The following is a 115,343-nucleotide window of genomic DNA, read 5'->3' on the forward strand; positions in this document are numbered from 1 at the left end:
GCCGACCTGGACCAGTCGCCAGTTGTTCCTGGTGCTGCCGTTGTCGGCGTACTGGACGGCCTGGGTGCCCCAGGTGCTGGAGCCGTTGAGGATGGCGAGCACCTTGCCGCTGTTGACGTTGCGGATCCGGTAGGAACCGTCGCTGTTGGCCACCAGGGTCCACCGGTGGTCGGCGGTGCCGTTGTCGCTCCACTGCATGACGCGGGCGTTGTCGGCGGTCGACATGTTCTCGACGCCGAGGACCTTGCCGCTGTTGACGTTGCGGAACCGGAACGCGTTGCCGTCGGTGACCCGGACCCAGTTGTGGTCGGCGGTGCCGGTGTCGCCCCACACCACGGCCAGACCACCGTCGGCCGTGGACATGTTCTGGACGCCGAGGACCACACCGGTGTCGACGTTGACCAGCTTGTAGGTGTCTCCCACCGGGGTCGTGCCGCCGCTCACGGTGGTCACGAAGGTCATCACGCTGCGGGCTGGGAGTGTGACGGTGAGCGAGCCGTTCGACATGGTGAGCGCGCCCTGGGGCGCGACGGTCCGGCTCGCGTCGGTCAGCCAGTTCGACACGCTGCCGGACGCGGTGGTGTTGGACAGGGTGAACTGCTGGCTCACCGACGAGGTGTTCTTGTTGACGGCGACGATCACGACGGTGTCGCCGCCGCGGTAGGCCGAGACGTAGACGTTCGACGCCGGGTTCGCGGTCGCGTCGATCCGCTGGTAGCCGGGGCGGACGAACCTGGCGAAGTGCGCCATCATGGCCCCGCGCTTGCTGATCTGGCCGTCCTCGCGCATCGGGCCGTAGCTGCGCCGCAGATACCACCAGACGTACGCCTGGAACTCGGCGTCGACCATGGCGCGGTGGATGTGCTCGCCCACGTCGAGCGCCTCGGGCCAGGCGTCGCCCGAGTTGGTGTTGCTGTTGGGGTAGTAGACCTCGGTCATCCAGAGTTCTTTGCCCGCGCCCTTCTGCTTGAACAGCGGATAGGCGAAGTTCGAGTACGAGGTGCCGTAGAGGTGCGCCCCGATGATGTCCACGTTGGCCAGCGCCGCGGCGTCGTTGAGGATCGGGTCCGACACGGACTTCACGTACTGGAAGGACTCGGGAGCGATGACCCTGGTGCTGATCGAGCCGGCGTTCTCCTTCAGGAACCGCACCATTTCGGTGGTGGTCCACCACGTCCACTCGGCCGCGTAGTCGGGCTCGTTCTGCACCGAGATGGCGTACAGGTTCACCCCGTTGTTGCGCAGGTGCGTGGTGAAGTTGTTCAGGTGCGTGGCGTAGGCGGCGTACGAGCTGTACCGCAGGCGCCTCGCGTTGGTCTGGCTGCCCCGGGTGAAGGTCTCGATCATGCTGGCCGGGGGGTTCCACGGCGACGCGAACACCGTCGCCCCGAGCGCGACCGCGCGCTGCGCCGTCGCGAGGTCGGCACTCCAGTCCGCCTGGTTCTCGTTGACCGGGATCCGCAGCAGGGAGAACCCCAACTGACCCTGGCCGGTGCCGAACGCCGTGTCCCGTTGGGCGGCCGTCAGGTCGCCGATCCAGGCCGCGTGGGCCATCGCGCCGAATCCTCGGATCGTCTGCCGCGTCGCGGACGGATTGATGCTCGCCGCCGCGGCCGAGGCTGGCGAGGCCCCCGCGACCGCGGCGACCGCCGCGACCGGTACGGCCCCCATCGTCGTCAGGACGGTTCTCCGGCTCACCAATTTCCGCTCGCCGCTCACCGGCTCGTGCTGCTCGTGCGTCATGTGCTCGTCCTCCTGGCTGGTGGTGGTACGCGCCTTCGCGGTCCCCTCGGCCCGGTCGGCACCGGTCTGTCGCGTCGCCACCGGGGTTGACGGGGGACCCGGTGCCGATGACCTGCTGATTACGATCGAGTGACGTGACTGTTAACGTTAACAATCACGGAAGTCTAAGTTCTGCTCTCGCCAGGGGTCAAGAACACGCAGCTCAGTGAGCAGACGGCCACCCTGTGTGTCGCATCGAACAACGCGCCGCGCAGCCGTGTGGCGCTGATCGAGGCGGGCAGGTGGCCCTGACTAATGTCACGGGGCACCGTGCGCCCCGCATCGAACGTCGTGACTATGTGCACTGGGAGCCACCACGTCCCGTGGACGAGACTCAATGCAACGCCGGAACAACAGCCGGCCGAGTCGAAGGGCGGCGGGACAGTGGACGAACGCTACGACAGCTACTGCGCCGCCGACCCACTGTTCTACGACTCGCTCGGCAGCGCCGTCGCGCAGCCCGTCTTCCCGGCCGCCGAACGGCCGCTGCCGACCGGCTGGCGCAGCGAGCCGCTCGACGACTGGCTGATCTACGCCCCCGACGGCGGCTCGCTGCCGCAGCAGGGGTGGAAGATCCACATCTCGGCGGGCCTGGCGAACGCCGAGCGGGTGCTGGACGCGGTGTGGGACTACTGCGTCCCCCGCGGCCTGTCCTTCAAGTTCCTGCGCGGGCCCCGCACACTGCTGCTGCGCAACTCCAAGTACGCCGCCCGGGCCGCCAGCGGCAAGTTCGTCACGGTCTACCCCCGCGACGACGCGGAACTGGAGCTGACCTGCAAGGAACTCGACGAACTGCTCACCGGCGAGACCGGGCCGTACATCCTCAGTGACCTGCGCTACGGCAGCGGCCCGGTGCACGTGCGCTACGGCGGCTTCGCCGCCCGCTACTGCCTCTCGCCCGACGGTCAGGTGGTGCCGGCCATCGAGGACGACTCCGGCACGCTGGTGCCGGACCGCCGCGAGCCGGTCTTCCACGTACCGTCCTGGATCACCCTGCCCGACTTCCTCGGCCCGCACCTGGCCGCCCGCAGCGGCACCAGCACCGACCAGGTGCCGTACCGGATCGAGCGGGTGATCCACTTCTCCAACGGCGGCGGGCTGTACGTGGGCCGGGACCTGCGCACCGACACCGAGGTGGTGCTGAAGGAGGCCCGCCCCCACGCCGGCCTGGACGCCGACGGCACCGACGCCGTCGCCCGGCTGGCCCGTGAGGCGGACGCCCTGCGGCAACTCGCCGACCTGCCACAGGTGCCCCGGGTGCACGACGAGTTCGCCCTGGGCGAGCACCGGTTCCTCGCGCTCGAGTTCATCGAGGGCCGACCGCTGAACAAGGTGCTCGTCGACAGGTACCCGCTGATCGACGCCGACGCGACAGACGACGACCGGGCGGCGTACGCCCGGTGGGCCCGGCAGACCTTCGAGCAGGTCGAGTCGGTCGTCGCGGCGATCCACGAGCGCGGCCTGGTCTACGGTGACCTGCACCTGTTCAACATCATGATCCGGCCGGACGACCGGGTCGCCCTCGTCGACTTCGAGGTGGCCGCGCCGATCGCCGGGCACCGCCGACCCGGGCTGCGCAACCAGGGGTTCGCGGCACCGCGGGACCGGACCGGGCCGGCGGTCGACACCTACGCCCTGGCCTGCCTGCGGCTGGCGCTGTTCCTGCCCCTGACCCAGTTGGTGCGGCTCGCACCGGCGAAGGTGACGCACCTGGCCGACATCATCGCCGCGAACTTCCCGGTGCCGAGGTCCTTCCTCGACCCCGCGGTCGAGGAGATCACCGGCGGCCCGAGGGACGCGGACGCACACCACGCGTCCGTCACCCGGGAGAAGCTGGCGACGGCCATCCTGGCCAGCGCCACCCCGGCCCGGGACGACCGACTCTTCCCCGGCGACATCGAACAGTTCCGCAGCGGCGGCCTCAACCTCGCCCACGGAGCGGCCGGAGTGCTGTACGCGCTGGACAAGAGCGGCGCCGGGCGGTGGCCCGAGCACGAGGACTGGCTGGTGCGGCGGGCGACAGCGCCGCCGTCCGGCACCCGCTGCGGCTTCTACGACGGGCTGCACGGCGTCGCCCACGCCCTCGACCACCTCGGCCGACGGCAGGACGCGCTGGACGTCGTCGACATCTGCCTGCGCGAACCCGTCGACGGGCTCGACCACAGCCTGGCGAGCGGACTGTCCGGGATCGCGCTCAACCTGGCCGAGCTGGCCGCGCGTACCGGGGAGGTGTCGTTGCGCGACGCCGCGTGGCGGGTCGCCGAGCGGGTGGTCGGGCAACTGGCCGACGATCCGGGCCCGGACGTCAGCGGCGGGCGCAACCCGTACGCCGGGCTGCTGCGCGGCCGGACCGGACCGGCGCTGATGCTGCTGCGGCTCTACGAGCTCAGCGGCGACGAGGAACTGTTGGAGCACGCCGCCACGGCGCTGCGCCAGGATCTGCGCCGGTGTGTGCTGCGCCCGGACGGTGCCCTGGAGGTCAACGAGGGCTGGCGGACCATGCCGTACCTGGCGCACGGCAGCGTCGGCATCGGGCTGGTCCTCGACCAGTACCTGCGCCACCGCGCCGACGAACGGTTCGCCGAGGCGAGCGCGGGTATCCGCCGCGCCGCACGGTCACCGTTCTACGCACAGTCCGGGCTCTTCGCCGGACGGGCCGGCATCATCGCCTACCTCGCCGCCTCGACCGACGACGCCGACCGCCGGGAACTCGGCGCGCAGGTGGACCGGCTGGCCTGGCACGCGCTGCCGTACCGGGACGGGACCGCGTTCCCCGGTGAGCAGCTGCTGCGGCTCTCCATGGACTTCGGCACCGGCACCGCCGGCGTGCTCTACGCGCTGGCCTGCGCACAGCGCGACCAGCCGCCGGTGCTGCCCTTTCTCGCGCCCCTGCCGGGCGCGCAGAGACTCCCTCGCGACAGCGGGGGCGACCGGTTCGGCGAACAGAAGGAAGGGAGGTGAACGACATGGCGCTTCTGGACCTCCAGGGCCTGGAGATGGCTCCGGCCGACCGCACTGGTGGCGGTAGCCGGGCGAGCCTGCTGCTCTGCGGCGACAGCTCGCTCTCCGTCACGACCTGCAACTGATCCGCCGCACAAGCGAAGCCCTGGGTGGGCAGACGTGCCCACCCAGGGCAATCGCGTACCAACGGGAGGACAGATGCCGACGTTCGCCGCGGGGGACCGGTTGCTGTGGCGGACGGCCCGAGCGGGCGGCGGCTGGACCGGCGGGCTCGCCGCGGTCGCGCTGCTCGGCGCGACCGCCGAACTGTTGCTACCCGCAGCCCTCGGCCACGCCGTCGACGCCGCCCTCGCCGGCGGCTCCGGCTGGTGGGCGGTGTCCGCCGGTGGCCTGGTCGTCGTCCTCGTCTGCGTCGACACCCTCACGGATCTGACCAGTGGATTCGGCGCGGCACGCGCCACCGCCGGGCTGCGCCGGCACCTGCTGCGGCACGTGTTCGCGTTGGATGTCCGTGCCACCCGCCGGCACCCGGTCGGTGATCTCGTCGGCCGGTTGGTCGGCCAGGCCGCCGACGCGGGACAGGCTGGCAACGCAGTGGTGCTGGCCGTCGTGGCGGTGCTTCCACCGCTGGGCAGCGTCGTCGCCCTCGCCCTCCTCGAACCGGTCCTCGGGGTCACCCTGCTCGCCGGTCTCGCCCTGCTCGCCGTCCTCATGCGCGCCTTCGTGGCTGACGCCTCGGCCGCGACCGCCGCGTACCAGCGGGTGCTCGGCACCATCGCCGGTCGGCTGCTGGAGTCGCTGACCGGTGCCCGGACCATCGCCGCCGCCGCCACCACCCACCGCGAGGAGGACCGCGTGCTGGCGGCCCTGCCGGAGCTGGGCCGGTACGGCCGGCGCGGTTGGGACCTGTTGGCCCGGGCGAGCGCGCGCACCTCCGCCGTGGCGCCGCTGCTGAACCTGAGCGTCATCGCGGTCGGCGGGTACGCGCTGACCGCGGGCTGGCTCACGCCGGGCCAACTGGTCGCCGCGGTCCGCTACGCGGCCATGGGCGCCGGGCTCGGTGCAGTGCTCGCCACCCTCAACCACCTGGTCCGCAGCCGCGCCGGGGCACACCGGGTCGCCGAGCTGCTGCACGAACCGGCCACGTCGGCCGGCGACCGGCCCCTTCCGCCCGGCGGAGGCGCCCTGCGACTGCGCGGGGTACGCGTGCACGCCGACGACGGCCGGTCCATCCTGGACGGCATCGACCTGGACGTGCCGGCCGGCGCGACGGTGGCTGTCGTCGGAGCCTCCGGTGCCGGCAAGTCGACGCTGGCCGCCGTCGCCGGACGGCTGTACGACCCCGACGGCGGTGAGGTGCGACTCGACGGCGTGCCGCTGCGCGACCTCGACGGGTCGGCACTGCGCCGAGCCGTCGGCTACGCCTTCGACCGGCCGGTGCTGATCGGCGCGACAGTCCACGACGCGATCGGGTTGGCGCTGCCGGTCGACGCGGCGACACCACCGGCCGACCGGAGCCCGGCCACACCGGCGGTCCTGCGGGCGGCCCGCCTGGCGGCGGTCGCCGACGTGATCGACCGACTGCCCGAGGGCTACCGCACCCCGCTGGTGGACACACCGCTCTCCGGAGGCGAGGCCCAACGCCTCGGCCTGGCTCGCGCGTTCGCCGCCGAGCGGCTGCTCATCCTCGACGACGCGACGTCCAGCCTGGATACCGCGACCGAACACCGGATCACCCAGGCGGTGCTCGGGCGGGCCGGCGAGCGTACCCGACTGGTGGTCACCCACCGGCCGGCGGCGGCCGCGGCGGCCGACCTCGTCGCCTGGTTGGACGGCGGTCGGCTGCGCGGCGTGGCACCGCACCGGCTGCTCTGGGCCGACCCGGACTACCGGGCTGTCTTCCAGCCGGCCGGCGGTGGGCCGTGAGCCGCCTGAGCGTACGGCGGGTGACCTGGCGGGCGCTGCGAGCCCGCCGCAGTGCTCTCGCCCGGCTCTGCGGCTGGTCGCTCGTCGAGTCGTTGCCCGCCCTGCTCGCCGGCCTCCTTGTCGCCCGCGCCGTCGACGAGGGTTTTCTGGCTGGACGTCTCCTCAACGGCCTGGCGTGGTTGGGGGCGCTCGCCGTGGCGGTGCTTGTCGGCGCGGCGGCGACCGGTCGGACGTACCGGAGCCTCGGTGCCGTGGTCGAGCCGTTCCGCGACGACGTGGCCGCCCAGGTGGTCCGGGGTGCGTTGCGCGAGGCCACCCGAGCGGGAGGTCGTCCGGACAGCGCCGCGGTGACCCGGCTGACCCACCAGATGGAGATCATCCGCGACACCTTCGCCGGTCTGCTCATGGTGACCCGCGGTTTCCTCTTCTCCGCCGGCGCGGCCCTGCTCGGACTCCTCGCCCTGGCACCGGTGGTGGCGGCGCTGGCCGCCGCGCCGCTGGTCGCCGGCCTGGCCGTGTTCCTCGCCGCGCTGCCGTCGATGGTCGCGCACCAGCGTGCCTACGTCCGGGCCGGTGAGCGGCTCGGCCAGTCGGCGGCGGCCGCACTCGCCGGTCACCGCGACGTGCTGGCCTGCGGCGCCCAGGCACGCGTGACCGCCGACGTGGAACGCCGGGTGTCGGCGCAGGCCGCCGCCGAACGCACCCTCGCCCGGATGGCGGCCATCCGCAGCCTCAGCCTCGGCATCGGCGGCTGGCTGCCGCTGGTGGTGCTGCTCGTGGCCGCGCCGTGGCTGGTCGAGCGCGGGTTGACAGCGGGCGCGGTGTTGGGCGCGCTGATCTACGTCTCCACCGGGCTGCAACCCGCCCTGCACACCCTGGTGCAGGGCCTCGGCGGCGGCGGGCTGCGGTACGCGGTCACCCTGGAGAACATCCTGCGTGCCTATCCGGTGACCGACGGCCCCCGCCCGCCGGCCCCCATCACCCGGGCACCCCACCCGCCAACCGGACCGGTCGGTCGCTCACCGGCCGTCGAGGTCCGGGAGCTGACCTTCGGGTACGGCCCGCGCGCCCGGCCCGTGCTGAGGAACTTCTCGCTGACGCTTGCCGAGGGCGAGCACCTCGCCGTGGTGGGCCCGAGTGGTGCGGGCAAGTCCACACTGGCCGCCCTGCTGGCCGGGCTGGTGCCGCCGCAGACCGGCACTGTCCACCTGGCCGGTGCGGCGGTCGCCGACGCCGAGCCGTCCGCCCTGGGTGGGCTGCGGGTGCTGGTGCCCCAGGAGGCGTACGTCTTCACCGGCAGCCTCGCCGACAACCTCCGCTACCTGCGGCCGGACGCCGACGACAACACGCTGGAGGCCACCCTCGACGCGCTCGGTGCGCGTCCCCTGGCCACCCGCCTGGGGGGCCTGGCCGCGCCGGTCGTGCCGGCGCTGCTCTCCACCGGCGAGCGGCAACTCATCGCGGCCGTCCGGGCCTGGCTGGCGCCCGCCCCGCTGGTGATCCTGGACGAGGCGACCTGCCACCTGGACCCGACTGCGGAGGCGACAGTCGAGGACGCCTTCGCCCGGCGGCCCGGCAGCCTCGTGGTGATCGCGCACCGGATCAGCTCCGCGCTGCGCGCCGACCGGATGCTGGTCCTCGACGGCGACGAACCCGTGCTCGGCACGCACCGGGAGTTGATGGCCCACTCGGCCACCTACCGCATGCTCGTCGGGTGCTGGGACGACCCGGGCGTGCCGTCGTGGGCGGCGTCGGCGCGGCGGGGCTGAACCCCACGCACCAGAGCCGACGGCACCGGTCAGATCCAGCCGGCCTCGCCGGCCATCCGCACGGCCTCCACCCGGGTACGCGCGCCCACCTTGCGGCCGATCCGACCGAGATGGTTGCGGACGGTGCCACGGCTGAGCCCCAGCGACGCCGCCACCTCCGCGACCGGCGCCCCCGCCGCGGTCAACCTCAACACCTCCGTCTCCCGGATGGTCAGTGGGCAGTCCGAGCGCAGTGCCGCGACGACGAGATCCGCGTCGAGCACCGGCTCCCGCCGGGCGAGCCGGCGGATCCCGTCGATGACGCGTTGGGGGGCGGCGTCGCTGCGCAGGATGCCGACGGTCCTGGTCGGGCAGAGCATGCCGCGCAGTCGCTGGGCCCGATGGGGGGCGGCCAGCACCAGGACGGGGCACGGGTCGAGGCGACCCGGATCGACGTCCTCGACGAAGTCGAGGTCGGCCACCACCACGTCGGGTCGTTGGGCGCGGACCGCCGCGGAGACCGCGTCGCCGCGATCGACCTCCGCCACGACGCGAATGTCCTCCTCGGCGGCGAGGACGAACGACAGCGCGCCCAACACCAGGGCGCCGTCCAGGGCGAGCAGGGTACGGATCACGATGAGCCTTCCCACACTCCGATGGCGATCACACAACGTCAACATTCAAACACGACTCAGGTGGGCCCGCACGGCGACGGGGGCGGGGCCGGACGCTTCTGCCGGACCCGCCCCCACGGCTACAACCAGCCGTTACGCCGTGCGCGCCACACCGCCTCCAGGCGGTTGCGGGCTCCGGTCTTCCGTAGGATCACCGACAGATGGTTGCGCACCGTACCGTGCGCCAGGTAGAGGCGGACGGCGATCTCCTTCAGGGGCAGACCCTCGGCGGCCATCCGCAACACGTCCATCTCCCGGGCTGTCAACGGGATCTCCGGAGGGCTCAGCACCGCTACCGCCGCGGTCGGGTCGATCGCCCGTTCCCCGGCCGCGAGCGCGCGGATCGCCCGTACCAACTCCGCCAGAGAGCTGTCCTTACCGACCAGGCCGCGCGCACCGGCGGCCAGCGCCGCCTCCACCAGGGTCGGGCTCCACCGGGGGCTCATCGCCAGCACGGCCGCGTGCGGCGCCTCCGCGTTGATCCGGGCGACCACCTCCACCGGATCGGGCAACTCCGGTGTCAGCGCCAACACCACCACCTGGGGTCGGCACCGCCGGACCGCAGCCAACAACTCGCCGACACCCTCGACGTCGGCGACCACCTCCATGTCCTCCTCACGTGACAGCGCGGCGCAGAGCGCACCACGCAGCAAACCCATGTCTTCGGCGACGACAACGTGGATCACCACGTCTCTCCGATCTCAGGTACGCGTCACGACGGCCACCGGTCCCGGAACGTCAACGGTTGGTCGGGGCGTTCGTGCGCGAGGGACGGGATAGGCATCGCCCCGTGGCACCGTCACGGCGGACGGGCGCGGGGACCTGTCGACCGAGCCGGGTCGAGCTGACCGTGTGTGCCGGCCACCCGGGTCGGTCGACCCGCCCTAGCCCGGCCGGGCGATCGCGGACGGAGTATGGCCCTCGACGAGAAGCGGCAGGAGTTCGCATGGCTGTGCGACACCGAGATGCGACTGCCTGTCGACAGTGCGGGCCAGTCCCGGCGGGGGCGTCGATCCATCGTCGACACCGTCGGCATCCTGGTCGGCGGGCGCGACGGGGCGACCTGGTAGGGCGGCCTCCGCGAGCACCGGGCCGGGACGCGCGGCGAGGTGCCGGGTCGCGGCCGTCGGGCGCGTGCACTCGACGACGGACACCCACGGCGGCGCGGCGGGGGTCGGCACCGCCGTGCCGGCTAGCGGCACCAACGCGGGGGCCGCCGGGGCCGGGTCCGCCGATCCCGCCGATCCCCCCGGTCCCGCCGGTGGCGTCGGTACGGTCGGCGCGGGTGTCGGGTCGGCCACCCGCACGGCGGGCGGCCCGATTGCTCGGGGAGCGGGCGGTTGAGGTGCCTCCGGGACGACCACCGCGTCGCGAACTGGTGCCAGAACGGCGTCGGTGACACCGAGGAGCGCCAGCACGACAGGCCGGATCGGCACGATCTCGACGACCTGCGGCAGCATGACGGTGGCGATGTCCACGACATGCGGCAGCGTGGCGGTGGCGATGCCCGCGACGGGCGGCAGCGCGGCGGTGGCGATGTCCACGACATGCGGCAGCGTGGCGGTGGCGATGCCCGCGACGGGCGGCAGCGTGGCGGTGAGCAGGTCCGTCGCGGATGCGTCGGCCGGCCTGTGCGCCGCGGGTGAGGCGGGCGCGGCGTCGGGCGTCAGTGGTGGTGGAGCGGTGGCCTGTCGCGACGGGTGGGCCGGGCGAGTTGACCGAGGACCCACGCGAGCTGGGGAGACGGCCCGGAGTCGGTCGTGCTTCCCCGCGCCGGACGCGTCGACCCGCGGCGGCGGCACGAGCGCCGGCGCCGCGCCCTTCGACTGCCGAGGTGGCGTCGAGAAGGTCGTCTCGCGGGGGGCGACGACGGCAGCGATGGTCCCTGCCAGCGGGGCGTTGGGGCCCCCGCCGCGGCGGGCGTCGACAGCGGTGGCGCGCTGGCGGTCCGGGTCGGGGAGCCGTGCGACAGTGAGCCGCGCGACCGGCTCGACCAGGCCGCCGAGCCGCGCCCGCGGGTCGTCACCGACGCCGCTGCGCGTCGCGTGGGCGGCGGCCGGCCCGTCGAACAGCACGGCCAGGAGAACGCCGGCCCCGACGGCGGCCGCGAACAGCACCATCCACCGGGCGAGCCTGCGCAGCCGGTCGGCCACAGGCGGCGCGGAGCGGCCCGGTGTAGACGTCGGCGCGGTTCCGTTGACGGGACTTCGCACGCGGGCACGACTCCCTTCCGTCGGGATTGCTGACCCATAGTAGCGATGCACTCACGTATTCGCATCTGCTCATGTTCGCGGCGGTCGGTCGGGTGCCTCCGCACCGCGTCTCCCGCCTCGGGGCCGAGTTGGGCGCGTTGACAATCCCGCGCCTCGCTCCGTCGTGGGAGGAAGGCCCCCCGAAGGTGGGAGGCGTCAGCGTGCCGGCGCGACGATGGTGCTGGTATGCCCGCCTTCGAAGGTCCGCGTTGGGCGTACGGCGCCCTCGCGTGGTTGAGCTTCTTCGTGGTGTCCCACGTGCTCCTGGTGTTCTTTCCCGGCGACGATCCGACAGGCGACGGGCCCTGGAGTACGCGGGCCTACGTGATCTTCAACGTCGTACTCATCTCGATGTCCGCCGTCGGGGCGGCCGTCGTCCTCACCACCGTCCGTGGCGGGGCCCGACATCTTCCCCGGTGGTTACTCCTGCCGCCGCTGCTGTGTGGCAGCGTCCTGCTCGTGCTCCGGGGCGTTCCCGGGATGGCCGAGAACCTGCTGATGGTCACCGGTGTCCGTCGCGGCGGCTTCGTCGGAACCGACGACATCTCCACTGGCGAGTTCTGGGCCGGCCTCGGAATCAACACCTACTTCTTCCTGGGTGCCGTCTTGCTGGTGGGGGCAACCGTCTCCTACGTCCGCAGGCCGGCGCAGACCAGCCCGAGGAGCGCACCGGATCCGTCCGGGTGACACCTCCGGCTGCCGGGTGTGCCGGCAGCCGGAGGTCTCGAACCCGCGTGCGTTCGCCGTCGGTCCGTCCCGCCGGTAGGCTGCGTCGGCGGCCTCAGCCACCTCCTCGCGCACGGTGAGGACCGTCCCCGAGCGACGCACATCGAGTCATCCCCGTAACCGCAGACGAGAGGCGGACCACGACGTGACGGCGGTACCAGGCCAGCTGTCCTCGACCGCGGATTCGGCGGGCGCCGGGCAGGCAGCGGCGGAGGAGGATCTGCGGGCGTTGTTCGGGCAGTCCACCGCTGTCTTCGCCTCGCTGGCCGGCCCGGAGCATCTGGTGGAGACGGCGAATCCGGCGTTCTTCGCCACCATCGGCGAAGAACGGGCCCGCACCGGCGTCGCCCTCGCGGACCTGATGCCCGAGCTGGCCGGTCAGGGCTTCATCGCCCTGCTGGACCAGGTCTACCGCACGGGTGAGCCGTACACCGGCGGCGACGCCCGGGTCATCTTGGGGATCGGCCCCCAGGCGCGGGAGGCATACTTCGACTTCACCTACGAGCCGCGCCGGGACGCCGCCGGTCAGGTCTGCGGGATCCGGGTGCTCGGCGTGGAGACCACCCAGGTCAAGCAGGCGCAACGGCTGATGGCCGAACACCGCGCCCTGTTGGAGCAGATCGCCCGCCAGGCGCCCCTGGCCGAGGTGCTCGACGGGATGGCCCGCTGCATCGAGAATCTGGCACCGCAGGAAGTGCTCGTCTCCGTCCTCCTCGCCGATCCCGACGGTCGGCACCTGCGCCACGGCGCCGCACCCAGCCTCCCCGACTTCTACAACGAGGCCATCGACGGGATCGCCACCGGCGAGGGCATCGGGTCCTGTGGTACGGCCGCCCACCGGCGGCAACCGGTGATCGTCACCGACATCGGCACCGACCCGTTCTGGGACGACTTCCGGCACCTCGCCGATCAGGCCGGCGTGTCGGCCTGTTGGTCCACGCCGATCCTGGCCCGCGACGGCGGCCTCCTGGGCACCTTCGCCATGTACCACCGCATTCCGCGGGCCCCACAGGACTCCGACCTCGCCCTCGCCCGGGTCTTCGCCGGCACCGCCGCCCTGGCCATCGAGTGCCACCACAGTGAGCAGGCACGCCGGGCCGCCGAGGAGCGTGCCAGGTCAGCCCATGACGAGCTGGCCAGGGTGCTACGCGTCGAACGGGAGCTGCGCGCCGAGGCCGAGCAGCGGGCGACCGCCGCCGCGGAACTCGCCGCCCGGATGCGCGCCGCCGCCGCCGCGCAGGCCGCCATGCCGCACCCGGAACGCTGTGAGCTGGGCGGCACCCCGGGATGCACCGCCCCGGCCGAGATCAAGATCGCCGATTCGTGGGGCGACGCCGCGTGGGGCTGCTCCGCCCACGTCGAGGAGGCCATTCTCAACGTACGGTCGGTGTTCATCGCCAGCGAGGAGCTCGGCGGCCTGGCCGCCTACCTCAGGCGCTAGGAGCTGTGTCAAAGCCCCTGGCCGGCCTCGGTGCCGCTGGCGGCGGCTGTCCGGCAGGCCCCCGCGCCCGCGCTCGTGCCTGTTCGATCTCGGACGCGTGATCGACCGCCCACTCGCCGAGCGCGATGACCAACGGGAGAAGTGAGTGGCCCAGGTCGGTGAGGGCGTACTCGACGCGGTCCGGCATCTGTTGGCGGCTGATCAGCCCATCGGCCTCCAGCATCCGCAACGTGCGGGTGAGGATGCGCCGGCTCAGCCCGTGAACTGTGCGATCGAGTTCGTTGAAACCGTAGGGGCGCTCCCGGAGCACGGCGAGAACGAGAACTGTCCACTTCTCGCCCACGCGCCGCAGGATGTCGGTCGCCGCGCACGACGCGTGGTCGGCCAGGGTCACGGGTAGCGGTAGGACCGGTGACATCGATGTGCCTTCTTTCCGCGAACTCGGACGAGACCCACGATGAAGTATGCGCACAGTGGTGATCACGGGCGGGACACGCGGCATCGGCGGAGCACTCGCTGACCGGCTCCGGCAAGCCGGGGACCGGGTCGTCGCGATCGGCAGCGCCGACGCGGACCTCACCTCGGTCCGGCAGACCGCCGCACTGACCAACCGGCTCCCCGACAAGATTGACGTGTTGGTGCTGGCCGCGGGACGTTTCGGCCAGCGGCGGGTCGTCACCGACGAGGGTTTCGAGCAGAGCTTCGCGATCTACGTCCTCAGTCGTTATCTGCTCGCCGAACGGCTTCGCCCCGCGTTGGACCGTGCAGAGGCGCCGCTCATCCTCAACCTCTGCGGCACCGGTGGAATCCGGGCCGGCGGAATCAACTGGGACGACCTCCAGCTCGCCGACGGATACAGCCTGTTCAAGGCCACCATGCAGGGCGCACGCGCCAACGACCTGCTGGGAGCGGGCTTCGCGGCCGCGCATCCGGAGAGCCAGGTCCGCTACGTGCTCTACAACCCCCTGTTCGTCAACAGCGGTATGCACCGCTACCTCCGCCAGCCGGCACGTGCCATCGTCGGCGCGTCAGCCGCTCTGTTCGGAAGATCCACCGATACCGCGGCCGCCCACCTGGCCGCCCTGCTGGCCCAACCGCCGACAGCCCGACTGACGGCGCTGCGTCGCAGAACGCCGGTGCCTCTCACCCGACCGGAGTTCGACCGCCCGGCGGCCGCCCGGCTATACACGCTGCTTGCCGAGCTGACCGGGCCGCACCGCGGGTGATCGGGTTCAGCTGGCCGTCGGCACCGCGCCCCGGTCGCGCGTGCTGGTGCGGCGCGCGGTGCCGTCTCCTTCGCGCAGCAGCGGCAGGAGCTGCGTACCCTGGCGTTTGATCTCCGGTAGGTAGGGCGTGTCGGAGAGCACGAAGTGGGTGACGCCCAGACTCTCGTACCTGCGCAGTGATCGCGCCACGTCCTCGGCCGAGCCCACCAACCAGGTGGTGCCGGCTCCGCCGCCGCCGTACCTGCCGGGTGCGGTGTAGAGGTTGTCGTCGAGCACGTCGCCGCGTGCGGCGAGGTCGAGCAACCGGCGCTGGCCGACGGCGGCCTGCCAGTGCGGGTGGCGCTCGATGCCGCCGGCGCGGCGTGCCAGTTGGGCGACCTTCGCCTCGGCGTCGGCCCACGCCTGGTCGGTGGTGTCCCGGACCACTGTGGTGACCCGCAACCCGAACTCCAGTGGGGCGTGCTCGCGCCCCAGCTTCTCGCTGAGGTGCCGCAGCCGCTCGATCCGCTCGGCCACGCCGTCGAGTGGCTCGCCCCAGAAGAGCTGGACGTCGGCCTCGGTGGCGGCCACCTCCTCGGCGGCGGCCGAGGCGCCACCGAAGTACAGGCGCGGGTGCGTGCGTTCACCGCGGACGACCGGTCGCAGCGCCAGGGTGGAGTCGGTGACGCCGAAGTGCTCGCCACGGTAGGTGACGGCGTCCTCGGTCCACAACCGGCGCACGAGCTGGATGAACTCTCTGGTCCGGGCGTAGCGGGCGGCCTGGTCGCCGTCGGTGTCGCCGTACGCCGCCAGGTTGTCCTTGCCGGACACGATGTTGACGAGTACCCGGCCCTGGGTCAGGTGGTCCAGCGTCGCGGCGGCCGAGGCGAAGTTGGCCGGACGCCAGTAGCCGGGCCGGATCGCGATCAGCGGCTGGAACGTCGTCGTACGGGCGGCCAGCGCGGCGGCGACAGTGAAGGTGTCGGGGCGTCCCCAGCCGGTGCCGATGAGGGCACCGGACCACCCGTGCCGCTCCAGCGCCTGGGCGTGGCCGGTGAGGGTGTCGAGACTGTTGTGCTGCTGGACCACGTCGTCGCCGCGGTGGCCCGGCTCGACCTGGTTGGGGATGTACCAGAGAAACTCCGCACTCATCGGCCGTTCCTCCCGCCGCGACGCCGCTGTGCCGGGTCGCTCAGCGACGGCGGTTGGTATCCGGCGTCGGCGGGGTTCAACGTGGTGCCCGGCGGGACGATGGCGTCGATGCGGTCCAGCACGTCGCGGGACAGTGTCACCTTGGCGGCGCCGAGCTGTGACTCCAGATGGGTGAGGGTGCGTGGGCCGATGATCGCCGACGTGACGGCCGGGTGCTCCAGGACGAACGCGATGGCCAGGTGGATCAGGGACAGACCGGCCTCGTCGGCGAGGGCGGCCAGCTCGTCGACGACGGCGAGCTTGGCGGCGTTGGCCGGCCACGCCGGGTCGAACCGGGCGGGCAACCGGTCGGCCCGGCGGGAGATCGGCGCGTCGAGCCCACCGTGGTAGCGCCCGGAGAGCCAACCTCCGGCCAGTGGGCTCCACGGGAGCACCGCCAGCTCGTAGCGCTGCGCCACCGGCAGCACCTCGCGTTCGATCCCGCGGGCCAGGATCGAGTACGGCGGCTGCTCGCTGACCACCCGCTCCCGGCCGCGCCGCTGCGCGACCCACTGACCCTCCACGATGGCCGACGGTTCGAACGTGGACGTGCCGAGGTAGCGGATCTTGCCCTGGCGGACCAGGTCGGTGAGCGCGCCCAGGGTCTCGTCGAAGTCGGTGTCCGGCTCCGGCCGGTGCACCTGGTACAGGTCGATCCAGTCGGTGCCGAGCCGGCGCAGGCTGTTCTCCACGGCCCGGTAGATCCAGCGGCGGGAGTTGCCCCGGTGCTGCGGGTTGTCGCCGACCTGGCCGTGGAACTTGGTGGCGAGGAAGACGTCGTCGCGGCGCCCACCGCTGAGTGCCTTGCCGACGATCTCCTCCGACTCGCCGTGCGAGTAGACGTCGGCGGTGTCGATGGCGTTGATGCCCGCGTCGAGCGCCCGGTGGATGATCTGGATGCCGTCCTCGTGGTCGGGGTTGCCCCGTTCGCCGAAGTTCATCGCACCCAGCGTCAGTGAGCTGATCCGTACGCCGGTGCGCCCGAAGGGTCGTTGGTCGACCATTGTTGGTCCTCTCCTGGTGGTCAGTGGGAAGCGGCGGCGAGCCGCCGTGCGGACTGGTTGACCGGGCGGGGCAGCCCGTAGTGGTCGCGCAGGGTGGTCCCGGTGTACTCGGTGCGGAACAGCCCTCGGCGCTGGAGGATCGGCACGACGTGGTCGACGAACGTCTCCAGCCCGGACGGCAGCACCGGCGGCATGATGTTGAAGCCGTCGGCGGCGCCGCTGCGGTACCACTGCTCGATGGCGTCGGCGACCTGCTCCGGTGTGCCGGCGAAGGTGCGGTGCCCGCGTCCACCGCCGAGCCGGCCGATGAGCTGGCGTACGGTCAGGCGTTCCCGCCGGGCCAGGGTGACGATGAGCGTGTACCTGCTCTTGGCGCCCTGGATCTCGTCCTCGCTGGGCAGGTCGGCGGGCAGCTCCTTGTCCAGGTCGAGGTCTTCGGGGGAGACCCGCAGCGTGGTGGCGAGCTGGGCGCGCGCGTACTCCGGTTTGATCAACCGATCCAGCTCCTCCTCCAGCGCGCGGGCCTCGGCCTCGGTGGGGGCGACCGCCGGCACGATGCCGGGCAGGATCTTGACGGAGTCCGGGTCGCGGCCGACCTGCGCGGCGCGGCGCTTGAGGTCGCGGTAGAACTCCTGCGCCTCGGCGAGCGTCTGCTGCGCGGTGAAGACGGCCTCGGCGTACCGGGCGGCCAGCTCCTTGCCGTCCTCGGACGACCCGGCCTGCACCAGCAGCGGGTAGCCCTGCGGTGAGCGCGGAACGTTGAGCGCGCCGGCCACCCGGAAGTGCCGCCCGACGTGGCGGGGCGGGTAGAGCAGACCGTCGTCGCCCCACCGGCCGGCGTCCTTGTCGCCGAGTGGCGCCTCGTCGTCCCAGCTGTCCCAGAGCTTCAGTGAGACCTCGACGAACTCCGCGGCCCGCTCGTACCGGTCCCGGTGGGCGGGCAGCTCGTCCAGGTTGAAGTTGCGGGCCGCGTCGACGCCGGCCGTGGTGACGATGTTCCAACCAGCCCGGCCGCCGCTGATGTGGTCCAGCGAGGCGAACCGGCGGGCCAGGTTGAACGGCTCGTTGTACGTCGTCGAGGCGGTCGCGATGAGCCCGATGTGCCGGGTCGCGCCGGCCAGTGCGGTGAGCAGCACCGTCGGTTCGAGCGTGCCCGCCGGCCGCCGGCCGATGCTGTTCCAGAGCACCGGGCTGTCGGCGAGGAAGAGCGAGTCGAGCTTGCCCCGCTCGGCGATGCGCGCCAGGCGCGTGAAGTGCGCGACGTCGGTCTGTGCGAACGGGTCGCTCTCCGGCAGCCGCCAGGCGGCCTCGTGGTGGCCGACGCCCATCAGGAACGCGTTGAGGTGCAGCATGGTCATCCTTCCGTCTGCTCGACGCCGAGTGCGCGCAGCAGGGTTTCGCGGTACGCGAGGAATTGCGGCTGCCGGTACGAGCGCGGCGCCGGCAGGTCGATGGCGAGGTCGACGGCGATCCGACCCGCGTCGAGCAGCAGGACCCGGTCGGCCAGGGTGATGGCCTCGTCGACGTCGTGGGTGACGAGCAGCACCGTGGGCCGGTGCCGGGCGCACAGTTCACGCAGCAGGCCGTGCATGCGCAGGCGGGTCAGCGCGTCCAGCGCGCCGAACGGCTCGTCGGCGAGCAGCAGCTCCGGCTCGGACACCAGTGCCCGGGCCAGCGCCACCCGTTGCTGCTCGCCACCGGACAGCTCGTTCGGCCAGGCCCGCTCCCGCCCGGCCAGGCCGACCTCGGCGAGTGCCGCGCGGCCGCGCTGGTGGGCGTCCGGCCCGCGCAGGCCGAGCACGACGTTGTCCAGGACCCGCTGCCAGGGCAGCAGCCGGGCGTCCTGGAAGACGACCGAGGAGTTCTCCGGTACGTCGACCAGGCCGGAGCCGGTGGCGTCGCCGTCCAGACCGGCGAGCGCACGTAGCAGGGTGCTCTTGCCCGAGCCGCTGCGGCCCAGCAGCGCGACGAACTCGCCAGCGCCGAACTCCAGGTCGAACCCGTCCAGGACGGCCCGGTTCCCGAAGCCACGGACCAGTCCCTGGACCCGGACGGTACGGGTTGCGGTCAGTCCGCCATGGTGCGTCGCCACGACAGTGCCCTCCTCTGCGCAAGCCGGACGGCACCGTCGGACAGCAGCCCGAGCAGTCCGTACAGCACGAGTCCGACGATGATCACGTCGGTCTGGCCGTACTCCCGGGCCAGCTCCATCATGTAGCCGATGCCGCTCGTCGAGTTGATCTGCTCGACGACCACCAGGGACAGCCACGCCCCGACCACCGCGAACCGCATGCCGAGCAGGAAGCCGGGCAGCGCGCCGGGCAGCACGATCCGGCGGATGAAGGCAGTCCGCCGCAGGCGCAGCGACTCGCCCAGCTCCACGTACCGGCTGTCGATGGTGCGCAGCCCGTTGTGGGTGTGGATGTAGACGGGAACGAAGACGCCGAGCGTGATGGTGATGACCTTCATCTGCTCGCCGATGCCGAACCAGAGGACGAGCAGCGGGATCAGCGCGAGGGCGGGGATGGCCCGCTTGATCTGGATCGGTCCGTCGAGGATCGCCTCACCCCACCGGCTCAGGCCCGCGAGCAGGGCCAGCACGATGCCGACGACGGTGCCGATGGCGAGGCCCAGGCCGGCCCGTTGGGCCGAGATGGCCAGGTTGTCCTGAAGTCGGCCGTCCGCGATGAGGTCACCCGCCGTCGTCACCACGGTCCAGGGCGCCGACAGGGTACGCGGGTCGATCCAGCCGCCCGCCGAACCGGCCGCCCACACCGCCAGCAGCAGGATCGGACCGATCGCCGACCCGAACGGGATGGGTCGACCCGGCTTCAGCCGGCGCCGTGGACGCCTGGCGGGAACGGTGGTGGCCGGTCGGGGTCGGGTCAGTGTCGAGACGGTCACTTGACGCCTCCCGCGGTCAGCGCCTGCGCGCCCACGGCTTCGTACCGCCGGTCGTACAGGCTCTCGGCCTTGAGGGGCTTGTTGCCCGTCTCCTTGGCCAGCAGATCGATGGTCTCCTGGTGCCGGCCGATGGCCTCCGTCCAACTGGACGGGATGTCGGCCACGCCGCCGTTCTCGACCAGCCACCTGCCGTCGTCGGTGGTCAGGCCCTGGTCCTTGACGTAGTACCGCTCGATCCACTCGTCGGGGTTGGCCTCGCGCCACCGCCAGGCCCGCGCCCACGCCTGCACGTACTCGCGGATCGCCGCCGCCTTGGCCGGATCGCCGAGCACGCTGACGGGCGCGTACAGGTGACCGGGGTCGTCGCGCAGGCCGTGCGAGATCAGTGTCGCGCCGTCCCGGCCGTACTTGCTCTCGTAGCGTTTGATCTGCACGCCCCCGATCGGGGCCACCTCGACCTGGCGACTGGCGAGCGCCGTCCCGTAGACGTCGCCCGTGCTCGGCAGCTCGACAAGCTTGACGCCCTTCTTGCTGAGGCCGGCCTTGTGGAGTACCCGCAGGATCAGCGCCCCCTGCGCCTGCCCCGGGCTGTACGCGATCTTCTTCCCACGGAGGTCGGCGAGGGTGGCGACAGCGACGCCGGGCGCGATGCCGAGGCGGTAGATGGCGTGGTTGAGCGGGTCCTGGCGGTACTTCGAGGCGACGATCTTCGTGGGGATGCCCGTCCAGTGCGAGTGGATCGGTGGGATGTCCGCCACCGAGCCGAGATCCACCGCCTTCGCGCGGAACGCCTCCAGGGTCTGCGGGCCGCCACTGATGTTCGCCCACTCCACGGTGAAGGACAGCTTCTCCGCCTCCCCGGAGAACTCGATCGCCTTCTGGTGCTCCTTGTCCCCGATGACGAGCTTGGTGCCCTTCGGCACCGCCTCCGGCAGTGGCTCGCCGGCGGCCAGGGCCACCGGGGGTGTCTCGTCGCCGGCGCAGGCGGTCAGGCCCAGCGTGACCGCGCCGAGGGTGGCGGACAGGAAGGCCCGTCGATCCAGGAGGGATGGTGATGTCACGTAGGACTCCTTCGTGGCTGTTGCGGGACGGGGCGGCACCCCACGTGGTCGGGGCGGCGCCGTCGCCGGGACTGCTGATCAGCGGCTCGGCGAGCACGATCGCGTCGTCGCCAGCGGGGCACCCGGTGGGAGCCCGCGCGATCGGCTCGGCGCGCATCCGGTGCTCGGGTGGAGGGAACGGCTGCCGGTCGTCGTCGAGCCGGCGGCGCCGGGGATGGAGGAAGCGGGTAACGCTCGCTCAGCGGCAGCAGCCGCAGGCGGCGGTCCAGCCGCGGCAGCATCCCCGCGACACCGCGATGGCGGTGCCCCGAAGCAGGGTGTGCTGGCTGGTCATGGATACGACGCTAACCCACAATTCCTATGTGTCAACTAGGGTTTCATGCGCTGGGACGCGACGGGTGCGATAATAGATCTAAATGGATAAGTCTTTGGCCGAGGGCGCAGGCCCGACGCCCAGGTCAGCTCCGAGGGAGCCACCACCGTGACCATGCCACCGGTCCGCCCATTCCTCGCCGCCGTGTCCGTCCTGCTGGTGGGGGTGCTCGCCAACGCCGGTCCGGCCCACGCCGCCGATCCGCCGCCCAGGGTGGACAACCCCTACGCCGGCGCCCGGGTCTACGTCAATCCCGAATGGGCCGCTCGCGCCGCCGCCGAGCCCGGCGGTGCCACTGTCGCCGGCCAGCCGACGGCCGTCTGGCTGGACCGGATTGCCCGGATCGAGGGCACCGACGGGGTGCTCGGCCTGCGCGGGCATCTGGACGCCGCCCTGGCGCAGGGCGCCGACCTCGTCCAGCTGACCCTCTACAACCTGCCGGCCCGCGACTGCGGCCGGCGGGCCCCACAGGGGGAGCTGTCGATCGACGACACCGCCCGGTACGAGGCCGAGTTCGTCGATCCGATCGTCGAGATCCTCGCCGCTCCCCGCTACGCCGACCTGCGCATCGTCGCCTTCGTCGAGCCGAACTCGCTGCCCAACCTCGTCGTCAACACCGGCATCCGGTACACCGCCACCCCGGCCTGCGACGAGGTGCTGGCACGCGGCACCTACCAGCAGGGGATCGGGTACGCCCTGGCCCGGCTCGGCACCGTCCCCAACGTCTACCCGTACCTGGACATCAGTCACCACGGCGAAGTCGGCTGGCCGGAGGACTCGGCGCCGCTGACGGCGCTGCTGCTCCAGGCCGCGACCGCCGCCGGCAGCACGGTGGCCAACGTGCACGGCTTCGTCGCCAACACCGCCAACTACTCGGTCCTGCGCGAGGAGCACTTCCGCGCCGACGACGTCGTCAACGGCCAGCCGGTGTACCAGTCGAGGTGGGTCGACTGGAACCCGTTCGTCGACGAGGTGCCCTACGCGCGGCACATGCGTGCCCTGCTGACCGAGGTGGGCTTCTCCCCGCAGGTGGGCGTCGTGGTCGACACCTCACGCAACGGGTGGGGCGGCCCGGGCCGCCCCACCGGGCCGGCGACCGCGGGCGACGTGAACCGGTACGTCGACGGCAGCCGGATCGACCGGCGGGCCTACGTCGGGAACTGGTGCAACCAGGTGGGCTCCGGCCTCGGTCAGCGGCCCGCCGCCGAACCGGAGCCGGGCATCGACGCCTACGCGTGGGTCAAGCCGCCCGGCGAGTCCGACGGCAGCGCCGGCAGCCCGACCCCGGGTCTGCCGTACGAGCCGCTGTGCGACCCGAACTACCTCGCGCCGCGCAGCTCCCCGTACGCCACCGGGGCGATGCCGGCCGCGCCGCCGATCGGCGAGTGGTTCCCGGCGCACTTCCGGCAGCTGCTGACAAATGCCTGGCCGCCACTGTGAGTGGTTCGGCTCCGCCGCCTTCCGCGACGGCGGTGACGGGCACGTCCGGCTGAACCTGGCCACCGCACCGGAGCTGATCACCGAGGCGGTACGCCGGATGGTCGCCGCCGTCGCCGTCGCCGTCGCCGTCGCCGTCGCCGTCGCCGTCGCCGGACAGGACAGTCAGGTCACCGAGAGGGGCGGGGGCGGCGACAATGGTCGGCGTGCCACCCGCCTTCGTGCTGCACCACCACCGCAAGCCGCGACCGCACTTCGACCTGCGGCTGGAGGAGGCCGGTGTGCTGCGTTCCTGGGCGGTGCCCCGCGGCCTGCCGGACAGTCCCCGTGCCAACCGGCTCGCGATCGCCGTGCCGGACCACCACCTCGATCACCTCACCTACCAGGACGCCGACAAGTCGATCGCCGACATCGGGACGTGGGAGGAGCACGACCGCACCGAGCGCCGCATGGTGTTCACGTTGCACGGCCGCACCGGCCGACGCCGGTACGCGCTCATCCGCACCGGCGAGGGCTGGCTGCTGCACCTGACGAAGGAGCAACCCGCTGACGTTTGAGGACGGCGGCTGGCTCCATGTTTCGGCCTCGCGTGACGGGTATTCAGGCGCACCGGCGCGGCCGTGGGTGCAACAAGTGTCACCGAGTGAGGGAGTGCGCGTTATGTCTGATCCGCAGCCCACAATCGTTCTCGTGCACGGGGCGTTCGCCGAGTCGGGGAGTTGGAACGGCGTGATCGAGCGGTTGGGCGCCGCGTACGACGTGGTGGCCGCCGCCAACCCGCTGCGGGAGGTCGCCGGCGACGCCGCGTACGTGCGGGACGTGGTCCACGGGATCGGCGGGCCGGTCGTTCTTGTCGGACACTCCTACGGCGGCATGGTGATCACGCAGGCCGCTGCCGACGAACCACTGGTGCGGGCCCTCGTGTACGTCAACGCCTTCGCCCCGGACACCGGCGAGTCGGGGCTGTCGCTGTCCGGGAAGTTCCCCGGCAGCACGCTCGCCGACACGCTCGTGAAATACCCGCTGTCGACCGGCGGTAACGAGGTCGCGATCGGCCAGGACACCTTCCACAAGCAGTTCGTCGCGGACGTGTCGGCCGACGTCGCCGCGCAGATGGCCCGGACGCAACGGCCGATCACTGAGAAGGCCCTGGGTGACGGGCTCACCGGCGACCCGGCCTGGCGATCGCTGCCCAGTTGGTTCGTGTTCGGGGACTCCGACAACAACATCCCGGTCGCCGCGCACCGGTTCATGGCCGAGCGGGCCCAACCGCGGGGCCAGCGTGAGGTCGCCGGTGGTTCGCACGCCATGGTGGTGGCCCGGCCGAGCGAGGTCACCGAGACGATCATCGAGGCGGTCCGGGGTGTGGGCGGCTGACGTCCGATCCCGGCCAGGGCCCGCTGCGCTGACGCCCCTCCGCACGGCTACACCTGCGGCTCGACCGCCTCGACGAGGACCTGGAGCACGTGCCGGTACGGCTGTCCGGTGGCCCGGCTCATGCCCATCTCGCAGGTGCGGTTGCAGGAGGCGTACGCGTCGTGGTGGCGCTCGTTGACCTCGGCGGCCTGGGCGGCGGTGGCGCCGGCGGTGACCTCGGGGTGCAGCAGCCCCCGGTCGCCGGCGAAGGCGCAGCACCCCCAGCTGTCCGGCACTGTCACGGTGTCGGCGACCGCCTGGGCCACGGTGCGCAGGTCGTCGCTGCCGCCCAGGTGCACTGTGGAGCAGGTGGGATGCAGGGCCAACGAGCCCAGCCGCCGGGGCTGCGGCAGCGCCGGCAGGAGGTGTTCGGCGGTGAATGTCACGCTGTCGACGAAGCGCAGGGCGTCGTACCGTGCCCGGTCCTCCTCGGCCAGCGCGGCGGTCAGCTGGGTCAGCCCGTGCGTGCAGGACGACGCGTCGCACACGACGGGCAGGCGGCCCTCGTCGCTGGCCTCCCACAGCGCGGCCAGGGTCCGTTCGGCCATCTCGCGGTGACCGGCGGGGTAACCCTTGGACTGCCACGGCGTGCCGCAGCACAGGCCCGCCGTGGCGGCCGGCACGACGACCGGCACGCCGGCCAGCTCGCACAGGCGCAGGAACGCCGCAGCCGCGCCGCCGGACTCGCCGTCGTCCGGTGCGAAGAGGCTACCGACGCAGGCCGCGAAGAACACCGCCTGGGCGTCCGGCGCGCTGCGGGGTCGGGGGCGGGGAGCGCCGGCGCGCGGCATGTCGTCGCTCCACCGGGGTACGAGTTCGGTGGCGCCGAGTCCACGGATCACCCCGGTGGCGGCCCGGGTCAGCGGCGTCGGCACGGCGTGCGCGGCGGTCAGCCCGACCCGGACGCCGGTCACGGCGCCCTTCCAGTGCCTGGCGACACCGCGGGCGGTGCGCTGGGCGGCGGGGCTGTGTCGCTCGGCGCGCAGCCGCTTCATGGCCGCGCCGGTGTCGATGCCGACCGGGCAGGCGGTGACGCAGAGGCTGTCCGCGGCGCAGCTGTCCACCGCGGCGTACGCGTAGTCGGCGGTCAGCTCCCGGCGGCGCTCCTCGTCGCCGGCGGCGGTGGCGAGGGCGATCTGTCGTTGCAGGACGATGCGTTGCCGGGGCGTGGTGGTCACGTCGGCGGTGGGGCAGACCGGCTCGCAGTAGCCGCACTCGACGCAGGCGTCCAGCTCGGGGTTGACGGTCGGGACGGCCTTGAGCTGCCGCAGGTGCACGGTGGGGTCGTCGTTGAGCAGCACACCGGGGTTGAGCAGGCCGCTCGGGTCGCACAGCCGTTTGAGGTCGCGCATCACGTCGTACAGTTCGTCGCCGTACTGGCGGCGGACGAAGGGTGCCATCGCCCGGCCGGTGCCGTGCTCGGCCTTGAGGGTGCCCCCCTCGGCGAGCACGAGGTCGACCATGTCCTCGGTGAACCGGGCGTAGCGGTCGATCTCGGCAGGTGTGTCGAAGGACTGGGTCAGCATGAAGTGCAGGTTGCCGTCGCGGGCGTGCCCGAAGATCACCGCGTCCGGGTAGCCGTGCCTGTCGAACAGGCCGATCAGCCCGTCGCAGGTGCCGGTCAGGCGCGGCATCGGCACCGCGATGTCCTCCAGCAGGGCGGTGGTGCCGGGCGTGCGGGCGCCGGCGACAGCCGTGTAGAGGCCCTTGCGCAGGTGCCAGAGCTTGGCCCGTTCGCGCGGGTCGCGGGTCAGTTCGGTGCCGGTGACGGCGGGCAGCCGGTCGAGCACACCTCGGGCGTCGGCAAGCGTCGCGGCCAGCCGCTCCGCGCTGTCCTCGGTGAACTCCACGAGCAGCGCGGCGTGCCCGGTCACCGTCAGGCCGCGCAGGGCCGCGCTGGCGTCCGGGTCGCGCTGGCTGACCCGCAGCGCGGCCGCGTCGAGCAGTTCGGCGGTACGCGCACCGGCGGCGAGCAGGGCGGGCAGCGCGTCGGTGGCGGCGCTGAGACCGGGCAGGATCAGCAGCCCGGTGGCGGCGTGCCGGTGGATCTCGACGGTCCGGAAGACGGCCTCGGCCACGAAGCCGAGAGTGCCCTCGCTGCCGATCATCAGGTGGGCGAGCATGTCGGCCGGGCTGTCGTGGTCGAGCAGGGAGTTCAGCCCGTACCCCATGGTGTTCTTCATCGCGAACAGCCGCTCGATCGTGGCGCGCGACCCCGGCGTGGAGCGCACCCGGTCGCGCAGCCGCAGCAGCCCGGCGTGCAGCTCCGGCTCGTCGGCCCGCAGCCGGTCGTCGGCGTCGCGGGCGGCGGAGTCGACGACGGTGCCGGACGGCAGCACGAAGCGCAGCGACTCCATGGTGCGGTACGCGTTGTCGGTGGTGCCGCAGGTCATCCCGCTGGAGTTGTTGGCCACCATGCCACCCACGGTGCAGGCGGCCTCGCTGGCCGGGTCCGGGCCGAGCCGGCGTCCGTGGCGGGCCAGTCGGGCGTTGGCCTGCCGGATCGTCAGGCCCGGCTGGAGCCGGATGCGGCGGCCGTCGTCCAGCACCTCGGCGTGCCGCCAGTCGGTCCGGACGTCGACGAGCACGCCCGCGCCGCCGGCCTGCCCGGCGAGGCTGGTGCCGCCGCCGCGCAGGGTCAGCGGAACGCCGGCCTCCCGGGCGCCCGCCATCAGCGCCCCCACCTCCGCCGCTGAGGCGGCGCGCACCACGGCCTGCGGCTCGAACAGGTACGGCGAGGCGTCGTGCGCCGCCGCCAGCCTGCGGGGCAGGTCGCCGCTGGCCCGGCTCGGGTCATCGAGGCGCGAGCGCAGCAGGTCGGCGACCTCGCGGGCGCGGACGCCGGCCGTGGTCGGCGGGGGTAGGACGGTGCTCATGGCGGATCCTCCCGGGAGGGTGGTCAGTCGGCGACGATCTGCAACCGGTCCGGAGCGGTGTCGACAGGCGCCGGCAGCCGCAGCGGCTGGCGACCGGGGGTGATGCTGCCGAGCACCGAGGCGTGCCGCGCGCCGGTGCCCGAGGGCAGCGTGCCCGGCAGCCCGTGCACTGTCAGGTAGCCCAGCAGCGCGAAGGCCAGCGCCTCCTTGGCGTCCGACGCCACGCCCAGGTCGTCGCTCGACGACAGGTCGACGCCCGGCAACTCCTCGGCGATCATGCGCAGCAGCGTCGGGTTGTGCGCGCCGCCGCCGGAGACGACGAGTCGGGTGACGCCGTGCTCACGGCAGGCGTCGGCCACCGTGACCGCAGTCAGCCGGGTGAGCGTGGCCAGCACGTCGTTCGGCTCCGGCGTGGGCGCGTCGGCGAGGGCGGCGAGCAGGTACGGCCCGTGGAACAGCTCCTTGCCGGTGCTCTTCGGGCCGGGCTGCCGGTAGTACGGCTCGTCGAGCAGCCGCCGCAGCAGGGCCTGGTCCACCTGCCCGGCCGCCGCCCCGCGCCCGTCCCGGTCGTACTCCTCGGTGCCGCCGCTGAAGTGGCGCACGGCGGCGTCGAGGAGCGCGTTGGCCGGGCCGGTGTCGTACGCGAGCGGGTCCGCGTCCGGCGCGACGACAGTGATGTTGGCGATGCCACCCAGGTTCAGCGCGGCGGGGACGCCGGGCAGACCACGCAGCAGCAGCGCGTCGAACAGGGCGACCAGGGGAGCGCCCTGGCCACCCGCGGCGACGTCGCGGGTGCGCAGGTCGGCCACGACCGGGAGGCCGGTGGCCTCCGCGATCCAGGCCGGCTGACCCAGTTGCAGGGTGCCCCGGACCACACCACAGTCGACCCAGTGGTGCATGGTCTGCCCGTGCGAGACGACAAGGTCGGCGTCTGCGCCGCACAGTTCCGCGAGCGCCCGCGCGCCGGCCTCGGCGAAGGCCTGGCCGATGCCGGTGTCCAACACCGTGATCGCCTCGGTGGTGGTCGGCGCGGGCGGCAGGGCGGCGGCGATCCGGGTGCGCAGCTTGTCGGGGTACGGGTGGCTGAGCCGGCCCAGTGGCCGCATCCGCAGGGTGTCGCCGCTGATGTCGAACTCGGCGGCGGCGGCTTCGATGCCGTCGTAGGAGGTGCCGGACATCAGGCCGATGACACGCATCATGTTCTCCCTCATGCCCGGCCGGCGGGCTCTGCCGCGTCGTCGATCTCGTCGGCGCGTCCATGGTCGTAGGGAGTCGCCGGGGCCGCGTGGAACCGGCTCGACACCGCGCCGACCAGCAGGGTGATCAGGACTCCGATCGGCACCAGCCACTGCGCGGCGATGGCGGTGGGGACGGTGTGCCCGGCCGTCGTGACGTCGATCTTGACGTAGCGGACGATGTAGGTCATCACCGCCACCGTGACCAGGAAGGCGACGAACGCGTCGACCTGGTTGGCCCGGCTGACCAGGCGGCCGAGCAGGAAGGCCCCGAGCAGCGCGCCGTAGGTGTAGCCGGCGATGGTCAGGCCGGTCAGGTAGACGTTGCCGGTGCTGGAGCTGAACGCGCAGGCGAAGACCGCCATCAACACCGCCCAGACCAGTGTCATCACCCGGGCGAGCCGCAGCATCGTGTCGTCGGAGGGCACCTTGCGGAAGAAGCTGTGGATGAAGTCGGCGACGGTGGAGTTGGACATCGAGTTCAGCGCCGACGACAGCGACCCCATCGCGGCGCCGAGGATGCCGGCGACCAGCAGGCCCGAGATGCCCACCGGCAGGGCGTGCAGGATGAAGCTCGGGTAGAGGTTGTCGCTGCTGTTCAGGCCGAGTTCCTTGAAGGTCTGACCCTTGTTGTACGACCACAGCAGCGCGCCGACCAGGGAGAACGCCGCGAACTGGATGACCACGAAGATGCCCGAGGAGATCATCGCCTGCTGTCCCTCGCGCAGCGTGCGGGTGGACAGGATGCGCTGGACGATCAGCTGGTCCGACCCGTGGCTGGCCATTGCGAAGATCGCGCCACCGATGATCGCGGTCGGCAGGGCGAACGGGCTGGTGAGCACGTGCGCGAGGTCGAGGTTGGTGTCGAAGAGCTGGAACTTGCCGGCGTCCAGCGCCTGCGAGTAGCCGTCGAAGCCCACGGCGTGGCTGAGCACCGCGATGGCCAGGATCGCCCCGCCCAGGTACAGCCCCATCTGGATGGCGTCGGTCCAGATGACCGCCTTGATGCCGCCCAGGTAGGTGTAGATCACCGTGATCAGGGTCAGGACGATGATGATCGCCTGATAGCCGACATTCAGCCCAAACTCGTCGAGGAGCAGCTTGATCGGGATGGCCGAGGCGAACAGCCGCACCCCCTCGGCGAGCAGGCGGGTGAAGACGAACGTGACAGACGCCAGGCCCTGGAGTTTCAGGCCGAACCGCTCACCGAGGTACTGGTAGGCGCTCACGAAACCGCCCCGCTTGTAGAGCGGGATGAGCACCGCGGCCACGACGACCCGTCCGATCACGTAACCCAGGGCCAGTTCGACGTTGCCGAACCCCTGCCCGCTGTAGGCGCCACCCGGCACGCTGATCACGGTCAGGACGCTGGTCTCGGTGGCGACAACGGAGAACGAGACGGTCCACCACGGCAGCCGGCCCTCGCCCACGAAGTAGTCCTTCGCGGACTTCTGCTTGCCGGACAGGCGTAGTCCGACATAGGCGATCACCACGAGGTACAGCACGATCACGACAAGGTCGAGTTGACGCACGGCTCGCTCCCAACCAGGAGTTGTCAATAAGTGACGCATGTCTAGCGTATCGCGAAACTTTTTGCCAGTCCCCGCCCGGGCTGGCTACGCTGTGGTCCCGGCCTGCGGATACGGGGGACACGGGGCCCAGCGCAACGGCCCATATCCCACGGTTCCGTCCAGGCTGGCACGGTCGGAACGGCGTGTCGCGGACGTGGCGCTCGACGAGCCGCTGCCCGTCGTCCGACCGGCGACTGAACACCAGCGAGAGGAACGAGTAACCCCGTGGACCTCAGCACCCTCGGCACCGAGACCCGCAACGACAAGACCAGCGACCTCGACCTGATGTCCCCCACCGAGCTGCTCCTCGCCATGAACGACGAGGACCAGACGGTGGCCCAGGCGGTCCGCCGGGCCGTGCCGGACATCGCGGCCGCCGTCGACGTCGTCGTGGCATCGCTGCGCCAGGGCGGGCGGTTGATCTATGTCGGTGCCGGCACCAGCGGCCGGATCGGCATGCTCGACGCCGTCGAGATCCCACCCACCTTCGGTACGTCGCCCGACCGGGTTCTCGGCCTGCTCGCCGGAGGAGCGCGAGCCTTCGGTGTCGCCGTCGAGGGCGCCGAGGACGACCCGAACCGTGCCGTCGCCGACCTCGACGCGGTCGGCCTGACCGCCCGCGACACTGTGGTCGGGCTCGCCGCCAGTGGCCGTACGCCCTATGTGGTGGGTGGGCTGGAGCACGCCCGCGCGCTCGGCGCGTCGACAGTCTCGGTGGCCTGCAACTCCGACGCGGTGATCAGTCGGTACGCCGACGTCGCCATCGAGGTGCCCACCGGGCCCGAGGTGCTCACCGGCTCCACCCGGCTTAAGGCCGGCACCGCCGAGAAGCTCGTCTGCAACATGCTCTCGACCGCCACGATGGCCCGGCTCGGCAAGGTCTACGGCAACCTGATGGTGGACATGAACGCCACGAACGAGAAGCTCGTCGACCGGGCGCGGCGGATCGTCGCCGAGGCCGCCGACACCGATCTCGACAGCGCCGCGCGGGCGCTCGCGGCGGCGAACGGGCACGCCAAGACGGCAATCGTGCTGCTGCTCGCGAACTGCACCGCCGAGGAGGCCGCCGCCCGGCTGCGCGCCGCCGACGACGACGTCCGGGCGGCGGTCGCGGCCTGATCGTCCCGCCGCGGCCCGTGCCGCCCTCGGCGATCCGGCTCGATCGAGAGTCGACGAAGCGCCCCGTCCGACCCGGACGGGGCGCTTCGTCGTGTCAGCCGAGCCTCGGGTAGGAAACCGTTCGGTCCCCGTCGGCGCCGGTCGCGGCGGCCAGCTCGATCCGGGGGGACCGGTCCGGCGGTAGGTGGGCATGGTCGGCGATGACCACGACGTCCACCTCCCCGTCGATCATGGCCTGCTCGACGGTCTCCCACGATGCCCGCAGTATTCCCGCGAATCGGTACGAGTGTCGGCGAAGGTGCGCAAGACACGTCGCGACGGCGGGTTCCGCCGGCTCGATGTGGGCGGGAATCCAGATGACAGCTATCTCCATGTCGCTCTCCTGATCAACGTCGTGGACGCGAGTGGGTGATCAGGAGTTGCCGTGGCGGTGGGGGACCCCGCTCCACAGGTCGACCGGCAGCGCGCCTGTCGACGGCGGTGACGGTGCGCCCTGGGCCCAGCGGCGCGCTGGGCGGCGAAGCCTCAGCTGTCGACGAGGGCGCATCGGTGCCACCGGTGCTGGCACCGGTGGAAGCCGACGCGAGGGCCAGCACGAGCGCCGGTGGCCCCGACGCGGGACGGGCGGGTGGCGGGGGCGGCTCGCCGGTGACCGCCGTCGTCGGCCCCCGTGCCCGACCCGGTGTCCGGCCGGCGGAGGTGCCGGGCACGACGCGGGACATCGTCGCCGGCACGGGCGTCGACGGCGCCGGTCGCGAGGCAGCGCCTGCCGCCACGGAGGCCGGGTTCGACGGTGTGGGCGTGGCCCGCGGCGATGACGACGGCGACGGACGGGCCGACCGCGCCGGCACGGCGGTGGAGGGATCGACCGGCAGAGGAACGGCCGACGGCAGAGGAACGGCCGACGGCAGGGGGACGGCCGACGGCAGGTGGACGACCGACGGCAGGGGGAGTGCGGTCGGCAACGGCAGGGGGACGGACAGTTGCACCTCGACGAGGTCGGGCACCCGCACGGTGATGGTGGGTGGCGAGGTGCTGACCTCCACCGGCTGGAGGCTCGTCGGCAACGGTAGCGGCGTGTCGGCGTGGGCGGGGTTGCCGCCCAGGGCCGCGCCGAGCGCCGCGGCCCCGAACGCCGCCGCGGGAAGGCTGTGTCTCAGCCGCATCAGACGGAGACCACCGACAGTTGCGCCGCACGCCCGGCCCGGCCCGATTCACCGGTGGGCTGCCGCTTGCCGAGCGGTTGCCCGGCGCGTTCTGCCGTTCCCTCCATCTGCGGGTTCTTGCCCCGGGAATCCCCGGGCTACACCTTCTGTCGATGTCTGGGTGGTTGGCTCACGCGTCCGACCTGGACGCGTGCGCCGGCGGATCACACCCGGGCTTCGGCGGGTGCCGGGGCGGGGTCGAGGGGCAGGTCGCGCATCCGGCGGATCGGGGTCGACAGATAGATGATCGGGGAGAGCACGGTGAGCGCGCCGAAGATCAGCAGGGTCGTGCGGGCGCCGAGCGGCCCGGCCAGGACGCCGGCGAGCAGGCCGCCAAGCGGAATGGCGCCCCAGGAGACGAACTTGACAGTGGCGATCACCCGCGACAGAAGCTCCGGTGGGCTGGCGAGCATCCGGTAGGTGCGGGTGGTCACGCTGAGCACCACTGTGGAGCCGGCGAAGACGAGGTTCCCGACGGCGAAGGCGAGGTAGGCGGCGGTGCCGGTGCCCAGCGGGATGATGAGCGCGCCGGCCACGCCGACGAAGGCCGAGATGATCAGACCGCGTGCGGTGCCGACCCGATGGGTGAAGCGGGTGGTCAGCGCTGCGCCGATGAGCGTGCCCAACCCGTCGGCGGCGAGCAGCAGCCCGACCAGGAGCGGCGATGTGTGCAGCTCGCGCACCAGATAGAACGGAAAGAGGGCGAGCATGGCGCCGTTGACGAAGTTCGTCGCCGTCGCGTCCCACATGGCCGGTCCGATGATCGGGTGTCGCAACACGTAGTGCCAGCCCTCGCGGATCATCGTGACCATCGGTGGCCGCTGGTCCGGTTGCCGCACCTGCCGGGCCGGCAGGGTGCGCAGCAGCACCGCGGAGACCAGATAGCTGACGGCGTCCACGAGCAGCGTCGGCACCGCACCCAACAGTTGCACCGCGAGCCCGCCCAGGGACGGCCCGCCGAGCTGGGTGGCGGCGTGCGTGCCGGAGTTGAGACTGTTGCGCGCCTGCAACTGGGCGGCCGGCACGATCTCCGGCAGGAAGGTCTGGTTCGCCACGTCGAACAGCACGTTGGCGAAGCTCACGACCAGGGCGACCGCGATCAGGTGGGTCACCGTCAGGGCGTCGTACCACCAGGCCAGGGGGACCGACGCGACGGCGAGGGCCCGGACCAGATCCAGGGCGACCTGCATGCCGCGCAGCGGCACGCGCTGCACGATCACCCCCGCCGGCAGACTGATCAGGAGGTACGCGAGGTAGCCGGCCGCCGTGATCAGACCCATGTCGAACGCCGACGCGTCCAGCACGACAAGCGCGGTCAGGGGCAGGGCCACTCCGCCGACCGCCGAGCCGAGGTGGCTGGTCGTGCTGGCCACCCACCAGCGCCAGAACGCGGTAAGTTCCATAATGGAACTCAATATAGCGGTGGAGGTGCGAACGGGTCGACCCCGTGCCGCGGCGGCGCGGCCGAGCACCCGCCGGTGGTGACGGTTGCCAGCGGATCACGGCGGCGTTACGTTGGGATCTCATCGACGCACGTCTACGTCGCAACGTACGGGGGCCGCATGTCCACGCCTGTCAGTCGTCGCACCGCTCTGGCCGGTGGGGCCGGTGCCGCCATCGGCCTGGCCCTGCCCGGCCTCGCCGCCCACGCCGGTGGCCGCCATCCCACCACAGTGAGCTTCACCCTCGACGCGACAACACTGGACGGCGGTGAGCAGGTCACCTCGGTCACCCTCGACACCCGCCGGCTCGGGCCGATCGATCCGGCCGGGCTGACCCCCGGCACGTTCAGCGTGCACGCCAAGGCCACCAGCCCGCTCCCGATCGCTCCCGGCGACCAGATCTTCAGCGAGTACGACCTGGACCGTACGGTGACCGCGGCCCGCCTCGACCGGCACGGCAACATCGTGCTGGAGCTGAGCCACGCCGAAGGTCAACCCGGCGGTGGCACCCTCGGCTACATCCTGAGCAAGGGCCGCAACGTCCGGCTGGACCTCGCCTACACCATCACGCAGAACACCCCGATCGCGCGACGCCACGGCTCGCCGGTCACCATCACCCGCTTCGTGCAGAGACGACTGTCGAACCCCGAGGTGGACGCCTTCACCCACCACGTCTCGGGCTCGGGCATGAAATACCGGCTGTTCTCCCCCGACCACTCGCCCCGGCACGGTCGGCGGCCGCTGATCGTCTGGCTGCACGGCGCCGGCGAGGGCGCCTCGTTGCCCGACGACTACTACGACAACGAGACCACACTGCGCGCCAACCGGGGAGCGCTCGGCTTCGCCACTGCGCAGGCGCAGCGGATCTTCTCCGGCGCGTACGTCGTCGCTCCGCAGAGCACCTCCTACTGGATGGAGGACGGCCCCCGCTTCGCCCCGCTGATCCGCGAGATCATCCAGGACCTGGTCCGCCGCGAGCGCGTCGACAGCGACCGCATCTACGTTGTCGGTTGCAGCAACGGCGGCTACATGTCCCTGGAGATGACAGTCACCTATCCCGACCTGTTCGCCGCGTCGGTGCCGATCTGCGGTGTCGTCGAGCCGCTCGACGGGCAGGGCCCGCCGCTGATCACCGACGCGGAGCTGGCGAGGATCCACACCCCGACCTGGCTGGTCACCTCGCGCGACGACGACACAGTGCCACCGGAGACCAACTCGATCCACGCCCACGACCTCATCCCGGGATCGCTGATCAGCCTGTACGACCACGTCGTCTGGAACGGCTACCAGTTCCCCGGCCACTGGTCCTGGATCTACGTGGCCCGCAACGACCCGAGCCTCAACGGCACCCACATCTGGCAGTGGATGGCCCGACACCGTCGGTGAGCGCAGGGCGGCGGTGCCGGCCGACGCGTCGGCGTCGACCTGTTGCACGCCCGAGCAGCGACGGCGAACCGGGCGGCGTCCCGGCGGGGACGGACAGCGAGCGGGCCGGGAAACATGACAGTGCCGCTGCGCCCAGGTTGCGGTCACAGTGTTGGCGTTAACATCGACGTGTGTCAAGGAGATCTGGGCATGACCTGCACTGTCCGGTCTGCCGGCCTCACATCCGGGCTCTCAGCACGTCGACCTCGCAGCCGGGCGCGGAGGGGTCGAAGCCGTGTTCGACAAGCCACCGCACCGCCCGCAGGCTGCGCAGGGACCACCACGCGCGAATCACGTCCAGGTCGACGTCGGTGCCGTAACCGGCCACGACGTCGTCCAGGTGCTCCTCGTGCCCGAGCGTCAGACTGGCGAGGTCGTACAGGGCATCGCCCTGGCTCGCCTCGGACCAGTCGACCACGCCGGTCACCTCGTCCCCGTCGACGAAGACGTGGGTGATCTGGAGGTCGCCGTGCGCGAACACCGGTGTCCACGGTCGGAGCGCGGCTTCGGCGATCCGGCGGTTGCGGGTGACCAGACCGGCGGGAAGGACACCGTTCCTGACGAGCAACTCGCACTCGCCGTCGAGGTGCGCGGCGATCTCGTCGACGCTTCGACCGGGCCAGGGCGGCAACGGCGCGTCATGCAGCATCCGTACTGCGGCACCCGCCGCCGTCCACGCCGCCGCCGACGCGGTCGACGGTTCGCCGAGCCGGCCGAGCGCCGTGCCGGGCAGGGCGGCGAGCGCGAGTACGGGCGGCCTGCGCCACAGCACCTCCGGCGTCGGGATCGGTGCCATCGCCATCGCCGCGACCTCGACATCGGTGCGCCGCTGATCGGCGTCGATCTTCAGAAACACCGCACCGACGCGCAGGGTGACGCGCTCGTGATGGGCGACGACGACCTCGACCTCCTCCATGCGAACCATTGTCGCGGGGGTGGCCACCGCCGTCGCCGGATTTCGGGCCGGACCGCGGTCAGGGGGCGACCAGGCCGGTCCGGTACGCGACGACGACGGCCTGGACCCGGTCGCGCAGGCCCAGCTTGGCCAGGATCCGGGCGACGTGCGTCTTCACTGTCGCCTCCGACAGGTGCAGGCGGCCGGCGAGCTCGGCGTTGCTCAGGCCGTGGGCCAGCAGGCCCAGCACCTCCAGCTCACGCGGGGTCAGGGCGGACAGGTCCCGGTGGGTGGTCGGTGGGTCGGTGTCGCGCTGGGCGAACCGTTGCACCAGCCGCCGGGTGATCGTCGGCGCCAGCAGCGCGTCGCCGGAGCGGACCAGCCGGACCGCGCCCACCAGATGCTCCGGGGTGACGTCCTTGAGGAGGAAGCCGCTGGCTCCCGCGGTCAGTGCCGCGTACACGTACTGGTCCAGGTCGAAGGTCGTGAGCATGATGACGCGTGGCGCCTCGCCAACGCCGGCGAGGATCTGGCGGGCGGCCGCGAGACCGTCCAGGTCGGGCATCCGGATGTCCATCAGGACCACGTCGGGTCGGTGCCGGTGGACCGCGTCGACCGCCTCGACCCCGGTCGTCGCCTCGGCGACCACGTCGATCCCGTCGGCGGTCAGGATCATCCGGAACCCGGCCCGGACCAACGCCTGGTCGTCAGCGACCACCACCCGCAGTGGTGCGGTCATGCCTCGCCCCCCAACGGTGCGCCCGTCCGGTCGTCGCCCGCGACGCCGTCGACCACGACATTCTCCATCGGGATCAGGGCCTGGACACGGTACCCGCCGGTGAGTCGTGGACCCGCTGCGAGCGTGCCACCGTAGACCGCGAGCCGCTCGCGCAGACCGATCAGCCCCCGTCCGGTGCCGGTGGTCACGCCGGCTCGGCCGCCGGTGTCGGTGACCTCGACGCGCAGGTGCTCCCCGCCGTACTCGACGAGCACGCGGACGGATGCGCCGGCGGCGTGTCTGACGGCGTTCGTCAACGCCTCCTGCACCAGCCGGTAGACGGTCAGCTCGACGCCCGACGGCAGTGGCCCCCGCTGCCCGCCTACGACGAGTTCGACAGCGACCCCGGAGTCGCGTACCCGCTGCACCAGCGCGTCCAGCCCGTCGAGGCCGGGCTGCGGCGTCAGCTCGGTACCGCCCTCCTGCCCGAGAACGTCGTCGTCCATGGTGAGCAGACCCATCACGTGCCGCAGCTCGGTCATCGCCGCCCGGCCGCCGGCTTCGACAGCGAGCAGCGCCGCCCGGGCGTCCTCGGGTCTGGACTCCATCACCTTGCGGGCCGCGCCGGCCTGGATCACCATCACGCTCACGTTGTGGGTCACCACGTCGTGCAGCTCCCGGGCGATCCGGGCCCGTTCGACCTCCGTCGCCCGGCGCAGCGCCTCGACCTGCTCGTGCTCCATGGCCACCATCCGCGCCCGGCCCTCGTCGGCGTGCTCCTTCCACCGGCGTAGCCCGTCGGCCGCCACCGCGATCGGCAGCAGGATCAGGAACGGCACGGCGCTGTCGGACACCGAGCTGGCGTCCGACTGCAACCCGGCGTGCAGGAACGCGGCCGCCGGCAGGCTGGCCAACGCCACGATCTTGTACGGGCTGAAGACAGCGGCGCTGTAGCCGGCCACCACGCAGGCGAAGAAGGACAGCCGCAGCGCGGCCGGATTGTCGTCGACCAGCCCGGCGCTCGCCAGCACCACCCAGAGCGTCCCCAACGGGTACCGGCGGCGGAACACCAACGGAAGCACGACGAGCAGGAGCAGCGCCGCCGTCCAGTCGGTGCCGTCGTCCTCGACCGGCAGGAAGGGTGGCCACACCGGGTCGGGTGGCACCGGCGGACCACCCCGCCAGACCTCACCCCGATCGAACTCGACCCGGTACGGCCTCGGCCCGTCCGCGTCACCCGTACCCGCCTGGATCGCGAGGAGACCGAGCCCGAGCGCCAACAGCGCGTCGAACAGCTGCCCCCGGCGCGACAACGGCGGCAGCTGGCCGACCGGACGAGCCAGGGACCGGAGGTACGACCACAGCCGGTTCACCATCGCACGCCCCGTCATCGGTTCATTCTCGGTGCCGACCGCGCCGATGCCTATCCGCCTGGCGAGCGGTGTCGCTACATCGCACGCCTACCTCGCAGGGATGACGCCGCCACCGCTCATCCCGACGCGGTACCGAAGATGCCTCCCGCTGCCGATGTGTCCGACTCGTCCCCGCCCCTAGCGTCAGCCTCGCCAGCTCACGACCACCTGAGGAGACGGGGACATGACCGCACCGCTTATCGAGTTGCACGAGGTGACACGCCGGTACGACGAAGGGCCACCGGCGCTGCGTGCGGTGTCGTTGAGTGTCGCGCCCGGCGAGGCGGTGGCGATCCTCGGCCCGTCCGGCAGCGGCAAGTCGACGATGCTGAACCTGGTGGCCGGGCTGGACCGGCCGAGCACCGGCACTGTCACCGTCGACGGGGTGCGGGTGGACCAGCTCGGCGAGGCGGCCTCCGCCCGATACCGGAGGGCCCGGATCGGCCTGGTGTTCCAGTTCTTCAACCTCCTCGACGACCTGACCGTCGCCGACAACGTCATGCTGCCGGCACAGCTGGCCGGGATGGGCCGTGGCACCGCCCAGCGGCGGGCGGCCGAGCTGCTCGGCCGGCTCGGCGTCGACCGACACGCCGGCGCGTACCCCGGGCGGCTCTCCGGCGGTGAACGGCAGCGGGTCGCCGTCGCCCGCGCACTGATGAACAGGCCGCCGCTGCTGCTGGCCGACGAGCCGACCGGGGCGCTGGACACCGCCTCCGGCGAGGAGGTCATGCGGCTGCTGACCGAGCTGCACGCCGACGGCCAGACCATCGTCGTGGTCACCCACGACCTGGTTCTCGCCGAGCGGTGCGCGACCCGGACCGTCGCGCTCCTGGACGGACAGATCGCCGCCGACTCCGCCCTGGAGCGGGCCCGATGAGCGCGCTGGCTCGGGTCGTCCGCGCCGGGGTCGGGCGGCGACGCGTACAGACTGTGGTGATCGGTCTGGTCGTGATGATCGCGGTGACCTCGGCCGTCCTCGGCGGTTCGCTGATGGTGGCCTCCCGGGGACCCTTCGACCGGGCCTTCGGCCAGCAGCAGGGCGCCCACCTCGCCGCCCAGTTCGACGCGGACGCGGTCACCGAGGCGCAGGTCGCCGTCTCCGCGAGCGCCGCCGGGGTCGCCGGGTCGGCGGGCCCGTTCCCGACCGCGGAGCTGAACCTGACCAGCCCGACGGGTAACCCGATGCCGCCGCTGACCGTCGTCGGGCGTGCCGACCCGGGCGGCGCGGTCGACCGGGTCGACGTCGTCGACGGCCGGTGGGCGACCGGCCCGGGGGAGATCGTGCTGGCCACGGGGGAGCACCTGCGCTTTCCACCGCAGGCGCTCGGCCAGCGGTGGACGGTGTCCGACGCGCCGGGCAGCCCGTCGGTGACAGTCGTCGGTCTGGCCCGGTCGGTAAGTCAGACCGCCGACGCCTGGACCACCCCGGCGCAGCTCGCGGCCTGGACCGGCCCCGACGGCCCCCGCGCCTACCAGATGCTCTACCGCCTCACCGAGGCCGGCACCGCCGCCCAGGTCCAGGCCGGTCGGACCGCGGTACAGGCGTCCGTCCCCGCCGGCGCGCTCGACAGCGCCGTGTCGTGGCTCGACGTCCGCCGGGAGGCGACCGGCGAGACAGTTCTGCTGGTGCCGTTCCTGATCGCCTTCGGCATGCTGGGTGTGGTCATGGCGGTGCTGATCATCGGCAACGTCATCGCCGGCGCGGTCTCCACCGCCACCCGCCGGATCGGCATCCTCAAGGCGCTCGGCTTCACGCCGACCCAGGTGGTCCGGGCGTACGTGGGGCAGGCGCTCATCCCCGCCACTGTCGGTGCGGCGCTCGGTGTGGTCGCCGGCAACCTCCTGACCGTGCCGATCCTCGCCCAGACCGATCGGATCTACGGTACGGCCGACAACGGGGTCGCGCTCTGGGTCGACGCGGTCGTGGCCGGCGGCGCGCTCACCCTCGTGGCGGTGACCGCCCTGGCCGCCGCGGCCCGGGCGGGCCGGTTGCGCAGCGTCGACGCGCTCGCCGTCGGGCGTACTCCCCGGCCCGGCCGCGGTCGGTGGGCGGCCCGCCTGACCAGCCGGCTGCCCGTCTCCCGACCGGTGACGCTCGGCCTGGCCCACCCCTTCGCCCGACCGGTACGAGCGGTGAGCGTCGTCGCCGCGATCGCGTTCGGCGCGGCGGCTGTCACCTTCGCGGTCGGTCTCGGTACGTCGCTGAACCGGATCCAGGAGGTCGAGGACATCGCCGACGTCCAGGTCGGGCAGCCGCACCGGATGCCGCCGGGCGGCCCGCCGCCGGGTGCGGGGCAACCGCCGGGGCCGGGACCGCGACCGGGTCCGGTGCAGCCGCGGCCGTTCGCCGACCCGGCGGCGATCGAGCGGGCGATCGCCGACCAGGCGGGCACCGACGGGTACCTGGGCATGGCCCACAGCGAGATCACCGCCGGGGGGATCACCGGCGAGCTGGAGGCGGTCGCGGTCACCGGGCCGGACGCGGCGCGCTACTACCGGATGGTGTCGGGGACCTGGCTGACCGGCCCGGCGCAGATCGTCGTCTCGACGCCGTTCCTCACGGCGGCCGGAAAAGGGGTCGGTGACCGCATCGTGCTGACCGACAAGGGCGTCGACATCCCCGTCACGATCGTCGGTGAGGCGTTCAACACCGACGACGACGGCATGCAGGTCGTCACCGACGTCGCCACCCTGCGGGCGGCCGAGCCGGAGCTGGCGCCGTCGATGTACTACGTCACTGTGGAGTCCGGCACCGACGCCAGGGCGTACGCCACGGCGTTGACGGTGACCCTGGACCCGCTCGGCGCGGTGGCCGACGGCCTCAGTCACGAGCCCGACGAGATGATCATCATCATCAACGCGCTGACCGGGCTGCTCAGCCTCCTGCTGATGGTCGTCGCCGGCCTCGGCGTGCTGAACACGGTGGTCCTGGAGACCCGGGAACGCGTCCACGACCTGGGCGTGCACAAGGCGCTCGGGATGACACCCCGGCAGACCACGGCGATGGTCATCGCCTCGGTCGTGGTCACCGGCCTGGTCGGCGGCGCGGCCGGCGCGGGGGTCGGCATGCTGCTGCAACGCACTGTCATCACCGAGATGGCGAGCAGCGTGGGCTTCCGCCTGCCGGACGCGGTGCTGGACGTGTACGGCTCGGTCGACCTGCTGCTCCTCGGTCTCGGCGGGCTGGTCATCGCCGTGGTCGGCGCCCTGCTGCCGGCCGGCTGGGCGGCGAGGACCCGGGTCGCTGTGGCGCTGCGAACCGAGTGACGAGAAGGAACCGCCGCTCACGGGGTTGCCCGTGAGCGGCGGTCGCCCGCGCCGAAGCTCAGATGGTCGCCGAGTCGCCGGGGCGCAGGTCGACGAGCAGGTGTCCCAGGCCCGCCTCCGTGAAGGCGCGCTCGACGTCGTCGGCGTCCTGGGTGTAGTGCGCCCAGCCGTGCTGGTGGACCGGGACCACCGCCCGGACGCCGAGCAGGGCCGCCGCGCGTGCCGCCAGCTCCGCCGTCAGGGTGAGGAACCCATCGCCGCGTGCCGCGATGTAGGCAGCGCCCAGGTTGAGGATCGCGATCTCGATCGCCGGGAACCGCTCCGCGATCACCGCCACGACGTCCACCGACGCGTTGTCACCGCTGACGTAGACCGTCGGCCAGCCACCGGCCTCCAGCACGAACCCGATCACCGGCCCGTTGACCACACCGATCTCCGGCGTACCGTGCAGCGCCGGCACCGCGGTGACCCGCAGGTCGCCGACGTCGGCGTGCGCGAACGGTCGAAGACCGACCGCACCGGGGCCGAGCTTCGGTGCGCCCGCCGCCGTGGTGAGCACCCGCCGGGCCTGCCGCGCGTACTCCCGCCCGGAGATGTCGAGATTGTCGAGGTGGTGCTCGTGCGACACGAGCACCAGGTCGACCTGACCGAGGTCCTCGGGCGAGACGCTCGGACCGACCAGCTTGGTCGCGGTGACAGTGCCGTAGTGGTACGTCTGCGGATCGTCGAAGGTCGGATCCAACACGACGCGCGAGCCCGCGTAGTCGAGGACGGCCGTCGGCCCGCCGATGGCGCGAACGGTCAACTCGTTCATGGTGCTCTCCCTGGTCGCCGGTGGCACCCGCGGTCGTCCGCGCGAGGTCCGCGAGTCGGCGTTCCCACTTTTCGGCCGGGAACGCCTCGATCTCACGGCGGCCGGTGGGGGGATCAGTCCGCCCGGAGTCGGCTCTTCTGCACCTTGCCCAGAGCGTTTCGCGGCAGGGCCTCGACAAGCCGCACCTGCCGGGGACGCTTGTGTGTCGACAACTGGCGGGCCACGAACTCGATCAGATCCGCCTCGTCGAGCGCGTCACCAACGACGTACGCCGTCACCTGTTGGCCGAGGTCAGGGTGGGGAGTCCCCACCACCGCGGCCTCCCGGACGCCGGGATGCGCCAGCAGCGCGTCCTCCACCTCCCCGGCGCCGATCCGGTAACCGCCGCTCTTGATCAGGTCGGTGGCTGCCCGGCCGACGATGCGATGCCAGCCGTCCGGGCCGATCGTGGCCACGTCACCGGTGCGGAACCACCCGTCCGTGGTGCGGGTGGCCGCGTCCGCGTCGGGCCGGTTCAGGTATCCGTCGAAGAGGGTCGGGCCGCACACCTCAAGCTCGCCCATCGCGACCCCGTCGGTGGGCATCGAGCGGCCCTGCTCGTCGACGACCCGGGTGCGTACCCCCGGCAACGGCACACCGACGGCGCCCGGGCGGCGGGGGCCGTCGGCGGTGGCGCTCACCGTGATCAACGTTTCGGTCATCCCGTAGCGTTCGACGATCTGGTGGCCGGTGAGCCGGGTCAGGTCGGCGAAGACGGTCGCGGGCAGAGCCGCGCTGCCCGACACCAGCAGCCGCGCGGCGCGCAGGGCCCGGGCCGAGGTCTCGTCGGCGGCGATCCGGGACCAGATGGTGGGGACGCCGAAATAGAGGGAGCCGGCCGCCGCCGCGTACCGCTGGGGGCGGGGTTGGCCCACGTGGTGCAGCCGGCTGCCCACGCGCAGGGGGCCGAGCACCCCGAGCACCAGCCCGTGTACGTGGAACAGCGGCAGGCCGTGCACGAGCAGGTCGTCCGGCGTCCACTGCCAGGCCGCGGCGAGCCCGTCGAGGCAGGCGGCGATGGCGCGTCGGGAGATCGTCACGCCCTTCGGCGCGCCGGTGGTGCCGCTGGTGTAGAGGATCAGCGCGATGCCGGCCGGATCCGGCTCCGGGTGGCTGGTGTCCGATCGTCGCGCCAGGTCGACCGGAATCGTCGGCAGCCCGTCGGATGCCTCGCGGCGCTCCGCGTCGGCCGGCACGAGCATCGCACCGGGCGCCGAGTCGCGCAGGATGTGCTCCCGTTCCATCGGGCCGGCGTCCGGTGGCACCGGGATCACCGCCGATCCGGCCAGCAGCGCGCCGACGACGCCGACCACTGTGTGCAGGCTGGCGGTCGCGTCGATGGCGACACGCTCCACACCGCGCAGGTCGTCGGCCACCGCGCCGGCGAGCCGCCGCAACTCCACCCACGACGTCGCCCGGTCGTCGATCCGGATCGCATCCGGGTGCTCGTCGGTCGACGCGAGCAGCCAACTCAGCAGCACAGGCAGGTGCCCCTTCTCGTCGTACCCCGCGGCGCGTCACCGGCGCACGACGGCCGGCCCCGCTGCGGGTCGTCGGGGGGCAAAAGCAAAAGGCAAGGAGATCAGACTCCCTGCCACTTCTAACTTATACCGCACCGGGGGGCTTGCGGCAAGGCCCGGGTCATGCCGCAGAATCGGCGGCCGAACGCGGCGTCGACACAGAAAACGGGGGCCCGACGTGGGTGTGTGTTCGTTGTACGGGGGACGCGGCCACCGCGATCCGCGGATGAAAGTGGCGGTGCGGCTGTCCGCGACCGCGGCCACGGCTACCCGGGAGGTGGGGCAATGATCGAGCAGTACGTGTTGGATCTTCGCGAGGTTGACGAGTCCCAGGTGGCGCTCGTCGGCGGCAAGGCCGCGAACCTGGGCGGGCTGTCCCGGATCGACGGCATCAGCGTGCCGGCTGGCTTCTGCGTGACGACCGCCGCCTTCCGGCGGATCCTGGCGGACGCACCGGCGATCGACGATCCGCTCGATCGGCTGTCGCGCCTGAGCCCGGATGACCGGGAGGCGATCCGTGCGCTCAGCGCGGAGGTCCGCCGGAGCATCGAGGGGACCCCCATCCCCGGCGATCTCGCCGCGGCGGTCACCCGTCCGCTCGCCGTGCTCGGCGAGCGATCCGCCTACGCCGTGCGATCCAGCGCGACGGCAGAGGACATGCCGACCGCCTCCTTCGCCGGTCAACAGGACACCTACCTGAACGTCCTGGGCCCGGCGGCGATCCTCGCGCACGTCAGTCGGTGCTGGGCGTCGCTGTTCACCGAACGGGCCGTGACCTACCGCCTGCGCAACGGCTTCGACCACCGCAGGGTCGGCATGGCCGTGGTCGTACAGCAGATGGTCTTCCCGCAGTCGGCCGGAGTCCTGTTCACGGCCGATCCCGTCACCGGCAACCGGAAGATCGCCACAGTGGACGCGAGCTTCGGCCTCGGCGAGGCCCTGGTCTCCGGCCGGGTGAACCCTGACGTGATCAGGGTGCGCGACGGTGCGGTCATCGCCAGGACGGTCGCCGCCAAGCGGGTCGCCGTGCACGCCCTGCCGGCCGGCGGGACGCGGGAGGTGAGTGTCGATCCACAGCGGCAGGAGCAGCCGGCGCTCACTGATGCGCAGGTCGTGCGACTCGTGCGGCTCGGGCGACGGATCGAGGCGCATTTCGGTAGGCCACAGGACATCGAATGGTGCCTGGTCGACGATGATTTCCAGATCGTGCAGAGCCGGCCGATCACCACGCTCTTCCCCATCCCCACCGTCCGCGACACGGAGAACCACGTCTACCTCTCCGTCGGTCACCAGCAGATGATGACCGACCCCATGAGGCCGCTGGGGCTCTCCATGTGGCAGCTGACGGCCATGGCGCCGATGCTTGAGGCCGGCGGGAGACTGTTCGTCGACGCCACCCGGATCCTGTCCTCGCCCGCGAGCCGGGCCGGCTTTCTGAAGATGGCGGATCGGACCGACCCGCTGACCAGGGACGCGCTGGAGACGGTCCTGGAGCGCCCCGACTTCGTCGCGGCGCTCGCGAACAGCGGTCCCGCCGGCCCGCCGTCTCGCGGTGCGTCCGCCCCGATCGAAACCGATCCGGCCATCGTCACCCAACTGGTCGAGCGCAGCGCCGCGGCCATCGCCGCCCTGCGGCACGACATCGCGGCGTTGAGTGGCCCGGCGCTGTTCGACTTCCTGCTGAAGGCCTTCGCCGAGCACAAGCGCGACCTCGGCGATCCGTTGAGCATGCAGGCGATCATGGCGGGGATGGAGGCCACCTGGTGGCTCAACGACCGGCTGGGGGAGTGGTTGGGCGAGAGGAACGCCGCAGACATCCTCACGCTGTCCGCCCCCGGCAACGTCACGTCGGAGATGGGGCTCGCGCTGCTCGACGTCGCGGACGTGATCCGTCCGCATCCGGAGGTGGTGGCGTTCCTGCGGGGCGTCCAGGACGACGGCTTCCTGGACGAGCTGCCGAAGCTCGCGGGCGGGCCCGAGGCGCGCGACGCCATCGAGGCATACCTCGACCGGTACGGCATGCGCTGCGTCGGCGAGATCGACATCACCAGGCCGCGGTGGCGCGAACGCCCCGCCACGCTCGTGCCGGTGCTCCTCGACAACGTCGCGAACTTCGAGCCGGGTGCCGCCCAGCGGCGCTTCGAGCAGGGGCGGCAGGAGGCGCGCAAGAAGGAGCAGGAGGTGTTGACGCGCCTGCGGGCACTGCCGGACGGTGAGCAGAAGGCCGACGAGACCAAGCGGATGATCGACCGCGTCCGGACCTTCGTCGGCTATCGGGAGTACCCGAAGTACGGCATCATCAGCCGCTACTTCGTCTACAAGCAGGCCCTGATGCGAGAGGCCGAGCGCCTCGTGCGGGCCAACGTGCTCCGGGACCGGGAGGACGTCTTCTACCTCACGTTCCAGGAGTTGCACGACGTCGTGCGCACGAACCAGGTGGTGGACGACGCGCTGATCCAGCGTCGCAGGGACGAGTTCCGGTCGTACCACGCGCTCACGCCGCCCCGGGTGCTGACCTCGGACGGCGAGGCCATCACCGGGGCGTACCGGCGCGACGACGCGCCGGCCGGCGCGCTGATCGGCCAACCGGTCTCCGCCGGGACCGTCGAGGGACGTGCCCGCGTCATCCTGGACCTGGCCCAGGCTCGTGTCGAACCGGGCGACATCCTCGTCACGGCCCACACCGACCCGAGCTGGACGCCTCTCTTCGTCGCCGTCGCGGGCCTGGTGACGGAGGTCGGCGGACAGATGACCCACGGCGCGGTGATCGCCCGGGAGTACGGACTGCCGGCCGTCGTCAGCGTGGTGGACGCCACCCGACTGATTGCCGACGGGCAGCGGATCCGCGTTCACGGCAGCGACGGGTACGTCGAGATCCTGTCGTGACCGGCCAGGCATCGGGGCGGCCGTCTGCCGGATCACGCCGGGCAGGGTCGGTGCGGACGACGAGGCCGTCCCTCTGGGGTGGAGGCACGGCGTCGGTCGAGCAGGTCCAGATCACCTTCGACTGCGCGGAGCCGGAGCGCGTCGCCCGTTTCTGGTGTGGTGTTGGGTTACCTCGTGCCGCCGCCGCCGAAGGGGTTTTCGCCACCTGGGACGACTTCGATCGGGCGCGGCCACCGGAGAAGCAGGGCTCGGCGTTCGCCTGCGCTGATCCCACCGGGGTGGGGCCGCGCCGGTACTTCCAGCGCGTTCCGGAGGGCAAGGTCGTCAAGAATCGGCTGCACCTGGACGTACGGGTGGGCACCGGCCTCGTCGGCGATGAGCGGCTGGCCGTACTGGAGGCCGAATGCGCGCGACTTGTCGCGCTCGGTGCGACACGCGTGCGGCTGCTCACCGCCGACGAGGACGACGAGTCGTGTCTCGTGATGCAGGACGTCGAGGGTAACGAGTTCTGCCTCGACTGAGCAGCCGCGGCCGCGGGGCACCCGGTGCCGGCCGGCAGTCGGATGAGGCTAGATCGGGAATCGGCCCCGGTGCCAGCGCCAGTGGCGGCCGGCCCGCAGGTGGTCGACGACCGCACGCTGGAGCACGGTGCCGCGCGGCAGTTGGTCGAGTGGTGTGGTCAGGGTGCGGAACGCGAACCGCAGCACCTCGACGTCGGCGTCGATGCCTTCCGGCTCCTCGTACGGGTCCAGCTCGAACCGTTGCTGGAACCGGATGATGTTGGAGCCCTCGGGCAGGTACTCCCGCAACTGCGGGTCCAGCAGCCAGGAGCCGCAGGCGAACGCGGTGTAGTGCTCGTCGGGGAAGTGGCGGGGAAAGAACGCGCGGGCGTGGTCGAGGGACGCCTCGACGGCCGCCGGGGTCAGCGGCCCCGCCTCGGGGATGTGCAGATCGATGGCGGTGCCGCCGCGCTGGTGCTGAAGTCGGCCCAGCTCGTAGAGGCCGCCGCGTGCGTGCAGCGTCAGCCAGCTCTGCATGACCGGCCAACCCTCGCGGCGCATCCGCCTGTCGATCGCGAGGTTGCGGCCCAGGTCCGCCAGGGTCACCCAGGACACGTCGTCGGCGATGCCGTGCTCGCGGTGGTATCCCCGGACGACGTCGACCAGGGCCAGGTACGCGTACACGTAGAGGTGCCGCCAGGCGGGGCCCCGGTCACGCGGCAGCGCGGGGCCGGGCGGCAGCCAGCCGTGGCCGCCGAGGTCGGCGAGAACGAGAGCGATGGAGCGGTCGAGCAGCCACCGCAGCTCCGGAGTCCACAGTGGCGAGCCGGGGTCGGGCCAGCCCGCCATGATCTCGGCGGCGTCGTCCGGTCGCACGGCGAGCCGGTCGAGGATCGCGGGCACGTCCGCCTTGGCGGGCAGCGGAGCCGACGGCCGGCCGGCGGCGAGGCGGTGTACGCGGTCGACGTCCTCGACGGGCACCCCGAGTCGGTCGGCGGTGACGTCCAGATCCACGCGGCCGATCGTACCGGCAGCGGACTCGCCCGATCGGCCGCCGGTTCTCCGCTCCGTGGTCGCCGCCGCCGGTTGGGGTGATCGACTCGGTTTCCTGAATGTCGGGGCGTCCGGGCCGGTCGGATGGCCCGGTTTTCCGAAAGCCGAGCCGATCGTGGTGCGTAATGGGCAGTTTGTCGGCATTTCCCGCCCGGCCGGGCCTCGGTGGCGGAAGCCGCGCCGCCGTTGCTAGAGTCAGATTGTTGCTGGCGCAAATTTATCGCCAGCAAATACTTCGAGAAGGGACCCCTTCGATGGCCAAGCTCGCCGTCATCTACTACTCCGCCACCGGCACCATCCACGCCATGGCCCAGCGGCTCGCCGAGGCTGGCGAGAAGGCCGGCGCCGAGGTGCGCCTGCGTCAGGTTCCGGAGCTTGCCCCGGCGGAGGCCATCGCCTCCAACGCCGCCTGGAGCCAGCACTTCGACGCCACGAAGAACGAGGCGAAGGCGACCGCCGACGACCTCATCTGGGCCGACGCGGTGCTGTTCGGCTCGCCCACCCGGTTCGGCAACATCGCCAGCCAGCTCAAGCAGTTCCTCGACACCCTGGGCCCGCAGTGGGCGCAGGGCCTGCTGGCCGACAAGGTGTACGCCGGCTTCACCGCGACAATGACCGCCCACGGTGGCCAGGAGTCGACGCTGCTGGCGCTCTACAACACGATCCACCACTTCGGCGGCGTGGTCGTCGCGCCCGGCTACACCGACCCGCTGAAGTTCGCCGACGGCAACCCGTACGGCGTCTCGCACGTCACCGGCGGCGGCAACGACGCGCCGCTCGGTGACGCTCAGCTCAACGCCCTCGACCACATGGCTCAGCGGGTCGTCAAGATCGCCAACAAGCTCGCCGCCTGACCGCCCTCGCTGGGGCCGGTTTCCATCGACGGAGACCGGCCCAGGCATACTCGAACGCTTCCCGGGCTGGTCCGGGGGGCCGCGGAGCTGGGGTTGGTGACCGCGGGCAACATGAGGGGGTTCCGATCAACACCATCGCCGAGCGGATGGCGGCGTCGTACTTCGACGCCATCAAGAACCTCTGTGCGGTCACCCCGAAGGGCTGGTACGCCGAGCGGGGCACCGCCCGCGCGTCGCTGACCCACTCCGGGGTGGCGACGCTGAACGCGGCCTACGACACGACGCTCGAACCGGACCTCGTGGCGCTCGACGAGATGGCGGTCGAGGTCGGCAGACAGACCACGCGCTGGTCGATCATGGTTCGCGGCGAGGCGGACGACGAGGTCCGCGCTCTCGCGGCTCGACACGGGCTGCTGCACAGCAGTGCTGTGCCGATGCTGGCCTGCGGCGCGGAGGACGTCGTGTTCCGGGCCGACGCAGGGCGGCGAGAGTCGGTACGCCAGGTCCGCGCGACGGAGGCCGACCTCTACACCGACGCGCTCACCAGGGGCTTCGAAGCTCCCGAGGGCATCTTCGGTTCGCTGATGGGCGGCGGTGTGCTCGACGCCGACTCCATCACCGGTTACCTGGCCGAGGAGTCCGGTCGGCCCGTCGGCACCGGGCTCGGGATGTCGACCTCCGGCGTGGTCGGCGTGTTCAACATCGCCGTCGTGCCATCCGCACGAGGCCGCGGGCTGGGCCGAGAGATCACGGAGGCCGTGGTGCGCGATGGCATCGCGGCCGGCGCGGACGCCGCCTACCTCCAGTCCAGCGCGATGGGCCGGGCGCTCTACGAGTCGATGGGGTTCGGTCTCGTGGAGACCTGGACCCTCTTCACAGCGGGCTGACGAGCACGCGTTCACGCAGGATGACCGCTGCGGAGAGGGAAAGAACAGACATGGGTTTCAGCGACGACGTCCGCGCGGCCTTTCGACGGGGCGAGACCGCCGCGGTGGTCCGGATGAGCGAGGTCGAGATCGACAGGGCGCGGGCCGCCGGCGATCCGGCGGGAGAGGTGGAGGCCCGCTACAGCCTCGCCCGGGTCGCCATCCGCGGCGGTGACCTCACCGGTGGGGAGGCACGCGCCCGGGAGGCGCTCGCGGTCGCGGTGGGAGCCGGCGACCGGAGTCTGGAGGAGCGGCCCCGCCACGTGCTTGCCGCCGTGGCACGGATGTCCGGTGACCTGGCCCGCGCCCGGGAGCTCTACCGGGACAGCATCGCGCTCAACGAGGCCCTGGGCCGGCCCGAGGTCGTCAACTCGGAGACCCACAACCTCGCGTTCTGCGAGCTGGGTCTCGGCAATCTCGACGCGGCGGGGGCGTTGTTCGCCACGAGTCGCGAGAGGGTCTTCCGCAACGGCTGGGCCGACTTCGTCCCGTACGTCTGCCTGGCGGGCGCCGCGCTCGCGTCCGCCCACGGCGACCACGCGCGGGCCGCCCGGATGGTCGGTGTCACCGACGCCGCGTTCGCGGCGCTGGGCCAGGTGCCCGATCCCGACGACGCGGCCGACCTGGCGGCCGTGCGGGCGGCCGCGGTCGAGGCGCTCGGCCCGGCCGGCTACGCCCAGGAGTACGCGCGGGGCCAGGGTCTCGAACCACAGGCGGCGTTCGCCGACGGTGACGACTCCGCCGGCTGAGCTGGGTCAGGCGCAGGTCGACGGGGCGGTGGGGCGTACCGACGGGTGGTGGCGGAGCGTGGCGCGGAGCCGGTCGGCGTCGGGATGGCCGAGCGCGGCGAGGATGTCCAACGCCCGCAGCCAGGCGAGCCGAGCGGCCTCCGGGTCGCCCGCCGCCTGGTAACTCTCCCCGGCGTGGGTGAGCGTGTCGGCCTCGTAGTAGCGGTCACCAAGGTCCCGAAACAGCTCCACCGCCCGTTGGTAACAGGCGGTGGCCTGCGGGTAGTCGCCGAGGTGGTGGTGGGCGTAGCCGATGCTGTCCCAGGTGTTGGCCTCGCCGAACCGGTCGCCCACCGCACGGAGGAGGTGCAGTGCCCGCCGGCAGTGGCGCAGGGCCGCGCGGTGGTCGCGGAGCTGGGCGTACTGCCAGCCGACCGAGTTGAGAGCGCGGGCCCGCAGGGCCCGGTCGCCGATGGCTTCGCACAGCCTCAGTGCGTGTTGGGCGTGCGACAGCCCCTCCCGGTGACGCCCCTGCCGGGCGCAGACCCAGGCGATGCTGCGGGCCACGTGCGCCTGGCCGGTCACGTCACCCAGCCGGGCGTACAGGCGGGCCGCCTGTCGGAGTTGGGCGTGCGCCTCGGTGAACTGGCCGAGTTGGGCGCGGGCACGGCCGAGACCACGGCGTACGCTCGCGGCTGCCCAACTGTCGGCGAGCAGGTCGGCGGCGGTCAACGCCGTCTCGTGGGTCGCTACCCAGTCCTGCCAGTGCCCCTTGCGGTCGAAGAAGTCGGCCATCGTCCAGGCCAACCGCCACGCGTGCGCGTACAGCCCGTCGTCGGCCGCGCGGCTGATGACGTTGAGCAGCACCGGATGCTCCGCGACGAACCAGGCCATCGCCTGCTCGGCATCGGCCGGCGCCACCGCCGTGACACCGGGGTGGGCGATGCCCAGGTCGATCGGGTCGCGGAAGGGTTGCAGCAGCCGGGCACCGGCGTACGCGACGTGCAGATAGGAGTCGAGCGCCCGGCGCACGGCACGTTGGCGCTCGTCGTCGCTGTCGAGGTCGTGGGTCAGCTCGCTCGCGTAGACGCGTAACAGGTCGTGGAACGCGTATCGGCCAGGCGTGTGCTCGATGAGCAGGTGGGTGCGGGTCAGCTCGGTCAGCAACGACCGGGCCTCGCGCAGGGGGGTGCCGGCCAGGCTGGCCGCCGCGGGCACGGCGATGTCCGGGCCGGGATGCAACCCCAGCAGCCGGAACATCCGACCGGCCGCCGGGCTCAGTGCCCGGTAGGACCACGAGAAGACCGCGCGTACGTCGGTGGTCGGGTCGCCGCCGTCGAAGGCGTCCAACGCGTCGGCGGCCTCGCGTAACTCCCCGGCCAGGGCCGCCAGCGGGAAGCCGGGGCGGGTGGCGGCCCGCGAGGTGGCGACGGCCAGCGCGAGGGGCAGCCGGGCGCAGCTCGCGATGATCTGATTGACGGCGGTCGGCTCGTTGGCCACCCGATCGCTGCCCAGCCGGCGGGCCAGTAGGTCCCGGGCCTCGCCCGCGGGCAGCAGGTCGAGCGCGAGCGGGTGGGCACCCTCGCCGGCGACCAGCGAGGTGAGCTGGTTGCGGCTGGTCACCACGGCGAGGCACCCGGCCGAGCCGGGCAGCAGCGGGCGGACCTGCTCGGCGTCGCGTGCGTTGTCGAGCAGGACGAGGGTCCGCCGGCCGGTCAGCACGCTGCGGTACAGGGCGGCCTGGGCGGGCAGGCCGGCCGGGACCCGCTCCACCGGCACACCGAGCGCGTCCAGGAAGCCGCGGATCGCGTCGGCGGGATCCAGCACCGCCCCACCGGCGTCGAAGCCACGCAGGTTGACGTAGAGCTGGCCGTCCGGGAAGCGGTCGGCGACCTGGTGGGCCCAGTGCACCGCGAGCGTGGTCTTGCCGACTCCCGGTGTCCCGGAGAGAGCCGCGATGACCATCGTCTGCGGGTCGGGGGCACCCGGCCGGCCGAGCCGTTCGTCAAGCCAGCGCAACTCGACGTGACGACCGGCGAAGGCGCGTACCGCCGGGGGTAGTTGAGCCGGCGCGGACGCGCGGGCCACGACCACCTCGCCGGCCGGCGCCGACCAGGCGAGCGCCGGGTCCTGCGCCAGGATGGCACCCTCCCGGTCGCGCAACGCCCGGCTCGGCTCGATGCCCAGGTCGTCGCGCAGGGTGCGGCGCAACCGGCGGTACGTCGCGAGCGCGTCGGACTGTCGACCGGCGCGGTAGAGCGCCACCATGAGTTGTTCGTGGATGTGCTCGTCGAGGGGATGTTGCTGGGCCAACAGCTCCAGTTCCGGTACGAGTGCAGCGTGCTCGCCGAGTGCCAGGCGGTTGTCGACGAGTGCTCGCACGGCGACCAGCCGAAGGTGCTCCAGGCGTTCGGCCTGCGCGTGTAGCCAGTCGATGCTGGCGACGTCGACAAGTGAACGACCCCGCCACAGGGCGAGGGCACCGGCCAGCAGCGTGCGGGCCTGACCGTGGTCGATCGACCGGGTGCCCGCACGGATGAGCCGCTCGGCCACCTCGACGTCGGTGGCCTCGCCCGGCAGGTCCAGCACGTAGCCCGGTGGACGACCCACGATCGCGGCACGGCCACCGAGGGCGCGACGCAGGTAGGACACGTGGCTCTGGAGGCTGTTCGGCGCGGTGGCGGGAGCCCGGTCGCCCCAGATCACGTCGATCAGGCGATCGCTGCTGACGATGACACCCGGGTGCAGGGCGAGCACCGCGAGCACGCCTTTGCGGCGGAGGCCGGAAATCGGCTGGGCCGTCGTCTCCGTTGTCACGTCGACTGGTCCGAGAAGCCTGACTCGCACTGCGCCGCCCCCGCCTCGACCACACGATTCGACTCAGGTTATCGACGGAACAGGCGGCCTGGACGGCTCAGTCGGGCACCGGACGGTGCCGCAATTTCAGCGCCACGTCAGCGGCGCGCCAGTAGGCGCTGCCACAGTCGTTCCACTGCCATCACGGCAATCACGAACAGGTCTCCAGAGGGGGAAGTCAGCGATGAGATTCCGAATTCCTGTCGCAGTCGGCGGCGCGCTCGTCATGATGGTGACGGCGTTGCTCGGCGGCACCGCCGCCAGCGCCGCCAAGGCCGGTGACATCGGCATCAACGCTGTTCAGAAGTACACGATCTTCGTTCACACCGCGAACATCAACGGGGCCGGCACCGACGCCACGGTGAAGATGAAGGTCTACGGAACGGTCGCCGAGTCGCCCGGCTACGTCAACCTCGACAACTCGGCCGACAACTTCGAGCGCAACAGCAACGACTATTTCGGGCCATTCTCGTGGTTCGACATCGGCCGCCCCGACTTTATCGGCGTCTACAAGGGAAGTAACGGTTCCGAGTGGTACCCGGAGTACGCGCAGATCTACGCGCACGCCACAGGTACCTGGTACAACTGCCCGATGAACGCCTACTACGGCGACGGCGAGGAGACCCGTTGGTTCGACTGCCCCTGATGTCGAGCGACGCAGCACCACGACGGTGTCCCCGACCATCTCGGCGGTCGGGGACACCGCCGCGCTCGGCGTTCACCGTGGGTTGGCGGCGGTCCGCGCGTCAGGTCCCGCTGTGCCACGATTCCGGCATGACAGACACCGCGTCGGCGCTGGCCGACATCCGCGCCCAGATCGACGAGTTGGACGCGGCGCTCGTCGGGCTGCTCGCCCGGCGGGAGGCCCTGGTCCGGCGAGCCGCCCCGCTCAAGAGCGACAAGCAGGCGGTCCGTGCGCCGGACCGGGTAGCGCAGGTGGTGGCCCGGGTCCGCACGCTGGCGGACCAGGCCGACGCGGACCCGGACCTGATCGAGCGCATCTACCGCGCCATGATCCAGGCCTTCATCGACATGGAGACCGACGAGCACCAGCGGCTCGGCGGCGTCTGAACGCTCCGCCGCCAGCACGCGTTTGTGGCACCGGCCCGTCGGGCACAGAATCACCATGGCGAATGAACGGGTCAAGTCTGTCGGCGGCTACTTCATGCGACTTGTCGGCGGGGTGGCGGTCATCCTGGGCCTGCTGGGCATCTTCGCGACCCTGGCCCAGGGCAACGTCACCGGGCTGGTCCTCAGCATCATCTTCATCGTGGGCGGTGTCGTCCTGCTCAAGCGGTCACCAGACCTCGGCGGAGCGGGTCGCCGGGAGCGCGGACACGCGTGACCCTTCACGGCGGCGCGACCGCCTCCCGCACCTGAGCGCGGGAGGCGGTGTGTCCGGCTCCCGTACCCCCGTGCGGGTGTCACGCGCGACTGCCGGCGACCGTCCGCATCGTCGGTGGCGATGACGCCAGGGGGTGGGGAGCCGAAGCTACTCGGTCGACGGGGGTGTGTAGCCGAGTTCGTTGGAGATCTGGTTGGCGGTCTCCAGGAGGCGTGGCAGGTTGCTCTTCAGTTGGTCGAGGCTGGCGATGACCTCGATCGCGGTGATCGAGGCGGCGGCGATGACCTGGCCTCGGGAGTCCCTGACCGGCGCGGCGACGCACATCACGTAGGCGTCGTGTTCGCCGTTGTCGGTGGCCCAGCCGTTTTCGCGGATGCGGACGAGTTCGGCTTCGAGGGACTCGGCGTCGGCGAAGGTGGTGTCGGTGAATCTCTCGAAGACGACGTGCGAGAGCAGGCGGTCGCGTTCCTCCGACGGCAGGTACGCCAGGATCGTCTTGCCGACGGCGCTCGCGTAGATCGAGACGGCCCGCCCCACCCGGGACGGCAGCTTGACGGCGTCGAACGCCGGGCTGTCGACCTTGTCGATGTAGATGATCTCGTCGCCGGTCAGTTGCGCCAGGTGCACGGTGTGGCTGGTCTCGCGCTGTAGCGCGCGCAGGTGCGCGGCGGCGAACTGGCGCAGGTCCATCGAGCCGAGCGCGAGCTCGGACAACTCGATCAGACCGCTGCCGAGCACGTAGGTGCCCGCGCCGGTCCGGCGTACGAAGCGCGCGGATTCCAGTGTCTGGAGGATCCGCAGGGCCGTGGACTTGTGGACGCCGAGCACCTCCGCCGCCTCGGTGAGCGACAGTGGGTGCTCCGCCGATCGGCGGATGAGATCGATCGCGCGGCGGATCGATTGCGCCATGATTGTGCCTCCCCTCGAAGCGACAAGCGCGCCATCGTTGCGTTGCAGTATGTGCAATGTAGACGACGCGATGTGCAATCACGGCTTGACACCGTTGCGCATGGCGCTACGATCGTTGCAATTTCATATCGAAGACGCTGAGTCTTGACACTGGAGTAACGATGGGTAACCAGCGCGCCTGGTGCTGGCGTAGCGGGCCGGTCTTCCGCACCTCGGAGAGCGGCTCATGACGGTGCCCCAGCCTCGGCGACAGCCCGACGACGCGGACTGGTTCGGGACCGCCGCCGAGGCGCTGCCGGACGACGTCGACGACAGTGTCCTCATTGGCCGGATCTGGGATCCGGCCGGCGGCGGCCCCTCGCCCGTGACCGTCCGAGACGGTCAGGTCATCGACCTGAGCCGGCGATTCCCCACCATCCGGGACATCTGCGAGCTGCCCGACCCCGCCGCGACGGTGGCCGGCCTCGACGGGCCGCCGCTGGGCGACATCGGGGAGATCCTGGCCAACACGGGTGCCGCGACCCGTGACCACAGCCGGCCCTGGTTGCTCGCCCCGGTCGACCTACAGGCGCTCAAGGCCGCCGGCGTGACCTTCGCCGTCTCGCTCATCGAACGCGTCATCGAGGAGCGGGCCCGCGGTGACCTGGCGCTCGCCGCGGACATCCGGCACCGGATGCTCGCCGACATCGGTGCCGACCTGCACAGCCTGGTGCCGGGCTCGGCGGAGGCCGAGCGGCTCAAGAGCCTGCTGGTCACCGAGGGCGTCTGGAGCCAGTATCTGGAGGTGGGGATCGGGCCGGATGCCGAGATCTTCACCAAGGGCCAGATCCTCTCCGCCGTCGGCACGGCCGTCCCGGTGGGGGTGCTCGCCACGTCGACCTGGAACAACCCGGAGCCCGAGGTCACGCTGATCATCCAGTCCAGCGGCCGGGTCGTCGGCGCCACCCTCGGCAACGACGTGAACCTGCGCGATGTCGAGGGCCGTTCGGCGCTCCTGCTTCCCCTGGCGAAGGACAACAACGCCTCGTGTGCCCTGGGTCCCCTGATCCGACTGTTCGACGAGCGGTTCGACCTGGCGCGGGTACGCGAGCTCGAGGTGAGCCTGGACGTCCGCGGAGTGGACGGTTTCCACCTGGAGGCGGTCTCGCGGATGACCCAGATGTCGCGCGACCCGGCGGATCTGGTGCGACAGCTGATCGGCCCGCACCACAGCTATCCCGACGGCGCGGCCCTGATGCTCGGCACGATGTTCGCGCCCACCCAGGACCGGGACCGCCCCGGCGAGGGCTTCACCCACAAGGTCCACGACGTGGTACGCATTGGCTGCCCGGCGCTGGGCACCCTGGTCAACCGGGTACGGCACGCCCAGGAGTGTGCGCCCTGGCAGTTCGGCGTCCGGGATCTGATGGGCAATCTGGTAAGGAGAGGACTGCTGTGAACGTGGTCAGCACTGTCGACCCCCGCGACGGTCGACGTCGTACGACGGCACTCACCGAGACGGACGAGCCTCGACTGGAGGTGATCGCCGGCCAGGCGTCGCACGCCGCGCGGTGGCTGTCCGGCCTGGGCAGACTCGGCCGGGCGGACCTGTTGGACGCGATCGCCACGTCCCTGGAGGCCCGTCGCGGGGACCTGGTCGCGGCGGCGGAGGCGGAGACCGGGCTGAGCCACTCGCGACTCGACCAGGAACTCACCCGGGCGGCGGTCCAGTTCCGGATGTTCGGCGACGTGCTGCGCGACGGGGGCTACGTCGAGGCCGCCATCGACCACGCCGCCGACACACCGCTGGGACGCGGCCCGGACCTGCGGCGGATGCTCGTACCCCTCGGGCCGGTGGCCGTCTTCGGAGCCAGCAACTTCCCGTTCGCCTTCTCCGTGGCGGGCGGTGACACCGCCGCCGCGCTCGCCGCGGGCTGCCCCGCCGTCCTGAAGGCCCACCCGTCACACCCGTTGACCTCGCACGCCTCGGCCGAGGCCATCGCGGCGGCCGTCCGCGACCTGGGCGGGCCCGACGGTGTGCTCGCGACCGTGTACGGCGAGCAGGCCGGCCGCGCGCTGGTGCGCCACCGGGCGATCCGCGCGGTTGCCCTGACCGGCTCCGTCGGCGCCGCCCGTGCCATCCAGGCGGCCATCGACGAACGGCCCGATCCCATTCCCCTCTACGCCGAGCTGAGCAGCGTGAACCCGATCGTCGTCCTGCCCGGCGCGGCCGCCGACCGGGCAGAACAGATCGCCGAGGGGCTGTTCGCGTCCTTCACCAACTCCGGCGGCCAGCTGTGCACGAAGCCCGGCTTGGCGTTCGTCCCGTCCGATCCGAGCGGTGCCCGCCTGGTCGACACGCTGCGGGAGAAGGTCGCCGCCACCGGCGGTGCGATCCTGCTCAACGACCGCATCCAGGCCGCGTACGAGAAGCAGGCGACAGCGTTCGAACAGGCCGGTGCCCGGGTCTCGGCGCGCGCGCAGATCGACTCCGACGAGGGTTTCCGCGTCGCTCCGGCGCTCCTGGAGGTCGATCTGCCGGGTCTCACCGCCGAGATCGCCGACGAGTGCTTCGGCCCGCTCATGGTCGTGGTGCGCTATGCCGACGTCGCGGCGCTCGACGCCGTGCTGGCGACAGTCCCCCCGTCGCTGACCGGTTCCATCCATCGTGGACCCGACGACGACGCCGGTGTCGTACGCCGGCTCGTCGACTGGTTCGCCGGCCGCTCGGGCCGCATCGTCTTCGACGGCTATCCCACCGGCGTGCGGGTGTCGTGGGCCCAGCACCACGGCGGGCCCTGGCCCTCGACGAACGCCGTGCACACCTCCGTCGGCGCCACCTCGATCCGGCGCTTCCTTCGTCCACTGGCGTGGCAGGACGCCCCGGCCTGGGTCCTTCCCGAGGAACTACAGGACGGCTACACCGCCATTACCCGCCGCGTCGACGGGAGGTTGGAGCAGGCGGCGCGATAGCCGCCGCACCCATCGACCTCCCCGGTGCGGTGGGAGAAACCCCGGCCGCCACCCCTGGTGACAGCAGTGGCGGCCGGGGCGCCGCCTCAGCCGGTCACGGGGTGGCTGCCGTGGCCCGCATCCGCAGCATCGTCCAGGACGCGGGCGGCAGCGTCAGCCGGACGTCCGCGTCGGCCTGTCGCGCCGTGTCGTTGGGTCGCGGCTCGGCGTGGTCCGGGCCGTCGGCCGTGTTCTTGGCGGCCAGGTCGGTGCCGCCGACAGTGACGCACTCGATGACCGCGGTCAGTTGGACGCCGCTGACGTCGACTGTCACCTGGGCCGGGATGTCGGTGTCGCGGTTGACGAGGAACACGGTCAGCTCGCCGGTGCTGTCGTCCCAGGTGGAGACCGCGTCGACGGCCAGCACGTCACCGTGGCGGTCGGTGGTCGTCGTGCTGCCGTCGCGGAGCACGTCGAGCACCGCCCCTCGGGCGTGCCGGGCGGTGCGGGCGAACGGGTGGAAGATGGTCTGCCGCCAGGCCGAGCCACCGGGCTCGGTCATGATCGGTGCGATGACGTTCACCAACTGCGCCTGACACGCCGCCGCCACCCGGTCGCTGTGCCGAAGCAGGCTGATGAGCAGGCCACCGACGACGACGGCATCGGCCACGCTGTAGTGATCCTCCAACAGCGGCGGCGCGACCGGCCAGTCCTCGCCGCTCGGCGGGGTCGAGGGGGCGGCGGACTGGTACCAGACGTTCCACTCGTCGAACGCGATCATGATCTTCTTGGTCGACCGGCGGATCGCACCGACCGAGTCGGCGATGGCCGTGACGGCGTCGATGTACCTGTCCATGTCCTCGGCGGAGGCGAGGAAGCTGCGCAGGTCGTCGTCGACCGGCTGGTAGTAGGCGTGCAGCGAGATCAGGTCGACGTCGTCGTACGCCTCGGTGAGCACGTCGCGTTCCCAACTGCCGAACGTGGGCATGCCGAGGTGGGAAGAGCCGCAGGCGACCAGCTCCAGATCGGGATCGAACCGGCGCATCGCCTTCGCGGTCTGCGCCGCGAGGCGCCCGTACTCGGTCGCGCTCCGCTGGCCCACCTGCCACGGGCCGTCCATCTCGTTGCCCAGGCACCACAGCCTAATCCCGTACGGGTCGACCGCACCGTTGTCGCGCCGCTTGTCGGCGAGGTGACTGCCAGCGCGGTGGTTGGCGTACTCGAGGAGGTCGACAGCCTCGGCGGTGCCCCGGGTGCCGAGGTTGACCGCCATGATCGGTTCGGCGTTCGCCCTGCCGAGCCAGCGCATGAACTCGTCCAGCCCGAACGCGTTGGTTTCCAGGCTGTGCCAGGCGAGGTCGAGCCGGGCCGGCCGTTGCGCGACCGGCCCGACGCCGTCCTCCCAGCGGTAGGAGGAGACGAAGTTGCCGCCCGGATAGCGGACAGTGGTCACGCCCAACTCGCGCACGAGCGCGAGGACGTCGCCCCGGAAGCCGTCGGCGTCGGCCGTCGGGTGGCCCGGCTCGTAGATGCCGGTGTAGACACAGCGACCCAGGTGCTCCACGAACGAGCCGAAGAGTCGACGCGGCACCGGCGCGACGCGCCGACGTGGGTCCAGGCTCAGACGCGCGGTGTGCACGGCGCCTCCCCACTGACCATCGGCGCGTTCCCGGCCTGCCGGTCCGGCCTGGCCAGGGCCGGCAGCGCGCGGCGGCGGGGGAGTGGACATCCGTTGCCGGCCAGGTGCTCCGGCGGGTTGTCGAGGTGGGGGTTCAGGACGGGCTCCCTTCGTAGCGGCCCCGACGCCGGGGTCTCTGCCGTGGCAGCGGAACCGAGGGGTGGTGGGGGCGGTGCGAGGTCTGGACATCGTGGTGGCTGTCGATTACCTTCTCGATCTATGTAAACGTTACCGATTACGTTTGCGGTAGGGAACACGACGTCTGCGGTCAATGTTCGCCCGGCCGGGTGACCACTGCCGAGGTGGCGACCGGGGCGCCGGAGGGGATGCGCCACCACGGCGGGTCGCACCGGTTATCGGTTTACCGCACTCCGTTTCGCCGTTTGCTCGTCGTTGTGTGTAATCGATTCCGACGACGCTCACCTGCCATTCTTCCGGGTCGGGCGACCGTGAGAAATCGGCATCTTCCGGCGGCCCCGGCGAGGGGCGGTCGGCCACCTTCTCGTGACGATCCCGTCAGTCCATCGTGTTCCCGCAACTGTCCTGGTAGGACAGTTGTGCCCGGCTCCGGAGGTCTTGTGCTCGTAACCCCTGTCGGTTACGTTGGCAACACCCTGGAAACGTAACCGATAACGATTGCAGTCCAGATGGAGCGGCGTGATCGAGGTCAATGCCCCGGCGACAATGAGTGATGTGGCACGGGTCGCCGGCGTTTCCACGGCGACCGTCTCGCGGGTGGTCAACGGCCATTACGGCGTCAGCGCCCGCACAATAGCTCAGGTCCGTTCGGCCATCGAGCAGCTTGGCTACGAGTCGAGTCTGGTGGCCACGAGCCTCCGGCGCAGCCGCACCAACGTCCTGGGCCTCGTGACGCACAGCTTCCAGTCGTACACGGCGGAGGTGCTCAAGGGCGCGATGAATGCGCTGAGCCGCTCCGGCTTCGACCTGATCATCTACGCCAACAGCGACCTCTACGGATCGTATTCGGAGGGTTGGGAGAAGCGGCACGTGACCCGCCTGTCGGGCACCCTCACCGACGGGTGCATCGTCGTCACACCCTGGGGCGAGGTGCAGAGCCGGACGCCGATCGTGGCCATCGACCCGGTGCGGGGCTCGACGGCGCCCTCGGTGACTGCCGACAACCTCGCGGGCGCGACCACCGCCGTCGAGCACCTCCTGGGCCTGGGCCACCGACGCATCGGGTTCATCGCGGGGCGGTCCAGCCTCGCGGCGGCCTGGTCGCGGGAGGAGGGCTACCGGGCGGCGCTGCGTGACGCCGGCCTCCCTATCGACCCGACGTTGATCGGCGAAGGGGACTTCAACCCCGAGTCGGCGGTCCCGCTGGCGCGCGCCCTGTTGCAACGGGCGGACCCGCCAACGGCGATCTTCGCGGCGAGCGACGGCATGGCCCTCAAGGTGCTGGAGGTCGCCGCGCAGTTGGGGTTCTCGGTCCCCGGGGACCTGTCCGTCGTCGGATTCGACAACATCCCGGAGTCGGCGCTGACCGACCCGGGTCTGACCACTGTGGACCAGTCGATGTACCACCTCGGGTACGAGGCCGCGCGCATGTTGAAGTCGCTGGTGACCGGCGAGTGGGAGGGGCCGCGCCAGGTCGTGCTCCCGACCGGCCTGGTCATCCGTGGGTCGAGCGCGCCACCACGAGGCACGGCACGAGGGTGACCCAGGCCCGCGCGTGATTCCCGTCAGGTGCGCCAGTGGCAGGACGGCGAAGGAGGTGTGCACCGCAGACCCACGGCGAGATCCGCCGATGAGTTGAGCCGGTCAGTCGGGTCGCATCCGCTGCCGGCGCAGGAAAGGAGTGGAGCGTGACAACCGAAACGTACCACTGGCGTTCACGCCGATCGGGCGTGCGCCGGCTCTCGGCGGTGTTCGCCGCCGGGGTCGTGGCGGCGGCGACTGTTCTGCTCGCGCCGCAGCCGGCCGCGGGAGAGACGCCGTGGCTGAACGTCTCCCCGGATCGCTACGCCTCGTTCACCGTTCCGGCGGCCTACATCCAGGAGCAGCTGGGCACCGTGTCGCAGGTCGTCGTCGAAGGCAACATCGGTCCCTCCGCGGCGTGGGCGGAGTTTGGTCTGACCCGGCGTGGCGACGTCTGGTCGGGCATTCTCGGCCCGCTCAAGCCGGGGCTCTACCAATACCAGCTCACCGCCGACGACACCTTGAGCCTCAAGGATCCGACGAACAGCACGGGTGTGGCGTCCAAGCCCCTGCTGAGCACCTTCCTCGTCGCGGGTGACGCGGCCCGGTGGCTGGCGGACGTGCCGCCGGGCACCGGCGGCAGGGTCGAGACCCTGACCTACCGGACCGGGAGCGGGCAGCGGTCGGCCCTGGTCTGGACACCACCGGGGTACGCGGCCAAGGGCCCCGGGGGCTACCCGGTGCTCTACCTCCAGTCCGGCGATGACGTGCCCGCCACCGACTGGCTCGACCTCGGCCGGAGCAGGCAGATCCTCGACAACCTCTCGGCCGAGGGCGCCAGCAGGCCGATGGTGGTCGTGATCAACGACGCCGACGGCGCGGATGGCAGGGCGCTTCGCAAGGCGGTCGCCGACAGGTACCGGATCCTGCGCGACCCGGCGCACCAGGCGATCGCGGGCGTGTCCGACGGCGCGACGCAGGCGCTGCGAGCCGCCGTGGCCAGTCCTGGCCAGTTCGCCCACGTGGGCTGGTTCTCGGGCCACGCGGCTCCGACCGTCGACCGGAGGGACGCCAGGGCGGTCAACCGCGCGGTGAAGTTGCTGCGCCTCTACACGGGCAACGTGACGGATCCCGCCTACAACACCACCTACCGACTCATGCGGGCGTTGGACCGGGCCGATGTCAGGTTCGAGTTCGACGGGGTCAACCCGGACGGCGGCGCGAACTGGCAGACCTGGCAGGAAAATCTGGTCGACTTCGTGCCGCGCCTGTTCCGGCACGTGTCGGACCACGGTCCGAGCCCCGGTCACCGGCCGCTGAAGGGGGAGTTCGCCCCGCCGCCGGCCGGCACCACCCCGACGCCCTTCGTCACCAGGGACGGGTTCGTCACCTTCGAGACCACCACCGACTTCACGGACGCCCAGCACGTCACGGTATGGGCGAACATCGCGCCGGGCGGCAGTTGGCTGCGCGTGCCGCTGACCCGCGAGGGTGACCGGTGGCGAGCGACAGTGGGCCCGCTGAAGCCCTGGTTCTACTACTACCGGCTGATCGTGGACCGGGTCGCGGTCAAGGACACCGCCAACCCGACGACGGTGACCACCGAACCGACGTGGAGCACCTTCCTCCTCCCCGGGCCGGGCGCCCGCCTGCTGTCGGACGTGCCCGCCGGCCGGGGCGGCACCGTCGAGAAGATGACCTATCTGAGCACCGTGGCGGGTCAGGAGCGCACCGCGCTGGTGTGGACACCACCCGGCTACGATCCGGCCCGGCCGCAGCCGTATCCCGTGCTCTACCTCCAGCACGGCGGCGGCCAGAACCACACCGACTGGGTCGAGATGGGCCGCGCCAAGCAGATTCTCGACCACCAGTTCCTCGACGGCGACCTCACGCCCATGGTCGTCGTGATGGGCAACGGCAACTCGTCCAACTTCAACGCGGAGTTGCTGGACAACATCGTGCCGACGGCCCGCGCCCGCTACCACGTCTCCAGCGAGTCGTCCCAGCAGGCCATCGCCGGCCTGTCGATGGGCGGCGGGCAGGCGCTGGGGGTGCTGCGGGCCTACCCGGGTGAGTTCGCCTACGTCGCGGCACTGTCGGCCGGGTTCGGCAGCGGCACGGGCGTCGACGTCGAGGCGATCAACAACGGGACCACGATGCTGCGCCTGTACGTCGGCGACCAGACCGACTTCGTGTACCCGAGCTTCATGGCGTCCCTGACCACGTTGAACACCCTCGGCATCCGCTACGAGTTCGACGGGGTGACGCCCGGGCCGCACGGTTGGGACGTGTGGCAGAAGAACCTCATCGACCTGGCGCCGCGTCTGTTCAAGCGCTAGGAGCAGCGTGTCCGGCGGCCACCGGGAGCGGGCTTCCCGCGCCCGGTGGCGCCCGCCGAGCAGGAGACTCTCGCACCGCCGACCCCGGAGGGAATCACGTCGATGAAGACGAAACGAATACTCGCCACGGTGACCATGCTCGCGGCCGGGGCCGGCCTCGTCGCCTGCTCCTCCGACGAGGGGGGCAGCGACGCGAGCAACTGCACGAACACCATCAGCAAGCAGAACGTGCCGGTCGTGACGATGTGGGGCTGGTATCCCAACACCCAACTCGTCGTCGACAACTTCAACAAGCAGCACGACGACGTGCAGGTCTGCTGGACCAACGTCGGGCAGGGCAGCGACGAGTACGACAAGTTCCAGACGGCCATCTCGGCCGGCACCGGCGCGCCCGACGTGATCATGGTCGAGGCGGACCGGATCCCGACCTTCCAGATCCAGGGCGCGCTCGTCGACATCAAGAAGTACGGCTACGACGCGGTCAAGGCCAACTACGGCGAGGGTGCCTGGAAGGACGTGTCGGTCGGCGACGCGGTCTACGGCGTACCGGTCGACGGTGGCCCGATGGGCATGATCTACCGCAAGGACATCTTCGACAAGTACCAGATCACCCCACCGAAGACCTGGGCCGAGTACGAGCAGGCCGCGCAGAAGGTGAAGGACGCCGGTGGCCCGCTGTTCGGGGACCTGGGCGCGAACGTCCCGGCGGTGCTGATGGCGCTCCAGATCCAGAAGGGCGCCTCACCGTTCACCTTCGATCCGGCGCAGCCGAAGTCGATCGGCGTGAAGCTCAACGACCAGGCCTCCAAGGACGTGCTCGACTACTGGGGCGGCCTCGCCAAGAAGGGCCTGGTCGGGACGCAGGACCAGTTCACCCCGGAGTACATCTCCGGCGTGATCGGCGGCAACTACGCGACGTACATCTCGGCGGCCTGGGCGCCGGGCTATCTCACCGGCGCGGGCGTCGGCAAGGGCCAGGACACCGGCAAGTTCGCCGTGGCGCCGCTGCCGCAGTGGGAGGTGAACAACCCCGTGCAGGTCAACTGGGGCGGGTCGGCCTTCTCGGTGACCAAGCAGGCGAAGAAGCCGGAGCTGGCGGCGAAGGTCGCCTACGGCCTCTACGCCGACAAGGAGTCACTCACCGACGGCTGGACCAACCAGATCATCTTCCCGCTCAACCTGACGGCGCTCAACGACCCGGCGTTCATCGACCTGAAGGTGGCGTTCTTCGACGGTCAGCAGGCCAACAAGGAGGTCTACGTCCCCGCCGCCAACGGCTACAAGGGCGTCGCCTACGCACCGTTCGGTCAGTACTACCTCGACGCGATGACGAAGCAGATCAGCGAAATCATCAAGGGCTCCACAAGCGGCTCGCAGGCCGCCGACAAGCTCCAGGACGACGTGGCGAAGTACGCCAAGGAGCAGGGCTTCACCGTTCGGTGACGCCAGGGGTGGGCCGTGCCGCCGCTGGACGGCCGGCCCACCCTCCCACGACCCGTAGCGTCCACGTCCCGGAGACCACAGATGACACTCCTGACCGAGCAGCGCGCCGCGCGTACCCGCGCCGAGACACGCACGACCCGTGGCAAGGTGCACCTTCGCGAACACCTGATGGGGTGGTTCTTCGTCGGGCCGTTCGCTGTCGTCTTCCTGGCGTTCCTCATCGCGCCGCTGGGCTACGCGCTGTACCTCAGCCTCTTTCAGAAGAAACTGATCGGCGGCACCAGCTTCGTCCTCTTCGACAACTACGTGAAGGCGTTCACCGACCCGAGCTTCCTGTCCGGGGCGTGGTTCGTCATCCGCTTCGCCATTGTCGCCATCCCGGTGCAGATCGCCATCGCGCTCGCGGTGGCCCTCATCCTGGACGCGGTGACGTCCGTGTTCGCCCGCTTCTCCCGCCTCATGATCTTCCTGCCCTACGCGATTCCGACGGTCATCGGCGCGGTGATGTGGGGTTTCCTCTACAGCAAGGGCTTCGGCCCGCTCACCGACATCTTCGGGCTGTTCGGGGCGACCGCACCCGACTTCCTGGGCAGCAACCTGATCTTCTACGGCCTGCTCAACGTCGTCACCTGGCAGTGGGTGGGGTATTACATGATCATCCTGTACGCGGCGTTGCAGGGGGTCGACCCGACGCTCTACGAGGCCGCCCGGATGGACGGCGCCGGGCGGTGGCAGGTCGCGCTGCGGATCAAGATCCCGCTGATCGCGCCCGCGCTGAGCCTCATCCTGGTCTTCGCGCTCATCGGCACCCTGCAGTTCTTCAACGAACCGCAGATCCTGCGGTATCTCGCCGCCGGCACGATCGGCACGGACTTCACCCCCAACATGTACGCGTACCAGCAGGCGTTCTCGCTCGCCAACTTCAACTACGGATCGGCGATCTCGTTCGCCCTCGGCGGCATCGTGTTCATCTGCGTGTACGTGTTCCTGTTCCTCACCCGCAAGCGGAGGAGCTTCCTCTGATGGCCAACCGCACAAGCGTCAGCGCAGGCCCTCGCCGACCGCAGCGCTACCTGCCGCTACAGATCCTCCTCGGCTTCATGGTGATCTACTTCCTCGTACCCTTCTGGTGGGTCGTCGTCAACAGCTCCAAGGACGCACCGGGTCTGTTCGGCGGCGGCAACACCATGTGGTTCTCCGACCAGATCGACTACGTCGGCAACCTCAGGCAGCTGTTCACCTACGACGGCGGCATCTACCTGCGGTGGATCCTCAACTCCACGTTGTACGCGATCGCCGGCGGAATCGGCGCCACTGTGCTGTCGGTGCTGGCCGGCTACGGCTTCGCGAAGTACCGTTTCGCCGCCCGGCGCTTCAGCTTCGCCGTCGTGCTCGGCGCGGTGATGGTGCCCGCCACCGCCCTGGTCATCCCGACGTTCATCCTGTTCTCCCGGCTCGGCCTGACCAACACGGTCTGGGCGGTGATCCTCCCGTCGCTGCTCAATCCGTTCGGCGTCTACCTGATGCACGTGTACGCGCGGGACGCGGTGCCCGACGAGCTGCTGGACGCGGCGCGGGTCGACGGCGCGGGCGAGCTGCGCACGTTCGTCCAGATCGCCCTCCCGCTGATGCGCCCCGCGGTGGTCACCGTGCTCCTGCTGTCCGCGGTGGCCTCCTGGAACAACTACTTCCTGCCGCTGGCCATGCTCTCCGACAACCGGCTCTTCCCGGTGACCGTCGGCCTCGGCCTCTGGCAGGGGATCGCCTCGGCGAACAACACGGGAGGCACCTCGCTGTGGAGCCTCATCATCCTGGGCTCGCTGGTCTCGGTGATCCCACTGGCCATCGCGTTCTTCAGCCTGCAACGGCACTGGCGCGGCGGGCTGTCCGTCGGCGGCCTCCGGTAGGTGCCACCCGTGACCGCCGCGGACCCCCGCGGCCGCACGCATGACAGAGAGGTGTGCTGATGTCGACGACGGATCGTCCGCTGCGCAGCGGGCAGTGGTTCGGTGCGGAGGGCCGCAACGGGTTCATCCACCGGTCCTGGATGCGCAACCAGGGTTTCGCCGACGACGTCTTCGACGGTCGCCCGGTGATCGGCATCGCCACCACCTGGTCGGAGCTGACACCCTGCAACGCGCATCTGCGCGATCTGGCCGAATCGGTGAAGCGCGGCGTGTGGGAGAGCGGCGGCCTGCCGCTGGAGTTTCCCGCCATGAGCCTGGGTGAGCCCCTGATGCGGCCCACGACAATGCTCTACCGCAATCTGCTGGCCATGGAGTTGGAGGAGTCGGTCCGCGCCAACCCCCTGGACGGGGTGATCCTGCTCTCCGGCTGCGACAAGACCACCCCCGGCCTGCTGATGGGCGCGGCGAGCGTCGACCTGCCCACCCTGATGATCACCGGTGGCCCGATGCTGAACGGCAAGTTCCGGGGCCAGGACATCGGGTCGGGCACCGTCGTCTGGCGTTTCACCGAGGAGCAGCGCGCCGGCCGGATGACCGCTGCCGACTGCGCGGAGGCGGAGGTCGGCATGTCCCGCAGCCGGGGGCACTGCATGACAATGGGCACCGCCTCCACGATGGCCTGCGTGACCGAGGCGTTGGGCGTGCAACTGCCGGGAGCGGCCGCCGTGCCGGCTGTCGACTCGCGCCGGTACGCGCTCGCACAGGCCGCCGGCCGCCGGATCGTCGCCATGGTCGAGCAGGACCAACGGCTGTCCACGGTGCTGACCCGGGAGGCGTTCGAGAACGCCATCCGGGTCAACGCCGCGATCGGCGGTTCCACGAACGCCGTCGTGCACCTGCTGGCGATCGCCGGCCGCCTCGGCGTCCCGCTGACCCTGGAGGACTTCGACACCCTCACCGCCGACGTGCCCATGCTCGTCAACCTGATGCCGTCCGGGGCGTACCTGATGGAGGACTTCGCCTACGCGGGCGGCGTGCCGGCGGTGATGAACGAGATCGCCTCGCTGCTGCACACGGAGCACGTCACCGTCAGCGGGAAGAGCGTGGCCGACAACATCAGCGGCGTCCAGTGCTGGAACCGGCAGGTCATCGGCACGATGGCCGAGCCGTTCCAGCCCGCCGGTTCGGGCACCGTGGTGCTGCGCGGGTCACTCGCTCCGGACGGGGCCGTGCTGAAGGTGTCCGCCGCCTCCGCCCACCTTCTCGCGCACACCGGGCCGGCGCTCGTCTTCGACCGGATCGAGGACTACGTCGTCGCCGCCGACGATCCCGACCTGGAGGTCACCCCCGACACGGTGATCGTGGTCCGAAACGCCGGCCCACGCGGTTATCCCGGGTTTCCGGAGGTCGGCAACGTGCCCATGCCGCGTCGGTTGCTCGAAGCCGGCATCACGGACATGGTGCGGATCTCCGACGCCCGCATGAGCGGCACCGGCTATGGCACCTGTGTCCTGCACGTGGCACCGGAGGCGGCGGTGGGTGGCCCGCTGGCGCTGGTGCGCACCGGCGACCTGGTCCGGGTCGACGTCGCGACGCGGCGCCTGGACCTCCTTGTCGACGACACGGAACTCGCCCAGCGCCGCGCCGCCTGGCAACCACCACCGCTGACCGCCGACCGGGGCTGGGCAAAGCTGTACAGCGAACACGTCCTACAGGCCGACCAGGGCGCCGACCTGGACTTCCTGGTCGGCGGCAGCGGCAGCGCCGTGCCGCGCCACTCGCACTGACCGTCGCGAAGCGGGAGCCCCGGCTGGTTGCCGGGGCTCCCGTGACGTCGGGCCGGGTGTCAGGGTCGAGCTGCGGTGTTCAGAGGGTGAAGACGAGCGTGGAGATGCTGCGCGCGCCGACGTTGATGGTGGCCTGACCGCCGTTGACACTCGTCGGCTGGCTTGCCGCGTTCGCGTTCTGCGAGGTCAGGAAGTGCTCGGCCTTGGTGACGTTCTGCGGTGCCTGGATCACGGCGTTGTTGACCGCGCTGTTGGACCGGTTGAGGATCACCAGCGTGATCTTGCCGTCGCCCTGGTAGGCGGTCACCTCCAGCGGTGACGCCTTGGAACTCTTCGTCAGGCCGACCCGCTGGTAGCCGGGGCGGACGTACTTGGCGTACTGCGAGAAGGCGTACCCGCGCTTGAGCGGAGCGCCCGCGACGGTGCCGAACGCGGCCTCACCGTCACCGATGAAGGAGTAGTAGCGCTTGCCGTACCACCAGATGTAGGCGCTCCAGTTGGCCTCCATCGACCGGTGCACGGTGCGCATGATGTCGTCGAGTGTCTCGTTCCAGACCGTCTGGTTGGCGGGGTTGCCCCAGATGTTGGAGCCGCCACCGTCGGCCTCGTGCAGGTTCCACTCGGTCATCCACACCGGCTTGTTGTACTGCGCGGCCAACGGGTACGGCTTGAGCCGGCCGGAGTCCTCGGTGCCGTACAGGTGTCCGCCGATGTAGCCGATGTTGTTGCGGGCGGTGGTGTCGTTGAGGGTCGGGTCGGTGAAGTTGTAGTTGAGGTTGACCGCCTCGGCGACCATCAGCTTGGTGTTCTGCACCTTCGTGCCCTGGTCACGGACGAAATTGCGCAGCTCGGTGCCGCTCCAGTCCATCGAGTCGTAGTTCGGGTGCCAGTCGGGTTCGTTCTGCACCGACGTGACGTCGATGTTCACGCCCTGGCCACGCATGTACTGCACGTAGCTGTTGAGATGGTTGGCGTAGTCGTCGTAGTAGTCGGTCTTCAGCTTGCCGCCGTTGACCCGGCTGTTGTTCGTCTTCCACGCCGCCGGCGCGGTCCACGGCGAGGCGAGGATCTTCACGTTCGACCCGTACGACTCGGCCGTCTTCAACGAGTCGACGTGCGTCGCCCACTCGCTGGACTCCGGCGACAGGCCGGTCCGCACGATGGACAGCCCCAACTGGTTGGCGCCCATCCCGACAAGCGTCTGCGTGTCCGTCGTCGACCAGGCGCTGCCCCAGATCGACTGCGCGGCCCCGAACCCGTCCACGGTCTGGTACCTGGTTGCGCTGTTCACAGTGATGTCCGCCGGCCCGTTCGGCGGCGGAGTCGTCGGCGGCGGCGTGGTGGGCGGCGGGGTGGTGGGCGGTGCGCTGGTCGGTGGTGGCGTGGTCGGCACGGGGTCACCGGTGCAGACCACCCCGTTGAGCGTGAAGCTTGTCGGAGCGGGGTTGCTGCCGGTCCACGAGCCGTTGAAGCCGAACGAGACGGTGCCGTTGGTGGGGATGGCCCCGTTGTAACTGACGTTCTTGGCGGTGACCGCGGCACCGCTCTGCGTCAGCGTCGTGTTCCACGCCTGCGTGACGGTCTGCCCGGCACCGTAGGACCAGCCAAGCGTCCAGCTGCTGACCGGGTCACCGAGATTGGTGATGGCGACGTTGGCGCCGAAGCCACCCTGCCACTGCGACGACACGCTGTAGTCCACCGAGCAGCCGGCGGCTGCCGCCCCGGCCGGCATCGCCAGGGCGACCCCGGCCGATGCCAACAGGACGGCACTGGCCGACACCAGCGCCGTGTTTGTCCCTCTTCGTCTTCTCATGCGACCTCTCCTGACATGGTGGTGGCGGTCGACGCGTCCAAGCGCCCGACTGTTCGTCGAGCGCTCGGGTGGCACGGCCAGTGGGAGCGCTCCCAATCGCCTCGTTGCCAGGAAGTTAATTCGTCTAATGATGTATGTCAATGCCGTAACGTCGCGGCCCGGTGGCCGTCATCGTCCACAGGCCCCACCGCGACGCTCAGGTCCGACCCGAACCGCCGGAACTCCGGAGCCTCGCCGACGGTCCACGCCAGACGCACGCCCCCGTATGCCACGGCGCCTAGCCGAGCACAACGTACGTCTGGCCGTGGCCCGTCCTGCCGGCGATCGTTGTCGCCATGCATCCGATCTTTGCGCCGCTTGGGCGCGGACGAACCCCGCTGACAGGGGAAGGGTGCTCCCTCGCGGGAGGGATCCGCTCCCCGCGCCCCGAACGCGTCGCGCCGGGTCGGCGCCGAGGCTGAGACCTCGGCGCCGACCCGGGTGTCCGGCACTGGTCCGGACGGCACCGCCGCGTCAGGCCGGGGCGGCCGGGCAGCTCGCACCGACCGGCGGGACGACCCTGCTGATCAGGTACCGCTCGACGCGGCCGCGGGTGCACTCGGTGCGGGGGTAGCTGGCGTGGCCCGACCCCTCGTAGGTGAGCAGGCGACCGTACGTGCCGAGTTGGCTCGCCACCCGCTGCGCCCCGTCGTACGGAGTGGCCGGGTCGTAGCGACCGTTGAGCAGCAGCAGCGGGACGTTCGTCCGCACCCGCAGTCGATGCTGCGGGTTGTTCGCCGTCCACCCCAGGCAGATCGCGGTGAAGCGGACGACCAACGGCGAGGCCCGCAGGTGCGGTGCCGCGGCGCGGGCCAGTTCGAGGTACTGGTTCCACTCGGCGAAACCGTCGACCGGCAGCGACCAGTCCTGGCAGAACGCGGGCAGGGCGTACTCGGTCAGGCCCTCGTCGCCGTCGACCGGCACCATCGGGGACGCCAGCGGATATTCCTCGCCGCGCTCCAACGCGAGAAGCATGTTCGCGAGGTCGGCCCAGGTCGCGTCGAAGAAGTTGACGAAAGTCGCGAACCCCAGCTCGAACCAGGTGAGCCGGGCGCCGGTGCCCGCGTCGACGAGCGTGCCGGCGTCGGCGCGGCGCATCAGCCGGTCGTACAGCGCGGGCACGTCGCGTCCGTGCAGTGCGCAGCCGGAGGTTCGCTCGCACCAGCTCACGAACTCGTGGAACAGGGCCTCGTTGCTGGCCGCGCCGCTGCGGACGTACCCCCTGATCCCCTGGCTGTGGTCCATCACGCTGTCCATGGCCAGTGCCCGGACCCGGTCGGGGAACAACTCGGCGTACGCCTGCCCGATCAGGGTGCCGTAGGACCACTGGTAGAAGCTGAGTTGCCGCTCACCGAGTGCCGCCCGGATGGCGTCCGTGTCCCGCGCGACGTTCACACTGTCGAGGTGGTCGAACAGCGGGCCACTCTGCGCGCGGCAGTCGTCGCGCAACTGGCGGTTGTAGGCGCGGAGTCGCTCGAACTCCGCCGCGTTGGTGGGCGTCAGGGACGGGTGCCGGCCCAGCAACGCCGATGAGCAGCGCACCGGCGCGCTACGGACCGTGCCCCGAGGATCGAAGCCGACGAGGTCGAAGCGGCGCAGCACGTCCGGCCCGAGCTGGGTCTCGGCCGTCAGCGCCACGTCCACCCCGGACAGACCGGGACCACCGGGGTTGAAGACCAGGACACCGATGCGGGCTGCCGGGTCGGTGGCGGTGCGCCGGGCCAGGGCCAGCTCGAAGGTCTCCCCACCCGGTCGGGCCCAGTCCACCGGGAGCCGCAGGGTGCCGCACCGCGTACCCGGGTCGTCGGGCCGTTCCGGGCACGCCCGCCAGTCGATGCGGCCGTTCCACCCGCCGGTGCCGCTCCCGGCGACCGATCCGGTGCCGCCGGACGACGCCGGCGTGGGGCCCGCGAACGCCGGTGGGGCGTTGAGCGACAGGGCGACGAGGACCGCGACGACGGCCGGAAGTCGACGGACAATTGGTGGGCGTCGGCGGTCGACCCCGCCGCGACGCCAGAGAGTGGGTCTCTTCATGGTCAGCATGCGCCCAGCCTGCCGACGCCCGGTCCACGCCGGATCCATGCCGGTCCGTGGGCAGGCTCAGCGCGAGGTCGCCAACCGCTCGGACAGCTCCCCGGCCTGCGGATGGCCGACCCGGTCGAAGATCTCCAACGCCTGTCGCCACAGGTCCGTCGAGCTGTCGTGGTCGCCCACCGCCCGATGGGTGTCGCCGAGCCGGACGAGTGTCTCCGCCCGCCCGCACTGGTCCTGGGCGTCGGAATAGAGTGCGAGGGCGCGCTGGTAGCAGGCCGCCGCCGTCGGGTGCGCACCGAGACCCTGATGGGCGAAGCCGAGGCTGTCCCAGGTGTGGGCGCAGCCCACCCGGTCCTCGATCTCCTCGTACAGTGCCAGTGCCTGCTCACAGTAGGTGATGGCCCGGCCGTGCTCGCCCAGCCGGGCGTGGCCCCACCCGATCGCGTTCAGCGCGGCGGCCGCGCCGCGTCGGTCGTCGCTGCCGCCGGACAGCGCCAGCGCCGCCTCGGCGTGCGGCAGCGCATCCCGCGGGTTGCCCTCGGTGTCGTACACCCAGGCGAGGTGCAGGTGGGTGCTCGCCTGCCCGGGCCGGTCACCGATCGTGTCGTACCGCGCCATCGCGCTGCGCAGGTGGCGGCGGGCCGCGTCGTACCGACGGAGCTGGAGATGTGCCAGCGCGAGGTCCCGGTGCGCCACCGCCTCGGCCCGCGGCTCGCCCCGGCGTCGGGCGACAGCTACCGCTACCGTCTGGACGGTGCTCAGGTCGTGCCACAGCGACATCCGACTGAGCAGGGGGGTGAGGGCCTGGGCGAGCTGCCCGGCGTGCGCGTCGAAGCGGTGGGTGGCCGCGTCCTCGACGGCGGCCAGCAGCACCTCCTGTTCGATGCCGAACCAGGCCAGAGCCGCCCGGTGGTCGGCGAACGCCGGCGGTGACCCGTCGACGGGCAGCGGATCGGTCGGCTGGTGGCTGGAGTCGACACGCCTCGCCGCGGCGAGTGCGGCCCGCAGGTAGTGGTCGAACACGCGCTGGCGCGCCGCGCCACGGTCGGCCGGGGAGTCGTGCGCGTCCGTCAGCTCCTCCCCGTAGGCGCGGAGCAGATCGTGACAGCGGAAGCGGTTGGGGGACTGCTCCGCCAGCAGGTTCGCCCGGGTCAACTCGTCGAGTGCCGGCCGGATCAGGTGCGGGGGCGCCCCGGCGAGGCTGGCCGCCGCCGCCGCGCCGATGTCCGCAGTGGGGTGCAGGCTGATCCGCCGGAACAGCCGGGCCGTGTCCGGGCTGAGCAGACGGTACGACCAGGAGAGCACCGTCCGCAGGTCGGTGGCGGCGTCGTCGGTGGCCAGGGCGGCGAGCCCACCCCTGCGCGCGGCCAGATCGTCGGCGATGGCCTGGAGCGGGAACGTGGGCCGGGCGGCGGCCCGCGCGGCCACGATGGACAGTGCGAGGGGCAACCGCGCGGTACGGCTGATCAGCTCGTCCACCGCGGCCGGCTGGGTGGCGGCCCGCCGTGCACCCAGCCGCCGGACGAGCAACTGGCGTGCTTCGGGGGTGCTGGGCAGGTCGAGTGCCACGGTGTGAGCGCCTTCGGCGGCGACCAGGCCGGGCAGCGTGTGGCGGCTCGTCACGATCACGCCGCATCGGCTGGACCCGGGAAGCAGCGGTCGCACCTGTTCGGCGTCGCGCGCGTTGTCGAGCAGCACGAGTAGCCGTCGCTCGGCGGTCAGACTCCGGTAGAGGGCGAACTGGGCCGCTGGCTCGGCGGGTATCTCCAGGGGCTTGACGCCCAGGGCGGGCAGCAGCGAGCGTACGACGACGGCAGACGGCGCGGCCTCCTGTGTGGCAGTGCCGAAACCACCCAGGTCGACGTGGAGTTGCCCGTCCGGATAGTGGTGCAGGCTGTCGTGTGCCCAGCGCAACGCCAGCCACGTCTTTCCGACACCGCCGGTGCCGGTGACGACGACGGTGCCGGCCGGGTCGGTGTCGTCGAGCAGCAGCGTCGTGAGCTGGGCCAGCTCGCGGGCGCGGCCGGTGAACAACGTCGGCGGGGCCGGCAACTGCCGGGGAACGATCCGGGTCGCGGGTCGGTGCGGCGGCCGCGCCCCTGGTGTCGACACCTCCCGGTCGGCCCGCAGGATGCTGGTGTACAGCCGTTGCAGATCGGCGCCGGGCTCGACGCCCACCTCCTCGGACAGGACCCGGCGCAACCGCCGGTACGTCGCCAGCGCGTCCGCCCGCCGACCGGCCCGCGCGAGGGCCACCATGAGCTGCCCCCAGGGGCGCTCGCGCAGCGGATCCCCGTCGACGCGCGTCCGGAGCGGCTCGATCAGCTCGTTGTGCCGGCCGGCGCGCAACTGGAGGTCCGCGACCTCCTCCAGCAGACTCGACCGCTGCTCCTGGAGTCGGGCCCGGACGGAGAGCAACACCCCCGCGCCGGGCAGGCCCGCGAACGGCTCGCCCCGCCACAGCGCCAGCGCCGCCTCGAACGCCCGCAGGGCATCCGCGGCGCGGTCCTGCCGCAACGCCTGATAGCCGTGCTGGGCCAGGTCGTCGAAGGCGACGGTGTCCACCGTCTGCCCATCGAGGACGAGCCGATAGCCGGTAGCTCCCGCGAGGATGGCGGGGTCGGGTGCCCCGGGGGACCGCAGCGCTCGGCGCAACGCCCAGACGTAGGTCTTCACGTTGCCGGCGGCCGTCTTAGGTGGACGGCCCTGCCACAGCTCGTCGACGAGTTGGTCGATGGACCACGCGCTGCCCGGCTGCGACAGCAGGACGGCCAGCAGACGCACCTGCATCGGCGTGCCGAGGGCCAGCCGTTCCTCCACGGGAGACCACACCTCGACCGGCCCGAGCAGGTGGTACCGCATCGCCGGCCGCCCCCCGTCACGCTGGACCATCACCCCACCGTACGGCCTGACGGCAGTCCCCTGTCTCCCGCCCAGACCCGGCGGCGTCCCGCCAGCCTCGACCGTGGCGGTCCGGGCCGGCCGGCGCGTGGAGTCCGCTCGGGTGGCGCGGATTCATTGCCGTATATAACGTGGCACGGTCGCGGGGCGGCCACATCCTCGGCGGCCCGACTCCGCCATGACATCGCGGACGCGATGAGAAGAGGGGTTCGTCGTGACCACTGATTCGCAGGCGACCGACCGACCCGAGGCCGGCGAGGTCGATGTGGTGCAGAAGATCGACACGTCGGTGCCGCACTCGGCACGGATCTGGAACTACTGGCTCGGTGGCAAGGACAACTTCGCTGTCGACCGCGAGGCCGGCGACCAGTACCGGCAGGTCTTCCCCGGCGTCGTCGACGTTGCCCGCGCCTCGCGGCAGTTCCTGGTCCGCTCGATCACGTTCCTCGCCGGTGAGGCGGGCGTCCGCCAGTTCCTCGATATCGGCACCGGGTTGCCGACGGCCGACAACACCCACGAGGTGGCGCAGCGGGTCGCACCGGACGCGCGGATCGTCTACGTGGACAGCGACCCGCTGGTGTTGGCCCACGCCCGTGCGTTGCTGGTCGGCACGGCCGAGGGCAGGACCGCCTACCTCGACGGCGACCTGCACGACCCGGCCGGGGTCATCGCCGAGGCCGGCAGGACGCTCGACTTCCAGCAGCCGATCGGGCTCATCCTCAGCGGTGTGCTGGGCCACCTGCCCGACTACGAGGCGGCCCGCTCGATCACGCGGCAGTTGCTGGCGTCGCTGCCCAGCGGCAGCTACCTCTCCCTCAACGACGGCACGAGCCTGATCAGCGCCGAGATGCAGCAGGCGCAGGACGACTACAACGACAGCGGTGCGGTTCCGTACACGCTTCGCTCGCCGGACCAGATCGCCGGGTTCCTCGACGGCCTGGAGGTGGTGGAGCCCGGCGTCGTGCCGTGCCCGCAGTGGCGACCTGACGACGCGGTCGACACGCCCGCCGACATCGACGCCTTCGGCGGGGTGGGCCGCAAGCGGTAGGACGGGTCGCGGAATGAGCCAGTGGGGAAAGTGTGTTGTCTGAAATACGGTCTGCAAAACAGATCATATTCTAGAAACACGACCACGGAGATGTCGAAGAGATGCCTGATTACGGTCACGAAATCCTGTTTGGCACTTTCCTGACGCCCGACGCGCACAACCCGGACCAGGTGGTGGCGCTCGCCGAGCTGACCGAGGCGGCGGGACTGGATCTCACCTCCTTCCAGGACCACCCCTACAACGCCGAGTTCCTCGACACCTGGACCCTGCTGAGCTGGGTCGCGGCCCGCACGGAACGGCTGCGGATCTCGGGAAACGTCCTCAGCCTTCCGCTGCGTCCGCCGGCCGTGCTGGCCAGGGCGGCGGCAAGTCTGGACCGGCTGTCCCACGGCCGTTTCGAGCTGGGCCTCGGCGCCGGCGCGTTCTGGGACGGGATCGAGGGCATGGGCGCTCGCCGACTGACGCCGGGGCAGGGCGTCGAGGCGCTCCGCGAGGCGGTCGACGTCCTGCGCGGTGTCTGGGACGTCAGCGCGCCCGGACCGCTGCGGCAGGACGGGACGTACTACCCGACCCCCGGCACGCAGCGCGGCCCCGAGCCGGCCCACGAGATCGACATCTGGCTCGGCGCGTACCAGCCGAAGATGCTGGCGTTGACCGGCCAGAAGGCGAACGGCTGGCTGCCGACACTGGAATACCTGCGCTCCCCGGACCGGGTGACCGCCAACCGGCTCATCGACGAGGCGGCTGTCGCTGCGGGACGCGACCCTCGGGAGATCCGGCGGCTGCTCAACCTGTTCACCGTCGACGTCTCGTCGCGCAACCGTGGCTTCCTCCAGGGGCCTGCCGAGCAGTGGGTCGAGCAGCTCCTCCCGATGGTCCTCGAAGAGGGGTTCACCACCTTCCTGATCGGCCGTGACGACCCGCGCCTGATCCAGACCCTCGGTCAGGAGATCGCCCCCGCGCTGCGCGAGGCGGTCGCCAGGGAGCGCGCGGCGGGCACGCCCGGCACCGGACCGGTCCGCAGCGTCGCCGCCCTGGCCGAGCGTCACCCGGGCCTCGACTACGACGCGCTACCGCAATCGTTGGCCGCCCGGTCCGTCGAGCCGGGCGACCCGGAGTACGACGGTGTCCGGCACAGCTACAGCTGGCCCGGAGCGCCGGCCCTGGTCATCCGGCCGCAGGCCGTCGCCGAGGTGATCGACGCCGTGTCGTACGCGCGGACGCAGAACGTGCCGCTGTCCGTGCGCAGCGGCGGGCACGGCATCAGCGGCCGGTCGACGAACGACGGGGGAGTCGTCATCGACATGTCACTGATGAACAAGGTCGAGGTGCTCGACCGGGCGACCCGCCGGATCCGGCTCGAAACGGGCGCCCGCTGGGGTCACGTGGCCCAGGCGCTCGCCCCGTACGGCCTGGCGATGAGTTCCGGCGACTACGGTGACGTCGGCGTCGGCGGCCTCGCCACCACCGGCGGCATCGGATACCTGGCGCGCAAGCACGGCCTGACCATCGACCACGTCGTCGCCGCCGAGATCGTGACCGCCGACGGCCGCCTGCTCCGCGTCGACGACGAGCATCATCCCGACCTGTTCTGGGCCGTGCGCGGCGCCGGCGGCAACGTCGGCGTCGTCACCGCCATCGAGATGGAGGCGGACGAGGTCGACAACGTCGTCTACGCCCAGCTCGTCGCGGACGCGACCGACACCGCCGGGCTGCTGCGCCGCTGGGGCCAGCTCGTCGAGGAGGCACCACGGGACCTGACAAGTTTCCTGTCCCTCTTCCCCGGTCGTCGAGGTGACCCGCCGACGGCCCAGGTCACCCTCGTCTTCGCCGGGGACGACATCGAGGCGGCACGGTCGGCGCTGAGCCCGTTCCTGGAGATCGGACCCATTCTCGACCAGCAGGCGCAGCTCGTGCCCTATCCCGCGATCGTCGCGCCGCCCGGCAACCGGCACCGGGGTCAGGGGCTGAACGACACCCGCAGCGGGCTGCTGCACCACATCACACCCGAGGCCGCGGATCGCATGGCGACCATGATGGACTCCGGTGACGTGATGATCATGCAGGTCCGGTCCGTCGGCGCGGCGGTCAACGACGTCGCCGGCGACGCGACCGCCTACCCGCACCGGACGCAGAACTTCTCCGTGATCGCCGCCACCGTGCCGGACCGCAGAGCCCACCTCGACAAGCTGTGGACCGAGCTCTATCCGCACCTCGACGGCCTGTATCTCAGCTTCGAGAGCGACACCGATCCGGATCGCCTGCTGGACGCCTGGCCCGAGCCCACCCTCACCCGGCTGCGCGCCATCAAGGCCACGTACGACCCGGACAACATCTTCAACCGAAACTTCCCGATCCCACCGGCAGGCGACACCGAGGACGAGGCGGTCGCCAACTCCTGACGGGCCGGGCAGCGGGGTGGTTTCACCCGGGCGGCGCGCGAGGCGTTGGAGGCGACCGCGCGCGACGAGGGGGTCTTCCTGGACCCGACGTACACCGGCCGGGCGATGGCGGGGCTGCTCGCCGGCAGCTTCCCGCACGGCGACAGGGTCGTCTTCCTGCACAGCGGGGGGCTGCCGTTGCATGAAGAAGCTCGGCCGCAGGATCGTCCGGGGGATGCCCGACTCCTGCAACTCCGCGTCGGAGAGCGCGTGGAGCCGACCGTTGCGGGTGGGTGCGTCGTGCGCGGCGCCGATCGCGGAGAGCCGGACGATGTGCGGCTGGCCGGCCGGCTCCGCGTGCTCGGTGCAGTTCGGTCCCGGGCTCACGTCGGCGGCACCCGGCTTAGCCATGGCGTACCTGGTCGTGTCCGACATCGAGGCGACCCACGACACCCTCGTCGCCGCCGGTGTCGAGGTCGGCGACGTCTTCCACGTCAGCCCGGACGGCCCGGTCGACGGGCCGGACCCGCAGCGGCGCAGCTACTTCTCGCGCGCCACGCTGCGCGACCCGGACGGCAACACCTGGCTGCTCCAGGAGATCACGGCGAGGCTTCCCGGGCGCATCGAGGGAGGTCTGACGTCGTTCGGCTCCGCGAGCGACCTGGCGGGCGCGCTTCGGCGCGCGGCGGCCGCGCACGGTGAGCACGAGAAGCGGACGGGCCAGCACGACGACAACTGGCCGGACTGGTACGCGGCGTACCTGGTGAGCGAGCAGTCGGGGGCCAAGCCGCGCCCGCGTGAGCCCCGGCTCGGCCCGATGCCGGTGGGTCAGCACGACGACTCGCCGGCATCATCGTCTCCCACGGCAGGCTGAGCCCGTCCCGCGCCGAGATTCCACGCAGTGGGCGATCCCTTGTGTATAACCCACTAAAACTGTAGGAATAGTGGGTCATCCTGATCGGGAGAGGCCATGACTGTTGTGACAGCGACGCAGACCGTGGGCTCCGACGTCGGTGCCCCACCACCGACACGTCCAGCACGGGCGGGGGAGCGGGCCGGGTGGTGGCGACGCGTCGTGCTGCGCGCCGTGTCCCTGGTGGTCCTGCTGGCGCTCTGGCAGATCCTCGCGGTGCTGACCGACAACCCCACGTTCATCCCGTCGCCGGGCGCGGTGTGGGACCGCCTCGTGCAGACGTCCACCACCCACGACGGTGTCCGGGGCTACAGCGGTCACCTGCTGATCGAGCACCTCGGCGTGAGTCTGCGGCGCATCCTCATCGGCTCGGTGGTGGGCGTGGCCGCCGGGTTGGTGCTCGGCCTGGTGATGGGCACCGTCACCTGGGTGCGGGTCGCGACCGAACCGGTCGTCACCTTCGTCCGCGCGCTGCCCCCACTTGCCTACTTCAGCCTGTTCATCATCTGGTTCGGCATCGACGAGACGCCGAAGCTGTGGCTGCTGTCCATCGCCGCGCTGCCCCCGGTCGCGGTCGCCACCGCCTCCGCCGTCAGGGCCGCGCCCGCCACCCTCGTCGAGGCGGCCCGTGCGCTGGGCGGCGGGCGGTGGGCGGTCACCCGCGACGTGGTGCTGCCGCACGCGCTGCCGGAGATCTTCACCGGCATCAGGCTCGCCGTGGGCATCGCCTACTCGTCGGTGGTCGCCGCCGAGACCATCAACGGCGTACCGGGCATCGGGGGGATGGTCCGCGACGCGCAACGCTACTCGCAGACCGACGTGGTGGTGCTCGGTCTGTTCGCCATCGGCCTGTCCGGCCTCCTCATCGACGCGCTGCTGCGCACCGCGGAGGACCGGCTCGTTCCCTGGCGCGGTCGAAGCTGATCACGCTGTTCCCCACCTCGCAGAACGGACGTCCCGTGCGCAGACCACTTGTCGGAACTCTCCTCGCGGCTGCCCTGCTCCTGGCCGCCGCCCCGCTCGCCGGGTGCGGCAACGGCGCTGCCAGCGGCGGCGGCGATCCGCAGCGCAAGAGCATCAGGCTCGCCTACCAGGCGTTCCCGAGCGGCGACCTGATCGTGAAGAACCAGCGGCTGCTGGAGGAGGCGTTGCCGGACTACACGATCACCTGGACCAAGTTCGACTCCGGCGCGAGCATCAACACCGCGTTCGCGGCCGGCAGTGTGGACATCGCCGCCATCGGGTCCAGCCCGGTCGCCCGCGGTCTGTCGGCGCCACTGAACCTGCCCTACAAGGTGGCCTTCGTCCTCGACGTCGCCGGTGACAACGAGGCGCTGGTAGCCCGCAACGGCGCCACCATCACCACCATCACCGACCTGCGGGGCAAGAAGATCGGCACCCCGTTCGCCTCGACCGCGCACTTCAGTCTGCTCGCCGCCCTGGAGCGCGGCGGAGTCAAGGAGAACGAGGTGACGCTCGTCGACCTGGAGCCGCAGGACATCCTCGCCGCCTGGACCCGGGGCGACCTCGACGCCGCGTACTCCTGGCTGCCCTCGCTCGACGACCTGAAGAAGACCGGCAAGGTGCTCGTCACGAGCCGCGAGCTGGCCGCCGCCGGTAAGCCCACGCTGGACCTCGGCGTGGTGTCCACAGCGTTCGCCGACGCCCACCCCGAGGCCGTCGACGCGTGGCGCAGGGCCGAGGCGAAGGCCCTCGACCTCATCGCGACCGACCCGACCGCCGCGGCGACCGCCGTCGGCCGGGAACTGAACCTGGACACCGCCGCGGCCCAGCACCAACTCAGTCAGGGCGTGTTCCTCAAGCCCGCCGACCTGGCCAGCCCCGAGTGGCTGGGCTCGCCCGAGAAGGTCGGCGCGCTCGCCGACAACCTCTACAACGCGGCGGTCTTCCTCAAGGGGCAGAAGAAGGTCGACGCGATACCGGACCGGTCGGTGTTCGAGGCGGCCGTCTACACCAAGGGTCTGCCGAGTGTCCTCCAGCCCTGACGCCGCGGTCGAGGTCCGCGACGTCACCCACACGTACGGGACCGGGTCGGCCGCGGTCACCGCCCTCGGCCCGATCGACCTGCGCGTACCGCCGGGCACCTTTCTGGTCCTCGTGGGCGCCTCCGGATGTGGCAAGACCACGCTCCTGCGGCTGATCGCCGGCTTCGAACAGCCGACGGCCGGCACGGTGACCGCCGCGGGCTGGCCGCCGGTGCCCGGCCGCAACGCCGGTCTGGTCTTCCAGCAACCCCGGCTGCTGCCGTGGAAGACCGTCGGCGGCAACGTCGGTCTCGCGCTGCGCTACGCCGGTGTGCCCCGGCCCGAGCGGTCCCCCCGGGTGACCGCCCTGCTGGACCGGGTCGGCCTGCCGCACGTCGCGCACCGCCGCACCTGGCAGCTCTCCGGCGGCCAGCAGCAGCGGGTGGCCATCGCGCGGGCGCTGGCCGTGGACAACCCGTTGCTGCTGCTCGACGAGCCGTTCGCGGCGCTCGACGCGCTCACCCGGGAGCGGTTGCAGGAAGACCTGCGCCGGGTCAGCGCCGAGACCGGCCGGACGTGTGTGTTCGTCACGCACAGCGTGGACGAGGCCGTCTTCCTCGGCAGCCGGGTGATCGTCCTGACCCGCCGGCCCGGCCGGGTGGCCCTCGACCTGGACGTCGACCTTCCGCGCAGCGGCGTCGAACCGGACGAGTTGCGCGGCTCACCGGAGTACGCGGCCCTGCGCGCCACCATCGGCCACGCCGTGCGTGCCGCCGCCACCTGAATGTGAGGGGCACCGCCATGACCGACACCCTGCTGAACCTGACCCTGGACCCACTCGGCCCGCACTTCGGCGCCGAGGTGCGCGGCCTCGACCTGCACCGAGCCACGGACGACGACCTCGCGGCGGTGCGCGCCGCACTCGTGGACCGCAAGGTGCTGTTCTTCGCCGACCAACGCCTCGACGACGACGGGCAGGTACGCCTCGGCCGTCGGCTCGGCGAGCTGACCGCCTCGCACCCCGTGGTCGGTGGGGTGGACGAGCGACACCCCGAGGTGTACGCCCTGGACAGCGCCGACAACGGTTTCGCCGACGTGTGGCACACCGACGTCACATTCGTCGCCCGTCCACCGCTCGGGTCGATCCTGCGCGCGGTGACGCTGCCGCCCAGCGGCGGTGACACGACCTGGGCGGACAGCCAACTCGCGTACGACTCGCTCGCCGAGCCGGTGCGCCGCCTGGTCGACACCTTGGTGGCCGTGCACGACGGCAACCGCGAGTTCGGCTACTACCTGGCCCAACGCCGTGGTGGCCGGGGCAGTGTGTGGGACGGCGAGGTCGTCACCCGGCTGGATCCGGTGGAGCACCCGGTCGTGCGCGTCCACCCGGAGACCGGCCGCCGGGGCATCTTCGTCAACCCCGGTTTCACCTCGCACATCGTCGGGGTGTCGGAGGCCGAGAGCCGGGCCATCCTGGACCTGCTCTACGCCCACCTCACCAAGCCGGAGCACCTGGTCCGACACCGGTGGCGCCCCGGTGACGTGGCGATGTGGGACAACCGCAGCACCGCCCACTACGCCAACCGCGACTACGGCGGCGCACGGCGTGTCGTACACCGCATCACCCTGCGCGGCGACCGCCCGCAGGGTCCGGCCGATCCGTGGCGTGGCCCGCCGCGCTGAGCGACGGTGACCCTCCTCGCCGGCGGGAGGGGACGTGGCCGGGGCGGCGAGAGGGGACCTGGCCGGGTGCGGTCAGGACGCCGACCGCCAGACCCAGTTGCGGCGTTCGTAGAGCGGCACCAGCCCGGCCCGGCGCATGTTGTCCAGCGACGGGTTGCGCTGGCCGGCTGCGGGCTTTCCGGTCTCGGCGAACAGCCACCGGCACCCGGCCTCCGCCGCGGCGCGGGCGCGGGCGGCGATCAACGCCGACTGCGCGCCGAGCCCGCGGTGCCCGGGTGCCGTCGCGGCGGCGTTGAGCGAGGCCGACTCGCCGTGCAGGAACAGGTTGCCGCCGGCCACGATCTCGTCGCCGTCCCACGCCGCGTGCGGCCTCCAGGCGGGCTCGCCGACGGTCGCGGCCAGCATGTCGGTGAGTCCACCGGCCGGCATGCCGAAGCCGGCGAGCAGCACGTCGGCCCAGCGCCGCGCCTCGGCCGCCGGCACCGGGGCGACCCGCAGGCGGGTCTGCGCGGCGGCGACGTCACCCGCTCGGGCGGCGAGCTTGACCCAGGTGCTGCCCGGCTCCAGCCCACGTGCGGCGGCGACCGCGTCGAAGCCGTCGGGCAGGACCGCCGGGACGAGCTGGAGGACCGCCTGGTCGACGCCCTGCTCCCGGTAGAAGTCGAGGACGCGATCCAGGACCCGCACGGTGAACGGCTCGGTGACGCCGAAGCCGAGCGCCTTGCTCCAGTACCCGCCGGAGGGGTCGTTGCGCATCGCGAGGGCGACACCGCCGCCGATGCGCGTGGTCGCCACCCCCAGATCGGTGTACGCGGGCTCGGGCGCCCGCGACTCGTAGGAATACATGAACTCGCACTCCACGCCCTCGGCGAGCGGGGTCAGGTCGGTCGTGTCGGTCATCAGCCGATTCTCGCGCGGTACCGATCCCAGGCCCGCACCAGCTGCATCCGATGGTGAATGCCCAGCTTGTGATATATGGAGCGGAGGTGCGGGTCCACGGTGTGGAAGGAGACGAAGAGGCTCCCGGCGGCCTCCTTCTTCGTGGCACCGGCGGCGAGCACCTCGGCCACCCGCTCCTCGGCCGGGGTGAGCGCGCCGATACCGGGTGGGCGGCGCATCGTCGGCCGACGGACGGCCTGGTCCGGCACGGTGTCCGGCCGTCCGTCCCCGGACGGGGGTGAGCGGTCGGATCAGCGACGGGTGGCCCGCCGCCGCCACAACAGCCCGGCGGCCACCACGACGAGGACGGCGAGCACGGCCCCCGCGACGAGTACGCCGGCACCCGTGCCGCCGCCGGTCCGCACCCCGGCGACGGCGGCGGGAGTGGCCGCCGACGTACCGGTGTCGGCAGCCGGCGCGGCGCTGGACGCGGGGTCGGCCACGGTGAACGGGTACGAGCCCTGCACCGGGTGCCCGTCGACGGAGACGACCCGGTAGGCGACCGTGTACGTCCCGTTCGGCAGTGCGTCGGTCACCTGGACCGTGCTCTTCGCACCGGCGACCACCGGCTCGCCGGTGGCGAGTTTCCGCCTGGCGGCGTCGGTGAGCACGATTGTCGTGAACGCGGGGTCGAGCCGCTGCATGAATTCCAGGGCGACCTCGGTCGGTGCGCTCGGCACTGTCGCGTCCCGAGCCGGCGTCGCCGACTTGAGCGAGTTGTGCGCCCAGGCCGGGGCGGCCGGGACGAGCAGCGCCACGACGACGGCGAGCACCGCCGCGCCGAGCCGGACGGCGGTGGGGCGGGACGGCGGTACGGTCATGGCGATTCTCCGGGTTGGCTGACTCATCCGAGCACCTGCTCGCCGATCCATCCTCCCGGTCGGCAGCCGGGCGGGATGGCGAAGACGGCGGACCCGATCGGCGTGGTCCACTCGTTGAGCAGGTCCCGGTCGGCCAACCGGCGTTGGATGGGTAGGTACTGCCGGGCGATGTCGGCCTGGTACGACGTGAAGATCAACCCGCTGTCGGCGTGGCCCTCGGCCGTCGGCACCCCGTCGTAGTTGTAGGGCCGGCGCAGGATCTTCAGCCGGTCGTCGGTGACGTGCGCCCGGGTGAGGTGCGAGACGTCGGGGATGACGGTGAGCCCGTCGGCGCCGGTGGCGGCGAAGTCGGGCTCGTCGTGCTCGGCGGTGCCGGTGAGGGGGGCGCCGGTGTCGAGCCGCCGCCCGATGGCCAGTTCACGATCGGCGCGGCCGAGCAGGTCCCAGGTCTCCATGTTCATGCTGATCCGCCGCACCACGAGCGTGGTGCTGTCGCGCAGCCACGCCGGGCCGTCCGGCACCCACAGGGCGGTGTCCAGTGGGGTGCCGGGCCGGGGGTTGGCGGTGCCGTCGAGCTGGCCGAACAGGTTGCGTTGGGTGTGGCCGCCCGGCTCGACGCCGGGGCTGCGCCGGAAGCCCCGCTGGACCCACCGGACGGTGGCGAAGGGCCGGCTGTCCTTGATCAGGACTCGTTGGGCATGGGCGACGGTGATCGCGTCGTCCGCGCAGATCTGCACCAGCAGGTCACCGCCGGACCAGGCCGGCTGGAGGCGGTCGACGCGGAACGACGGCAGGTCGGTGACAGAGGCTGGCCGGCGGTCGTCGACGCCGGCGGCCCGGTACAGGCCGGGCCCGAAGCCGAAGGTCACTGTCAACCGGGCGGGCAGCAGCCCGAGTTCGGCCTCGGTGTCGGCAAGCGCGGGTTGGCCCTGGGTGAGACGGGCCGCGTCGTCGGTGAACAGCCGCAGCATCCGACCCAGCGCCGCCCGGTCGGTGCCGGCCCGCAGGGTGAACGCCACGAACGAGGCGTGCGCCTGTGGCTCGGTGGCCACGCCGGCCTGCCGGGGGCCGTGGAACGGCTCGACCAGCCCGCCGACTGTCGCCGCCACCGTCATGTCGGCGGTCGCCGACGGTGGCCCGGTCCTTCCGGCGCGGGTCGCGGCGATCGCGGCTGCGCCGGCCAGCGCTCCTCCGGCGGCCAGCGCTCCGCCGGTGAGCAGACCACGCCTGCTCACCGGCCGCACGGGTGGCGTCTCGGTCACGACGCCGGGCTCATGCTCATTCCCGGCGTGGCACTCATGCCGGTCTTCGGCTCGCCGTGCCCCGGGGCGTAGCTCTCCTGCGCGCCGGTGAACGGCTTGGCCACCGCCGTGAACTGCTGGGTCCTGCCGTCGGCGAAGGTCAGCGTGACCGTCAGCTCGTCGCCGGCCTGGACGGGCTTGGTGAGGTCCATCAGCATCAGGTGGTCGCCGCCGGGCTCCAGGGCGTGCGTGCCCCTGGCCTTGACGACGATGCCGCCCTGCTTCTGCCGCATGACCATCTTGCCGTCCTGCATGGCCATCTCGTGCAGCTCCATCGACGACACCGAGGTCGTGGCGCTGGTCACCGTGACATCGCTGTCGCCGTTGTTGACCAGGGTCCCGAACGCCGCGGTCATGCCCTTGTCGGCCGCCTTCACCCACGGGTCACGAATGCCGACCACACCGGCGTCCGGGTTGGCCGAGGCCGACGCGGACCGGCCCGGCTGTGTCGTCGCCGGGGAGTCGGCCGAGCCACAGCCTGCGACGCCCGCCGCCAGGATCGCGGCGGCGAGGACGGTGGCCGAGCGGCGTAAACCGAGCGGGCTGGTGGTGCGCATGTGTTCTTCCTCCGATGATCGCTGCTGGCAGTTAGGTCGGCCGCGGCGGGGAGAAAGTTCCGGTCTCAGGGCACGTTGATCGTGAACTCGGCGGTGTGCACCTTCCCGGCGATCTGGAAGTCGAAGAACGCCCGGTACCGGCCCGAACTCGGGGCGGTCAGCCAGAACTTGACCGACCCGTCGACCAACTCCTGCTCGGGGTGCACGTGCACGTACCCGAGATCGCCCTCGCGGACGACGACCAGATGCCCGTACGCGCCCAGGTACCGCTCCAGCTGCGCGGGAATGGTCGGGTCGGCGCTGACCTGGAAGTGCATCGGCGCCGTCACCCCCACCGTCGGGGTGCCGTTCATCGACACCTTGTAGGGCCCGGCCGTCGCCTCGGCCCGCACCGGCGGCAGCGCGGTCGGGGTGTGCGCGCCGGGCACTGTGTGGTCGACGCCCAGCACGAGCGGGATCTGTGTGCCGTTCGTCGCGGTGACGGAGAAGTCGGCGTAGACGCGGTAGCCGCCGGGCCGGGCCAGCGTCAGGGGGACGCTCCAGGTGCCGTCGGGCGCCATCGTCGGATGCAGGTGCTGGTAGCCGGACAGGTCGCGGCCGACCACGATCATGTGCAACGGCTTGTCGTGGACGACCGCGAAGCGGGTCGCCGGCTGCCGGTCGGTCCCGACGATGCGGAACCGGTAGTCGGCGCGTACACCTGGGGGTTGGGTCCGCTCCAGCGGTTGCAGCGTGTAGCCGCCGGCGCTGACCGTCGTCCCGGTCGCCAGCGCCGCGCCCGTCGCGTCGTCACCCCGATGCGTGTGCGGCCCGGTGCCCGCCGGGTGTTGGTGCCCGTCGGTCGCGGAGCCCTCCTGCCCCGCGGCGGGCGGACCCGCCGCGGACTGTCGGGCGTCGCGGTTCGCCCGGTTCTCGTCGCCGGTCCCGATGCGGGCCAGCCCGAACCCGGCCAGCAGGGCGATCACCAGCCCGCCGACGAGCAGCGCCAGGTGGGTGTTGCTCAACCGGGACCCGGGCGTCGCGGCGGCGAGGTCCGTGTCGGGCCGTGGCCCGGGGTCGACAGTCGGCTCGTCGTCCGTGCTGGTGAGGGCCCTCTCCACCGGACCGGTCGGCGTCGGCTCGACGGTGACGCCCGTGCGGGCCGTGACGACCGTGTCGCCCTTGCGCGCCGCCGGCACGGTGGCGGGCCCCCGCTTGTCACTCGCGGTACGCGCGACGACGCCGGTCGCCGCGCCGGCCTTGGCGGCCCCGCTGATCTTGCCGCCGCCGGCCTTTGCCCCGACGGTCTTGCCAGCGACGGTCTTGCCGCCGGTCTTGTCTCCGGCAGCCTTGCCGCCGACGGTCCTGCCGCCGACGGCCCTGCCAGCGCCGGCCCTGTTCGGGGAGCGGGCACCACCGCCGCGTCGACCTGTCGCCCGCGAGGTACGGCCCCGGCCGGCGGGTGTGCCGGCGGACGCCGATCGGCGACGCCAGACGACGTACCCGGCGACCGCCCCGACCGCCGCGACCACCGCCAAGCCGGTCCAGGCCAGTGCTCCGGGACCGTTCTCCTCGGTCGACCCGGTCGACCCGGTCGACGGGGCCGCCGCGGCCGGCGGGGTCGACGGATCGTCGGCGGTGGTCGGCACCGCCGACGCCTGCCCGGACGAGTTGTGCTGCTCGCTGGCGGCCACCAGCGCCGGGTCCGGCTGGGTCGACGGCGGCTCCCACCCCTTCGGCGCTGCCGTCACCCGCCCCTCGTAGCGGAAGGTCAGGGTGCCCCGCACGGTGTCGCCGTCCGAGGCGACCGACAGGTAGCTCACCGAGTACTGGCCCTTGGCGGGCAGGTGGGCGACGGCCACCACCGCGGGGAACCCCGTCGTGTACTCCCGTGGCTCGAACTGCCCGTTGACCAGGAAGTACTCCCGTACCGGCTTCTCCAGTGGCTTTGGCTCCCCCTGCGACCAGCCGTTGTCGACACGGGTGCCGCCGGGGGCGGTGATCGTGAAGAACGCGTTGGCGGCGGCCTTCTCGGTGAAGAGGAGCCGCACCTCCGTGAACGGCTCGCGCACTGTGGCGCCGCTCGCCGGTGTGGACTCGGCGAGGGTCCCGTGCGCCGCGGCGGGTTGGGCGGACGCGAGGAGGGCGACCGCCGAGGCGAGGAGGAACGCGAGGAGGCCCGAGACCACCCGCCCGCAAGTCTGGGGGAGACGACGCATCTGGATATCCTCACCCGCGCGAGACTTTTTTCAAGAGGTGACGATCTTCTTCCTCGGACGACGAAAGTTGACGACGAGGACGCGGGCCGCCGCGACACGATGCCCCGGGTGGACAGATTCCCTGGCCAGCTATGCTGCCGGCGGCGCTGGTTCGCCCCGCCGTGACCGGCTGGGCGTCGTAGGAGGGAACCCGGTGGAAATCCGGGGCTGCCCCGCAGCGGTGAGTGGGAACGACCGCCGTCATCAGCACTGGGCCAACGGCCCGGGAAGCGACGGCCAGTAGGGGACCGGCACCACCGGTCAGGCCCGCGAGTCCGAAGACCTGCCGGCGCCGCGTACACAACCGTGTGCGCTGCCGTCGGCCTCGCGGGTGGGCTGAGCGGGCGACGGGCCGTGCGTGTGGCGCGCGGCCAGGTCCTCGTCAGCGGGTGTCCGTGATCCGGCGGTGTGGGTTCCGAGGGACGGACTACCGCTGTGCACGACACCACCATCGCCGGCCGAGCGCCGTCGGCGTCGCACCTGACCCTGTCGCAGATCATGGACCAGCACCACACCAACCTGATGGGTACGGTGCACGGCGGCCGGATCCTCAACCTCATCGACTCCGTCGCCGGTGTGGTCGCCGCCCGGCACTCCGACGGGCCGGCGGTGACCGCCGCCATCGACGAGACGGCGTTCCTGCGCGCGGTGCGGGTCGGTGACGTCGTGCACGTCGACGCCCGGATCACCTGGGCCGGCCGCAGCTCGATGGAGGTGGCCGTCAAGGTGACCGCCGACCGGTGGGACCGGGCGGTGCCGCCCACCGACGTGGCCACCGCCCACCTGGTCATGGTCGCCATCGACGACGACGGCCAGCCTCGTAGCGTGCCGCCGCTGCTACCGGAGACCGACGGGGACCGGCGACGGTACCGGGAGGCGGAGATCCGCCGGAAGCACCGGCTGGCGCTGCGACGTGCGCTGCTCGACGGTGCCGAAGACGACTGACAGGTGCTCGGCCCGCCCGTGGGGGGCGCGGTCCGAGGAACCCGCCCCGCCGCCGATCCGGTCGGATAGCGTCCACGTGAAGCCTCGATCACGGAGAGTGTGGATGGTTATGCGCGCTGCGGTGCTGCGGGAGTTCGACGTTCCGCTGACGGTCGAGGAGATCGATCAACCCATCCCCGGGCGCGGGCAGGTGCTGGTGCGGATCGTCGCCAGCGGCGTCAACCCCCTCGACACGAAGATCCAGGCGGGAAAGGCCGCGCACGCGCGTGTCCAGCCTCCCGCGGTGCTCGGCCTGGACCTCGCCGGCGTCGTGGCGGCGGTCGGCGCGGAGGTGACCGGCTTCGCGCCCGGAGACGAGGTGTACGGGCTGTGCGGGGGCGTGGGCGACCTCCAGGGCTCACTCGCCGAGTACGCCGCCGTGGACGCCCGACTACTGGCCCGCAAGCCCCGCGCCCTGTCGATGCGGGAGGCCGCCGCGTTGCCACTGGCGGCGATCACCTCCTGGGAGGGGCTCGTCGACCGGGCCGGAGTCCGCGCCGGGCAGAAGGTGCTGGTACACGGCGGTGCCGGCGGTGTCGGATACGTGGGTGTGCAGCTGGCCCAGGCGCGCGGCGCCGAGGCGTACGCCACCGGCGGGCCGGCGAGCATGCGGGTGATCGAGAGCCTGGGCGCCGTGCCGATCGACTACACCACAAGCAACGTCGAGGAGTACGTGCAGAGGTACACCGGCGGCGAGGGGTTCGACATCATCGTCGACAACGTCGGTGGCCCGACGCTCGACGCGTCGTTCGCGGCGGTGCGCACCCATCACGGGCACGTGGTCAGCGCGCTGGGCTGGGGGTCGCACTCGCTCGCCCCGCTGTCGTTCCGGGGGGCCACCTACTCCGGCGTGTTCACCCTGTTGCCGATGCTGACCGGGCGGGGCCGCGAACACCACGGCGAGATTCTGCGCGAGATCGCGGCGCTGGCCGACGCCGGTGCCCTGCGCCCCCGACTGGATCCACGCACGTTCACGCTCGACACGGTCACGGACGCCCACCGCCTGGTCGCCGGCGGCACCGCCGAGGGCAAGGTCATCGTGGACGTCGCCGGTTGAGCCGAGCCCTTGGTGGACAGCGAAGCGGTCGGGGCTCGCTGCTCCGGGCTGCGTTCTGCGGCCCGACGCGGTCGGTGCTCAAGGGCCCATGCGGATCTCGGAGACCTTGTATGTTTCGCACCGACGATCATTCACGTGGTGAAGGGAAACAGTAGTCCACATGCGACTGAAGATTGCGGCTGGCATCCTCCTGGCACTGGCCTTCCTGGCCCCGGCGACATCCGCGGTGGCGCAAACCAGGTCGCCCGGGCTCACCGGAACATCCTGCCGAGCGATCGTGTACACGGACATTCGTGAGCTTGTCACAGTCGACCTCGACACCGCCTCGGACACCGAGGTGCGGGTGCTGGCGAACCAGATCATGGCTGCGGCGGTCAGGGACTCGTTGACCACGTTGCCCGGCAGGATCCAGGTGGGGCTGGACGGCTCTGCGGATGATCTGCGGGCGTTCCTCAAGACGGGCCTGCGGGTCGCCTGGACCACGGATCTGCGGATCGCGGCGAACCAGACGATGTCGAAGGGTGGGGAGAACGTGCGGGCGGCCGCGCAGGTGGCGCTCGACAACGGGACCATCGATGTCCTTCTGACCTACCTCAACCACGGCCTGTACATCGCACGTGCGCTCGACGCGGGGTCCCTCAAGCTGTTCACGGATATTCGCGCGCTTGTCACAGTCGACCTCGACACCGCCTCGGACACCGAGGTGCGGGTGCTGGCGAACCAGATCATGGCTGCGGCGGTCAGGGAGTCGTTGACCACGTTGCCGGGCAGGATCCAGGTGGGGCTGGACGGCTCTGCGGATGATCTGCGGGCGTTCCTCAAGACGGGCCTGCGGGTCGCCTGGACCACGGATCTGCGGATCGCGGCGAACCAGACGATGTCGAAGGGTGGGGAGAACGTGCGGGCGGCCGCGCAGGTGGCGCTCGACAACGGGACCATCGATGTCCTTCTGACCTACCTCAACCACGGCCTCTACGTCGCACGTGCGCTCGACTGCGTGTATCAGCCGGCGGCGTCGGCCTGACGTCTCGGAGGCCGTCGGGCGTCTTCGTCGGCCGTGGACGGCGGGCTCGGGTGGGCTGCACCATGCGGGGGCGGCCCACCCTCTCGGCCCACCCTGACAAACGGCCATACCCTGTTCAGGTGGGCGTGGAACAGTGGAGGTGGGCGGGGCAGGAGCGCTTCGCGGGCTTCTGCCTCACCTTTCTGCTGAATCGAGAACCGGCCGCAGTCGCGGCGTCGCTCGGCGCCGACTCCCTGACGCTGATGACGCTGGCCGAGGCGGAACGGGCCTACCCGATCAGCAGGCCCGGGGCGCTGCTTCGACTCGGCGCGTTCGACAACTGGGTTTTCTGCTTCGAGGATCGGGCTCCGATCGCGAACAGGACCCCGGCGATCCTGCGCCTGTCGAAGGACACGCGAATGCTGCAACTCAGCAGAAGCGGCGACGGGATGGTTGTCGTGCGTGACGTCGTCGACGGGCGGACAATGGAGATGTTCGAGCCCGGTGGGGCCGTCTACGTGGACGGACCGCTACGGCCACGGATCGCGGCCCTCCTGCCCGCGCACTCCAGGATCGTCGCGGCGCTTGCTGTTGTGGGCGACGAGGTCGGGGCCAACCTGGACCGCGCAACCCTGGATGGCCGGCTCGCCACCGCGCTGAGCCCGCTCAACGAGCCGGCCGGCCGACGCTGAAGATCCGGCTGACGTCGCCTCCACGGATGGAAAGTGCTGGCAGTGATCACCCGACTGTGGCTCGCGGAGAGCCTGTCGATCCGGGACGGCCTCTCCGACCACATTTTTGATCTTGGGGCAGCGGAGCGACTCGCCCAGCCGCTAGCATCGCGCTGATCGCTGCCCCCCATTACGGAGACCCCCTATGCGCAAACTTGCCGCCGCCGCCCTCATGGGCATGCTCGTGGCCGTGCTCCCGGCAACGGCCGCCCTGGCCGCCGACAATGAGCCGGATATCGCGGTAACCTCCACCGCCGACAAGGCCAACTATGCCGAGGGCGACTCCTTCACCATCACGGTCACGGTGAGGAACAAGAGCTCGGTCGACGCTAAGCACGTGCACTACACCGGCGGCGACAGCGAGGGCGTCGACGGTGTCGCCTACGGTGAGCTGTCGACCGGCTTCGACCTCGCCGCTGGCGCCACCAAGACCGTTCAGCTCACCGGCAAGATCAACCGTGTGGCGGGGCAGACCGGCCGCGCATACGTCGCCTTCGAGCTGACCGCCGACAACGGCGAGGCCAACAACGCCGACAACATCACCAGAGTGCGGCTGCCGGTGGCGGGCGTCTTCGACGATCTCAGCGGCTACGTCTTCCAGGGCGGGTCCTCTGGCGCCGAGTGGACGCCCCGGACGCCTGGCGTCCCGGGTGTCAAGGTCGTCGCCACCAGTGCCGACGGCAAGACGAAGTACGCCGAGGCCAGCACGGACGCCAAGGGCCTGTTCCGTCTCGCCCACCTCCCCGCCGGCGACGTCCTGCTGACCTTCACGGCCCCGGCGGGCTGGAAGATCCTGGCCGGCGAGAACGGCGAGGACGACCACACTCTGACGTCGGTCAGCGCCGACGACGGTGACGACCCGCGCGTCTTCGTACCGGCGAAGAAGGTCGCCGTGAGCTCGCCGAGCGTCTCGCCGTCGGCGTCGCTGTCGCCGTCGGCATCGGCGTCGGCATCGGCGTCGCCGTCGGCGTCGCCGTCGCCGTCGCCGTCGCTGTCGGCGTCGTCGCCGCCGTCGCTGTCGGCCTCGCCATCGGCGAGCGCCGGCCCGGGCCTGCCGGTCACCGGCAACAACACCATGCTGTTCGTCGGCGCGGCCGCGATCGCCGTCGCGGTCGGCATCGCGCTGGTGCTCGTCGCACGGCGTCGTCGCGTACACCTACAGGCCTGACCGACCGAGATCGCTGCGGCTGCCGGACACCCGCAGGCTGTAGCGTCTCCCGCTGGTTCGAGGGCGCCGAGGCCCCAGCACCCCGCTGGAGCCTCGGCACCGCGGCTCCGGCCGCGACGACGCCCCTCACCGCGCGTCCCGTCGGGCGTTCACGTTCATGGTCCGCGCCGGCCACTCGAACATCCGCGGCTTCGGGATCTTCCGGTGGGGGCAGCACGCCATCCGAATGGATGCCATAGTGCCGCGATGAAGGATGACCTGCACAGTTACCTGAAGGGCGGCCGCCAAGCGTTGCTGTGGAAGCTCGACGGGCTCGGTGAATACGACATTCGCCGCCCGTTGACCCGGACCGCGACCAACCTGCTCGGCCTGGTGAAACACGCGGCGGTCGGGGAGATCCTCTACTTCGGCGTCGTGTTCGGCCGGCCGTTTGACCAGGATCTGCCGTATGTCGGGGCCGGGGCGGAGCCCAACGCCGACATGTGGGCGACCGCGGACGAGACCCACGAGGAGATCATCGACCTGTACCGTCGCGCGATCGCCCACGCCGACGCCACCATCGAGGCACTCGCACTGGACGATGTCGGCCGGGTGCCGTGGTGGGGCGATGCGGCGGTCACGTTGCATCAGGTCCTGGTCCACGTCGTGGTGGACACCCAACGGCACGCCGGCCACGCCGACATCGTGCGCGAACTCGTCGACGGCACCGCCGGGCTGCTGCCCAGCAACGACAACCTGCCCCCCGCCGACGAGGCATGGTGGCTGGACTACCACCAACGAGTGGAGCGGGCTGCCCTCGACGCGAGCATCCGCAGCGATGAAGCTTCTGTCGAACATGGAAGCCGGATGGCAGCGGCGATGAGAACCCGGCTCGACCGGTAGAGGGATGCGCGTTTGGCGTAGCGGGTGGCCGGCTGCACCACTGCTTGAGGCGGGGCTAACGCCACCGGTTACCGGTAGGGGTTGGGGTGGTGGTCATCAGGGGCATGGTCGACCTCAACCGCACCAATCTGGTTGTGGTCGGCGAACCTCGGACTCTGCCGTTCGTCGGGCAGGTGCTCGCGTCTGATCCGAAGCTGGGCTTCGGCAGCGATGACAACGGCGTCTACCTCGTGAACCACCAGACCGGCGAGGAGTTCCGCTCGCCGTCGGACAGCGGTGAGCCAGTCGACTACGGGTATCTTGGTCGGCTTCCTCGCCCTGACGGACGTGGCACCTTCCTCTACCTCGCGGGCATCCACGCCATGGGCACTCTCGGAGTCGCCCAGTACCTCGATGACCACCGGAGGCTGGCAACCCGACGTCGCCCATCGAGGACTGGGCCATGGCCAGCGAGAGCTTGATCGTGGTTCTCGACGGTGCTACGGCTCGCACCGGCACCGGCTGTGTCCACGGCATCGCCTGGTACGCCGCAAAGCTCGGGTCCGCTCTCGCGGGCCTGGCCGCCGACCGCGACTCGGAGTTGGTCAACGCGCTGATGTACGGCATCCGGCTCACCGCCGACCAGCACCGCGACACCTGCGACCTCAGCCACCCGGGAACACCATCGGCTGCCACGGCAGTGCTGCGGCTCAAGGACACCGCATTGGAGTACGTGGTCCTGGGTGACGTCACCGTGCTGATCGACACTGTGGACGGCGTCCAGGTCATCACCGATGACCGGGTCGACAAGACGGCGCGCGCAGAACGCGACGAGGCAGACCGGCACCCTTTCGGATCGGCCGAGAAGCAGGCGGCACTGCTGCGGATGAAGCACGCCGAGCTGGCCGCTCGTAACCAACCCGGCGGGTACTGGGTGGCAGCGGCCGACCCGTTCGCCGCTCGTTATGCGATCACCGGAGAAGTCCCACTCGACAGCGTCCGGCGAGTCGCCGTGTTGACCGACGGAGCCGCCCGGCCGGTGGCTCTGTTCGGTCTACTCGACTGGCCCGACGTGCTCGACGTCCTGGCCCAGGACGGCCCGACCGAGCTGATCAGCCGAGTGCGTGCCATCGAAGCCGCTGACCCGTCCTGCGTGAAGTGGGCACGCAACAAGCGCAGCGACGACGCCACCGCCGTCTACGCCGCCTGAGCAGCGATTCCGCGAGCAGGGCCGCCGGCTGCCGGACTGCCGGCGTACTGCCGGCGAAGTGGTTCAACCTGGAGGCTGCGGCGTTGGTCGTTGAGCTGAGCCGCCGCGAGCCGAGCAGACCACCGCCCGGCCCGCCAGCGTCCGCACGTGCGTCAAGGTCCGCTTGACGTGGCGGGCCGAGCGGCGGCCCGCTCCCCAAGAGGGCGGGTCGGCGGCAGACGGGATGGCTTGAGGATGTGGTCTAGTCTCGCTGTGTCAGCGGGGCTGCCCGGGAGCCGTTTGGCGGAGGCATCGTGATGTGGCGGGTTTTGCTCGGGCTTTTGTTGGGAGTGCTCTTCATCGTGATTGGAGCGGCCCTCGCGAGCGACTATCGCGGCATCGCGACAAAGCATATAGAACTATCGATGCAGATCGTGCGTCCGCTTAGTCCCTTCCGGTGGACGGATGACCGACTGGCTCGACGCCGCGCTTTCTTCATCGTGTTCGACAGGCTCTTTGGGGTGTTGATGATATTGGCGGGCGTGGCGATGCTGGTCGGCGGCGGGCAACTGCTACTCAGCGAGCGCTTGTAGCTCACCAAGGCGTTGCCTCGCACGTATGGCGGGCGACCCGTGAGGATGTTGTGCGGGTGGGCGAGGCGGGCGACCCTGGGTGACTAACCGAATGACGATCGGTGCGGACGCCAGTGGACAAGCTCGGACGATGGCGGACCGTGCCCCCAGGTCAAGGGCCATGGAACAGCAGCTCAGGTGGCAGTGCTGGTTGCCTGGGGGTCAAGGAGTCTGCGAGGCACACACGGGGCACGAGGCAGCGTGAAACGTCGGCAACCAGCCATCGACAGCAGGAGCGCAGGAGCACGCGTTAGCAGCGCACCGACCAGGTCGCCGCAGGTCACGGAAGAGACGGTCCAAGTTCCGCTTCAACCTCTGCGGCACGAATAGATGATCAGGCGCATGAGGGTGCTGTCGGTGCGCATCGGTGTACCGTCCGAAGTGGCAGCCTGCCGGGGATGGTCGGCAGGGATCTCATGTCATCTGGAGTGCTGCTGATGCCTCGCCGGCCCATACCTGCTGATCCGTCGATTGGTGATCGTATTCGTGCTCGTCGGGAGTTGCGTGGTTGGAGTGTGCGGTACGCGGCCAGTCGGGCGGGGATCTCCCACACGTCGTGGTCGCGGATTGAACGTGGCCAGCAGCACACCGACCGGTACATGGTGGTCGATCTGGCTGCGGCTCTTGAGTGTTCGGTGGTGGATCTGACCGGCCAGGCCTACACGCCGGCCGATCGGCAGCTTGACGCAGCGCGCATCGACGCTGAGCGGGTGTGGCGGATCATGATGGACACGCCGATGGGCGGGCGTTCCGGTGCGGTGGCGACTGCCGAGCAGGTGCGTCGTGAGGCCGCACTCGTGAGTGGCCTGTACGGGCGTTGTGACTACGCGGGCGCGCTGCGGCGGCTTGTCGATCTGGTGCCGGCGATGCACGGCCTCACCGATCGACGAGTGGCGTTGACGGAGATGGTAGCGGTGTACGGCGTGGCGATGGGGTCACTGCTGAACGTCAGCTATCCGGCGCATGCGTGGCTGGCGGCAGAGCGTTGTGCCGAGGCGGCCGGGTTGCTTGAAGACCCGGTGGCGGTCGGGGTCGCGGCGGCGAACCAGGCGCGGGTGTCGGCCTATTCGGGGGCGTACGGTCCGGCGCGGGCGCTGTGTGACGTCGCGGCTGCTGATCTAGCGGGTAGCGGTGCGCACGCGGCGTTGGACGTTCTGGGCTTCCTGCACCTGGCGCGGGCGCATCACCTCGCCGGGCTGCGCGATCAGACCGCTGCGGAAGACCATCTTGCCGAGGCTGGGCGGATTGCAGCACACACCGGGGAGACAGACAGTTGGGATCTCGCCTGGGGGCCACGAAACGTGGCGCTGTGGCTGATGGCGTTCCTCCTTGACACGGGCCGTCCAGAGGCCGCGTTGCAGACGGCGGCGGGTGTGGAGTTGGCGGGTTTGCCGGCGGTGCGGCAGGTGTATTTCTGGCTCGACATGGGGCGTGCCGCCGAGGCGGTCGGCCGGGACCGTGATGCGGTGCGGATGCTGCTCGCCGCGGAGCGGGTCGGTCCGCAGCATGCCCGCTCGTCGGTGTCGGCGCGGGAGACGGCACGGTCATTGCTGCGCAAGGGCGCGACATCCCCGGAGCTGCGGGGGCTGTGCGAGCGGATGAGCCTCACCTCCTAATAGTGGTGCGTAAGCGTTCCAGCTAACGAATGTGCGGTCCGTAGCGTCCCGATTACAGCGCGACCCGCATGTTCGTCCCTTTCCGATGTGCTGCGGTCGCGCCTCTGAGCCGGCGCGACGGTGGCGACATCTCCCGTCAACACACACCGCCGCGCCCTGTCTGAGGAGGGGTTGTACGTGGGCGGCGTGGAACGCGATCGAGGGCAAAGCCGAGGCGAACAGGCGGAAGCGGCGGAGCGGGAGGCCGCGAAGCAACGCATCTTGGCGCAGGCCGAGGCCGAACGAATACCGGTCGAGGAAGCTACCCGGGCGGTGCCGGATCGGCGGTGGCGTCGTGACCGGTGACCCCATGCCGATCGGCCGACGCGTCGCCTACCTGCGGGTGCGCCGGAAGCTCTCGCAGCAGTCGTTCGCGGATCGGTTGGGGAAGTCGAAGAGTTGGGTGGACAAGATCGAACGCGGCGTGCGCTCGTTGGAACGCCTGTCGACCATCCGCGACATCGCCACCGTGCTCCGCGTCGACGCCGCGACCCTGCTCGGACGCGACATCCAGCCCGTCGAGGCAGCCGAGCGCCACGAAGGTGTCGCCCAGATTCGGGCGGCGATGTCGACGTACGAGATGGCCCTCGGCCGACCGTCAGCCCGCCGTGAGGTGATGCCGCCGGAGCGACTGGCCCGGGAGATCGCGCACTCGTGGACCACCTACCAGCACGCTCGCTATCCGCATCTGGTCGAGTTGTTGCCGGCGTTGTTGACCAGGGTGCACCGGGCTCACGCCCAGGACCCGGAGGCAGGTCGGACGCTGGTGGTGGAGGCGTACCGGGTCACGGCAGCGTTGCTGGTGAAACTGGACGAGGCCCACCTTGCCTGGCTGGCCGCCGACCGGGCCATGTCCGCCGCCACCGGTGACCGGACTTCGCTGGCGTGCGCGGCGGTGCAACTCGGCCAGGTCCTCCGGACATCGGAGCGGGCGAGGTCGGTGATGCTGGCCGCCGCCTACCGGATCGCCCCACCCGATCCCGACACCGGCGAACCTCAGGAGGTGTCGCTGTGCGGCGCCCTGCTCGTGCAGGCAGCCCTGATCGCCGCCACCTCCGGCAACGTCCGCGTCACCGCTGACCTACTGGACGAAGCCGCCGACATGGCCACCCGAGTCGGCGACGGCCACGACCATCACCACACCGCGTTCGGGCCGACCGCTGTCGAACTGGCTCGGGTCGCCGCTGCCGTCGAGCTGGGCGATGGACCGGAGGCGCTCGTCCGGCACGACAAGGCAATCGGGCGCGACGGATGGCGGTGGCTGCCCGTGGAGCACCGCGCGGCTCACCTCGTCGACATGGCCCGCGCTCACCTCCAAGCCGACGACCACACCAGCGCGGCCCGGCTACTGATACAGGCCGACAGCATCGCACCCGCCGAATGCGCGGAGGTTGCAGGCAGGAGGCGCTGGGTACCTCTTGCCCATGTTCGAGGGTTTCACAGACGAGCGGGTCGACGTCGGTGAGGTGGAGCTGCGGGTCCGGTACGCCGGACAGGGTCCTGCGGTCCTGCTCGTGCACGGGCATCCGCGTACCGGATCGACGTGGCACCGGGTCGCGCCGCGACTGGTGGATCTCGGCTTCACGGTGGTCTGCCCGGACATGCGCGGCTACGGCCAGTCGGGAAAGGCGCGGATCCGCCCCGACCACTCCCAGCAGTCCAAGCGCGCGGTGGCCGGGGACATGCTCGGTCTGATGAACGCGCTCGGCCACTCGACGTTCGCCGCGGTCGGGCACGACCGCGGTTGCTATGTGGCGTTGCGCCTGGCGCTCGATCACCCCGACGCGGTCAGCCGGCTGGTGGTCATGGACGGTGTACCCATCAGCGAGGCCCTCGCCCGATGCGACGCGAGGTTCGCTCGGGACTGGTACCACTGGTTCTTCTTCGCGCAGCCGGAGAAGCCGGAGCGTGCCATCATGGCCGATCCCGACGCCTGGTACGACAGTGCGGACCCGGAGCGTATGGGTGCCGAGAACTATCGGGAGCTGCGGGAGGCCATCCACGATCAGGCGACCGTGCGGGCAATGTTGGAGGACTACCGCGCCGGCCTCGGCGTGGACCGGGAGCATGAGGAGGCCGATCGGCGTGCCGGCCGTACCGTCCGTTGTCCGACGTTGTTCCTGTGGTCCACCCGTGACGACATGGAAGATCTCTATGGTGACCCACTCGCGGTCTGGCGGTCCTGGGTCGCGGACCTACGCGGCGAACCGATCCGGTCCGGACACCACGTCGCCGAGGAAAACCCCGACGATCTGACAGGCGTGCTGCACCGCTTCCTCGCCTGACCGTCGCCGCCGACCCGCATCCAGGTCTGCCGCCGACCGTGCGCCCGCCAGGTGACAGCAAACCGGGTCGTCACACAACCTCGACCAGCCTCCCTGGACAGCACAACCAGGTGGTCGTGACTGAGTGTCTGACAGACCCGGGTTGATCGTGCGGGCTCCACCGATCTGCTCGACCAGGCGGCCGCTGATCGCCGCCGTGGTCTCGAAGGGGAGTGGACGTGGCTCGGTCGTGCCTGGTAGGCAGGCGGTTGTGCGCATCGTCTCCCTGTTGCCGGCCGCCACGGACATCGTGGCCATGCTTGGCCTGACCGGTCATCTGGTCGGGCGTACCCATGAGTGTGACTGGCCGCCGGGGGCCCTGGCCGACATCCCGGCGGTGACCGCGACGTCCCTGCCCGAGGCTCTGACGAGCCGGGAGATCTCGGCGGCGATCGCCGGTGACCCGCACCGGGGATCGTCGTTGTACCAGCTCGACGTCGCCATGCTGGAGGGGTTGAAGCCAGATCTGATCCTGACCCAGGATCTGTGCGATGTGTGCGCGGTCTCCTACGAGCGGGTCAACGACGCGGTTCGTCTGATCGATCTCGACACCAGTGTGGTGTCCCTGGAGGCGCGGACCATCGACGGGATCCTGGACACTGTCGATGCCGTGGCCGCGCTGACCGGCACCGAGGGCAGGGCGGCGGAGATCCGCGCCGACGCCGGGCGTCGCCTCGCCGCGTTGCCGGGGTCGGTGACCGGCGTGCCGACGGTGCTGTTCGTCGAGTGGCTCGACCCGTTGATGCCTGGCGGGCACTGGGTGCCGGAGCAGATCGCCTATGCGGGTGGGCGGTCGCTGCTGCTCGGGCCGGGCGCGCACAGCACCCCGCACCGCTGGTCGGTGGTCGCCGACCTGGCGCCCGAGGTGGTGGTGTTCGGGCCGTGCGGGTTCCCGCCGGAGCGCACCTTCGACGAGTTGTCCGTGGCGGCGGCGCAACCCGGCTGGGCGGACCTGCCCGCGGTTCGTCAGGGGCAGGTGTGGGTGGTCGACGGGCCTGCCTACTTCAACCGCCCCGGCCCGCGGGTCGTCGACGGCGCGGAGATCCTCGCCGGCATCCTCGCTGGCCGTCCCGACTCCCGCGCTCGGCGGGTTCCCCCCGGCGTCCGGTGACACTGCCGCGGCTGAGTGGCCGGGACGGACATCGGCGGCGGCGCTTAGCCAGGAGCCACGGTGGGGCGGCGGCACACCGCCGCCCCACCGCGCGCTCAGGTGAGCGTGCCGCGGATCTCGGCGGCGGCCGCGACAAGGCGGGTCAGGGCTTGTTCGACCTCCGGGTACCCGCGGGTCTTCAGGCCGCAGTCGGGGTTGACCCAGAGCCGGTCGGCGGGCACCGCGGCGACGGCGCGGCGCAGGGCGTCGGTGACCTCCGACTGTTCCGGTACGCGGGGGGAGTGGATGTCGTACACACCGGGCCCGACACCGCGTTGGTAGCCGGTGGTGCGCAGGTCGTCGAGGATCTCCATTTTCGACCGAGACGCCTCGATGCTGGTGACGTCGGCGTCGAGGGCGTCGATCGCTGGCAGGACCTCGCCGAACTCGGAGTAGCACAGGTGCGTGTGGATCTGGGTGGCGTCGGCGACTCCGCTGGTGGCCAGACGGAACGCCCCGACGGCCCAGTCCAGGTAGGCGCGTTGGTCAGCCCGGCGCAGCGGCAGGGTCTCCCGTAGGGCGGGTTCGTCGACCTGGATGACGCGGATGCCGGCGCCTTCCAGGTCGCGGGCCTCGTCCCGCAGGGCCAGGGCGACCTGGTTGGCCGTGTCGGCGAGGGGCTGGTCGATGCGGACGAACGACCACGCCAGGATCGTCACCGGCCCGGTGAGCATGCCCTTGACCGGCCGGTTCGTCAGTGACTGCGCGTAGGTGGACCAGGCGACGGTCATCGGGCCGCTCCGGGTGACGTCGCCGTAGATGATGGGTGGGCGGACGCAGCGGGAGCCGTACGACTGCACCCAGCCGTTGACCGTGGCGGCGAATCCGGCCAGTTGTTCGCCGAAGTACTGCACCATGTCGTTGCGTTCCGGCTCGCCGTGCACCAGCACGTCCAACCCGAGCCGTTCCTGCACCGCGACGACGTGCGCGACCTCGGCGCGCATCCGCTCGGCATAGCCGGCGTCGTCGAGCCGGCCGGCCCGGTGCGCCGCCCGGGCCTGGCGCAGTTCCTGCGTCTGTGGAAACGACCCGATGGTGGTGGTGGGCAGCGGTGGGAGATCCAGTCTGGCCTGCTGCTTGACGGCTCGCTCCGCGTAGGGCCCCCGTCGTACGTGTTCGGGCCGCAGCGCGTCGAGGCGGGCGCGGACCGCGTCGTTGCGCCAGGCGGCCGGTGCGGCCGGTGGGGGAGGGGGTAGGACGCCGACGCCGTCGCGTAGGGCACGTCCGAGGGCCACGACCTCGTCGACCTTCTGCCGGGCGAACGCCAACCGGGCACGCAGATCGTCATCGAGGTCGGGTTCGGCGGCCAGGTCCACCGGCACGTGCAGCAACGAGCACGACGTCGACACCGCGACGTGGTCGGCCAGCCCGGTCAGCACCGCGCCGGTCGCGGTGGCGGCGCGCAGGTCCGTACGCCAGATGTTGCGCCCGTCGACCAGCCCCGCGACGATCGTCTTGCTCTCCAGCGGCCCGGCGGCGGCGAGCCTTTTCAGGTTGCCCGGCCCGGCGACGAGGTCGATGCCCACCGCCTCGACCGGAGTGCCCAGCAGCGCCGGCAGCGCGTCTCCGAGGTCACCGAAGTACGACGCGACGAACAGCCGGGGCCGGTGTTCCACCTGGCCGAGCCGACGGTACGCGGCACACAGCGCGGCGATCTCGTCCGACGTGCGGTCGGCGGTGTACGCGGGCTCGTCGAGCTGGACCCAGGCGACCCCGGCGTCAGCCAGCGTGCCGAGGATGTCGGCGTAGACCGCGACGAGGTCATCGAGTCGGTCGAACGGCCGGAACCCTTCCGGGCTGTCTCCGGTGGCCTTGGACAGCAGGAGGTAGGTCGCCGGCCCGACCAGCACCGGCCGCGTGGTGACGCGGAGGGCCTTTGCTTCGGCGTACTCCCGCACCGCCTTGTCGGGGCGGGCGGTGAACACCGTGTCCGGGCCGACCTCCGGCACCAGGTAGTGGTAGTTGGTGTCAAACCACTTCGTCAGCTCCAGAGCCGGTTCCCGTGCCGTACCGCGAGCCATGGCGAAGTAGGTGTCCAGGTCACTGAGGCCGAGGTGGCGGAAACGGTCCGGGACCGCGTCGATCAGGACCGTGGTGTCGAGCACCTGGTCGTAGAACGAGAACGTGTTCGACGGCACAGCGTCCAGACCGGCGTCGCGCAGCGAGCGCCACACCTCGGCGCGTAGGCCGGCCGCGGTCTCCTGAAGAGCGTTGGCGTCGATCCGGCCTGCCCAGTAGGACTCGACGGCGTGCTTGAGCTCCCGGTGTGGACCGATGCGGGGGTAGCCGAGCACGGTGCTCAGCCCGAACGGTGTGGTCACGAGACGGGTGTCCTTCCCTCGAGGTCTACCCCCGACCACACGGGAAGGAAACGGCAGGGCGCCGGCTGACGACCGGGCCTCGCCCAGGCCCTCCCGAGGGGCTGGTGGCGGCGTACGCGGGCGCGTACGCGGTGCGGGCAGGTCTTCGGACTCGCGGGCGCGATCGGTGTGAACCGATCTCCTACTGGCCGTCGCTTCCCAGACGCTCACGCGTCCAGTGCGTATGACGGCGGTCGTTCCCACTCACCGCTGCGGGGCAGTCCCGGTCTTGCACCGGATTCCCTCTTACGACGCCCCACCACGACAGCGGAGCGAACCAGCACTGCCACCCATCGTACGGCGTCCGGCCCGACGTTTCGATGATCGATCGTGCCCCCTCCTGACAATCGAGCGCTTGTTGCAAGATAATGGCAACAGCCATACTGAGGCAGTAATGAGAGGACGGACCTGATGGCCGTGTACAACCTGCCCGACCTGCCCTACGACTACGGCGCACTCGAACCCGCGATGTCCGGGGAGATCCTGGAGCTGCACCACGACAAGCACCACGCGGCGTACGTCAAGGGCGCCAACGACGGGCTCGACCGGCTCGCCGAGGCCCGGGACAAGGGCGACTACGCGACCCTGGTCGGCTTGGAGAAGACGTTCGCGTTCAACCTGTCCGGGCATGTGCTGCACTCGATCTTCTGGAACAACCTGTCCCCGGACGGGGGTGACCGCCCCGACGGCGAGCTGGCTGCGGCGATCGACGAGCACTTCGGCTCCTTCGACGGCTTCGCCGGCCAACTGTCCGCCGCCACCAAGGGTGTGCAGGGCTCCGGGTGGGGTGTTCTGGCGTGGGAGCCGCTGAGCCAACGGCTGATCGTGGAGCAGGTCTACGACCACCACGGCAACGTCGGGCAGGGCTCGACCCCGATCCTGGTCTTCGACGCCTGGGAGCACGCCTACTACCTGCAGTACCGCAACGTGCGTCCGGACTACGTGGACCGGTTGTGGAACCTGGTCAACTGGACCGACGTCACAGCCCGCTTCGACGCCGCCCGCGCCGCGACCCCGAAGATCTGACCCGGCGTGAGCGGGTACACCCCCGAGGCCGCCGAGATCGTGCAACGCGCCGCCGGGGTCATCGCGGCCAAACACCGCGGTGACCTCGCCGGCGCCGAGGCGCTGATGTCGGCGTTCAGCTCCCAGCAGGCCCGTACCCTCGGCTTCTATCTCCTCGCTGACCTCGCGCTCGGCCTGGTCAAGGCGCAGAGCGGGCAGACGATGGACGACCTGGTCCGGGAGCTGTCCCTGCTTCTGGCCGAGACCGCCCAGTCACCGCCCGCCTGACGGTCCGCTGGGTCCTGACCAACGGTGGGACCCAGCGGATGCCGAGGGTCCGGACCGGGGGGTCAGGCGTCTGCCCTCGCCGCGCTGGCGAGGTCGACGACCCGGTCGCTCCAGCGGTCCAGCAGGGTCTGGTCGTGGGTGATGACCAGGACACCGGCGCGCTGGGTGCGCTGGTAGTCGCGGATGACGGCGGCGACGTGTGCCTGGGTGGAGGCGTCGAGCATCGCGGTGGCCTCGTCGCAGAGCAGGTAGTCGGGGCGGTGCACCAGGGCTCGGGCGAGGCAGGCGCGTTGTAGCTGCCCGTCGGACACCGCGTGGGGACGCCGACCGCGCAGATCCGCGGTGAGGCCGACGAGGTCGGCGAGTTCGGTCACCCGTTCCCGGACCGCCGACTCGGGCGTCCGGGTGGCGCGCAGCGGTTCGGCGATCAGGTCGGTGAGGCTCAGGCGGGGATCGGCGGCGGCGCGCGGGCTCTGGAAGAGGGCGGCGACGCGGGTCCGTAGGGCGACCGGCACGGCGTACCGGACGGCGTCGACAGGGGTGCCGTCGATGCTGACCCGGCCCTGATCGGGGCGGTGCAGCAGGGCCAGGACCCGGACCAGTGTCGACTTTCCGCAGCCGGACGGTCCGCGCAGTCCGACCGTCTCTCCCCTGTCGATCCGCACTGTGACGCCGTCGAGGACGACCTGGCGGCCGTATCCGACGGTCACCCGGTCGGCGAGGAGGTGTGTGCTCGTCACGTGACGGCTCCGGAAACGATCGGGTGGTGGCAGGCCACGGTGCCGCCGCCGCTGACAGGTGTCGGCAGTGGTCGGTCCGCGCAGGTGTCGGTGCGGCGTGGGCAGCGGGGCGCGAACGCGCACCCGGGGGGCAGGGCGGTGAGCATCGGCGGGTCGCCCGGCACCGGACGGAAGGCCCGGTCCGGCAGGGCGTCGAGCAGCGCCGAGGCGTACGGGTGGGTCGGTGCGGTGAAGAGCGCGTCGGTGTCCCGGTGTTCCACGATGCGGCTGGCGTACATCACGGCGACGGTGTCGGCGACCCGGCGTGCGGCGGCCAGGTCGTGCGTGATGAGCACGACGGCGGCGCCGTTGTCGCAGCGCCGGCGCAGCAGGTCGAGGGTGTGGTCGACAAGCGGCCGGTCCAGCCCGGTGGTGGGCTCGTCGGCGATGAGCAGCGACGGGTCGGGTGCCAGTGCGAGCGCGGTGACCAGGCGTTGTGCCATGCCGCCGGACAACTCGTGTGGGTAGCGGTCCAGGTCGGCCGGGTCGAGCCCGACGTCGACAGCGAGGTGGTCGGCGTCGGCACTGTCGCGGCCGTGCGCCCGCAGCGTCTCGGCGAGCAGCCGCCGTCCGGTGCGGACCGGGTTCAGTGCCGTGGCCGGGCTCTGTGGAACCAGCCCGACCCGGCGCCCGCGTACCCTGCGGGCCAGGTGGCGCTGGCCACAGGTGACCAGGTCGACAGGCTCGGCGCCGGGGTGGCGCAGCAGGGCCTGGCCGGTGGTCGTGGCGTTGGCGGGCAGGAGGCCGAGCAGGGCGTGGGCCAGGACGGACTTGCCGCAGCCGGACTCGCCCACGATGGCCACCAGTTCGCCGGCCCGCACGGTGAGGCTGAGGTCGCTGACGGCACGAACGCGCGCGTCCCGGAGCCGGAACTCGACACCGAGACCGTCCACGGCGAGCAGCGGCCGACTCGCGGTGGCGCGGGACGACGCCGGCGCGGGAACGGATTCGGTGGTGGTCACAGGTGCAGCTCCGCTCGGACCCGGGGATCGAGGCGGTCACGCCAGTGGGCGGCGAGGACCGCGATGGCGAGGGTGACGACGACGATGACCGCACCCGGTGCCAGGCTGGCCCACCAGGCGCCGGTCAGCAGCGACCCCTGACCGTCGTTGATCATGTTGCCCAGCGAGGCGAGGTGCGGCGGCAGGCCGAGACCGAGGAAGGACAGGGCGGTCTCGTGCCACACCGCGTGCGGGATCATCAGGGTGGTGGCCAGCGCCAGCCGGGGCAGGACGTGCGGCAGCAGGTGTCGCCTGAGGACCCGCAGCCGACCGGCGCCGCCGCCGATGGCGGCGTCGACGAACGGTCGGGTCCGAAGGCTCAGCAACTCGGATCGGACGATGCGGGCGGTGGACAGCCAGTGGGTGAGCCCGACCGAGGCGATCACGGCACCGAGGCTGGGGCGCAGCATGGCGACGATGAAGATGCCCAACAGCAGGTGCGGCATCGCGGCGATGGTGTCCACGATCCGCATCAGGATGCGGTCCACCCGCCCGCCGAGCGTGCCGGCGATCCCGCCGACCACACCGCCGAGGACTGTGGCGACGAGCGCGGCGACAGCGCCGACGAGCAGCGACACCCGCAGCCCGTAGACGGCCCGGTGCGCCACGTCCCGGCCCAGGTCGTCGGTGCCGGCGAGGTGCGCCCCCGACGGCGACAGGCGGGTCTGGTCCAGCGCGACAGCGCTCTGGTCCAGCGGCCAGACGAGCGGGGCGAGCAGCGAACCGACGAGGGCGACCAGGAGCACGAGGCCGGCAGCGACGACACCGGCCTGGCCGGGCCGCAGCCGCAGCCGGGCCCTGGTGATCCGGAGCAGCGCCGGTCCGGCGGCGAGGTCAGCCATCGAGTCGTACCCTCGGGTCGGCGGCGGCGTAGGCGAGGTCGGTCGCGAGGTTCGCGGCCAGCACCACAGCGGTGGTGACAAGCGTGATCGCCGCCAGCAACGGGAAGTCGCTGCCCAGCGCCGCGGCGACCGTGACCGCGCCGAGGCCCGGCAGCGAGAAGACCGTCTCGACGAGCACCGCCCCGCCGACCAACTCCGGCAGGTGGGTGCCGACCAGGGTGAGGAACGGCAGCAGCGCGGTCCGCAGCGCGTGCCCGAACAGCACCGTCCGACCGGGCAACCCCCGCGCCCGCGCGGCGAGCACGTGGTCGTCACGCAGGCTCTCCGCGACCGCGTCCCGGACGAACAGCACGAACCACGGCGCCTGGGACACCGCCAACACCCCGACCGGCAGGATCAGGTGGTGCGCCACATCCGACCAGGAGGTGCTGGTCGCTGTGACGTCGGTGAGCCCGCCCGCCGGCAGCCACCCCAGGGCCAGCGCGAACACGGCGATCGCGGCCAGGCCCAGCCAGAACACCGGCATCGACTCGACCGCGTAGGCCGCCGTCCGCAACGCGCTGTCGAACACCCCACCCCTGCGGTACGCGGCCAGCGCGCCCAGCAGCAGGCTCGTGAGCAGGACCAGGGCGAGGGCCACGCCGATCAGCAACAGCGTCCAGCCGGCCCGGGCGGCGAGCACCGAGGCGACCGGCTCGTGTCGACTCGTCGACCAGCCCAGGTCGCCCTGGACCAGGTTGCCGATCCAGCGCAGGTACTGCACCGGCAGGGGGTCGTCGACGCCCCAGTTGGCGCGCAGCTGGGCCAGGTTCTCCTCACTGGCGGTGAAGGCCGCAGCGCCCGCGTACTGCTTCGCGGGGTCGACCGGCGACGCCGCGCCGAGGGCGAACATCCCGATGCTTGTCGCGGCGAGCACCGGCACGGCGACGAGAAGCCGACGCCGGACCACCGCGCCGGCACCGGCCAGGCGGCCGGAGCGGGTCACGACCGGGTCCAGGTGTCGATGTTCCACCAGAGGCTGTTCGCCACCCCGTGCTCGTGTGCCTCGACCCGGGGAGCCACGCCCCGCACCGAGGACTTCAGCACGTAGGTGTGCCGCAGGTAGGTGAGGAACAGCCACGGCACGTCGGCGGCGAGCTGCTTCTGGAACTGCGCGTACGCGGCCTTGCGCAGGGCCGGGTCGATCTGGTCGCGGCCCTGCTGGAGCGCCCGGTCGGTCACCTCGGAGCGGTACGAGCCGGGGTTGAAGTAACCCTGCCCGGCGAACCGCGAGCCGAACAGCTTGTACGAGACGAAGTCCGGGTCGAACGGCGTGCCGTAGCCCATCAGCAGAGCGTCGGACTTCATTCGCGGGTCGATGGCGTCCCAGGTGAGCCCGGCCGGGGTCACCTGGATGCCGATCTTCTTCGCGTCGGCGGTGACGGCGAGGGCCAGGTCCTTGCGCAGCGTGTCGCTCGCCGGGTACATCAGCGTGAACCGGGCCGGCCGGCCGTCCTTGACGCGTACCCCGCCGGGACCCGGGGCCCAGCCGGCCGCGTCGAGCAGCGCTCCGGCCGCCGTCGGGTCGGCGGTGGGCCTGCCGACGATCGAGGGATCGGCGAACTCGGAGGTCGGGGGGATCGGGCCGAACGCCGGTTCGCCGGCGCCACCGAGGAGCCCGGACACCATCGCGGCCCGGTCGACGGCCAGGTGGAGCGCCCGGCGGACCGCCGGGTCGGCGAGGACCGGGTTGCCCGTCGGCAGCATCACGCCGCGGTAGTCGGCGGTCGGCACCCGCTGCACCTGGTACGCGGCGTCGGCGTCGAAACCGGAGGCGAGCTTCGGCGGCAGCTCGGCGGCGTCGAACTCGCCGGCCCGCATCCGCTGGGCGCGGACGTTGTCGTCGGCGACGAACGCGACCACCACCCTGTCGTTCTTCGGCCGGCCACCGAAGTAGCGCTCGTTGGCCGTCAGCACCAGGCGGTCACCGGGCGTCCAGGACTCGACCCGGTACGGCCCGGTCCCGACCGGCTTGCGGTTGAACCCGGCGGTGTTGATGTCCTGCCCGCCGAGCAGCTTGGCCGGCACGATGCCGAGGGTGAGCCGCTGGAGGAACGGCGCGTACGGGTAGCGCAGCCGGAACACGACAGTGGCGGCGTCGGGCGCGGTCACCGACTCCACCATGTCCAGGTCGGAGCGGAGCGTCGAGTCGACGGTCGGGTCCAGGACGGCCTGGTACGTGAAGACGACGTCCTGGGCGGTCAGCGTGGTGCCGTCGTGGAACCGCACGCCGTCGCGGAGTTTCGCGGTCACGGTGCGCCCGTCGGGTGACAGCTCCGGCAACGCCGTGGCCAGACCGGCGACGAGGCGGTTGTCGTCGTCCCGGCTGACGAGGCCGTCGAAGATCAGCGCGGCGCCGTCGACGCCGTAGTTGAGCACCGGATTCAACGCGTCCGGCTCGTCGGAGGTGGCGACGACGAGCGTCGCGCCGCCGGTGGAGCCGTCGGGGGTGGCCGGGGCCGAGCAGCCGGCGAGGACGAGCATGCCCGCCGCCGCGGTCGACGCCACGAGGCGTCGGAGGGTCGGACGCATCCGGGCTCCTGTGGTGTGGGAAGGAGTCGTTGGTCGGGTGGGCGCAGCGCCGCAACCGTTGATCATCACGGTGGCACAGTTGCACATCTTTGGCAATTACCAACGTTGCGCGTCATGCTGATGAGCACCGCTTGTCCACGTCGTCGACACGGTCACCGTCACCCGGCCAACCCCCGGATGGGTGGCCAGCGGCGGCCGGTAAGCCGCCGCTGGCCACGTCCGTACCCGAACGGCGGTCAGACGCCGTAGCGCAGGTGGATGGTGTCGCCGACGGTCACTGTCGTGCCGCGGGTCGCGGTGGCCGGGGTGCCGCCGTCCCGGGACACCTTCCAGGTGGCGGAGCCACCGTTGGCCAGGCCGTTGATCGACGTGATGGTGCCGGTGCCGCTGGTCGGGTTGAGTGCGGTGACGCAGCCACTGGGGACGGCCGACCCGATGGCGGCGTCCAACACCGCGCCGAGGGTGGTGGTGGCGGCGGTCGGCGTCAGCGTGACCGCGCACGGCTGGATGCTGCCGCTGCCGTTGTCGATGATCACGGCGAGCCGCGTCGCGGTGCCCGGGGTGAATCCGCTCGCCGCGACCCAGGTGGGGGCGCCGGAGGTGACGGGGATTGGGGGAGCGGCGGTGTAGCCCGCGCCGGCCAGGGCACGCACCGCGTCGATGGAGGCGTACGCCGACGGGGTGGTGTTGGTGGTCAGGTACTTGAACCCGCCACCGGTCAGCTGCTGCGCCCGCAGGAAGTCGATCGGGGTCTTGCCGGCGGTGGTGGTGAAGTCGGTGCCCTGGCTGGGGATACCGCAGGCGTTGAGCCCGGAGACGGCCCACGCGTTGGAGTCGGTGTTGACGCCGAACATCGAGGTGAAGGCACCCGAGGCGTTGACGAGCTTGCCCTTGAGGAAGTTCTTCGCCTGGACGATGTCGGTGTCGGTGTGGGGAACCCCGGCGGCGCAGAGCGCGGCCATGGCCGCACCGGTCATGTCGATGTCGCCGGGCGAGGCGAGTGCTGTCGCGTTCCCCTCGGCCTGGCTGAAGGTCCAGCCGCCGTCGTTGTGCTGGTTGTTGCGGATCCGGGTGACCGACAGGTCGAGCAGTGCCTGCGGCACGCGGGCGGCACCGGTCTGGGTCTTCGCTCCGGCCAGGGCGAGGGTGGCGAAGATGGTGCCGTTGACGTTGGCCGGCGGGCCGTAGTAGCCGGGCGAGCCGGTCTGCCAGTAGGCGATGGTGTCGGCGATGAGGTTACGGGTGGGGGAGACCCGGGCGGGGTCGATGCCGGCCGCGTAGGCGTTCAGGACGCCGCGCTCGTAGTCGGTGACGACGGGCGAGGCGCTCGGCCAGGACGCGGCCGAGAGCTGGTTGCGGTAGACGGTGCGGGCGTTCTTCGTCGTGTCGCCGGACGGGTAGACGTCGACGGCCGCCACACCGGCGGGGGCGAAGGCGCTGAACGCCCACTCGTTCGACAGCCCACCGCTGGCGTAGCTGCCGTCGGCCGCCTGCAGTGTCCGCAGGTAGGAGACGCCGTTGGTCCTGGCGGTGGCGATCTGCGCGGGCGTCGAGGTCGCGGCCGCCGGCGCGGCGCCGGTGGTGACCGCGACGACGGTGGCGATCAGCGTGGCGGCGGGGACTGACACGAGAGGTCTCCGGCGACTGCCGGAGGAAAGGCGCGAGGACATCGGACTCCTTGGGGGTACGGGGCACGACTGCCTCGACCCAGAGCCCGGCAGGGAAGCCGGCGGGGCGGGGCGGGCCGGCCGCAGGGCGCGTGGGACGGAAACCGCAGGTGCTGCGTCACCACGCGGGTAGTCGGGCTCGGGACGGCGGACCGTCCTCACCGTTGCGCGTCAGCCCCGGATTTCCACCGGGTTCCCCCACGCGATGACGCGGTCACCGTATGGGACGAAGCTCCTACCGCGCGCTGTTAGGTACGTGACACAGGCTCACGTTGACGGCGCGGTCGCGACTGTGGTCCGATGGCCGCGATCCAGCAGTCAGGGGAAGCCGGTCAAAGTCCGGCGCTGGCCCGCAGCCGTAGGTCCCGTTTTTCGGGACGAGTCGGATTACCTGGCTGGATAGTGCACCGCAGCGCCGTCGAGGTACACGGCGCGGAGCCAGGTTTCCGGGACCGTTGTCCTCGGGGTCCGCGTCCGCGCCTGCGCCGCTACCCCCGAGAGAGTCGTCATGTCCCCACTGGTCAGTCGCATGTCGCGTGTTCCCACCGCCTGGTTGGCGTTGGTCGCCGCGGTGACGCTGGGCGCGGCGGCGCTCGTGGTGCCGACCCGTGCGGCGATCGCCGATCCGCTGGACTCCTGCACCCCGACCCAGGGTGCGATCGTCGCTGTCGACTTCGGGGCGTGGAGCGGGCCGCTGCTGCGGGGCTGCGACGCCACCCCGACCACCGGTCTGGACCTGCTGCACGAGGCGGGTTTCACCACGACCGGCACCGTCCACGACGGGCCCGGGTTCATCTGCCGGATCGGCTCACCCGCCTTCGACGCCGGTGCCGAACGCCCGGCGCCCGCCGACGAGGCGTGCCAGTTGACCCCGCCGGCGACGGCCTACTGGTCCTACTGGATCGCCCCGGCCGGGCAGGACCAGTGGACGTACAGCCCGCTCGGCGCGATGTCCCAGCGGCCGGGCCCTGGTGAGGTCGAGGCATGGGTCTTCGGCGGCACCGACATCGGCGGCACGACCGGGGCGCCGAGCTTCACCCCCGCGTCGGTGCGCGCGAGCGGCTCGACGCCCGCCCCGACGCCAACTCCCAGTCCGACCACGACGGCCGGGCCGACCGACCCGGCGCGGCCGACCGAAGGCCAGGTCGAGGCCGTCGGAAGCTACCTGGTGGAGCAGCTCACCGACGGTGACCACGTCGACTACGGGTGGGTCGACTATTCCCGGACGATCGCCGTCGCCACCGCCCTGGCCGCGACCGGCGGGCAGGACGGCACCCGCACGAAGATCGTCGACTACCTCCGGACGCACGTCGACGCGGCGATCTTCCCGAACGGCGAGTCCGCCGCACCCCACACCGCCAACGTCGCCAACCTCGCACTCCTGGCGACGAGCACCGGCGGTGATCCCCGCGCCTTCGGCGGACGGGACCTGATCACGACACTCACCGACCGGGTCTGCACCGCGACCGACGCCGACGCCGGCTGTGCCGCGGCCGGTGACTTCGCCGGAGCGCCCGGGCCGATGGCCCAGGCGAGCGCGCTGCTCGCGCTCAAGCGGGCCGGCGTCACCCCGCCCGCCGCCACCGTCACCCGACTCACCGCGCAGCAGTGCGCCACCGGGGCCTTCGGCGACCGGTGGCTCGCCCCCGGCGAGTTCTGCGATCCGGACCTCGCCGCCACGACGCTGGCCGTCCTGGCGCTGCACCGGCTCGGTGGTCAGGACGCGGCGCTGGGCTCGGCCAAGGCGTTTCTGACCGGTGCGCAGGACACCGACGGGGGTTACCAGCCCTACACCGGCGCCGGGTTCACCGACACCTACTTCACCGGGTACGCCGCACAGGCCCTCGCCGCGCTGGGCGTGGCCGACAGGGCCGCCACCGCCACCGGTTTCCTGGTCGGTCGGATCGTCACCGGCGGTGGGCTCAGCCGCGACCCGAGCAACCCGGACGCGGAGTTGGACGCCACAGTCGCGGCCGCGCCCGCG

95 protein-coding genes, 1 pseudogene and 4 riboswitches (2 of these 100 running past the window's edge) are annotated in these 115,343 nt (G+C 71.5%); of the genes and pseudogenes, 52 read left to right on the forward strand and 44 right to left on the reverse strand.

Annotated elements, in window-relative coordinates; genetic code table 11:
* Positions 1-1,824: the 5' portion of an RICIN domain-containing protein gene (locus AB0A95_RS10965; protein ID WP_357555500.1), read on the reverse strand. 3 nt of this gene lie to the left of the window's left edge; only the first 1,824 of its 1,827 coding nucleotides appear in the window; the start codon lies at positions 1,822-1,824; the stop codon falls past the left edge of the window.
* Positions 1,825-2,166: 342 nt separating this feature from the next.
* Here AB0A95_RS10965 and lanKC point away from each other — a divergent pair, with 342 nt between their 5' ends.
* The 4 genes from lanKC (at position 2,167) to AB0A95_RS10985 (ending at position 8,438) form a co-directional block, all read left to right on the forward strand.
* Positions 2,167-4,743, forward strand: coding sequence for a class III lanthionine synthetase LanKC (gene lanKC / locus AB0A95_RS10970; protein WP_357555501.1), 2,577 nt, complete (start codon positions 2,167-2,169; stop codon positions 4,741-4,743).
* A 5-nt stretch (positions 4,744-4,748) separates the two neighbouring features.
* Complete coding sequence (locus tag AB0A95_RS10975) at positions 4,749-4,868, forward strand: SapB/AmfS family lanthipeptide (protein WP_013734295.1); 120 nt, start codon at positions 4,749-4,751, stop codon at positions 4,866-4,868.
* A gap of 73 nt (positions 4,869-4,941) precedes the next feature.
* Positions 4,942-6,669, forward strand: a complete 1,728-nt coding sequence (locus AB0A95_RS10980) for an ABC transporter ATP-binding protein (protein WP_357555502.1) — start codon at positions 4,942-4,944, stop codon at positions 6,667-6,669.
* On the forward strand, positions 6,666-8,438 hold the full coding sequence (locus tag AB0A95_RS10985) for an ABC transporter ATP-binding protein (protein WP_357555503.1): 1,773 nt from the start codon (positions 6,666-6,668) through the stop codon (positions 8,436-8,438). Before AB0A95_RS10980 ends, AB0A95_RS10985 begins: the two co-directional genes overlap by 4 nt.
* Before the next feature lie 29 nt (positions 8,439-8,467).
* Here AB0A95_RS10985 and AB0A95_RS10990 read toward each other — a convergent pair whose 3' ends face one another.
* From AB0A95_RS10990 to AB0A95_RS11000, 3 genes are all read right to left on the reverse strand, one after another.
* On the reverse strand, positions 8,468-9,052 hold the full coding sequence (locus AB0A95_RS10990; protein WP_357555504.1) for a response regulator transcription factor: 585 nt from the start codon (positions 9,050-9,052) through the stop codon (positions 8,468-8,470).
* A 119-nt stretch (positions 9,053-9,171) separates the two neighbouring features.
* Positions 9,172-9,777 (reverse strand): response regulator transcription factor, encoded by a 606-nt coding sequence (locus AB0A95_RS10995; RefSeq protein WP_357555505.1) that lies wholly within the window; start codon positions 9,775-9,777, stop codon positions 9,172-9,174.
* 198 nt (positions 9,778-9,975) lie between these two features.
* Entirely contained in the window at positions 9,976-11,304 is a 1,329-nt protein-coding gene (locus AB0A95_RS11000; protein ID WP_357555506.1) for a hypothetical protein, read from the reverse strand.
* A gap of 225 nt (positions 11,305-11,529) precedes the next feature.
* On the opposite strand from AB0A95_RS11000, the gene AB0A95_RS11005 reads away from it, so the two are divergent.
* Positions 11,530-12,030, forward strand: coding sequence for a hypothetical protein (locus tag AB0A95_RS11005; RefSeq protein ID WP_357555507.1), 501 nt, complete (start codon positions 11,530-11,532; stop codon positions 12,028-12,030).
* A gap of 184 nt (positions 12,031-12,214) precedes the next feature.
* On the forward strand, positions 12,215-13,510 hold the full coding sequence (locus AB0A95_RS11010; RefSeq protein WP_357555508.1) for a GAF domain-containing protein: 1,296 nt from the start codon (positions 12,215-12,217) through the stop codon (positions 13,508-13,510).
* Here AB0A95_RS11010 and AB0A95_RS11015 read toward each other — a convergent pair.
* Positions 13,500-13,904 (reverse strand): helix-turn-helix domain-containing protein, encoded by a 405-nt coding sequence (locus AB0A95_RS11015; protein ID WP_357555509.1) that lies wholly within the window; start codon positions 13,902-13,904, stop codon positions 13,500-13,502. The two genes, AB0A95_RS11010 and AB0A95_RS11015, sit on opposite strands and share 11 nt — an antisense overlap.
* A 70-nt stretch (positions 13,905-13,974) precedes the next feature.
* On the opposite strand from AB0A95_RS11015, the gene AB0A95_RS11020 reads away from it, so the two are divergent.
* Entirely contained in the window at positions 13,975-14,736 is a 762-nt protein-coding gene (locus tag AB0A95_RS11020; protein WP_357555510.1) for a hypothetical protein, read from the forward strand.
* A 6-nt stretch (positions 14,737-14,742) separates the two neighbouring features.
* On the opposite strand, the gene AB0A95_RS11025 is transcribed toward AB0A95_RS11020, so the two are convergent.
* From AB0A95_RS11025 to AB0A95_RS11050, 6 genes are read right to left on the reverse strand one after another with little or no spacing between them, the layout of a single operon-like run.
* Positions 14,743-15,867, reverse strand: coding sequence for an LLM class flavin-dependent oxidoreductase (locus AB0A95_RS11025; protein WP_357555511.1), 1,125 nt, complete (start codon positions 15,865-15,867; stop codon positions 14,743-14,745).
* The gene (locus AB0A95_RS11030) at positions 15,864-16,910 is read right to left on the reverse strand and encodes an aldo/keto reductase (protein WP_357555512.1); all 1,047 of its coding nucleotides are present in this window, start codon (positions 16,908-16,910) and stop codon (positions 15,864-15,866) included. The genes AB0A95_RS11025 and AB0A95_RS11030 overlap by 4 nt, the downstream gene beginning before the upstream one ends.
* 20 nt (positions 16,911-16,930) lie before the next feature.
* Positions 16,931-18,268, reverse strand: coding sequence for an LLM class flavin-dependent oxidoreductase (locus AB0A95_RS11035; RefSeq protein ID WP_357555513.1), 1,338 nt, complete (start codon positions 18,266-18,268; stop codon positions 16,931-16,933).
* Entirely contained in the window at positions 18,265-19,002 is a 738-nt protein-coding gene (locus AB0A95_RS11040) for an ABC transporter ATP-binding protein (protein ID WP_357555514.1), read from the reverse strand. Before AB0A95_RS11040 ends, AB0A95_RS11035 begins: the two co-directional genes overlap by 4 nt.
* Positions 18,978-19,814, reverse strand: coding sequence for an ABC transporter permease (locus AB0A95_RS11045; protein ID WP_357555515.1), 837 nt, complete (start codon positions 19,812-19,814; stop codon positions 18,978-18,980). Before AB0A95_RS11045 ends, AB0A95_RS11040 begins: the two co-directional genes overlap by 25 nt.
* Positions 19,811-20,875, reverse strand: a complete 1,065-nt coding sequence (locus tag AB0A95_RS11050; RefSeq protein ID WP_357555516.1) for an ABC transporter substrate-binding protein — start codon at positions 20,873-20,875, stop codon at positions 19,811-19,813. The genes AB0A95_RS11045 and AB0A95_RS11050 overlap by 4 nt, the downstream gene beginning before the upstream one ends.
* A 487-nt stretch (positions 20,876-21,362) precedes the next feature.
* Here AB0A95_RS11050 and AB0A95_RS11055 point away from each other — a divergent pair, with 487 nt between their 5' ends.
* The 3 genes from AB0A95_RS11055 (at position 21,363) to AB0A95_RS11065 (ending at position 24,062) form a co-directional block, all read left to right on the forward strand.
* A complete protein-coding gene (locus tag AB0A95_RS11055) occupies positions 21,363-22,688 on the forward strand; it encodes a glycoside hydrolase family 6 protein (RefSeq protein ID WP_357555611.1) in 1,326 nt (441 codons plus the stop codon).
* Between the two features lie 194 nt (positions 22,689-22,882).
* Entirely contained in the window at positions 22,883-23,242 is a 360-nt protein-coding gene (locus tag AB0A95_RS11060; RefSeq protein ID WP_357555517.1) for a DNA polymerase ligase N-terminal domain-containing protein, read from the forward strand.
* Positions 23,243-23,345: 103 nt separating this feature from the next.
* Complete coding sequence (locus AB0A95_RS11065) at positions 23,346-24,062, forward strand: alpha/beta hydrolase (RefSeq protein ID WP_357555518.1); 717 nt, start codon at positions 23,346-23,348, stop codon at positions 24,060-24,062.
* A 47-nt stretch (positions 24,063-24,109) separates the two neighbouring features.
* On the opposite strand, the gene AB0A95_RS11070 is transcribed toward AB0A95_RS11065, so the two are convergent.
* From AB0A95_RS11070 to AB0A95_RS11080, 3 genes are read right to left on the reverse strand one after another with little or no spacing between them, the layout of a single operon-like run.
* Complete coding sequence (locus AB0A95_RS11070; protein WP_357555519.1) at positions 24,110-26,977, reverse strand: FAD-binding and (Fe-S)-binding domain-containing protein; 2,868 nt, start codon at positions 26,975-26,977, stop codon at positions 24,110-24,112.
* 23 nt (positions 26,978-27,000) lie between these two features.
* Entirely contained in the window at positions 27,001-28,176 is a 1,176-nt protein-coding gene (locus AB0A95_RS11075) for an anhydro-N-acetylmuramic acid kinase (protein WP_357555520.1), read from the reverse strand.
* 8 nt (positions 28,177-28,184) lie between these two features.
* A complete protein-coding gene (locus AB0A95_RS11080; protein ID WP_357555521.1) occupies positions 28,185-29,744 on the reverse strand; it encodes a sodium:solute symporter in 1,560 nt (519 codons plus the stop codon).
* Between the two features lie 264 nt (positions 29,745-30,008).
* Here AB0A95_RS11080 and murQ point away from each other — a divergent pair, with 264 nt between their 5' ends.
* Positions 30,009-30,902 carry an N-acetylmuramic acid 6-phosphate etherase gene (gene murQ / locus AB0A95_RS11085; RefSeq protein ID WP_357555522.1) on the forward strand — a complete coding sequence of 298 codons (894 nt, stop codon included), beginning with the start codon at positions 30,009-30,011 and terminating at the stop codon, positions 30,900-30,902.
* A 94-nt stretch (positions 30,903-30,996) separates the two neighbouring features.
* On the opposite strand, the gene AB0A95_RS11090 is transcribed toward murQ, so the two are convergent.
* From AB0A95_RS11090 to AB0A95_RS11100, 3 genes are all read right to left on the reverse strand, one after another.
* Complete coding sequence (locus tag AB0A95_RS11090; RefSeq protein ID WP_357555523.1) at positions 30,997-31,275, reverse strand: hypothetical protein; 279 nt, start codon at positions 31,273-31,275, stop codon at positions 30,997-30,999.
* A gap of 13 nt (positions 31,276-31,288) precedes the next feature.
* Positions 31,289-32,068 carry a hypothetical protein gene (locus tag AB0A95_RS11095; RefSeq protein WP_357555524.1) on the reverse strand — a complete coding sequence of 260 codons (780 nt, stop codon included), beginning with the start codon at positions 32,066-32,068 and terminating at the stop codon, positions 31,289-31,291.
* A 203-nt stretch (positions 32,069-32,271) separates the two neighbouring features.
* The gene (locus tag AB0A95_RS11100; RefSeq protein WP_357555525.1) at positions 32,272-33,510 is read right to left on the reverse strand and encodes an MFS transporter; all 1,239 of its coding nucleotides are present in this window, start codon (positions 33,508-33,510) and stop codon (positions 32,272-32,274) included.
* Positions 33,511-33,669: 159 nt separating this feature from the next.
* Here AB0A95_RS11100 and AB0A95_RS11105 point away from each other — a divergent pair, with 159 nt between their 5' ends.
* Positions 33,670-34,935, forward strand: coding sequence for a PHB depolymerase family esterase (locus AB0A95_RS11105; RefSeq protein ID WP_357555526.1), 1,266 nt, complete (start codon positions 33,670-33,672; stop codon positions 34,933-34,935).
* Between the two features lie 217 nt (positions 34,936-35,152).
* Here AB0A95_RS11105 and AB0A95_RS11110 read toward each other — a convergent pair whose 3' ends face one another.
* The 3 genes from AB0A95_RS11110 to AB0A95_RS11120 are packed head-to-tail and all read right to left on the reverse strand — an operon-like array spanning position 35,153 to position 37,978.
* Entirely contained in the window at positions 35,153-35,890 is a 738-nt protein-coding gene (locus AB0A95_RS11110; protein WP_357555527.1) for a phosphotransferase, read from the reverse strand.
* 58 nt (positions 35,891-35,948) lie between these two features.
* The gene (locus AB0A95_RS11115) at positions 35,949-36,608 is read right to left on the reverse strand and encodes a response regulator transcription factor (protein ID WP_357555528.1); all 660 of its coding nucleotides are present in this window, start codon (positions 36,606-36,608) and stop codon (positions 35,949-35,951) included.
* Positions 36,605-37,978, reverse strand: coding sequence for a histidine kinase (locus AB0A95_RS11120; RefSeq protein ID WP_357555529.1), 1,374 nt, complete (start codon positions 37,976-37,978; stop codon positions 36,605-36,607). Before AB0A95_RS11120 ends, AB0A95_RS11115 begins: the two co-directional genes overlap by 4 nt.
* Positions 37,979-38,183: 205 nt before the next feature.
* On the opposite strand from AB0A95_RS11120, the gene AB0A95_RS11125 reads away from it, so the two are divergent.
* Both AB0A95_RS11125 and AB0A95_RS11130 read left to right on the forward strand, forming a co-directional pair.
* Positions 38,184-38,876 (forward strand): ABC transporter ATP-binding protein, encoded by a 693-nt coding sequence (locus tag AB0A95_RS11125; RefSeq protein ID WP_357555530.1) that lies wholly within the window; start codon positions 38,184-38,186, stop codon positions 38,874-38,876.
* Positions 38,873-41,266: an FtsX-like permease family protein gene (locus AB0A95_RS11130; protein ID WP_357555531.1), complete on the forward strand. Its 2,394-nt coding sequence runs from the start codon at positions 38,873-38,875 to the stop codon at positions 41,264-41,266. The genes AB0A95_RS11125 and AB0A95_RS11130 overlap by 4 nt, the downstream gene beginning before the upstream one ends.
* 58 nt (positions 41,267-41,324) lie before the next feature.
* On the opposite strand, the gene AB0A95_RS11135 is transcribed toward AB0A95_RS11130, so the two are convergent.
* The gene (locus tag AB0A95_RS11135) at positions 41,325-42,080 is read right to left on the reverse strand and encodes an MBL fold metallo-hydrolase (RefSeq protein WP_357555532.1); all 756 of its coding nucleotides are present in this window, start codon (positions 42,078-42,080) and stop codon (positions 41,325-41,327) included.
* 113 nt (positions 42,081-42,193) lie between these two features.
* Positions 42,194-43,606, reverse strand: coding sequence for an acyl-CoA synthetase (locus AB0A95_RS11140; RefSeq protein ID WP_357555612.1), 1,413 nt, complete (start codon positions 43,604-43,606; stop codon positions 42,194-42,196).
* A 318-nt stretch (positions 43,607-43,924) separates the two neighbouring features.
* Here AB0A95_RS11140 and rph point away from each other — a divergent pair, with 318 nt between their 5' ends.
* Both rph and AB0A95_RS11150 read left to right on the forward strand, forming a co-directional pair.
* Positions 43,925-46,525, forward strand: a complete 2,601-nt coding sequence (gene rph, locus AB0A95_RS11145) for a rifamycin-inactivating phosphotransferase (protein ID WP_357555533.1) — start codon at positions 43,925-43,927, stop codon at positions 46,523-46,525.
* Positions 46,526-46,575: 50 nt separating this feature from the next.
* Positions 46,576-47,046, forward strand: coding sequence for a VOC family protein (locus AB0A95_RS11150; RefSeq protein WP_357555534.1), 471 nt, complete (start codon positions 46,576-46,578; stop codon positions 47,044-47,046).
* 48 nt (positions 47,047-47,094) lie between these two features.
* On the opposite strand, the gene AB0A95_RS11155 is transcribed toward AB0A95_RS11150, so the two are convergent.
* Entirely contained in the window at positions 47,095-48,039 is a 945-nt protein-coding gene (locus AB0A95_RS11155) for an acyltransferase domain-containing protein (protein WP_357555535.1), read from the reverse strand.
* A 293-nt stretch (positions 48,040-48,332) separates the two neighbouring features.
* On the opposite strand from AB0A95_RS11155, the gene wrbA reads away from it, so the two are divergent.
* The 3 genes from wrbA to AB0A95_RS11170 all read left to right on the forward strand — a co-directional run bounded on the left by wrbA (position 48,333) and on the right by AB0A95_RS11170 (position 50,607).
* A complete protein-coding gene (gene wrbA / locus AB0A95_RS11160) occupies positions 48,333-48,932 on the forward strand; it encodes an NAD(P)H:quinone oxidoreductase (protein ID WP_357555536.1) in 600 nt (199 codons plus the stop codon).
* A gap of 146 nt (positions 48,933-49,078) precedes the next feature.
* Positions 49,079-49,819, forward strand: coding sequence for a GNAT family N-acetyltransferase (locus AB0A95_RS11165; protein WP_357555537.1), 741 nt, complete (start codon positions 49,079-49,081; stop codon positions 49,817-49,819).
* A gap of 50 nt (positions 49,820-49,869) precedes the next feature.
* Entirely contained in the window at positions 49,870-50,607 is a 738-nt protein-coding gene (locus AB0A95_RS11170; protein ID WP_357555538.1) for a tetratricopeptide repeat protein, read from the forward strand.
* A 6-nt stretch (positions 50,608-50,613) separates the two neighbouring features.
* On the opposite strand, the gene AB0A95_RS11175 is transcribed toward AB0A95_RS11170, so the two are convergent.
* Positions 50,614-53,403 (reverse strand): BTAD domain-containing putative transcriptional regulator, encoded by a 2,790-nt coding sequence (locus AB0A95_RS11175; protein ID WP_357555539.1) that lies wholly within the window; start codon positions 53,401-53,403, stop codon positions 50,614-50,616.
* Between the two features lie 223 nt (positions 53,404-53,626).
* Between AB0A95_RS11175 and AB0A95_RS11180 the strand changes: the two genes are divergently transcribed.
* The 3 genes from AB0A95_RS11180 (at position 53,627) to AB0A95_RS11190 (ending at position 54,787) form a co-directional block, all read left to right on the forward strand.
* Positions 53,627-54,088, forward strand: coding sequence for a PLAT/LH2 domain-containing protein (locus AB0A95_RS11180; protein ID WP_357555540.1), 462 nt, complete (start codon positions 53,627-53,629; stop codon positions 54,086-54,088).
* A 128-nt stretch (positions 54,089-54,216) separates the two neighbouring features.
* On the forward strand, positions 54,217-54,513 hold the full coding sequence (locus AB0A95_RS11185; protein WP_357555541.1) for a chorismate mutase: 297 nt from the start codon (positions 54,217-54,219) through the stop codon (positions 54,511-54,513).
* A gap of 55 nt (positions 54,514-54,568) precedes the next feature.
* Positions 54,569-54,787, forward strand: a complete 219-nt coding sequence (locus tag AB0A95_RS11190; RefSeq protein ID WP_357555542.1) for a hypothetical protein — start codon at positions 54,569-54,571, stop codon at positions 54,785-54,787.
* 147 nt (positions 54,788-54,934) lie between these two features.
* Here AB0A95_RS11190 and AB0A95_RS11195 read toward each other — a convergent pair whose 3' ends face one another.
* Positions 54,935-55,696 (reverse strand): IclR family transcriptional regulator, encoded by a 762-nt coding sequence (locus tag AB0A95_RS11195; RefSeq protein ID WP_357555543.1) that lies wholly within the window; start codon positions 55,694-55,696, stop codon positions 54,935-54,937.
* A gap of 226 nt (positions 55,697-55,922) precedes the next feature.
* Here AB0A95_RS11195 and AB0A95_RS11200 point away from each other — a divergent pair, with 226 nt between their 5' ends.
* On the forward strand, positions 55,923-57,134 hold the full coding sequence (locus AB0A95_RS11200; RefSeq protein WP_357555544.1) for a fumarylacetoacetate hydrolase family protein: 1,212 nt from the start codon (positions 55,923-55,925) through the stop codon (positions 57,132-57,134).
* The gene (locus AB0A95_RS11205) at positions 57,131-58,648 is read left to right on the forward strand and encodes an aldehyde dehydrogenase family protein (RefSeq protein ID WP_357555545.1); all 1,518 of its coding nucleotides are present in this window, start codon (positions 57,131-57,133) and stop codon (positions 58,646-58,648) included. Before AB0A95_RS11200 ends, AB0A95_RS11205 begins: the two co-directional genes overlap by 4 nt.
* Before the next feature lie 94 nt (positions 58,649-58,742).
* Here AB0A95_RS11205 and AB0A95_RS11210 read toward each other — a convergent pair whose 3' ends face one another.
* Complete coding sequence (locus tag AB0A95_RS11210) at positions 58,743-60,266, reverse strand: alpha-N-arabinofuranosidase (RefSeq protein ID WP_357555546.1); 1,524 nt, start codon at positions 60,264-60,266, stop codon at positions 58,743-58,745.
* Positions 60,267-60,962: 696 nt separating this feature from the next.
* On the opposite strand from AB0A95_RS11210, the gene AB0A95_RS11215 reads away from it, so the two are divergent.
* From AB0A95_RS11215 to AB0A95_RS11240, 6 genes are all read left to right on the forward strand, one after another.
* Positions 60,963-61,985 (forward strand): LacI family DNA-binding transcriptional regulator, encoded by a 1,023-nt coding sequence (locus AB0A95_RS11215; RefSeq protein ID WP_357555547.1) that lies wholly within the window; start codon positions 60,963-60,965, stop codon positions 61,983-61,985.
* Between the two features lie 146 nt (positions 61,986-62,131).
* Positions 62,132-64,303 carry an alpha/beta hydrolase-fold protein gene (locus AB0A95_RS11220; RefSeq protein ID WP_357555548.1) on the forward strand — a complete coding sequence of 724 codons (2,172 nt, stop codon included), beginning with the start codon at positions 62,132-62,134 and terminating at the stop codon, positions 64,301-64,303.
* 102 nt (positions 64,304-64,405) lie between these two features.
* The gene (locus AB0A95_RS11225) at positions 64,406-65,746 is read left to right on the forward strand and encodes an extracellular solute-binding protein (protein ID WP_357555549.1); all 1,341 of its coding nucleotides are present in this window, start codon (positions 64,406-64,408) and stop codon (positions 65,744-65,746) included.
* Between the two features lie 81 nt (positions 65,747-65,827).
* On the forward strand, positions 65,828-66,769 hold the full coding sequence (locus AB0A95_RS11230) for a sugar ABC transporter permease (RefSeq protein ID WP_357555550.1): 942 nt from the start codon (positions 65,828-65,830) through the stop codon (positions 66,767-66,769).
* Positions 66,769-67,653 carry a carbohydrate ABC transporter permease gene (locus AB0A95_RS11235; RefSeq protein ID WP_357555551.1) on the forward strand — a complete coding sequence of 295 codons (885 nt, stop codon included), beginning with the start codon at positions 66,769-66,771 and terminating at the stop codon, positions 67,651-67,653. Before AB0A95_RS11230 ends, AB0A95_RS11235 begins: the two co-directional genes overlap by 1 nt.
* 59 nt (positions 67,654-67,712) lie before the next feature.
* Entirely contained in the window at positions 67,713-69,440 is a 1,728-nt protein-coding gene (locus AB0A95_RS11240; protein ID WP_357555552.1) for an IlvD/Edd family dehydratase, read from the forward strand.
* A 79-nt stretch (positions 69,441-69,519) separates the two neighbouring features.
* Here the strand turns inward: AB0A95_RS11240 and AB0A95_RS11245 are convergent, their stop codons facing one another.
* The 3 genes from AB0A95_RS11245 to AB0A95_RS11255 all read right to left on the reverse strand — a co-directional run bounded on the left by AB0A95_RS11245 (position 69,520) and on the right by AB0A95_RS11255 (position 76,218).
* Complete coding sequence (locus tag AB0A95_RS11245; protein ID WP_357555553.1) at positions 69,520-71,253, reverse strand: cellulose binding domain-containing protein; 1,734 nt, start codon at positions 71,251-71,253, stop codon at positions 69,520-69,522.
* A gap of 513 nt (positions 71,254-71,766) precedes the next feature.
* Positions 71,767-73,326 (reverse strand): alpha/beta fold hydrolase, encoded by a 1,560-nt coding sequence (locus AB0A95_RS11250; protein ID WP_357555554.1) that lies wholly within the window; start codon positions 73,324-73,326, stop codon positions 71,767-71,769.
* 66 nt (positions 73,327-73,392) lie between these two features.
* A complete protein-coding gene (locus AB0A95_RS11255; RefSeq protein ID WP_357555555.1) occupies positions 73,393-76,218 on the reverse strand; it encodes a BTAD domain-containing putative transcriptional regulator in 2,826 nt (941 codons plus the stop codon).
* Between the two features lie 223 nt (positions 76,219-76,441).
* Here AB0A95_RS11255 and AB0A95_RS11260 point away from each other — a divergent pair, with 223 nt between their 5' ends.
* The 7 genes from AB0A95_RS11260 (at position 76,442) to AB0A95_RS11290 (ending at position 84,237) form a co-directional block, all read left to right on the forward strand.
* Entirely contained in the window at positions 76,442-77,275 is an 834-nt protein-coding gene (locus AB0A95_RS11260) for an SAM-dependent methyltransferase (RefSeq protein ID WP_357555556.1), read from the forward strand.
* 101 nt (positions 77,276-77,376) lie between these two features.
* On the forward strand, positions 77,377-79,677 hold the full coding sequence (locus AB0A95_RS11265; RefSeq protein WP_357555557.1) for an LLM class flavin-dependent oxidoreductase: 2,301 nt from the start codon (positions 77,377-77,379) through the stop codon (positions 79,675-79,677).
* Positions 79,678-79,858: 181 nt separating this feature from the next.
* Entirely contained in the window at positions 79,859-80,530 is a 672-nt protein-coding gene (locus tag AB0A95_RS11270) for a hypothetical protein (protein ID WP_357555558.1), read from the forward strand.
* A gap of 96 nt (positions 80,531-80,626) precedes the next feature.
* Entirely contained in the window at positions 80,627-81,493 is an 867-nt protein-coding gene (locus AB0A95_RS11275; RefSeq protein WP_357555559.1) for an ABC transporter permease, read from the forward strand.
* Positions 81,494-81,528: 35 nt separating this feature from the next.
* Entirely contained in the window at positions 81,529-82,575 is a 1,047-nt protein-coding gene (locus AB0A95_RS11280) for a glycine betaine ABC transporter substrate-binding protein (protein WP_357555560.1), read from the forward strand.
* On the forward strand, positions 82,559-83,338 hold the full coding sequence (locus tag AB0A95_RS11285; protein WP_357555561.1) for an ABC transporter ATP-binding protein: 780 nt from the start codon (positions 82,559-82,561) through the stop codon (positions 83,336-83,338). Before AB0A95_RS11280 ends, AB0A95_RS11285 begins: the two co-directional genes overlap by 17 nt.
* A 17-nt stretch (positions 83,339-83,355) precedes the next feature.
* Positions 83,356-84,237, forward strand: a complete 882-nt coding sequence (locus AB0A95_RS11290; RefSeq protein WP_357555562.1) for a TauD/TfdA family dioxygenase — start codon at positions 83,356-83,358, stop codon at positions 84,235-84,237.
* Positions 84,238-84,309: 72 nt separating this feature from the next.
* Here AB0A95_RS11290 and AB0A95_RS11295 read toward each other — a convergent pair whose 3' ends face one another.
* The 6 genes from AB0A95_RS11295 to AB0A95_RS11320 form a co-directional block, all read right to left on the reverse strand.
* The gene (locus AB0A95_RS11295) at positions 84,310-85,137 is read right to left on the reverse strand and encodes a GNAT family N-acetyltransferase (protein WP_357555563.1); all 828 of its coding nucleotides are present in this window, start codon (positions 85,135-85,137) and stop codon (positions 84,310-84,312) included.
* Entirely contained in the window at positions 85,137-85,385 is a 249-nt protein-coding gene (locus AB0A95_RS11300) for a helix-turn-helix transcriptional regulator (RefSeq protein ID WP_357555564.1), read from the reverse strand. Before AB0A95_RS11300 ends, AB0A95_RS11295 begins: the two co-directional genes overlap by 1 nt.
* Before the next feature lie 42 nt (positions 85,386-85,427).
* The gene (locus AB0A95_RS11305) at positions 85,428-85,997 is read right to left on the reverse strand and encodes a copper resistance CopC family protein (RefSeq protein ID WP_357555565.1); all 570 of its coding nucleotides are present in this window, start codon (positions 85,995-85,997) and stop codon (positions 85,428-85,430) included.
* 23 nt (positions 85,998-86,020) lie between these two features.
* Positions 86,021-87,232: a Dyp-type peroxidase gene (locus tag AB0A95_RS11310; protein WP_357555566.1), complete on the reverse strand. Its 1,212-nt coding sequence runs from the start codon at positions 87,230-87,232 to the stop codon at positions 86,021-86,023.
* A gap of 23 nt (positions 87,233-87,255) precedes the next feature.
* Entirely contained in the window at positions 87,256-87,855 is a 600-nt protein-coding gene (locus AB0A95_RS11315; RefSeq protein ID WP_357555567.1) for a copper chaperone PCu(A)C, read from the reverse strand.
* A 65-nt stretch (positions 87,856-87,920) separates the two neighbouring features.
* On the reverse strand, positions 87,921-90,053 hold the full coding sequence (locus AB0A95_RS11320; RefSeq protein WP_357555568.1) for a copper resistance protein CopC: 2,133 nt from the start codon (positions 90,051-90,053) through the stop codon (positions 87,921-87,923).
* 130 nt (positions 90,054-90,183) lie between these two features.
* Positions 90,184-90,398: riboswitch (cobalamin riboswitch) on the forward strand.
* 192 nt (positions 90,399-90,590) lie between these two features.
* Between AB0A95_RS11320 and AB0A95_RS11325 the strand changes: the two genes are divergently transcribed.
* The 6 genes from AB0A95_RS11325 to AB0A95_RS11350 all read left to right on the forward strand — a co-directional run bounded on the left by AB0A95_RS11325 (position 90,591) and on the right by AB0A95_RS11350 (position 95,917).
* Complete coding sequence (locus AB0A95_RS11325; RefSeq protein WP_357555613.1) at positions 90,591-91,037, forward strand: acyl-CoA thioesterase; 447 nt, start codon at positions 90,591-90,593, stop codon at positions 91,035-91,037.
* A 103-nt stretch (positions 91,038-91,140) separates the two neighbouring features.
* The gene (locus AB0A95_RS11330) at positions 91,141-92,133 is read left to right on the forward strand and encodes a zinc-dependent alcohol dehydrogenase family protein (protein WP_357555569.1); all 993 of its coding nucleotides are present in this window, start codon (positions 91,141-91,143) and stop codon (positions 92,131-92,133) included.
* 160 nt (positions 92,134-92,293) lie between these two features.
* A complete protein-coding gene (locus AB0A95_RS11335; protein ID WP_357555570.1) occupies positions 92,294-93,157 on the forward strand; it encodes an ALF repeat-containing protein in 864 nt (287 codons plus the stop codon).
* 119 nt (positions 93,158-93,276) lie between these two features.
* Positions 93,277-93,828 carry a hypothetical protein gene (locus AB0A95_RS11340; RefSeq protein WP_357555571.1) on the forward strand — a complete coding sequence of 184 codons (552 nt, stop codon included), beginning with the start codon at positions 93,277-93,279 and terminating at the stop codon, positions 93,826-93,828.
* A gap of 184 nt (positions 93,829-94,012) precedes the next feature.
* Complete coding sequence (locus AB0A95_RS11345) at positions 94,013-95,035, forward strand: LPXTG cell wall anchor domain-containing protein (protein ID WP_357555572.1); 1,023 nt, start codon at positions 94,013-94,015, stop codon at positions 95,033-95,035.
* A gap of 246 nt (positions 95,036-95,281) precedes the next feature.
* The gene (locus tag AB0A95_RS11350) at positions 95,282-95,917 is read left to right on the forward strand and encodes a DinB family protein (protein ID WP_357555573.1); all 636 of its coding nucleotides are present in this window, start codon (positions 95,282-95,284) and stop codon (positions 95,915-95,917) included.
* On the opposite strand, the pseudogene AB0A95_RS11355 reads toward AB0A95_RS11350, so the two are convergent.
* Together AB0A95_RS11355 and AB0A95_RS11360 are read right to left on the reverse strand one after the other, a co-directional pair.
* A pseudogene (locus tag AB0A95_RS11355) lies at positions 95,872-95,969 on the reverse strand (IS5/IS1182 family transposase); the annotation flags it as partial. The gene AB0A95_RS11350 and the pseudogene AB0A95_RS11355 overlap by 46 nt on opposite strands.
* 16 nt (positions 95,970-95,985) lie before the next feature.
* Positions 95,986-96,318 (reverse strand): hypothetical protein, encoded by a 333-nt coding sequence (locus AB0A95_RS11360; RefSeq protein WP_357555574.1) that lies wholly within the window; start codon positions 96,316-96,318, stop codon positions 95,986-95,988.
* A gap of 41 nt (positions 96,319-96,359) precedes the next feature.
* Between AB0A95_RS11360 and AB0A95_RS11365 the strand changes: the two genes are divergently transcribed.
* The 6 genes from AB0A95_RS11365 (at position 96,360) to AB0A95_RS11390 (ending at position 102,807) form a co-directional block, all read left to right on the forward strand.
* A complete protein-coding gene (locus AB0A95_RS11365) occupies positions 96,360-97,106 on the forward strand; it encodes a hypothetical protein (RefSeq protein ID WP_357555575.1) in 747 nt (248 codons plus the stop codon).
* Between the two features lie 293 nt (positions 97,107-97,399).
* Positions 97,400-97,678: a hypothetical protein gene (locus tag AB0A95_RS11370; RefSeq protein ID WP_357555576.1), complete on the forward strand. Its 279-nt coding sequence runs from the start codon at positions 97,400-97,402 to the stop codon at positions 97,676-97,678.
* A 509-nt stretch (positions 97,679-98,187) separates the two neighbouring features.
* The gene (locus AB0A95_RS11375; RefSeq protein ID WP_357555614.1) at positions 98,188-99,333 is read left to right on the forward strand and encodes a helix-turn-helix transcriptional regulator; all 1,146 of its coding nucleotides are present in this window, start codon (positions 98,188-98,190) and stop codon (positions 99,331-99,333) included.
* A gap of 334 nt (positions 99,334-99,667) precedes the next feature.
* Positions 99,668-100,837, forward strand: a complete 1,170-nt coding sequence (locus tag AB0A95_RS11380; RefSeq protein WP_357555577.1) for a helix-turn-helix domain-containing protein — start codon at positions 99,668-99,670, stop codon at positions 100,835-100,837.
* Entirely contained in the window at positions 100,797-101,657 is an 861-nt protein-coding gene (locus tag AB0A95_RS11385) for an alpha/beta hydrolase (protein ID WP_357555578.1), read from the forward strand. The genes AB0A95_RS11380 and AB0A95_RS11385 overlap by 41 nt, the downstream gene beginning before the upstream one ends.
* Before the next feature lie 250 nt (positions 101,658-101,907).
* A complete protein-coding gene (locus AB0A95_RS11390) occupies positions 101,908-102,807 on the forward strand; it encodes an ABC transporter substrate-binding protein (RefSeq protein WP_357555579.1) in 900 nt (299 codons plus the stop codon).
* A gap of 95 nt (positions 102,808-102,902) precedes the next feature.
* Here AB0A95_RS11390 and metE read toward each other — a convergent pair whose 3' ends face one another.
* On the reverse strand, positions 102,903-105,167 hold the full coding sequence (metE, locus tag AB0A95_RS11395; protein WP_357555580.1) for a 5-methyltetrahydropteroyltriglutamate--homocysteine S-methyltransferase: 2,265 nt from the start codon (positions 105,165-105,167) through the stop codon (positions 102,903-102,905).
* A gap of 118 nt (positions 105,168-105,285) precedes the next feature.
* A riboswitch (cobalamin riboswitch) is annotated at positions 105,286-105,503 on the reverse strand.
* A gap of 114 nt (positions 105,504-105,617) precedes the next feature.
* On the opposite strand from metE, the gene AB0A95_RS11400 reads away from it, so the two are divergent.
* Positions 105,618-106,232, forward strand: a complete 615-nt coding sequence (locus tag AB0A95_RS11400; RefSeq protein WP_357555581.1) for a superoxide dismutase — start codon at positions 105,618-105,620, stop codon at positions 106,230-106,232.
* Between the two features lie 6 nt (positions 106,233-106,238).
* Positions 106,239-106,499, forward strand: a complete 261-nt coding sequence (locus tag AB0A95_RS11405) for a superoxide dismutase (protein ID WP_357555582.1) — start codon at positions 106,239-106,241, stop codon at positions 106,497-106,499.
* A 62-nt stretch (positions 106,500-106,561) separates the two neighbouring features.
* Here AB0A95_RS11405 and AB0A95_RS11410 read toward each other — a convergent pair whose 3' ends face one another.
* The 6 genes from AB0A95_RS11410 to AB0A95_RS11435 all read right to left on the reverse strand — a co-directional run bounded on the left by AB0A95_RS11410 (position 106,562) and on the right by AB0A95_RS11435 (position 113,320).
* Entirely contained in the window at positions 106,562-107,239 is a 678-nt protein-coding gene (locus AB0A95_RS11410) for an ATP-binding cassette domain-containing protein (protein WP_357555583.1), read from the reverse strand.
* A complete protein-coding gene (locus AB0A95_RS11415) occupies positions 107,236-108,240 on the reverse strand; it encodes an ABC transporter ATP-binding protein (protein WP_357555584.1) in 1,005 nt (334 codons plus the stop codon). Before AB0A95_RS11415 ends, AB0A95_RS11410 begins: the two co-directional genes overlap by 4 nt.
* The gene (locus tag AB0A95_RS11420; protein ID WP_357555585.1) at positions 108,237-109,121 is read right to left on the reverse strand and encodes an ABC transporter permease; all 885 of its coding nucleotides are present in this window, start codon (positions 109,119-109,121) and stop codon (positions 108,237-108,239) included. The genes AB0A95_RS11415 and AB0A95_RS11420 overlap by 4 nt, the downstream gene beginning before the upstream one ends.
* Positions 109,114-110,133 (reverse strand): ABC transporter permease, encoded by a 1,020-nt coding sequence (locus tag AB0A95_RS11425; protein WP_357555586.1) that lies wholly within the window; start codon positions 110,131-110,133, stop codon positions 109,114-109,116. Before AB0A95_RS11425 ends, AB0A95_RS11420 begins: the two co-directional genes overlap by 8 nt.
* Positions 110,103-111,692, reverse strand: a complete 1,590-nt coding sequence (locus AB0A95_RS11430) for an ABC transporter substrate-binding protein (protein ID WP_357555587.1) — start codon at positions 111,690-111,692, stop codon at positions 110,103-110,105. The genes AB0A95_RS11425 and AB0A95_RS11430 overlap by 31 nt, the downstream gene beginning before the upstream one ends.
* 236 nt (positions 111,693-111,928) lie before the next feature.
* Positions 111,929-113,320 (reverse strand): hypothetical protein, encoded by a 1,392-nt coding sequence (locus AB0A95_RS11435; protein ID WP_357555588.1) that lies wholly within the window; start codon positions 113,318-113,320, stop codon positions 111,929-111,931.
* Between the two features lie 145 nt (positions 113,321-113,465).
* Positions 113,466-113,588, reverse strand: a riboswitch (cobalamin riboswitch).
* A gap of 52 nt (positions 113,589-113,640) precedes the next feature.
* A riboswitch (cobalamin riboswitch) is annotated at positions 113,641-113,773 on the forward strand.
* A 115-nt stretch (positions 113,774-113,888) separates the two neighbouring features.
* Here AB0A95_RS11435 and AB0A95_RS11440 point away from each other — a divergent pair.
* On the forward strand, positions 113,889-115,343 hold the 5' portion of the coding sequence (locus tag AB0A95_RS11440; RefSeq protein WP_357555589.1) for a prenyltransferase/squalene oxidase repeat-containing protein. It continues 1,257 nt past the right edge of the window; only the first 1,455 of its 2,712 coding nucleotides appear in the window; its start codon is at positions 113,889-113,891; its stop codon lies off the right edge, out of view.

Origin of the sequence: Micromonospora sp. NPDC049230, assembly GCF_040647875.1 — a bacterium.
Lineage (GTDB): Bacteria > Actinomycetota > Actinomycetes > Mycobacteriales > Micromonosporaceae > Micromonospora.

Coding starts and splice junctions, on each gene's coding strand:
- AB0A95_RS10975 (WP_013734295.1), top strand. CDS start 4,749: ATGGCGCTTCTGGACCTCCAGGGCCTGGAGATGGCTCCGGCCGACCGC.
- AB0A95_RS10980 (WP_357555502.1), top strand. CDS start 4,942: ATGCCGACGTTCGCCGCGGGGGACCGGTTGCTGTGGCGGACGGCCCGA.
- AB0A95_RS11005 (WP_357555507.1), top strand. CDS start 11,530: ATGCCCGCCTTCGAAGGTCCGCGTTGGGCGTACGGCGCCCTCGCGTGG.
- AB0A95_RS11020 (WP_357555510.1), top strand. CDS start 13,975: ATGCGCACAGTGGTGATCACGGGCGGGACACGCGGCATCGGCGGAGCA.
- AB0A95_RS11025 (WP_357555511.1), bottom strand. CDS start 15,867: ATGAGTGCGGAGTTTCTCTGGTACATCCCCAACCAGGTCGAGCCGGGC.
- AB0A95_RS11030 (WP_357555512.1), bottom strand. CDS start 16,910: ATGGTCGACCAACGACCCTTCGGGCGCACCGGCGTACGGATCAGCTCA.
- AB0A95_RS11035 (WP_357555513.1), bottom strand. CDS start 18,268: ATGACCATGCTGCACCTCAACGCGTTCCTGATGGGCGTCGGCCACCAC.
- AB0A95_RS11055 (WP_357555611.1), top strand. CDS start 21,363: ATGCCACCGGTCCGCCCATTCCTCGCCGCCGTGTCCGTCCTGCTGGTG.
- AB0A95_RS11060 (WP_357555517.1), top strand. CDS start 22,883: ATGGTCGGCGTGCCACCCGCCTTCGTGCTGCACCACCACCGCAAGCCG.
- AB0A95_RS11065 (WP_357555518.1), top strand. CDS start 23,346: ATGTCTGATCCGCAGCCCACAATCGTTCTCGTGCACGGGGCGTTCGCC.
- AB0A95_RS11070 (WP_357555519.1), bottom strand. CDS start 26,977: ATGAGCACCGTCCTACCCCCGCCGACCACGGCCGGCGTCCGCGCCCGC.
- AB0A95_RS11075 (WP_357555520.1), bottom strand. CDS start 28,176: ATGATGCGTGTCATCGGCCTGATGTCCGGCACCTCCTACGACGGCATC.
- AB0A95_RS11090 (WP_357555523.1), bottom strand. CDS start 31,275: ATGGAGATAGCTGTCATCTGGATTCCCGCCCACATCGAGCCGGCGGAA.
- AB0A95_RS11095 (WP_357555524.1), bottom strand. CDS start 32,068: ATGCGGCTGAGACACAGCCTTCCCGCGGCGGCGTTCGGGGCCGCGGCG.
- AB0A95_RS11100 (WP_357555525.1), bottom strand. CDS start 33,510: ATGGAACTTACCGCGTTCTGGCGCTGGTGGGTGGCCAGCACGACCAGC.
- AB0A95_RS11105 (WP_357555526.1), top strand. CDS start 33,670: ATGTCCACGCCTGTCAGTCGTCGCACCGCTCTGGCCGGTGGGGCCGGT.
- AB0A95_RS11110 (WP_357555527.1), bottom strand. CDS start 35,890: ATGGAGGAGGTCGAGGTCGTCGTCGCCCATCACGAGCGCGTCACCCTG.
- AB0A95_RS11115 (WP_357555528.1), bottom strand. CDS start 36,608: ATGACCGCACCACTGCGGGTGGTGGTCGCTGACGACCAGGCGTTGGTC.
- AB0A95_RS11120 (WP_357555529.1), bottom strand. CDS start 37,978: ATGACGGGGCGTGCGATGGTGAACCGGCTGTGGTCGTACCTCCGGTCC.
- AB0A95_RS11125 (WP_357555530.1), top strand. CDS start 38,184: ATGACCGCACCGCTTATCGAGTTGCACGAGGTGACACGCCGGTACGAC.
- AB0A95_RS11130 (WP_357555531.1), top strand. CDS start 38,873: ATGAGCGCGCTGGCTCGGGTCGTCCGCGCCGGGGTCGGGCGGCGACGC.
- AB0A95_RS11135 (WP_357555532.1), bottom strand. CDS start 42,080: ATGAACGAGTTGACCGTTCGCGCCATCGGCGGGCCGACGGCCGTCCTC.
- rph (WP_357555533.1), top strand. CDS start 43,925: ATGATCGAGCAGTACGTGTTGGATCTTCGCGAGGTTGACGAGTCCCAG.
- wrbA (WP_357555536.1), top strand. CDS start 48,333: ATGGCCAAGCTCGCCGTCATCTACTACTCCGCCACCGGCACCATCCAC.
- AB0A95_RS11165 (WP_357555537.1), top strand. CDS start 49,079: ATGGCGGCGTCGTACTTCGACGCCATCAAGAACCTCTGTGCGGTCACC.
- AB0A95_RS11170 (WP_357555538.1), top strand. CDS start 49,870: ATGGGTTTCAGCGACGACGTCCGCGCGGCCTTTCGACGGGGCGAGACC.
- AB0A95_RS11180 (WP_357555540.1), top strand. CDS start 53,627: ATGAGATTCCGAATTCCTGTCGCAGTCGGCGGCGCGCTCGTCATGATG.
- AB0A95_RS11185 (WP_357555541.1), top strand. CDS start 54,217: ATGACAGACACCGCGTCGGCGCTGGCCGACATCCGCGCCCAGATCGAC.
- AB0A95_RS11190 (WP_357555542.1), top strand. CDS start 54,569: ATGGCGAATGAACGGGTCAAGTCTGTCGGCGGCTACTTCATGCGACTT.
- AB0A95_RS11195 (WP_357555543.1), bottom strand. CDS start 55,696: ATGGCGCAATCGATCCGCCGCGCGATCGATCTCATCCGCCGATCGGCG.
- AB0A95_RS11200 (WP_357555544.1), top strand. CDS start 55,923: ATGACGGTGCCCCAGCCTCGGCGACAGCCCGACGACGCGGACTGGTTC.
- AB0A95_RS11225 (WP_357555549.1), top strand. CDS start 64,406: ATGAAGACGAAACGAATACTCGCCACGGTGACCATGCTCGCGGCCGGG.
- AB0A95_RS11230 (WP_357555550.1), top strand. CDS start 65,828: ATGACACTCCTGACCGAGCAGCGCGCCGCGCGTACCCGCGCCGAGACA.
- AB0A95_RS11235 (WP_357555551.1), top strand. CDS start 66,769: ATGGCCAACCGCACAAGCGTCAGCGCAGGCCCTCGCCGACCGCAGCGC.
- AB0A95_RS11240 (WP_357555552.1), top strand. CDS start 67,713: ATGTCGACGACGGATCGTCCGCTGCGCAGCGGGCAGTGGTTCGGTGCG.
- AB0A95_RS11245 (WP_357555553.1), bottom strand. CDS start 71,253: ATGAGAAGACGAAGAGGGACAAACACGGCGCTGGTGTCGGCCAGTGCC.
- AB0A95_RS11250 (WP_357555554.1), bottom strand. CDS start 73,326: ATGAAGAGACCCACTCTCTGGCGTCGCGGCGGGGTCGACCGCCGACGC.
- AB0A95_RS11255 (WP_357555555.1), bottom strand. CDS start 76,218: ATGGTCCAGCGTGACGGGGGGCGGCCGGCGATGCGGTACCACCTGCTC.
- AB0A95_RS11265 (WP_357555557.1), top strand. CDS start 77,377: ATGCCTGATTACGGTCACGAAATCCTGTTTGGCACTTTCCTGACGCCC.
- AB0A95_RS11270 (WP_357555558.1), top strand. CDS start 79,859: ATGAAGAAGCTCGGCCGCAGGATCGTCCGGGGGATGCCCGACTCCTGC.
- AB0A95_RS11275 (WP_357555559.1), top strand. CDS start 80,627: ATGACTGTTGTGACAGCGACGCAGACCGTGGGCTCCGACGTCGGTGCC.
- AB0A95_RS11290 (WP_357555562.1), top strand. CDS start 83,356: ATGACCGACACCCTGCTGAACCTGACCCTGGACCCACTCGGCCCGCAC.
- AB0A95_RS11295 (WP_357555563.1), bottom strand. CDS start 85,137: ATGACCGACACGACCGACCTGACCCCGCTCGCCGAGGGCGTGGAGTGC.
- AB0A95_RS11305 (WP_357555565.1), bottom strand. CDS start 85,997: ATGACCGTACCGCCGTCCCGCCCCACCGCCGTCCGGCTCGGCGCGGCG.
- AB0A95_RS11315 (WP_357555567.1), bottom strand. CDS start 87,855: ATGCGCACCACCAGCCCGCTCGGTTTACGCCGCTCGGCCACCGTCCTC.
- AB0A95_RS11320 (WP_357555568.1), bottom strand. CDS start 90,053: ATGCGTCGTCTCCCCCAGACTTGCGGGCGGGTGGTCTCGGGCCTCCTC.
- AB0A95_RS11325 (WP_357555613.1), top strand. CDS start 90,591: ATGGACCAGCACCACACCAACCTGATGGGTACGGTGCACGGCGGCCGG.
- AB0A95_RS11330 (WP_357555569.1), top strand. CDS start 91,141: ATGGTTATGCGCGCTGCGGTGCTGCGGGAGTTCGACGTTCCGCTGACG.
- AB0A95_RS11335 (WP_357555570.1), top strand. CDS start 92,294: ATGCGACTGAAGATTGCGGCTGGCATCCTCCTGGCACTGGCCTTCCTG.
- AB0A95_RS11345 (WP_357555572.1), top strand. CDS start 94,013: ATGCGCAAACTTGCCGCCGCCGCCCTCATGGGCATGCTCGTGGCCGTG.
- AB0A95_RS11350 (WP_357555573.1), top strand. CDS start 95,282: ATGAAGGATGACCTGCACAGTTACCTGAAGGGCGGCCGCCAAGCGTTG.
- AB0A95_RS11365 (WP_357555575.1), top strand. CDS start 96,360: ATGGCCAGCGAGAGCTTGATCGTGGTTCTCGACGGTGCTACGGCTCGC.
- AB0A95_RS11385 (WP_357555578.1), top strand. CDS start 100,797: ATGTTCGAGGGTTTCACAGACGAGCGGGTCGACGTCGGTGAGGTGGAG.
- AB0A95_RS11400 (WP_357555581.1), top strand. CDS start 105,618: ATGGCCGTGTACAACCTGCCCGACCTGCCCTACGACTACGGCGCACTC.
- AB0A95_RS11420 (WP_357555585.1), bottom strand. CDS start 109,121: ATGGCTGACCTCGCCGCCGGACCGGCGCTGCTCCGGATCACCAGGGCC.
- AB0A95_RS11430 (WP_357555587.1), bottom strand. CDS start 111,692: ATGCGTCCGACCCTCCGACGCCTCGTGGCGTCGACCGCGGCGGCGGGC.